At 69.5% G+C, this 113,266-nt stretch carries 100 protein-coding genes, 1 tRNA gene and 5 pseudogenes (1 of these 106 cut by a window edge); 53 read left to right on the forward strand and 53 right to left on the reverse strand.

The genetic code is table 11. The features are described from left to right. Window positions 1-136 precede the first annotated feature (136 nt). From GI374_RS05410 to GI374_RS05455, 12 genes and pseudogenes are all read left to right on the forward strand, one after another. Window positions 137-412, forward strand: a pseudogene (locus GI374_RS05410) (DDE-type integrase/transposase/recombinase); the annotation flags it as partial. 22 nt (window positions 413-434) lie between these two features. Next, window positions 435-632 (forward strand): hypothetical protein, encoded by a 198-nt coding sequence (locus GI374_RS18820; protein ID WP_195759862.1) that lies wholly within the window; start codon window positions 435-437, stop codon window positions 630-632. A 35-nt stretch (window positions 633-667) separates the two neighbouring features. Continuing rightward, on the forward strand, window positions 668-901 hold the full coding sequence (locus tag GI374_RS18825; protein ID WP_195759863.1) for a hypothetical protein: 234 nt from the start codon (window positions 668-670) through the stop codon (window positions 899-901). A gap of 641 nt (window positions 902-1,542) precedes the next feature. Then, window positions 1,543-2,835, forward strand: a complete 1,293-nt coding sequence (locus tag GI374_RS05415; protein ID WP_154336024.1) for an integrase arm-type DNA-binding domain-containing protein — start codon at window positions 1,543-1,545, stop codon at window positions 2,833-2,835. Further along, the gene (locus tag GI374_RS05420) at window positions 2,835-3,713 is read left to right on the forward strand and encodes a hypothetical protein (RefSeq protein WP_154336025.1); all 879 of its coding nucleotides are present in this window, start codon (window positions 2,835-2,837) and stop codon (window positions 3,711-3,713) included. The genes GI374_RS05415 and GI374_RS05420 overlap by 1 nt, the downstream gene beginning before the upstream one ends. A gap of 99 nt (window positions 3,714-3,812) precedes the next feature. Further along, a complete protein-coding gene (locus GI374_RS05425; RefSeq protein ID WP_154336026.1) occupies window positions 3,813-4,001 on the forward strand; it encodes an AlpA family transcriptional regulator in 189 nt (62 codons plus the stop codon). A gap of 106 nt (window positions 4,002-4,107) precedes the next feature. Next, on the forward strand, window positions 4,108-4,404 hold the full coding sequence (locus tag GI374_RS05430) for a hypothetical protein (protein WP_154336027.1): 297 nt from the start codon (window positions 4,108-4,110) through the stop codon (window positions 4,402-4,404). A 90-nt stretch (window positions 4,405-4,494) separates the two neighbouring features. Then, the gene (locus tag GI374_RS05435) at window positions 4,495-5,382 is read left to right on the forward strand and encodes a toprim domain-containing protein (protein ID WP_154336028.1); all 888 of its coding nucleotides are present in this window, start codon (window positions 4,495-4,497) and stop codon (window positions 5,380-5,382) included. Then, window positions 5,379-6,878, forward strand: coding sequence for a YfjI family protein (locus tag GI374_RS05440; RefSeq protein ID WP_195759840.1), 1,500 nt, complete (start codon window positions 5,379-5,381; stop codon window positions 6,876-6,878). Before GI374_RS05435 ends, GI374_RS05440 begins: the two co-directional genes overlap by 4 nt. Before the next feature lie 241 nt (window positions 6,879-7,119). Next, entirely contained in the window at window positions 7,120-7,374 is a 255-nt protein-coding gene (locus GI374_RS05445; protein WP_154336030.1) for a hypothetical protein, read from the forward strand. Then, on the forward strand, window positions 7,371-7,946 hold the full coding sequence (locus tag GI374_RS05450) for a hypothetical protein (protein ID WP_154336031.1): 576 nt from the start codon (window positions 7,371-7,373) through the stop codon (window positions 7,944-7,946). Before GI374_RS05445 ends, GI374_RS05450 begins: the two co-directional genes overlap by 4 nt. 325 nt (window positions 7,947-8,271) lie before the next feature. After that, complete coding sequence (locus GI374_RS05455) at window positions 8,272-9,231, forward strand: SOS response-associated peptidase (protein ID WP_229582707.1); 960 nt, start codon at window positions 8,272-8,274, stop codon at window positions 9,229-9,231. Window positions 9,232-9,293: 62 nt separating this feature from the next. Here the strand turns inward: GI374_RS05455 and GI374_RS05460 are convergent, their stop codons facing one another. The 4 genes and pseudogenes from GI374_RS05460 to GI374_RS19065 form a co-directional block, all read right to left on the reverse strand. Continuing rightward, window positions 9,294-9,656 (reverse strand): hypothetical protein, encoded by a 363-nt coding sequence (locus GI374_RS05460; protein ID WP_154336032.1) that lies wholly within the window; start codon window positions 9,654-9,656, stop codon window positions 9,294-9,296. A gap of 499 nt (window positions 9,657-10,155) precedes the next feature. Beyond that, window positions 10,156-10,245 (reverse strand) — tRNA-Ser (locus GI374_RS05465). Window positions 10,246-10,511: 266 nt separating this feature from the next. Continuing rightward, window positions 10,512-11,198: pseudogene (locus GI374_RS05470) on the reverse strand (transposase); the annotation flags it as partial. A gap of 658 nt (window positions 11,199-11,856) precedes the next feature. After that, a pseudogene (locus GI374_RS19065) lies at window positions 11,857-12,051 on the reverse strand (response regulator transcription factor); the annotation flags it as partial. Between the two features lie 131 nt (window positions 12,052-12,182). Here GI374_RS19065 and GI374_RS19755 point away from each other — a divergent pair. Continuing rightward, window positions 12,183-12,428, forward strand: a complete 246-nt coding sequence (locus tag GI374_RS19755) for a hypothetical protein (RefSeq protein WP_370515189.1) — start codon at window positions 12,183-12,185, stop codon at window positions 12,426-12,428. Between the two features lie 129 nt (window positions 12,429-12,557). Here GI374_RS19755 and GI374_RS05485 read toward each other — a convergent pair whose 3' ends face one another. From GI374_RS05485 to GI374_RS05495, 3 genes are read right to left on the reverse strand one after another with little or no spacing between them, the layout of a single operon-like run. Continuing rightward, a complete protein-coding gene (locus GI374_RS05485) occupies window positions 12,558-12,947 on the reverse strand; it encodes a GtrA family protein (RefSeq protein ID WP_154336033.1) in 390 nt (129 codons plus the stop codon). After that, a complete protein-coding gene (locus tag GI374_RS05490; RefSeq protein ID WP_154336034.1) occupies window positions 12,944-13,939 on the reverse strand; it encodes a glycosyltransferase family 2 protein in 996 nt (331 codons plus the stop codon). The genes GI374_RS05485 and GI374_RS05490 overlap by 4 nt, the downstream gene beginning before the upstream one ends. Then, complete coding sequence (locus GI374_RS05495) at window positions 13,936-15,465, reverse strand: glycosyltransferase family 39 protein (protein ID WP_154336035.1); 1,530 nt, start codon at window positions 15,463-15,465, stop codon at window positions 13,936-13,938. Before GI374_RS05495 ends, GI374_RS05490 begins: the two co-directional genes overlap by 4 nt. A 144-nt stretch (window positions 15,466-15,609) precedes the next feature. Between GI374_RS05495 and GI374_RS05500 the strand changes: the two genes are divergently transcribed. Further along, window positions 15,610-16,281: a response regulator transcription factor gene (locus GI374_RS05500; protein ID WP_154336036.1), complete on the forward strand. Its 672-nt coding sequence runs from the start codon at window positions 15,610-15,612 to the stop codon at window positions 16,279-16,281. 31 nt (window positions 16,282-16,312) lie between these two features. Further along, window positions 16,313-17,662 (forward strand): ATP-binding protein, encoded by a 1,350-nt coding sequence (locus GI374_RS05505; protein ID WP_370515163.1) that lies wholly within the window; start codon window positions 16,313-16,315, stop codon window positions 17,660-17,662. Between the two features lie 113 nt (window positions 17,663-17,775). On the opposite strand, the gene GI374_RS05510 is transcribed toward GI374_RS05505, so the two are convergent. From GI374_RS05510 to GI374_RS05580, 14 genes and pseudogenes are all read right to left on the reverse strand, one after another. Beyond that, a complete protein-coding gene (locus tag GI374_RS05510; protein WP_154336038.1) occupies window positions 17,776-18,117 on the reverse strand; it encodes a cytochrome C oxidase subunit IV family protein in 342 nt (113 codons plus the stop codon). 1 nt (window position 18,118) lies between these two features. After that, window positions 18,119-18,745, reverse strand: coding sequence for a cytochrome c oxidase subunit 3 (locus GI374_RS05515; protein WP_154336039.1), 627 nt, complete (start codon window positions 18,743-18,745; stop codon window positions 18,119-18,121). Beyond that, complete coding sequence (gene ctaD / locus GI374_RS05520; protein ID WP_154336040.1) at window positions 18,742-20,442, reverse strand: cytochrome c oxidase subunit I; 1,701 nt, start codon at window positions 20,440-20,442, stop codon at window positions 18,742-18,744. The genes GI374_RS05515 and ctaD overlap by 4 nt, the downstream gene beginning before the upstream one ends. After that, window positions 20,439-21,368 (reverse strand): cytochrome c oxidase subunit II, encoded by a 930-nt coding sequence (gene coxB, locus GI374_RS05525; RefSeq protein ID WP_370515164.1) that lies wholly within the window; start codon window positions 21,366-21,368, stop codon window positions 20,439-20,441. The genes ctaD and coxB overlap by 4 nt, the downstream gene beginning before the upstream one ends. Next, a complete protein-coding gene (locus GI374_RS05530; RefSeq protein ID WP_154336041.1) occupies window positions 21,365-22,000 on the reverse strand; it encodes a hypothetical protein in 636 nt (211 codons plus the stop codon). The genes coxB and GI374_RS05530 overlap by 4 nt, the downstream gene beginning before the upstream one ends. An 80-nt stretch (window positions 22,001-22,080) precedes the next feature. Continuing rightward, on the reverse strand, window positions 22,081-22,398 hold the full coding sequence (locus tag GI374_RS05535) for a hypothetical protein (protein ID WP_154336042.1): 318 nt from the start codon (window positions 22,396-22,398) through the stop codon (window positions 22,081-22,083). After that, window positions 22,395-23,390: a hypothetical protein gene (locus GI374_RS05540; protein WP_154336043.1), complete on the reverse strand. Its 996-nt coding sequence runs from the start codon at window positions 23,388-23,390 to the stop codon at window positions 22,395-22,397. Before GI374_RS05540 ends, GI374_RS05535 begins: the two co-directional genes overlap by 4 nt. Further along, window positions 23,383-23,916, reverse strand: coding sequence for a cytochrome c (locus GI374_RS05545; RefSeq protein WP_154336044.1), 534 nt, complete (start codon window positions 23,914-23,916; stop codon window positions 23,383-23,385). The genes GI374_RS05540 and GI374_RS05545 overlap by 8 nt, the downstream gene beginning before the upstream one ends. Further along, window positions 23,913-24,431, reverse strand: a complete 519-nt coding sequence (locus GI374_RS05550; RefSeq protein WP_154336045.1) for a DUF3341 domain-containing protein — start codon at window positions 24,429-24,431, stop codon at window positions 23,913-23,915. The genes GI374_RS05545 and GI374_RS05550 overlap by 4 nt, the downstream gene beginning before the upstream one ends. After that, window positions 24,428-25,768: an NrfD/PsrC family molybdoenzyme membrane anchor subunit gene (nrfD, locus tag GI374_RS05555; protein ID WP_154336046.1), complete on the reverse strand. Its 1,341-nt coding sequence runs from the start codon at window positions 25,766-25,768 to the stop codon at window positions 24,428-24,430. The genes GI374_RS05550 and nrfD overlap by 4 nt, the downstream gene beginning before the upstream one ends. Then, window positions 25,765-28,416, reverse strand: a complete 2,652-nt coding sequence (locus GI374_RS05560) for a 4Fe-4S dicluster domain-containing protein (protein ID WP_154336047.1) — start codon at window positions 28,414-28,416, stop codon at window positions 25,765-25,767. The genes nrfD and GI374_RS05560 overlap by 4 nt, the downstream gene beginning before the upstream one ends. 52 nt (window positions 28,417-28,468) lie before the next feature. Further along, window positions 28,469-29,041, reverse strand: a complete 573-nt coding sequence (locus tag GI374_RS05565; protein ID WP_154336048.1) for a cytochrome c3 family protein — start codon at window positions 29,039-29,041, stop codon at window positions 28,469-28,471. A 259-nt stretch (window positions 29,042-29,300) separates the two neighbouring features. Next, window positions 29,301-30,174, reverse strand: a pseudogene (locus GI374_RS19070) (SMP-30/gluconolactonase/LRE family protein). 39 nt (window positions 30,175-30,213) lie between these two features. Next, window positions 30,214-31,815, reverse strand: coding sequence for a thiamine pyrophosphate-requiring protein (locus GI374_RS05580; RefSeq protein WP_229582711.1), 1,602 nt, complete (start codon window positions 31,813-31,815; stop codon window positions 30,214-30,216). Here GI374_RS05580 and GI374_RS19075 point away from each other — a divergent pair. The 4 genes from GI374_RS19075 (at window position 31,801) to GI374_RS05595 (ending at window position 35,563) form a co-directional block, all read left to right on the forward strand. Then, complete coding sequence (locus tag GI374_RS19075; RefSeq protein WP_229582714.1) at window positions 31,801-32,172, forward strand: hypothetical protein; 372 nt, start codon at window positions 31,801-31,803, stop codon at window positions 32,170-32,172. The two genes, GI374_RS05580 and GI374_RS19075, sit on opposite strands and share 15 nt — an antisense overlap. Window positions 32,173-32,317: 145 nt before the next feature. Next, window positions 32,318-33,280, forward strand: a complete 963-nt coding sequence (locus tag GI374_RS05585) for a hypothetical protein (protein ID WP_229582719.1) — start codon at window positions 32,318-32,320, stop codon at window positions 33,278-33,280. Next, window positions 33,273-33,896: a gluconate 2-dehydrogenase subunit 3 family protein gene (locus tag GI374_RS05590; RefSeq protein WP_154336051.1), complete on the forward strand. Its 624-nt coding sequence runs from the start codon at window positions 33,273-33,275 to the stop codon at window positions 33,894-33,896. The genes GI374_RS05585 and GI374_RS05590 overlap by 8 nt, the downstream gene beginning before the upstream one ends. Further along, the gene (locus tag GI374_RS05595; RefSeq protein ID WP_154336052.1) at window positions 33,893-35,563 is read left to right on the forward strand and encodes a GMC family oxidoreductase; all 1,671 of its coding nucleotides are present in this window, start codon (window positions 33,893-33,895) and stop codon (window positions 35,561-35,563) included. The genes GI374_RS05590 and GI374_RS05595 overlap by 4 nt, the downstream gene beginning before the upstream one ends. Here GI374_RS05595 and GI374_RS05600 read toward each other — a convergent pair. From GI374_RS05600 to GI374_RS05635, 8 genes are read right to left on the reverse strand one after another with little or no spacing between them, the layout of a single operon-like run. Beyond that, window positions 35,560-36,351 (reverse strand): VOC family protein, encoded by a 792-nt coding sequence (locus GI374_RS05600; protein WP_154336053.1) that lies wholly within the window; start codon window positions 36,349-36,351, stop codon window positions 35,560-35,562. The two genes, GI374_RS05595 and GI374_RS05600, sit on opposite strands and share 4 nt — an antisense overlap. Continuing rightward, complete coding sequence (locus tag GI374_RS05605; RefSeq protein WP_154336054.1) at window positions 36,351-37,283, reverse strand: SMP-30/gluconolactonase/LRE family protein; 933 nt, start codon at window positions 37,281-37,283, stop codon at window positions 36,351-36,353. The genes GI374_RS05600 and GI374_RS05605 overlap by 1 nt, the downstream gene beginning before the upstream one ends. Continuing rightward, on the reverse strand, window positions 37,283-37,726 hold the full coding sequence (locus tag GI374_RS05610) for a cupin domain-containing protein (RefSeq protein WP_154336055.1): 444 nt from the start codon (window positions 37,724-37,726) through the stop codon (window positions 37,283-37,285). The genes GI374_RS05605 and GI374_RS05610 overlap by 1 nt, the downstream gene beginning before the upstream one ends. Further along, the gene (locus GI374_RS05615) at window positions 37,723-38,163 is read right to left on the reverse strand and encodes a DoxX family protein (protein WP_370515165.1); all 441 of its coding nucleotides are present in this window, start codon (window positions 38,161-38,163) and stop codon (window positions 37,723-37,725) included. Before GI374_RS05615 ends, GI374_RS05610 begins: the two co-directional genes overlap by 4 nt. Before the next feature lie 43 nt (window positions 38,164-38,206). Continuing rightward, a complete protein-coding gene (locus tag GI374_RS05620) occupies window positions 38,207-39,814 on the reverse strand; it encodes a GMC oxidoreductase (protein ID WP_154336056.1) in 1,608 nt (535 codons plus the stop codon). 18 nt (window positions 39,815-39,832) lie between these two features. Next, window positions 39,833-41,404 carry an FAD-dependent oxidoreductase gene (locus GI374_RS05625; protein WP_195759843.1) on the reverse strand — a complete coding sequence of 524 codons (1,572 nt, stop codon included), beginning with the start codon at window positions 41,402-41,404 and terminating at the stop codon, window positions 39,833-39,835. Further along, window positions 41,401-42,705, reverse strand: coding sequence for a glucoamylase family protein (locus tag GI374_RS05630; protein ID WP_154336058.1), 1,305 nt, complete (start codon window positions 42,703-42,705; stop codon window positions 41,401-41,403). The genes GI374_RS05625 and GI374_RS05630 overlap by 4 nt, the downstream gene beginning before the upstream one ends. A 2-nt stretch (window positions 42,706-42,707) precedes the next feature. Further along, on the reverse strand, window positions 42,708-44,141 hold the full coding sequence (locus GI374_RS05635; RefSeq protein ID WP_154336059.1) for a cellulase family glycosylhydrolase: 1,434 nt from the start codon (window positions 44,139-44,141) through the stop codon (window positions 42,708-42,710). Between the two features lie 346 nt (window positions 44,142-44,487). Here GI374_RS05635 and GI374_RS05640 point away from each other — a divergent pair, with 346 nt between their 5' ends. Further along, on the forward strand, window positions 44,488-45,489 hold the full coding sequence (locus GI374_RS05640; protein ID WP_154336060.1) for an SDR family oxidoreductase: 1,002 nt from the start codon (window positions 44,488-44,490) through the stop codon (window positions 45,487-45,489). Between the two features lie 748 nt (window positions 45,490-46,237). Here the strand turns inward: GI374_RS05640 and GI374_RS05645 are convergent. The 5 genes from GI374_RS05645 to GI374_RS05665 all read right to left on the reverse strand — a co-directional run bounded on the left by GI374_RS05645 (window position 46,238) and on the right by GI374_RS05665 (window position 54,279). Then, window positions 46,238-47,281 (reverse strand): glycine betaine/L-proline ABC transporter ATP-binding protein, encoded by a 1,044-nt coding sequence (locus GI374_RS05645; RefSeq protein ID WP_154336061.1) that lies wholly within the window; start codon window positions 47,279-47,281, stop codon window positions 46,238-46,240. Beyond that, a complete protein-coding gene (locus GI374_RS05650; protein ID WP_154336062.1) occupies window positions 47,274-48,161 on the reverse strand; it encodes a proline/glycine betaine ABC transporter permease in 888 nt (295 codons plus the stop codon). The genes GI374_RS05645 and GI374_RS05650 overlap by 8 nt, the downstream gene beginning before the upstream one ends. A 91-nt stretch (window positions 48,162-48,252) precedes the next feature. After that, window positions 48,253-49,251, reverse strand: a complete 999-nt coding sequence (locus GI374_RS05655; RefSeq protein ID WP_154336063.1) for an ABC transporter substrate-binding protein — start codon at window positions 49,249-49,251, stop codon at window positions 48,253-48,255. A 113-nt stretch (window positions 49,252-49,364) separates the two neighbouring features. Further along, entirely contained in the window at window positions 49,365-51,815 is a 2,451-nt protein-coding gene (locus tag GI374_RS05660) for an FAD-dependent oxidoreductase (protein WP_154336064.1), read from the reverse strand. Between the two features lie 10 nt (window positions 51,816-51,825). Beyond that, window positions 51,826-54,279 carry an FAD-dependent oxidoreductase gene (locus GI374_RS05665; protein ID WP_195759844.1) on the reverse strand — a complete coding sequence of 818 codons (2,454 nt, stop codon included), beginning with the start codon at window positions 54,277-54,279 and terminating at the stop codon, window positions 51,826-51,828. Window positions 54,280-54,407: 128 nt separating this feature from the next. On the opposite strand from GI374_RS05665, the gene GI374_RS05670 reads away from it, so the two are divergent. Beyond that, complete coding sequence (locus GI374_RS05670; protein WP_195759845.1) at window positions 54,408-54,968, forward strand: helix-turn-helix domain-containing protein; 561 nt, start codon at window positions 54,408-54,410, stop codon at window positions 54,966-54,968. 46 nt (window positions 54,969-55,014) lie between these two features. Here GI374_RS05670 and fahA read toward each other — a convergent pair whose 3' ends face one another. Together fahA and GI374_RS05680 are read right to left on the reverse strand one after the other, a co-directional pair. Further along, entirely contained in the window at window positions 55,015-56,232 is a 1,218-nt protein-coding gene (fahA, locus tag GI374_RS05675) for a fumarylacetoacetase (RefSeq protein WP_370515167.1), read from the reverse strand. A 58-nt stretch (window positions 56,233-56,290) separates the two neighbouring features. After that, window positions 56,291-56,803, reverse strand: a complete 513-nt coding sequence (locus GI374_RS05680; RefSeq protein ID WP_154336066.1) for a MarR family winged helix-turn-helix transcriptional regulator — start codon at window positions 56,801-56,803, stop codon at window positions 56,291-56,293. Between the two features lie 249 nt (window positions 56,804-57,052). Between GI374_RS05680 and GI374_RS05685 the strand changes: the two genes are divergently transcribed. The 3 genes from GI374_RS05685 to GI374_RS05695 all read left to right on the forward strand — a co-directional run bounded on the left by GI374_RS05685 (window position 57,053) and on the right by GI374_RS05695 (window position 62,585). Next, a complete protein-coding gene (locus GI374_RS05685; RefSeq protein WP_154336067.1) occupies window positions 57,053-58,408 on the forward strand; it encodes an efflux RND transporter periplasmic adaptor subunit in 1,356 nt (451 codons plus the stop codon). Further along, the gene (locus tag GI374_RS05690; protein WP_154336068.1) at window positions 58,405-61,485 is read left to right on the forward strand and encodes an efflux RND transporter permease subunit; all 3,081 of its coding nucleotides are present in this window, start codon (window positions 58,405-58,407) and stop codon (window positions 61,483-61,485) included. The genes GI374_RS05685 and GI374_RS05690 overlap by 4 nt, the downstream gene beginning before the upstream one ends. Before the next feature lie 77 nt (window positions 61,486-61,562). Further along, the gene (locus GI374_RS05695; protein WP_154336069.1) at window positions 61,563-62,585 is read left to right on the forward strand and encodes an LLM class flavin-dependent oxidoreductase; all 1,023 of its coding nucleotides are present in this window, start codon (window positions 61,563-61,565) and stop codon (window positions 62,583-62,585) included. Window positions 62,586-62,588: 3 nt separating this feature from the next. On the opposite strand, the gene GI374_RS05700 is transcribed toward GI374_RS05695, so the two are convergent. Next, on the reverse strand, window positions 62,589-63,092 hold the full coding sequence (locus GI374_RS05700; protein ID WP_229582725.1) for an MgtC/SapB family protein: 504 nt from the start codon (window positions 63,090-63,092) through the stop codon (window positions 62,589-62,591). Window positions 63,093-63,193: 101 nt separating this feature from the next. Here GI374_RS05700 and GI374_RS05705 point away from each other — a divergent pair, with 101 nt between their 5' ends. Next, a complete protein-coding gene (locus GI374_RS05705) occupies window positions 63,194-64,852 on the forward strand; it encodes an alpha/beta-hydrolase family protein (RefSeq protein WP_154336070.1) in 1,659 nt (552 codons plus the stop codon). Between the two features lie 122 nt (window positions 64,853-64,974). Here GI374_RS05705 and GI374_RS05710 read toward each other — a convergent pair whose 3' ends face one another. Both GI374_RS05710 and GI374_RS05715 read right to left on the reverse strand, forming a co-directional pair. Beyond that, a complete protein-coding gene (locus GI374_RS05710) occupies window positions 64,975-66,486 on the reverse strand; it encodes a catalase (protein ID WP_154336071.1) in 1,512 nt (503 codons plus the stop codon). A gap of 242 nt (window positions 66,487-66,728) precedes the next feature. Then, window positions 66,729-67,592: a MurR/RpiR family transcriptional regulator gene (locus GI374_RS05715; protein ID WP_154336072.1), complete on the reverse strand. Its 864-nt coding sequence runs from the start codon at window positions 67,590-67,592 to the stop codon at window positions 66,729-66,731. A 140-nt stretch (window positions 67,593-67,732) separates the two neighbouring features. On the opposite strand from GI374_RS05715, the gene GI374_RS05720 reads away from it, so the two are divergent. The 10 genes from GI374_RS05720 (at window position 67,733) to GI374_RS05765 (ending at window position 83,186) form a co-directional block, all read left to right on the forward strand. Continuing rightward, window positions 67,733-68,488 (forward strand): N-formylglutamate amidohydrolase, encoded by a 756-nt coding sequence (locus GI374_RS05720; RefSeq protein ID WP_154336073.1) that lies wholly within the window; start codon window positions 67,733-67,735, stop codon window positions 68,486-68,488. Next, the gene (locus GI374_RS05725) at window positions 68,488-68,994 is read left to right on the forward strand and encodes a TRAP transporter small permease subunit (RefSeq protein WP_154336074.1); all 507 of its coding nucleotides are present in this window, start codon (window positions 68,488-68,490) and stop codon (window positions 68,992-68,994) included. The genes GI374_RS05720 and GI374_RS05725 overlap by 1 nt, the downstream gene beginning before the upstream one ends. Beyond that, window positions 68,994-70,334 carry a TRAP transporter large permease subunit gene (locus GI374_RS05730; RefSeq protein WP_154336075.1) on the forward strand — a complete coding sequence of 447 codons (1,341 nt, stop codon included), beginning with the start codon at window positions 68,994-68,996 and terminating at the stop codon, window positions 70,332-70,334. Before GI374_RS05725 ends, GI374_RS05730 begins: the two co-directional genes overlap by 1 nt. Before the next feature lie 48 nt (window positions 70,335-70,382). After that, window positions 70,383-71,417: a TRAP transporter substrate-binding protein gene (locus tag GI374_RS05735; RefSeq protein ID WP_154336076.1), complete on the forward strand. Its 1,035-nt coding sequence runs from the start codon at window positions 70,383-70,385 to the stop codon at window positions 71,415-71,417. A gap of 59 nt (window positions 71,418-71,476) precedes the next feature. Next, on the forward strand, window positions 71,477-72,841 hold the full coding sequence (locus GI374_RS05740; protein WP_154336077.1) for a glutamine synthetase family protein: 1,365 nt from the start codon (window positions 71,477-71,479) through the stop codon (window positions 72,839-72,841). Window positions 72,842-72,844: 3 nt separating this feature from the next. Beyond that, window positions 72,845-74,230 carry an aldehyde dehydrogenase family protein gene (locus GI374_RS05745; protein ID WP_154336078.1) on the forward strand — a complete coding sequence of 462 codons (1,386 nt, stop codon included), beginning with the start codon at window positions 72,845-72,847 and terminating at the stop codon, window positions 74,228-74,230. After that, window positions 74,227-75,372, forward strand: a complete 1,146-nt coding sequence (locus GI374_RS05750) for an iron-containing alcohol dehydrogenase (protein WP_154336079.1) — start codon at window positions 74,227-74,229, stop codon at window positions 75,370-75,372. The genes GI374_RS05745 and GI374_RS05750 overlap by 4 nt, the downstream gene beginning before the upstream one ends. Window positions 75,373-75,534: 162 nt before the next feature. After that, a complete protein-coding gene (locus GI374_RS05755) occupies window positions 75,535-75,927 on the forward strand; it encodes a response regulator (protein ID WP_154336080.1) in 393 nt (130 codons plus the stop codon). 42 nt (window positions 75,928-75,969) lie between these two features. After that, a complete protein-coding gene (locus GI374_RS05760; protein WP_154336081.1) occupies window positions 75,970-81,147 on the forward strand; it encodes a HAMP domain-containing protein in 5,178 nt (1,725 codons plus the stop codon). After that, the gene (locus GI374_RS05765) at window positions 81,147-83,186 is read left to right on the forward strand and encodes a response regulator (RefSeq protein ID WP_154336082.1); all 2,040 of its coding nucleotides are present in this window, start codon (window positions 81,147-81,149) and stop codon (window positions 83,184-83,186) included. The genes GI374_RS05760 and GI374_RS05765 overlap by 1 nt, the downstream gene beginning before the upstream one ends. Window position 83,187: 1 nt before the next feature. Here the strand turns inward: GI374_RS05765 and GI374_RS05770 are convergent, their stop codons facing one another. Then, on the reverse strand, window positions 83,188-83,712 hold the full coding sequence (locus GI374_RS05770) for a hypothetical protein (protein ID WP_154336083.1): 525 nt from the start codon (window positions 83,710-83,712) through the stop codon (window positions 83,188-83,190). Continuing rightward, a complete protein-coding gene (locus tag GI374_RS05775; protein ID WP_229582728.1) occupies window positions 83,709-84,392 on the reverse strand; it encodes a response regulator transcription factor in 684 nt (227 codons plus the stop codon). Before GI374_RS05775 ends, GI374_RS05770 begins: the two co-directional genes overlap by 4 nt. Before the next feature lie 589 nt (window positions 84,393-84,981). On the opposite strand from GI374_RS05775, the gene GI374_RS18840 reads away from it, so the two are divergent. The 6 genes from GI374_RS18840 (at window position 84,982) to GI374_RS05805 (ending at window position 94,547) form a co-directional block, all read left to right on the forward strand. Next, entirely contained in the window at window positions 84,982-87,162 is a 2,181-nt protein-coding gene (locus GI374_RS18840; RefSeq protein WP_229582874.1) for a hypothetical protein, read from the forward strand. 96 nt (window positions 87,163-87,258) lie between these two features. Continuing rightward, window positions 87,259-89,202, forward strand: a complete 1,944-nt coding sequence (locus GI374_RS05785; RefSeq protein WP_154336086.1) for a hypothetical protein — start codon at window positions 87,259-87,261, stop codon at window positions 89,200-89,202. Next, window positions 89,199-91,148 carry a type I secretion system permease/ATPase gene (locus tag GI374_RS05790; RefSeq protein WP_154336087.1) on the forward strand — a complete coding sequence of 650 codons (1,950 nt, stop codon included), beginning with the start codon at window positions 89,199-89,201 and terminating at the stop codon, window positions 91,146-91,148. The genes GI374_RS05785 and GI374_RS05790 overlap by 4 nt, the downstream gene beginning before the upstream one ends. A gap of 13 nt (window positions 91,149-91,161) precedes the next feature. Beyond that, complete coding sequence (locus tag GI374_RS05795; RefSeq protein ID WP_154336088.1) at window positions 91,162-92,499, forward strand: HlyD family type I secretion periplasmic adaptor subunit; 1,338 nt, start codon at window positions 91,162-91,164, stop codon at window positions 92,497-92,499. A 137-nt stretch (window positions 92,500-92,636) separates the two neighbouring features. Next, complete coding sequence (locus GI374_RS05800) at window positions 92,637-93,578, forward strand: aldo/keto reductase (RefSeq protein WP_154336089.1); 942 nt, start codon at window positions 92,637-92,639, stop codon at window positions 93,576-93,578. Window positions 93,579-93,593: 15 nt separating this feature from the next. Continuing rightward, window positions 93,594-94,547: a glutathione S-transferase family protein gene (locus GI374_RS05805; protein ID WP_154336090.1), complete on the forward strand. Its 954-nt coding sequence runs from the start codon at window positions 93,594-93,596 to the stop codon at window positions 94,545-94,547. Between the two features lie 15 nt (window positions 94,548-94,562). Here the strand turns inward: GI374_RS05805 and GI374_RS05810 are convergent, their stop codons facing one another. Together GI374_RS05810 and GI374_RS05815 are read right to left on the reverse strand one after the other, a co-directional pair. Next, a complete protein-coding gene (locus GI374_RS05810) occupies window positions 94,563-94,862 on the reverse strand; it encodes a monooxygenase (protein WP_154336091.1) in 300 nt (99 codons plus the stop codon). Beyond that, a complete protein-coding gene (locus GI374_RS05815; protein ID WP_370515168.1) occupies window positions 94,859-95,248 on the reverse strand; it encodes an ArsR/SmtB family transcription factor in 390 nt (129 codons plus the stop codon). Before GI374_RS05815 ends, GI374_RS05810 begins: the two co-directional genes overlap by 4 nt. A gap of 170 nt (window positions 95,249-95,418) precedes the next feature. Between GI374_RS05815 and GI374_RS05820 the strand changes: the two genes are divergently transcribed. The 6 genes from GI374_RS05820 to GI374_RS05845 all read left to right on the forward strand — a co-directional run bounded on the left by GI374_RS05820 (window position 95,419) and on the right by GI374_RS05845 (window position 99,082). Beyond that, complete coding sequence (locus GI374_RS05820) at window positions 95,419-95,802, forward strand: AtpZ/AtpI family protein (RefSeq protein WP_370515169.1); 384 nt, start codon at window positions 95,419-95,421, stop codon at window positions 95,800-95,802. Next, window positions 95,802-96,563: a F0F1 ATP synthase subunit A gene (locus GI374_RS05825; RefSeq protein WP_154336093.1), complete on the forward strand. Its 762-nt coding sequence runs from the start codon at window positions 95,802-95,804 to the stop codon at window positions 96,561-96,563. Before GI374_RS05820 ends, GI374_RS05825 begins: the two co-directional genes overlap by 1 nt. Window positions 96,564-96,616: 53 nt before the next feature. Beyond that, on the forward strand, window positions 96,617-96,853 hold the full coding sequence (locus GI374_RS05830) for a F0F1 ATP synthase subunit C (RefSeq protein WP_154336094.1): 237 nt from the start codon (window positions 96,617-96,619) through the stop codon (window positions 96,851-96,853). 88 nt (window positions 96,854-96,941) lie between these two features. Further along, window positions 96,942-97,619 carry a F0F1 ATP synthase subunit B' gene (locus GI374_RS05835; protein WP_154336095.1) on the forward strand — a complete coding sequence of 226 codons (678 nt, stop codon included), beginning with the start codon at window positions 96,942-96,944 and terminating at the stop codon, window positions 97,617-97,619. 11 nt (window positions 97,620-97,630) lie between these two features. Next, window positions 97,631-98,194, forward strand: a complete 564-nt coding sequence (locus GI374_RS05840) for a F0F1 ATP synthase subunit B (RefSeq protein WP_154336096.1) — start codon at window positions 97,631-97,633, stop codon at window positions 98,192-98,194. A gap of 228 nt (window positions 98,195-98,422) precedes the next feature. Continuing rightward, a complete protein-coding gene (locus GI374_RS05845; RefSeq protein ID WP_154336097.1) occupies window positions 98,423-99,082 on the forward strand; it encodes an OmpA family protein in 660 nt (219 codons plus the stop codon). 29 nt (window positions 99,083-99,111) lie between these two features. Here the strand turns inward: GI374_RS05845 and GI374_RS05850 are convergent, their stop codons facing one another. Further along, window positions 99,112-99,699: a methylated-DNA--[protein]-cysteine S-methyltransferase gene (locus GI374_RS05850; RefSeq protein WP_229582733.1), complete on the reverse strand. Its 588-nt coding sequence runs from the start codon at window positions 99,697-99,699 to the stop codon at window positions 99,112-99,114. A 103-nt stretch (window positions 99,700-99,802) separates the two neighbouring features. Here GI374_RS05850 and nth point away from each other — a divergent pair, with 103 nt between their 5' ends. From nth to GI374_RS05880, 6 genes and pseudogenes are all read left to right on the forward strand, one after another. After that, window positions 99,803-100,471, forward strand: coding sequence for an endonuclease III (gene nth, locus GI374_RS05855; RefSeq protein ID WP_229582737.1), 669 nt, complete (start codon window positions 99,803-99,805; stop codon window positions 100,469-100,471). Further along, window positions 100,468-101,484, forward strand: coding sequence for an adenosine kinase (locus tag GI374_RS05860; protein ID WP_154336099.1), 1,017 nt, complete (start codon window positions 100,468-100,470; stop codon window positions 101,482-101,484). The genes nth and GI374_RS05860 overlap by 4 nt, the downstream gene beginning before the upstream one ends. Next, window positions 101,481-102,605: a tRNA guanosine(34) transglycosylase Tgt gene (gene tgt, locus GI374_RS05865; protein ID WP_370515170.1), complete on the forward strand. Its 1,125-nt coding sequence runs from the start codon at window positions 101,481-101,483 to the stop codon at window positions 102,603-102,605. Before GI374_RS05860 ends, tgt begins: the two co-directional genes overlap by 4 nt. 273 nt (window positions 102,606-102,878) lie before the next feature. Then, a pseudogene (locus GI374_RS05870) lies at window positions 102,879-103,924 on the forward strand (YeeE/YedE family protein). A gap of 210 nt (window positions 103,925-104,134) precedes the next feature. Then, complete coding sequence (locus tag GI374_RS05875; RefSeq protein ID WP_154336100.1) at window positions 104,135-104,476, forward strand: carboxymuconolactone decarboxylase family protein; 342 nt, start codon at window positions 104,135-104,137, stop codon at window positions 104,474-104,476. Continuing rightward, window positions 104,473-104,838 carry a DUF488 domain-containing protein gene (locus tag GI374_RS05880; protein ID WP_154336101.1) on the forward strand — a complete coding sequence of 122 codons (366 nt, stop codon included), beginning with the start codon at window positions 104,473-104,475 and terminating at the stop codon, window positions 104,836-104,838. The genes GI374_RS05875 and GI374_RS05880 overlap by 4 nt, the downstream gene beginning before the upstream one ends. A 6-nt stretch (window positions 104,839-104,844) precedes the next feature. On the opposite strand, the gene modC is transcribed toward GI374_RS05880, so the two are convergent. The 9 genes from modC to GI374_RS05925 form a co-directional block, all read right to left on the reverse strand. Next, a complete protein-coding gene (gene modC / locus GI374_RS05885) occupies window positions 104,845-105,930 on the reverse strand; it encodes a molybdenum ABC transporter ATP-binding protein (protein ID WP_154336102.1) in 1,086 nt (361 codons plus the stop codon). Beyond that, window positions 105,927-106,625 (reverse strand): molybdate ABC transporter permease subunit, encoded by a 699-nt coding sequence (gene modB, locus GI374_RS05890; protein WP_370515171.1) that lies wholly within the window; start codon window positions 106,623-106,625, stop codon window positions 105,927-105,929. Before modB ends, modC begins: the two co-directional genes overlap by 4 nt. Before the next feature lie 7 nt (window positions 106,626-106,632). Next, window positions 106,633-107,394, reverse strand: coding sequence for a molybdate ABC transporter substrate-binding protein (modA, locus tag GI374_RS05895; protein ID WP_154336103.1), 762 nt, complete (start codon window positions 107,392-107,394; stop codon window positions 106,633-106,635). A 60-nt stretch (window positions 107,395-107,454) separates the two neighbouring features. After that, window positions 107,455-107,835: a winged helix-turn-helix domain-containing protein gene (locus GI374_RS05900; RefSeq protein WP_154336104.1), complete on the reverse strand. Its 381-nt coding sequence runs from the start codon at window positions 107,833-107,835 to the stop codon at window positions 107,455-107,457. 35 nt (window positions 107,836-107,870) lie between these two features. Further along, a complete protein-coding gene (locus GI374_RS05905; RefSeq protein WP_154336105.1) occupies window positions 107,871-108,854 on the reverse strand; it encodes an ABC transporter ATP-binding protein in 984 nt (327 codons plus the stop codon). Then, window positions 108,851-109,831: an ABC transporter ATP-binding protein gene (locus tag GI374_RS05910; RefSeq protein ID WP_154336106.1), complete on the reverse strand. Its 981-nt coding sequence runs from the start codon at window positions 109,829-109,831 to the stop codon at window positions 108,851-108,853. The genes GI374_RS05905 and GI374_RS05910 overlap by 4 nt, the downstream gene beginning before the upstream one ends. A gap of 5 nt (window positions 109,832-109,836) precedes the next feature. Next, entirely contained in the window at window positions 109,837-110,793 is a 957-nt protein-coding gene (locus tag GI374_RS05915) for an ABC transporter permease (RefSeq protein ID WP_154336107.1), read from the reverse strand. A 4-nt stretch (window positions 110,794-110,797) separates the two neighbouring features. After that, entirely contained in the window at window positions 110,798-111,766 is a 969-nt protein-coding gene (locus GI374_RS05920) for an ABC transporter permease (protein WP_154336274.1), read from the reverse strand. Between the two features lie 105 nt (window positions 111,767-111,871). Then, on the reverse strand, window positions 111,872-113,266 hold the 3' portion of the coding sequence (locus tag GI374_RS05925) for an ABC transporter substrate-binding protein (RefSeq protein ID WP_154336108.1). Its footprint extends 189 nt past the window's final position; 1,395 of the gene's 1,584 nt are visible here — the last part of the coding sequence; the start codon falls outside the window, past its right edge — the gene reads right to left on this strand; it ends in the stop codon at window positions 111,872-111,874.

Consider the following 113,266-nt stretch of genomic DNA (forward strand, 5'->3'; position numbering starts at 1 on the left):
GCCCCGTCACAAGCGCGCCGGGCACTTGAGCAATCCGTGAGCTCCGCGCCCGGCGCGCTTGCCCAACCCGAAACCGACCAATACCAAGTCCAAGGACTCTCGTCATGATCGAGGGACGCCGGGGGGGGCAGGTCACCTGTCGGTGCGCAAGCGGCAGGGCCGGAAGAAGGCAACTGGGTCAAGGGCGCCGCTGCTGACGGTGGCCGTGCCGAACGCGCGCTGGTCGGTCGATTTCGTCCACGACCAGTTCGCCCAGGGCCGCCGGTTCCGGATCTTCAACGTGATCGACGACGTGACGAACGAATGTCTCGCCGCCGTGGTCGACACCTCGATCTCGGGGCGCCGCGTCGCGCGGGAGCTGACGGCCCTGATCGCCCGGCGTGGCAAGCCGGGCCTGATCGTCAGCGATCATGTGGCACGCGCCTATCCCGCAGGTGGCGATCGAAAACCCCGTTGGCGTCCTTTCGCGCGTGCTAGGCAAGCCGCAGGTCGTGCAGCCGTGGTCGTTCGGCGACGATGCCAGCAAGGCCACCTGCCTCTGGACGCGGGGCGGCCTGGAGCCGCTGACCAAGACCAACCCGGTGGGGGCCGCGCTTCATCAACGGCAAGCCGCGCTGGGGCAATCAGACTGACAGCTGCCAGAGCCCACAGTCCTTGCGGCCGGATCGTGCAGCGGAGTGGGCGCGCACCTATCCAGGGCTGGCTGACGCCATCGCCGCCTGTTGGGCGGGCGCAGCATGACCTCCGCCGAGGCCAGCTTGGCCTTCCTGCGCGCCGTCCGGGCGGGCGAGAGGCCGCAGGGCTGCGCATCGACCAGGCCGCCGAGGTGCTGGGCCGCCGCCTCGCCGCCAAGCGGCTGGTGCTGACGGGGAACGGCAACACGATCGAGGAGGCGCGGTGAATGGTGGCCTCCGCAAAGCCCCTGTTCCGCGCGGCGCAGAGGCCCGGGCCGCCCCTCGAGGGTGTCGTGCAGCAGGAAGCGGCGGGGGTGAGCGGCGAGGGTCATGGCCGGCGCCTCCACGCGCGGCGGGACAGGCGCGTAAACTCCGCGATGAACGCGGTCCATGTCCTCCTCGAACCTGAGCGGCCACCTGTGCCGTGGCAGCACGCAGGGAAGTCTCGCCCGCGGCCTCCATGGTGATGAGCTCATCGGGCCGAGGGACGCCAGCGGGGAAGGGGCAGGGGGTCAGGCGGGGGTGCGCGGCCGCCTCGGCCGCGAGACCCCACCCCAGAGCGATCCCGCCGGGGACGCCGGCAACGCCGGACGAAATCGGCGCAGTTCCGAGGTTCGGGAGGGCCGCATTTCTGCATCACATTTCGCAGCACAAGTTGCGACACAGGCTTTCGCCGCGTCCAAGCCCTGCTGATGTTGTGCTGCATGAGTGGCGGAGTGGAAGCCCGCCATTGTCCAGTTTTATCAGTCGCTTGCCGTGGCATCCTCTGGCGCACACCTCACAAATACCGGGGATGCCTGTCGCTACCTGTTGCAGGCTGACGCACCCTGTTGCATCATGTTTGTGGGGTAACAGGCAGGGTAGCAGGATGCCGCGCGTCGCAAGAGAGCTGTCCGCACTGGATGTGAAGCGCCTAGAGCATCCGGGCCGCGGCCGGAACGTCCTGTTTCCGGTTGGCGGTGTTGCTGGGCTGCACCTGCAAGTTACGCCGAACGGCGGCCGCACATGGCTGTTGCGGGTGAAGGTGGGGGCGAAGCGCCGGGAAATCGGCCTAGGCGGCTTCCCTGATGTGACCTTGGCGATGGCCCGCGAACGCGCCCGCGAGGCGAAGGACCAAATCCGACGCGGTATCGACCCTGTTGAGGAACGCAAGGGCGCGAAAGCCGCCCTGACTGCCGCCCAGCGCCGGGGGCTGTCCTTCGCGGACGCAGTGGACCGTTACCTTGCCGCGAAGCTGGAAGCCTTCCGAAACCCTAAGCACCGCCAGCAGTGGCGCAACACGCTGGAAAGCTATGCCCTGCCAGACTTGGGGCCGATGCTGGTGCAGGACATTGGCACGCAGGATGTGCTGCGGGTATTGCAACCACTTTGGCAGGGAAAGACCGAAACCGCTTCCCGCCTTCGCGGGCGTATCGAGGCGGTGCTGTCTTGGGCCACCGTGGCCGGGCATCGCACCGGCGACAACCCGGCGCGCTGGGCGGGGAACCTGAAAGAGCTGCTACCCGCGCCGTCCAAGGTGGCGAAGGTGGACAACCACCCGGCGGTGCAGATTGACGACGCGCCCCGCTGGTTCGCGGCGCTGCGCAAGCGCGAGGGTATGGGAAGTCGCGCGCTTGAGTTTGCCGCCCTGACCGCAACCCGCTCGCAGGAGGTTCGGGGCGCGGGATGGGATGAAATCGACCTTGAGGCCGGGCTTTGGATAGTCCCCGCGTCGCGAATGAAGATGGAGCGCGAGCATCGCGTGCCGCTGACCCGCGATGCCGTGGCACTGTTGAAAGCCCTGCCGCGCTTCGCGGACAACCCGCTTGTGTTCCCGGCCCCGCGCGGCGGCGAGTTGTCGGACATGACCCTGAGCGCCACCATGAAGCGGCTGCATCAAGCGGACGTGGGCGCGGGCAGGCCCGGCTTCGTGGACCGGGTGAGCAAGCGGCAGGCCGTCCCGCACGGGCTTCGCTCCACATTCCGCGATTGGGTGGCCGAGCGGACGCACTATCCGGGCGACATGGCTGAGGTCGCGTTGGCGCATCGAGTGGCGAGCGTGGTGGAAGCGTCCTATCGGCGCGGCGACATGGTGGAAAAGCGGCGCGCCATGATGGCGGCGTGGGCGGATTACCTGACCGGTAAGGGCATGGTGGAGGAAAATGTTGTGAGGATCGGTTGATGATTGCTGCCGAAGGCTACGTCCCGCTTTCGTCCTTGGCGCGGATGCGTGAGAACGCGCTGCCATTTACCCGCGACATACGGCGGGGAATGATGGGCTATATGGTTGGCAAGGGGCCGTCGTGGCAAGCATACTTCTACTTCATGGGAAGCGAATATGACCTTGCCGACCACGCTTTTCTGACCGCGCTGCACCGACATCTTTATGTCTGCGGACCGCAGGGGCAGGTGCTGCGCATTGATCCCCGCGCTCTGCGCACGGACCATGCAGAGCAAGAATGCAGGCTGGACGATGCTCTATTGTCTGGGCCTATCTCGAAAGAATACTACTGGGCCTACGATCTAGCAGAAATAGAACCAGCGCAGATACCCGCCGCGTTTGAGGCCCTTCCCGAGTGGCAGTCAACCAACATGCACGACTGGATGCGCGAGACCCATGTTAGCGGTCATCTAACCTTGCCTTGGTGGTATGAACGAGTTGGCTGGACAATTTGCATGGACGTTTATGATGCATTCTCGCGAAGCCCTGATGTTGTCGACTATGCGCCGTTCTACCACGTTGCCAAAGCCCTCCGCCCGTTTTCCGGTTGGAGCCTTTGCACAACCGTGGAGTTTGCTGAGGATGGGTTGCTTCGTGCTATCGTCGAAGCGGCGAAGTTGGGCCCGTCTCACGAGGAAGCGAGTGGTGGACGCCCGCCGGTAGCTGTAAACGAAACGGCTAGAGCTTACTCGGCGCTGTTCCCGAGCGGTCACGGTCGAACTCCCCTCAAAGTGGTCCTTAATCGCGTCAATGAACAAACCGGACTCGATGTCTCGCGGCGGACGCTAGAACGCGCCATCAAAGGCGCCAATTCTCCCGTCAGCGAAGGGCAGAACTAGGGCAGAACGCCGCATCAGATTTGACGCTTCTGCCAGGCTTCCGATGCTACATCTGGTGCTTCACACTGCATCCCAACGCAACATGTTGGAGTGCATCGCATGGCCGAAACTTACCTGTCCGACCTTCAGCTTGCGGCCCGCTTCGGCGTGCATCGCAGCACGCCTTGGCGCTGGGCGAAGGCTGACCCGACCTTTCCCCAGCCCGTGAACCTGTCGCCCGGCTGCACCCGCTGGAAGCTGTCGGAAATTGAAGTTTGGGAGGCCGCAAAGGCTTCCGCTGCTGCATAAAAAAACCCCCACCCGAGGCGACGGGCGGGGGCGGTATTCATGTGCGGCGGGAACGGCTGCACCATACCGTTGTGCCGCCCGGCCTTCAAGAAAAGAGGCCGAGAGCATGGCATCGAGAAACCGCTGGTACTCCAGCCCCACGCAGGTTTTCTGGACCTGCAAGGCGCTCATTGACGGGCGCACCATCAATCACCGGACCGAAATTCGCGAGGTCAAGGGCTGGCGATTGGGCGCAATAATCCACCGCCTCAAGGACGAATATGGCTGGCCCATTCTAACCGACTATCGCGGCCCCGAGAATGTCGCGCATTATCGCCTGAAGCCCGACACCGACCTGTCCCGGCTGCGCTTCCCGCCCAGCGCCAGGAGCCTAGCCGAGGGTCTGGAAGGCGGTGCCGCATGATGGGCCTTCGCATCGCCTTCCTCTGCCACCGTTACGGCCTGGACGCCGACCGCGCCGCCATGCTGGCCGCCTTCATCTGGGGGTTCGGCCATGACTGACGCGCGGACCCTGACCCTCGCCCTTCGCGGCAAGTGGCATCGCGGCTATGGTCTGGCCCTCTGCCCGGCGCATGGCGACAAGCGCCCCAGCCTGACCCTGGCCGATGCCCCGGACAGGCGCCTGCTGCTGTCCTGCAAGGCTGGGTGCAGCTTTATGGAGGTGCTGACCGCGCTGCGCGACCGAGGGCTTGTGGACCGGCACGACCGGCCCCAGCCGCCCAGCACGTCCGAGATAGCCCGACGCAAGGCCGAGGATGAGGCCGAGGCTGTGAGGCGGGAACGGCAGGCGCTGTCTGTCTGGCGCGAAGCATTGCCCGTTCATGGAACCGTGGCTGAAACCTATTTGCGGGGGCGGGGCATCACCTGCACCCTGCCTGACAGCCTGCGCTTTCATCCCGCGTGCTGGCATGGCGCGACGATCCAACGCCTGCCTGCGCTGGTGGCGCGGGTGGACGGCCTGCCGCGCTTGGCCGTGCATCGGACCTACCTGCGCGCGGACGGTACCGGCAAGGCCGAGGTGGACCCGCCGAAGGCGATGCTGGGCGCGGCGCTGGGCGGCGCGGTGTGCCTCTGTGAGGCCGAGGGGCCGCTTGTGGTGGCCGAAGGCGTTGAGACAGCCCTGTCTCTCGCCAGTGGCCTGTTACGCACCCCTGCGACCGTGTGGGCCGCCCTGTCTGCCGCAGGCGTGGCGGGGCTGCGCCTGCCGGAAGGCATCCCGCACCGGCTGACGATCGCCGCGGACGGTGACACGGCAGGCCGTAAAGCCACGCACAAGTTGGCCGAATGCGCAACCGCCCTGGGCTGGGCCGTGAGCCTGCTGCCCGCCCCGGAAGGCCGGGACTGGAACGACATTCTCATGCTGAAAGGGGCCAACGCATGAACGCGATGCCCGAACCTATCCCCTTCACATCCGAAGGTCCGCAGCCGCTCTTGCGGGAAATCCCGCCGGGCGAAGCTTACCCCGTTCACGCGCTGGGGCCGCTGCAAGCGGCGGTGGAGGGGGTGCAGGACATATCTCAAGCCCCTGTCGGCATCGCCGCGCAATCGGCTCTGTCCGTCGCGTCGCTGGCGGTGCAGGGCTTCGCGGATGTCGAGACACTGGGCGGGGATGCCCCCCTGTCGCTATTCTGCCTGACCATCGCTGAAAGCGGCGAACGGAAATCCACCTGCGACCGCCTCTTGATGCGGGGTATCCGCGTCCATGAACGCGACTTGGCAGCAGGGTATCGAGATGCCTTCGCCGAACATGAGGTTGCCCGCAAAATTTGGGCCGGCAAGCGCAAGCGGATGCTGGCCGAAGCGGCGGGGGGCGACAAGACAAAGGCGGTGGGGGCACAAGCCGACTTGCGCGCCTTAGGCCCGGAACCGCTCCCGCCCCTGTTCCCGAACGTGACCGCGCAGGAACCGACCTTCGAGGGCCTGCTGAAATTGTATCAGATTGGCCGTCCGGCGCTGGGCTTGTTCTCGGATGAGGCCGGGGGCTTCATCGGCGGCCATGCCATGAACTCGGACAACCGGCTGAAAACCATCGCTGGGCTGTCGCAGCTTTGGAACGGCGACACGGTGAACCGCATCCGTTCCGGCGACGGTGCGACGGATTATCCGGGCCGCAGGCTGGCGATGCACCTGATGGCGCAGCCGGTGGCAGCGCGCCCGCTCATGGCTGACCCGCAGGCATCCGGCCAGGGCTTCCTGGCTCGCTTCCTGATTACCGAACCGCCCAGCCTGATCGGCACCCGGCTGCGGCGCGGACATGGCGCGGCCAGCGAGGCGGCGGTTTCCGCCTTCACGGCACGGCTGGCCGAGATATTGGCAACCCCGATGCCGACCGGCGACAACCCGCAGGAACTGGCCCCTCTGCGCCTGCCTCTGTCCCTAGGCGCGAAGGAACTGCTGTGGCGGTTCTACGAGGCAGTGGAACAGGCGCAGGCGGCGGGCGGGCCGATGGAGCATGTGCGGGCCTATGCTAGCAAGGCGGCGGAACAGGCCGTGCGCATTGCCGGGGTGCTGACGCTCTGGGGCAGTCTCGACGCCCCCGAGGTGGTGCCGCAGGCGATGGGCTGGGGCATCACGATGGCGCAATTCTATCTGGTCGAGGCACGCAGGCTGGCCGAGGCCGGGCTTGTGTCCGAGGAAACTGCGAAGGCGGAACGGCTGCGACAATGGCTGGTGGGAAGCTGGGGGCATGATGATGTGACGCCGCGCGAGATTGTCCAGTCCGGCCCCAATGCGCTGCGTGACGGCAAGGCGTTGCACGCGCCGCTCTCCATGCTGGTGAAGGCCGGGCACCTGGTGCCGCTGGAACCGGGAACCGTCATTCGGGGTGGCGCGCGCAGAGAAGCCTATCGGATTGTGAGGCCTATCAATGCTGTTTGATGTGCAAGCCGCTCTGGCCGAAATCATGGCGGGTACACCCGCTGCAATTGCTACAGCCGCTACAAAACACGCGAATGTAGCGAAAGTAGCGGGTGTAGCGGCGGGGCCATGCGAGATTTCAGCGCCCGCCACGCCGCCCAGCGGTGCCGTTGTGCTTTCTCTTCACGGCCCCGCGTTCCGCCCGGCACATGCGCCCAGCGCCCCCGGCACAATTGTGCGCCTCGCATGGTCCGGGGAACGGGTGAGCCGCGGCCGCGGGCTCGCCAAGTCCGGCATGGAGCGCCACGGCCCGCAGGGGCGGCTGTTCTGCGGCAAGTGCTGGCGCTCGCAGGACCGTGACGTTGCCGTTGCCGAGGCGATCCCGCCGGACGTGCTGGTGGGCATGGTGCCCGGCCCTATCGAGGCGCGACAGGAAGCAAACGCGCTGCGCCAGGTGCTGGAACGCGAAGCCGAGGCCCGTGCCGGGCTGATGCAGCAACTGGAGGGGATGGCATGAACAAGCGCCAGCGAAGGGAAACGGACAGGCCGGACAAGCTGCCCGCGAAGAACGATGCTGCCGGGGCGTCACGCACGCCCCCGGCGCTGGCCCTCGACCTTGGCGAGGATGGCATCCTGCGGGTTGAGGCTTCCGGCGACCTGACGCCCCTGGTGCGCGCGGCGGGCAGCGTGGTTGTCGCCAGCGGACTGATACACCAGATTGCGGTGCTGGGTTCGCACGGCAGACGCACCGATGCCGAGGCTTCCAACTTCGCGCTGGGTTTCGTCGACGGGATGGAGCCGAGGGACGCGGCCGAGGCGCTGCTGCTGACGCAGATGGCAGCGGTGCATCAATCCACGATGATGCTGGCCCGCCGCTTGAACCATGTCGAAAACATCCCGCAGCAGGACGCAGCCGAACGCGCCCTGAACAAGCTGGCACGGACCTTCGCGGCCCAGATGGAGGCGCTGAAACGCTACCGCAGCAAGGGACAGCAGCTCGTGCGGGTGGAGCGTGTCACCGTTGAAAGTGGCGCGCAGGCGGTGGTCGGCAACGTCAGTCACGGGGGGAGGGGCAGGGATGAAAGCTGACGCCAACCCCATAGACCTTGCCAACGCGGCGCCCCGATGCACCGCAAAGGCAAAGCGAACGGGCGAGCGGTGCAGGTGCCCTGCGGTGCGCGGATGGAACGTCTGCCGCCTTCATGGTGCGAGAGGCGGTCATGGCGCAGGCCGGCTAAACCCGGCCTATCGCCACGGCGGGCGGTCGCAAGAGAGCGTGGCCCTTCGCGTGGCTATTGCAAGCTTGACGCGAGGGGCGCGCGAGACGGAGCGGCGTCTGGCTCGGGACCACAGCTAGCGCCCCCTCGTGCCGCCCGCCTTGCGAATCGATGATGTTCCGTGAATGTTCCCGGAGATGACCCGGCGCAGCACCCCGCAGGCCAAGACGGACGATGCCGCCTTCCCGGTGCGTGTGCGGCTACATGTCCCGCCGCACGGCTTGGGGCGACGCAGCCGGGAGATACATGTTTGGTTGGACCGAATGCTCGGCCGGGGCGAGTATGCTTGTCATGGCGGCGGCCGCGGCGCGGGCGGCGACCGGCTCGCCCTCTACTTCCGCAGTCCGGCAGACGCCGACGCCTTCCATATCGCCTTCCCCGACCTTGAGCTGGCTGACGGCACAAGGTTGCCCGGCTATTCTTCGCCTGCGGCTCCCTTCGGACGCATGGCTGCGGAGGATGAACCCATCTGCAATCTCTACAACCAGACCACGACCCAAGAGGCCATGCGGTCGCTGTTCCGCGGCTTCGCCTTCACCGATCGGACCGGGAACCTGGAACCGGGAGAGGTCTATCCCGACCGGCACGCGCCAATCATCCGCCACGATGGGGAGGCTCTGGAATTGGTGCGCGCCCGCTGGGGCATGCCCTCGCCGCCCTCAGTCCTTAAAACGGCCCGTGACCCTGGCGTGACCAACGTTCGCAACACCGCGTCGCCGCACTGGCGGCGCTGGCTGGGACCGGTGAACCGCTGCCTTGTGCCAGTCACATCCTTTGCCGAGCCGCTGGGCGCCGGTAGGGGCAATCAGTGGTTCGCTGCGGCCGATGGCGCCCCGATGTTCTTTGCAGGGATTGAGGTTCGCGGGTGGAAATCGGTCCGCAAGGTGAAGGACGGTGAGACGACCGACGATCTGTATGCCTTCCTGACGACCGAGCCGAACGCCGAGGTTCGCCCGATACATCCCAAGGCTATGCCCGTCATCCTGACGCGGCCTGACGAATGGGATACATGGTTGACCGCCCCGTTTGAGGCTGCGGCTCGGCTCCAGCGCCCGTTGGCAGATGGGGCGCTCGTGCTTACGGACGCGCCACTCTGAACCAAGCCCCTTGGCGCGGAGCGCGCTAGTAACTGGTCTCCGGCGCAGAGCCTGGAAGTGCCCTAGTAGCAGTTGGTGGTGATTGTGCCGCCGTAGCCGGGCGTGTGAGTGCATTGGACTTGCCGTGCACGGGAAATTGCAGCTTGCTGCTGCATGGAGTCCCCGTAGCTTTGCATGCTGGTGCTTATGGCCATCCCCATCCGACGAGCGCGCTCGCGAGCTATCTCCCGACCGTAAACCTCCTTGTCCGCCTCAGCCTCAACGCAGTGACTTAACTCCGGCGTGTTGTCCTTCAATCCGATAGCTTTGCACCTGTTGATTATTTCACCGGCCAGTTCGAGGCGTTCCTCGTATCCCATCTCAGTCACAGTTTTTTCGGCACAACCCGCCAGCGCAACCACCAAGCAAAGCACACCCACCCGCATCGACACCTCCTCACGTCAAGCCCTCACACATGTGTGAACGACAGGAGCGTGCGGCGGAAGGCATGACCGGTAAACAACGAAAATCAGTCTGTTTCTGTGGCACCCACGACGCGGGACAGGGTAGGACTTCCACCGGGCGGCAGGGAGGCCCAAGGTTCCTACGAGCGGAAGACGGCGCCGCGCCGACTGCCGTTATTCATGGGCGGGGATATTTTCTCTATGTGAGGGTGGCGCGGGTTGCCTCTGGCGGCCAGCCGAGACTTCGGCCTGCCCCCCGCTCAGAAATTGCTGCGGTTTAGCGGAAGGACGGGAAGCTGCCGGTCCCGGCCTTCGAGGCCGCGAACTATTGAGCCGCCCCCCCAATCCCGCAAGCGCGGCAAACCGTGGCCGTTCTTCGTGCCAGTCGCACCCCGTCGCTTCCAAGCGTTTTCCACATGGCGGGCAGGATGGCGGGTAACAAACGCAACGATACAGAAAATCGTTTAAAAACAAGCGACGATGGCGGAGTGGAAGGGATTCGAACCCTCGAGACGGTTTCCCGCCTGCACCCTTAGCAGGGGTGTGCCTTCGACCACTCGGCCACCACTCCGCCGACGCGTATAGCGCCCCGGGCAGCAGGGAAACAAGGCAGAAAACGGCGGGCAGCCGCCGCTGCGACCGGTGTTGTTTTTTCGGCAGCCTCTCTGAGTTTGTCGTTGATGTTGTCCGCGCCATGGCAGGCTGCCCTCCACCGCGTCGACGACAGGGCGTGTGCGGCGTCGACGATCGTCGCGTGCTGCGCGCGGCGCAGGAGAACGTTGCCGCGTTTGTAGCCCCTCGACCCCATGAAGTGGTGTAGCTCGCGCTGATCGATCGTCACCGTGATGTTCGGCGCGGGCCTGCTTGATCAGGAGGCCGCAGCGGGCAGCTGATGACGGGATCATCCCGCACCGCGCTCGATGGTTTCCAGCGTCATGTATCGCGAGCGCTGGACGGCCCAATCATCATTCTGTTCGAGCAGCAGTCCCCCGACGAGGCGAGTGATGGCGTCGTCGTCAGGAAAGATGCCGACGACATCGATGCGGCGCTTGATCTCGCCGTTCAGGCGCTCGACGGGGTTGGTCGAGTGCAGCTTGGCTCGGTGCTCCTTTGGCGAGGACGTCCGTGCTCGGCCTCATCCACTTGGGCCGGATCTGATCGGCCACCACGCGCCACTGGGTGGTGGCGGCTTCGGCTGTATCACGCGCGAAGGCAGTGGCGATCAAGGCCGAGACGACGCGCCTGCCGCTCCTGCCGGCGTGGGCTGCGACATTCCTTTGGAAATGCACACGGAGGCGCTGCCAGGTGGCGCTGAGCACCTTCGAGACGGCGGCCTTGATGCCCTCGTGCGCGTCGCTGATCACCAGCTTCACCCCGCACAGCCCGCGGAGGTGCCGACCTCAAGGTTCAGCACCTCGCGCCCTCGTCGGTGTTCACGCCAATGGCGATGATCACCGCGACCGAGACGATCCGCCCGCCGCGCCGGACCTTGAGGTAGGTGGCGTCGATCCAGATGGCGGGGAATGTCCGACATTCCGTGGATGGGCTTTCGGCCCGTTTCCATCTGACCGCCTTCCGCCGCCGAGCGGGTTGAAGCGGTCGTCGAAGATGATGGCGGACTGATTGACCGCTGTCCGCCAGCCTCTGACGTTTCGCGCGGTTTTCTCGTGCTCGCGGATGGCCAGGCAGATCAGCTTCTCGGCGGCTTTCTCGGACGGGAGCGGCCAGGTCTTGATGGCCGTGCGGATCACCCGGTTGAGGCTTTCCACGGCATTCGTAACCGGTGTGAGGTGACCGGGGCCCAGATTCCGGCCGTCGGTTTCGCGCTGGCGGCGTAGGCTGTGAGCACCCGGGACAGAGGCTCCGGGCGCAGTCGGTGACGATGAGGACTGGGCCTTCGATGGCAAGCGTAGCCGGACCGGGCGGGCTGTGCCGCAGCGCGTTTTCCAGCAGGTTGGCGATCACCTGTCCTAGCAACATGCGGTCGCCGCGGATTGTCGACGGATCGCGCAAGGTTAGCGTCAGACTGTGCCCGCCCTCCTCGGCAGCCGGTTCGTAGACTTCCGCCATCGTCCTCGCGAGCGGTCCCAGCGCGACCGGGACGATGCGATCGCTGGGGCTGCCGCCGGAGACCTGGGCGATGCGCAGCAGGGCCTCGAAGGGTCGCCACGAATCCCTCGGGCTCCAAACCGCCGGCCGAGAGCACGGTTTCCGCCTCGGGTATCTGCGGCCGGCGGGCCAGCGCGTTGATGCGGGCGGAGAGTTCGCCGAAGGCGAAGGGTTTGACCAGGTAATCGTCGCCACCGGCGTTCAGCCCCTCGATCCGGTCATCGGCGCACAGCCCGTCGAGATCGGGCAGCATCCGACCAACCACGATGCTCGGGTTGCAATTCTGGACCGATCTACCGCCCGTGGGTCTACTGGTCGGCCGCGACGATGATTGTCGATTGTCGGCACGCTGATCACAGAAGCCTGGTCGATACCTGAGGCGTACCGTTGACGGTCACGATGGCCGTTTTTCGGCGCGGCCCTGATCGCCACCTTCGCGGTCTGGTATGCGCGCGAGGGAACCCTCTCATCCATGCGATTAATTCGCCGACCCGCGAGGGGTTCCATTGGCTCGCAATCCTGTTCACGTTCGCGCTCGGCACCGCGGCAGGCAATCTGATGGCCGAACAGCTGGGCTTGGGGGATCTGCCATCCGCGTTCGTCTTCGCGTCGGCATCGCGCCCGTGTTCGCGGCCTGGCGCATGAGGATTATGAGGCGGGTCGCGGCCTTCTGGGCGGGCTATATACTGACCCGCCCGCTGGGGCGAGCTTCGGCGGCCTTGATCTCGGCACGGTTGTCACGAGCTGGGCGTTCCTCGCGGCCGTCCCTTGTGGTCACGCCGGGGCCGGTCGGCGCCCAAAGGCCCAGGCCTTTGCGAGACCAAAGGTCAGGACCGCCGCGCAGGCCGTAGAAACCCAGAGCGCTGCGGCGGCGGGGATGAGCCGCGCCGCCAGCAGCAGGGCGAGGATAGCCTCGTTGCAAAGGAAGCCCGCCAGTGCGACCAGCCCGTACCGCCACAGCGCCGCGGCGGGGTCGGGCTGCTGGTCGGCGAAGGAAAAGCCGAGGTGCCCCGCGAAGCTGACCAGGAAGGCGGTCGCGAAGGCGAAGGCGTTAGCGGCCAGCGGCTGCCAGCCGGACTGGACCAGGATGGTGCCGATGGCCATGTGGACCAGCGTCGCGAGCGCGCCGACCAGCCCGAAACGCAGCGCCTGCCGCCATATCACGGCTGCTGCGCGTCGGCCGGGTGGTCCTCGGCGACGATAAAGCCGGGGCGTCCCTTCACCTCGGTGAAGACGCGGGCGAGGTATTCGCCCAGGACCCCGATCGAGATGAGCTGCACGCCCCCCAGAAGCGAGACCGCCACGACCAGCGTGGACCAGCCGGGCACGTCGCTGCCGAAGAGGAGCGTTCGCAGGACGATCCACAGCCCGTAGAGGATCGAGCAGACCGCGATCGCCATGCCGATGCTGGTCCATACCCGCAGCGGCCATGCGGTGAACGAGGTGAGCCCCGTCAACCCCAGCCGGAAGAGCTTGCGGAACCCGAACTTGGACGCACCCGCCCGCCGCGGCTCCAGCCGGATCGGGACGGCCTTCGACCGGAAACCGACCCAGCCGTAGAGGCCCTTCATGAAGCGGTTGCGCTCGGGCAGGGCGCAGAGGGCGTCCACCACGCGGCGGTCCATCAGCCGGAAATCGCGGGCGTCGGCCGGGATCGCGGTGTCGCTGCCGAGGTTCAGCATGGCGTAGAAGAGGCGGGTGAAGGCGCGCTTGGGCAGGCTCTCGTCCTCGCGCCCGGCGCGGACGGCATAGACCATCTCGAACCCCTCGGCGCGGTGGGCGAGCATGGCCTCGAGGTGACCGAGCGGCTCCTGCAGGTCGGCGTCGAGGATCACCACCGCCGCGCCGATGGTCCTTTCCAGCCCCGCCATGATCGCGTGCTCCTTGCCGAAGTTGCGCGACAGCCGCAGCGTGCGGACGGGAAAGGTCGCGGCCTGCGCCTTCGCTGCCGCGAAGGTCGCGTCGGAGCTGCCATCGTCCACGACGACGATCTCAAAGCTGGCGACCAGCCTGCGGGCCTCGGCGGCAACGCGGCGGATGGTCTCGGCGATGTTGTCCTCCTCGTTGAGGGCGGGGATGACGAAGGAGAGGTCCGGGACGGCACGCGGCAACGGCAGGACGCCGGGCATCCGCGGCCCGATGGCTTCGGCTCTCATGGCGCGACCTCCGCGGCGGGATTTTCGATGTAGAGCACTCGGCGTCCGAACGGGCCGACCCGCGTGAAGCCCGCTGCGAGGCGCGGCGCGATGGTCTCGGCGTCGTGCGCCTTGACGGCCACGGCGTCGCGGGCGCCGTTGCGGGCGAGGGCGTCGATCTCGTCGGCGTTCGTCGTGAAGGCCACCCTCCCGCCTGTGTAGAACTCGGCCGAGTAGCTGCGGGGGCCCCAATAGGTGAAGCGCATCTGCGGGTCGGCGGCGCGGGCCGCAGCGACCAGCTCGCGCTCGGTCTTGAGGCGCAGCATTTGCGGCGCGGCGACGGAGAGCAGCGACACGACCAGGAACAGCGCCGCCACGCCGGTGGTGGCGAGCGCCCCGACGGTGCGCGCCGAGCGCCCGGGCCGGCCCCACGCCGCCGCCCAGAGCGACACCAGCAGAATCGCCGCCGCGGGCAGCCCCGGCAGCACATAGGCGCCGAGGATGTTCGCCGCGGGCGTGAACAGGATCAGCGGCGACAGAACCCAGAGCACGAGATAGCTGTGCCAGCCCTCGCCGTCGCGCGAGACTGCCGCGAGCACCGCGCGACCGCGCGGCAGCAGCGCGGCTGCGAACAGGGTCCAGGGCAGGAACATGCCGGCCGCATAGATCCAGATCATGCCCTTCGCCCGCGCATGGCCCGAGCCGTAAAGGTCGCCCTGCCACCCCGAGACGGTGAAGCGGTTGAAATGCTCGCCGATGAGGAAGTAGCGCAGGAAGCCGGGCGTCCTGATCTCGGCCGCGGCATACCAGGGTAACGTCAGGACGGCGGCGAGGAGGAGCCCCGAGCCCCAGGGCAGCGCCGAGACCCCGCGCCAGCGTCGGCCGATCGTCAGCCACAGCAGAATCGGGATGGCCGTGATGACCAGCGCGACCGGGCCCTTCGCCATGAGGCCCAGCGCGATGCCGACGAAGAACAGATGGCCCCACAACCGCCGGGACCCGGCGTTGGTCACGCAGGTGTGGAACCCGACCATGCAGAGCGTGGTGCCCAGCACCATTACCATGTCGGTCATCACGAAGGCCGAGGCGCCGAGAAACAGCACCGCGGACGCGAGCACCACCGTAGCCAGAAGCGCCTCGTCGCGGCCCCGGTGGCGGCGGACCCAGCCGAACACGAGGGCCAGCACCGTGATGGACGAGGCGAGGATGAAGATCCGCGCCCCGAACGGCCCCACGCCGAAGATCCTCATGCCGAGCGCCGAGAGCCAGGTGTGCAGCGGTGGCTTGCCCCAGAAGGGCACGCCATAGTCGAACTGCCGCGTGATCCAGTCGCCGGTCTCCAGCATCTTGCGGGCAATCTCGGCGTAGCGCGCCTCGGTCGTGTCGACGAAAGGCAGCCAGAACACCGCCAGCAGCCGCACTGCCAGCAGCGCGGCGAGCGCGGCCACCAGGAACCTGCGGTCGCTACGGTCGAGCGAGAAGCCTCGGGCGGGCCGCGAGCCAGCCGCCCTGTCGGGGGTCAGGAAACCGGTGTCCGTTGCAGCCATGAGTATCCGCCTTTTCCCGGCTGGATACGCGGCCGCGCCTCTCCGCGAACTCGCCGCGACTATACGGATCGGTAATGTCCCGGCAGATGACAGGCGCGGTGCCGTTCTGCTATCGGGGGGGCCTGCTCGGGAGGGCGGCCAAGGATGCGTGTGCTGGTGGTCGAGGACGACCGGGAAACCGCCGACTACATCTGCTCCAGCCTGCGGGCGCTCGGCCATGTGGCCGATCACGCTGCCGATGGCAGGCAGGGGTTCCTGCTGGCGCTCGACAGCGAATTCGACGTGATGGTGGTGGACCGGATGCTGCCCGGCCTCGACGGGCTGTCGCTGGTGAAGTCGATCCGAGGCGCCGGTGTCGCCACGCCGATCCTGTTTCTCAGCGCGCTCGGCGCGCTGAACGACCGCGTGGACGGGCTGGAGGCGGGGGCCGACGACTACCTCGTCAAGCCGTTCGCCTTCTCGGAGCTTTCCGCGCGGGTCTCGGCACTGGCGCGGCGCCCCCCCATGCAGGCCGAGGAGACGCGCCTCCGGGTGTCCGATCTGGAGCTCGACCTGATCCGCCGTTCCGTCTGCCGGGCGGGACGGGATATCCCGCTGCAGCCGCGCGAGTTCCGGCTGCTGATCTACCTGATGCGCAACGCCGACCGGGTTGTGACGCGCACGATGATGCTGGAGGCGGTGTGGGAGTTCAACTTCGACCCCAACACCAATGTCGTCGAGACCCACATCAGCCGGCTTCGCAACAAGATCGACAAGCCGTTCGATCGGCCGCTGATTCACACCGTCCGCGGCGCGGGATACAGCCTTCATGGCTGAGGCGCGGGGACGATCGGGATTGCGGACGTCCGTGCGGCTGTCGCTGCAGTTCGCGTTCCTCTATGCGATCCTCTCCGCCCTCGTCTTCTCGATGGCCTACGGCTTTACGCAGTACGAGGTCCGCGACTGGGTGCTGGATCAGATGCGAGGCGACGCCGAGACGCTGGCCGCGATCTACGACGACGGCGGCGAGGCGCGACTGATCGGCCGGGTCGACGCCCTGGCCGAGGTCAGCTTCGAGAACGCGCGGATCTACCAGTTGCAGGACCGCGACGGCCGGGTCGTCGCGGGCAATATCACCGAGCCGGTGGGCGCGGTCGTCCCAGCCGTGCTGCCGGCCCGGGCGATCCGCCTCGCCGAACCCATGCATGACGAGGTCCAGCGCTACTGGATGCGCGAGACCTCGATTGGACCCTACCGGCTGATCCAGGGCTCGGGCGACCATATCGTCGCCGAGATCATGGAGGCCCTGGGCGCCGCACTGGTCCTTGGCTACCTCGCCGTGGTCGGCCTCGGCCTGATCGCGGGCGTCCGCGTCGGGCGCCTCACCGAGGAACGCATCAGCGCGATCCTTGCCACGCTCTCCCGCGTCTCCGCCGGGCAGCTTGCAGCGCGCGTTCGCGTGCCCGCGCCAGCCGGCGACGATCTCTCCCGCGTCTCGGTGCGGATCAACGAGATGCTCGATGAGATCACCCGGCTTCTGGAAAGCCAGCAGCAGATATCGAACGACATCGCCCACGACATGCGAACCCCGCTGCAGCGCCTGCATCAGCGGCTGGAGCGGATGAGCACCGCGGAGGTGGTCGCGCCGGAGGACGTGCAGGCGAGCCTCGAGCAAACCCGCGACATCATCGTCACATTCAACGCGTTGCTGCGGATCGCGCAGATCGAGGCGGGCGACCGGCAGGCGCGCTTCGAGCGCCGGGATCTCGCGCCGATCCTGTCGAATGTCGTCGAGGCCTTCGGGCCGGCGGCCGAGGACCGGGGGATGTCGCTCCGGATGACGCTGCCCCGCGATCCCCTGTTCGTCATGGGCGACCCCGGTCTCCTCACGCAGCTGGTCTCGAACATCGTCGAGAACGCCATCCGGCATTCCTCGTCCGGCACGGCCATCCATGTGACTGCGGAGGTGGTGCCCTCCGGCGTCATCCTGCGTGTATCCGACAACGGGCCGGGTATCGCGGCTGAGCACCGCGAGCGGATCTTCCAGCGATTCTTCCGGGTCGAACAGAGTCGGCACACTCCCGGCAGCGGGCTCGGGCTCGCGCTGGTCAAGGCGATCGCCGACATGCATGACGCCGCGCTTTCGGTGTTCGACAACGAACCCGGCACAGTGTTCGAGGTGAGGTTTCCCGGCTCGGGCCACATGCTCGCCGCATGAACGCTCGCTGTCGAGCCAAGACACTTGGGGAGCTTTGGGACAGGGAATGCCGCGGACGACGTGGCGAGAGGGTCGCTCGGTCTGGTCGGCGCCGAGACTGCGCGATGCCACGCTCAGCGGTCCTGCACCGCCCGTTCAGGCGGCGCTGCGAAGCTGCGGGGCATCTCCTGTCGGGTCGCTTCGTCGGCGAAGGACAAGGCGAACAGCAGCGCCACGAACAGCGCCCCCACAAGCGGCGCGATGCGGGTCGAGGCGCGGCTGTCGAACAACTCCATGAAGACCACCACCACCAGCGCCGCCTTGACCGCGCCGAGGCCGAGCGCGAGTGGCAGCCTCAAAGGACCGGGCGCGAGATAGGCGCCTGCCACGGTCGCCGCCAGGACGACGCCGAGGGCGATCCAGACCGCGCCCGCCTTCAGCCATAACCCGCGACCGTCGTCTTGATCGCGCTGCATGTCAGCGGCCCATCAGGTAGAGGAGCGGGAAGAGGAAAATCCAGATCACGTCGACGAAGTGCCAGTAGAGGCCGAGGACGTGCAGAAAGCCCGTCCCGCGCCAGGCGAGCCGGCCCCGCCAAAGGCGCCAGGCGGTCAGCCCCAGCGCGCCGACGCCGATCACCAGATGCACGGTATGCAGGCCGGTCATGGCCCAGTAGTAGCCGAAGAACAGCTCCGCCCCTGGCTCGGACAGCGGGAAGGCCGGCGAGCCGGGCACCAGCCCCTCGTCGATGTCGTTGCGATACTCGACCGCCTTCAGGACCAGGAACCCGGTGCCCAAGAGCGCCGTCAGCACCAGCGCCAGCAGCGTGTTGCCGCGAAGCCCGGCGCGGCCGGACCAGACGGCCGCGGCCATGGTCGCGCTCGATGTCAGCAGCAGCATCGTGTTGGCGGTGCCGATCACGATGTCGGTCCGCGCCCCGGCGGCGGCGAAGCCGGCCGGGTATTCGTGGCGGTAGACGGCGTAGCCGAGAAACAGCCCGCCGAAGAAGATCATCTCAGTGGCAAGGAAGATCCAGATGCCGAACGTCGCCGCCTCCCGCTGGCGGGGCAGCGTGGCGAAGGGCTCGTGCAACCCGCGCGTCATGCGTCGTCCCCCGGGTCCGAGGACTGGCTGACCGCCCGGTGGGACGCGTCTCCGCGCCGGTGCGGCTCGACCCGGTCGGCGTGATAGGCGTAGGGCTCAGTGTCCACGACCGGCAGGACCGCGAAGTTCTCGCGCGGCGGCGGCGAGGAGGTGGTCCATTCCAGCCCCGTCGCGTCCCAGGGGTTGTCGCCTGCCGGCTTCCCGCGCCACAGCGACAGCCCCAGATAGACCGGCGGCAGCAGATAGGCGGCGGCGAGGATGACCGCGCCCAGCGACGAGGCGACGTTCAGCACCTGGAAGTCGTCGGGATAGCTCCAGTAGCGGCGCGGCATCCCCATCCAGCCGAGGATGAACTGCGGAAAGAAGGTGAAGTTGAAGCCGACGAACATCAGCAGCGCGGCCAGCCGGGCAAAGCTCTCGCTGTAGAGACGCCCGGTGATCTTCGGCCACCAGAAATGCAGACCGGCGAAGAACGCCGTCACCATGCCGCCGACCATGATGTAGTGGAAATGCGCCACGATGAAGTAGGTGTCGGTCACATGCACATCGATCGGGACCGAGGCGACGAAGAGCCCCGTCAGCCCGCCCAGCGTGAACAGCCCGATGAACCCCAACGCGTAGAGCATCGAGGCCTCGAAGGTGATGTGGCCGCCGTAGAGCGTGCCCGACCAGTTGAACACCTTGATGGCCGAGGGCACCGCGATGGCGAAGGACAGGAACGAGAAGATCAGGTTGGCGTAATAGGACTGGCCCGACACGAACATGTGGTGGCCCCAGACGAAGAAGCCGAAGATCGCGATGGCCAGCATTGCGAAGACCATCGCCTCGTAGCCGAAGATCCGGCGCCGCGCGAAGCAGGTCAGCACCTCGCTGATGACCCCGAAGCCCGGCAGGATCATGATGTAGACCGCCGGGTGCGAATAGAACCAGAAGATGTGCTGGAACAGGATCGGATCGCCGCCGCGCGCGGGATCGAAGAGGCCGAGGTCGAACAGCCGCTCGACCACCACCATCAGCAGCGCCACGGCCAGCGCGGGCGTCGCCAGCACCATGACGATGGAGACGGCATAGAGCGACCAGACGAACAGCGGCAGGCGCATCCAGGTCAACCCGCGGGTGCGCTGCGTGTGGATGGTGACCAGAAAGTTGATCCCGGTCGCGATGGAGCCGAAGCCGTTCACGAACACGCCCATCGCGGCCAGCGTGACGTAGCTGTTGGAATAGAGCGAGGAATAGGGCGTGTAGAAGGTCCAGCCGGTGTCCACCCCGCCCAGCAGCAGCGACGCCAGCACGAGGACACCGCCCGCGATGGTGAGATACCAGCTGAGCAGGTTCAGCCGCGGAAAGGCCACGTCCCGCGCCCCGATCGCCAGCGGCAGCACGAAATTGCCCAGCGTGGCGGGCACCGCGGGCACCAGGAAGAACCAGACCATGATGACGCCGTGCAGCGTGAACAGGCGGTTGTAGGTGTCGGCCGAGACCAGTTCCCCCGGCGGCGTCACCAGCTCGAGGCGCATCAGCGTCGCCGCCGACCCGCCGATCAGGAAAAAGACGGTGATCGTGCCCAAATAGAGCAGCGCGATGCGCTTGTGATCGGTGGTCAGCAACCACGACCGGACGCTGTGCCCCGCGCCGAGGTAGCTGCGGGGCAGCGTCTGGCCGGGACGGCCGCGACCGGCTTCGGCCTCGAGGGTCATCCGTCGTCCCTTTCCAGCGTGCGCAGCCAGGCCACCAGCCCCGCGACCTCGTCCTCGTCGAGCAGCCCCGAGAAGTTCGGCATGATCGGATCGAAACCGGCCACCACGTCGCGGTCGGGTTGAAGGATCGAATCCTGCAGGTAGGCCGCATCCGCGGTGACGATGCGGCCGTCCGCCAGCGGGACCGGGCGGCCGTAGATGCCGCGCAGGTCGGGCGCGTGGACGGCCGAGGCCGGATCGTGGCAACTCGCGCAGCCGGCCTCGGTGAACAGCACGCGCCCCGCATCGACCAGGCTTCCGCTGCCCGGACGCGCCTCCAGCCAGGCGGCGAACGCCGCCTCGTCCATCACCACGATCTCGCCCAACATCGTGGAATGGCCGGTGCCGCAGTATTCGGCGCAGAACAGGTGGAAGCTGCCGGTGCGGGTCGGGGTGAACCACATCGTCGTCGTCATGCCCGGCACCACGTCCTGCTTCAGCCGGAACGCCGGGACGAAGAAGGAATGGATCACGTCCTGCGAATTCATGTAGAGGATCGTCGCCCGCCCCAGCGGAACGTGCAGGCTGCCGAGCTCGCGCGCCCCGCTTTCGTGCGTGGCCTTCCACATCCACTGCTTGGCCTCGACATGGACCTCCATCGCATCCACCGGCGCGGCGGCATGGCGTAGGAAATGGGCGGATGCGAACCAGAAGAAGAACATCGCCCCGAAGGCGGTCGCGGCGGTCCAGGCGATCTCGACCTCGCGGCTGACAAGGCGCCTGACCTCGTGCCTGTTCGCCCGGCTGCCGCTGCGGAAGCGGATCGAGAACACGATCACCAGTGTCGCCACGAGCAGCACGATGAAGCCCGAGAAGACCACCATCACGAGGAACATCAGGTCGAAACTGTCCGCCGAGACCGAGGCGGCGTCTGGTGGAGCGATCACGGCGACCTCCTCTCGCGCCGAAAGGCGAGGGTCATGCCGGCCAGCAGGGACGCGACGGTGAGCAGGCCCAGCCCCATGAGGATGCGCCGGATCTGCAGCGAATAGCGGCCCGTCTCGGGGTCCAGATCGTAGCAGAACAGGATCAGCCGGGTGGCGACCGGCCCGGTGCCGAGGCCGGCGCCGAGGATCGCCGCCCGCAGGTCCGCCTCCGAGGCGGCGAAGGCCGGCAGGACGTTCCGGACCCGACCATCCGCCGCGATGACATAGTGCGCGGCGGGATGGGCGAAGCGGTCGTTCACGGCGTCCCAGGCGTAGCCGTATCCGAGGGCGGCGGTCATCGCCGCCAGCCTTGCGCCATTGGGGGAAAGCAGGGTGGCGGCGGCGCGCAGCGGCGGATCGGTCTGGGCCGCCAGGAACGCTTCGGCCGAAGCCGCACTGTCCCTGGGATCGAGGCCCACGACCACGAGGCGGAAGTCCCTGCCCGGCGTCAGCCCGGTCTGCGCCAGCACGGCGGCGGTCTGGCCGAGGATCGCATCGCACAAGTCGCCGCAGTCGAAATCGGCGAACAGCAGCACGGCGGGCACGTCGAGGCCGAGCGGCAAGGCCGCGTCCGGGGGCAGATCGACCCGCACGCGGTCCAGCTCCTACCGCGTCAGGCCGGCGTCGGCAGGACTGGCGAGCAGCATGGCGGCGAAAAGGAGGAAGGCGCGGATCATCGCCTGCCCTCCGCATCGAGGCTGCCGCCCGCCGCAACGACGGCCATCGCGGCCTCGATGGGCATGCGCCCTTCCGCTCCGGCAAGCAGCGCCCGCTGGCGCTCCAGCCAGTCCGCGTAGACCTCGACCGGCCGGATCTCCAGCGGGACGCCTGCAACGGGGGTCGGCGACCGGTTCTGGACCTGCCGCGCCGTCGGAAACAGCACCCAGACCACGCCCGCGGCGATCGCCACGCCACCCGCGGCCCCGAGGATCCCGACGAGGACGCGGCGCGCGGGAATGGCGTCCGGCTCGGGCACCGGGTCGTGGCTCATGGCTTCCGCCTCCTGGTCGGGGCGAACGCGGCCGCGGCGATGCCTGCAAGCGCCATCGCTGTGACGCCCGCGCCCGCCATGCGCCCCGGCGCGACCAGCCAGACGAACTGCGCCACCCCGCCTGCGAGGACGCTGCACCCGGTCCAGCGCAGCGCCGTGGAGCTGCCGCGCAGCCGCGTCACCAGCAGCACCGAAAACGGCAACAGCACGCCCGCGACGAAAGAGAGAGTCAGAACGAAGCTGCCCGCGCCCGCCTGCCGGGCCAGATACCACGCGGCCTTCTCGGGCAGGTTGCCCGACCAGCTGACCACATAGCCCATCGCGGCCAGGTAGAAGCTCCCCAGCACCCCTGCCAGCAGCAGCCCGCCCGCGTCGGCACCGGAGCCGGGCCGCAAGCCCCAGAGGGCGACCGCGGCCATGGCGAGGGTCATCTGCATCACGGCCAGCTGCGCGCCGATGACGGTATATTCGAAGGCGGGATCCAGCGACAGAATCCAGTCCACCCCCGCGACCGAGACGCCGATCCCGTAGGCGATCAGCCCCGCGGCCGCGGCGCCCGCCCCCGGCCGGCGCGGCGCGAGCCAGCCGAGGCCCGACCAGAGCAGCAGCACCGCCACCGAGCGCAAGGCGAAGAACGGCGGATTGAGCCAATGGACCTGCCGCGCCCCGCCGCCGCCTTCCCACCACGGAAAGATGAGCGGCCCCAGCACTACGAAACCCGCCCCTGCCACCGCCGCGACCGGGGTGGCGCGCGACAGCGCGGCGAGCGACGGACCCGCGACCTGTACCCAGCGGCCGCCGGTCAGCGCCGCGACCAACAGCCAGACCGCGGCCCCCACCGTAACGGAGAGGCAGAACAGCCATCCCGCCAGCCACCCCAGCGCGAGCGTCCGCGGCGGGGTCGTGAGCGCCACGATCACGAGCGCCACCAGCCCGGCCGCCGCCGCAAGGCCCCGGCTGCGCGGGGCGGGACGGGCGCGCGCCTCAGCCATCGCCGCGTCCTCCCACCGGCACGGCGGCACGCGCCGGACTGTCGGCGGTGATCGTCGGATCGGCGGTCTGCAGGGCGCGGACATAAGCCACAATCGCCCAGCGGTCCTGCGGCGGCACCCGGTCGGCGTAGGGATACATGACGCCGAAGCCATGGGTGACAACGTCGAAGAAATGCCGCGCCGGGGCCTGCCGCAGCCGCTCGGACATGTAGCTGGGGGGTGCCGGGAAACCGCGCTGCACCACGCGTCCGTCGCCCCTGCCGGTCAGGCCATGGCAGGGCGCGCAGAAGATGTCGTAGCGTTCGCGCCCTCGCTCGACCAGCGCCGCGGTGACGGCGGGCGGCACCGCCGCCGCCTGCGCATCTGCGAGGGCGCCGCGCGCGATAGTGCCCTCCACCAGCGGCCGCGAAGCGGCCCCGTCCGGCCAGAGGTCCGAGGGGTCGTAGGCGGTGAACTTCCGTTGCTCGGCCATGTCCTCGCGGCAGGCGGCGAGCACGAGCAGCAAAAGCACGGCCGCGCCCCTCATGGCGCCACCTCGATGATCTCGCGCAGCCCGGGGATGGCTGACAGCTGCAACCGGTCCGGCGTGCCGGGCGCATCGGGCAGGCTGAGGTAGAAGCGGTCGTCGCCGGCGCGCTCGGTCCGCGCGGTTGCGAAGAACGGGTGATGCAGGCGCGGCAGACCGCAGGCGACGAACATCGCGATGAGCCCCGCGGCCGCCGCGGACAGCACCGCGATCTCGAACACCGCGAAAGTGAAGACCTGCCAGGCGTTGAGCGGCCGTCCCCCCGAATCGAAGGGATAGAGGCGCACCGAGGTCCACCACTGCAGCGCGAATGTCGCAGCCCCGCCGGCCAGCGCCGCCGCCAGCATCACCGGCCGCACCGGCGCAGGCGGCAGATCCAGCGCCTCGTCGAGCTCGGGGATGCGGAACGGGACATGGGCGTCCATGTCGCCCTGCCCGCGCCGGCGCAGGTCCCAGGCGGCGGCGATCAGGTCGTCCGGCGCGTCGAAGGCCAGCAGGAGGCGGGCCTCGCTCATGGCCGCTCCCCCCGGAAGATCTCGGCCTTTACCTCGTGCATCGAGGCCGTGGGGACCAGCCGGACGAACAGGAAGAACATCAGCGCGAAGAACCCCAGCGATCCGACCAGCGTCAGCCAGTCCCAGACCGTCGGCCAGAAGATTGACCATTGCGACGGCAGATGCCCGCGCGCGGGGGTGATGGCGACGATGAGGATGCGCTCCAGCCACATGCCTACGTTGATCAGCAGCGCGATGACGACCGACGCCGCCACCGACCGCCTCACCGCGCGAAACCAGTAGAGCTGCGGCACGAGGCAGTTGCAGGCCAGCATGAAGACATAGATCGGGCCATAGGCGCCAAAGAACTCCCAGCTCAGCAGGAACTGGTCGGCCGGGTCGTGCGAATACCAGGCGAAGAACCACTCCGTCGCATAGGACAGCGCCATCACCAGGGAGGCAAACAGCAGCACCTTGCCCATGACGTCGAAATGCGCCCGCGTGATCAGCGCCTCGAGTCCCAGCGCATGGCGCAGGGCGGCAGCGAGGACGACCACCATCGCGAAGCCCGAGAACATCGCGCCGACCACGAAGTAGGGCGGAAAGATCGTCTCCTGCCAGCCCGGCATCAGCCCGGCCGCGAAGTCGAGGCCGACGACCGAATGGACCGACACGACCATCGGCACACCCAGCGCCGCCATCGCGAGATAGTAGCTCTCGTAGATCTGCCAGTGCCGGGCCGAGTTGCGCCAGCCCATCGCGAGGATGCCGTAGAAGACCTGCGATCCGCGGGTCCGGGCGCGGTCGCGCAGCGTGGCGAAATCGGGAATTGCGCCCGTGTACCAGAACATCAGGCTGAAGAGCAGGTAGGCCGCGATGGCGAAGAAGTCCCAGACCAGCGGGCTGCGCCACTGCGGATAGATGCCCATCGTGTCCGGATAGGGAACCAGCCAGTAGCAGAGCCAGGGCCGCCCCAGATGGAAGATCGGGAACAGCCCCGCGATCGCGGCGGCAAACAGCGTCATCGCCTCGGCGAAGCGCGAGACCGAGGCCCGCCAGCGTTGCCGGGTCAAGAGCAGCATGGACGAGATCAGCGTGCCCGCATTGCCGATCCCGATCCACCAGATGTAGTTCGCCAGCGCGAAGCCCCAGACGTTGGAGGTGTTCACCCCCCAGATGCCGACGCCCTGCCACAGCAGCCACAGGACGCTGGCCACCATGACAAGGGTCAGCGCCAAGGCGATGCCGCAGCCGATCCACCAGCGCCGCCCGAAGGCCGGGCGCAGGACCGGGTCGGCGACCTCCGCCGTGATCTCGGCGGCGGTCATGCGCGGCAGATAGGCGGAGGCGGCGCTCATGCGCCCTCCTTGCCGTCGGGCACGCGTCGGGCGAGGTAGGTGGTGCGCGGCCGCGTGCCGAGATCCTCGAGTAGCGCGTAGTGGCGCGGGTCCGCCTTGGCGCGGTTCACGGCCGAGGCCGGATCGGCAAGGTTGCCGAAGGTGATGGCATCGGCCGGGCAGGCGGACTGGCAGGCCGTCACCACTTCGCCTTCCGCCACGGGGCGGTTCTCCTTCTTTGCGTCACGCCGTGCGGCCGAGATGCGCTGCACGCAATAGGTGCATTTCTCCATCACGCCGCGCGCGCGCACGGTGACGTCGGGGTTGCGCAGCGCTTGCAGCAGGTCCGCGCCCTGGTTCTCGAAGGCCTGCCTGTCGGCATAGTCGAAGAAGTTGAAGCGTCGCACCTTGTAGGGGCAGTTGGCCTGACAGAAGCGGGTGCCGATACAGCGGTTGTAGACCTGCACGTTCAGCCCCTCGCTGTCATGGACCGAGGCCTCAACCGGACAGACCGGCTCGCAGGGGGCATGCTCGCAATGCATGCAGGGGACCGGCTGGAAGCCGTGACCGCCGTCCTCCATGAGGTAGGCATCGACCCGCATCCAGTGCATGTGGCGGCCACGCCGCGTCTCGTCGGGGCCGACGACGGGGATGTTGTTCTCGGACTGGCAGGCGGTGATGCAGGCGTTGCAGCCGATGCAGGCGTCGGTGTCGATGACCATGCCCCAGGCGAGATTGCCGTCGCGGGGCTGCGTATAGAACGAGGGCGGCGGTGGGCCTGTGGGGGCGAGCGTCGCGGTCGTCGGCAGGATGTTGCGCCCGTGCTGGTTCATGTCGGCCTGAAGCCGCGCCGGCTCGGCCCGGCTGCCGGTCGCGCGCAGGGTTGCCGTGGTGCCGAGGCCCGCAACGCGGGTGCCCACACCGCTGCCGATCGGTCCCGCGGCGACGCGGCCGTAGCCGCGATGCACGGTGATGCAGCCCTCCGCCTGCCCCGGAACGACGATGGCCGGGAGGCGCGCCCCCTGTCCGTCCGAGTGAAGCTCGACAAGATCGCCGTCCGCGATGCCCAGCGCCTGTGCATCTGATGGCGCGAGCCAGGCGGCGCTGCCCCAGACCTGCTTGGTGAAGGGATCGGGCGTTTCCTGAAGCCACGCGTTCGCGGCGAAGCTGCCGTCCAGGACCGAGGGCGAGGGCCGCTGCGTCAGTTCAAACCCGCCCGCCTCGACGAGCGGCGCGGCGGCATCCGCGACATCGGGCGGGCCGGCAAGGACCTCCGCCGCTGTCCCTTCGATGACGCCGTCATGCAGGCTCTGCCGCCACCGCTCCTCGACGGCGTCGCCCCAGCGAGCGGCCCAGGTCCCGCGCAGGATTTCAAAGGCCGACCCCGGCTCGGGGCCCAGCATCATCGCCAGAACCTCGTAGCCCGAGCGGCTGTCGTGCAGTGGCGCGATCAGCGGTTGCACGAGGGCCTGCGTCCCGTCCACGGCGCGCAGGTCGGACCAGTCCTCGAGCGGGTGGTGCAAGGGGCCGTGCCAGTCGCAGGCCGCCGCCGTCTCATCGGCTTCAGTGCCGAAATGCAGCCGCTCGGGCACCTGCGCCATGGCCGCGGCAAAGGCGTTGCCCAGATCATAGACGGGGTTCACGCCCAGAAGGACCAATGCGGGAACGCGCCCGGCCTCCATCTCGGCCATCAGTTCCGGCATCGGGGCGGGCGCGAGCCCCGGCCACTGCCAGAACGGCCGCAGATGGCGGATCGGCGCATCCAGCAGCGCGTTGATGCGCGCGATCGTCCCTGATGCCGCGGGCGCATCACCCAACACGGCAGCCCGGCCCGGCCCGGCCGCGCGCAGGATTGCCGCCGCCTCCGCCACCGGTCCCGATGCGGCTGTCCCGCCCTGCAGCATCGCCAGCAGCGCCCCGGCGATGCCCGGCAGGGCCGAGGGCCGCAGGGACATGCGCCGGTCCGCCCTCGCGCTCGTCAGCGTCGGTCCGCTGTCGAAGGCATGACTGCGCAACCCCCGCTCCCGCCGCGCGCGGGACCAGCCCTTGGCGAGCGCGATCTGCGCCGGCCCGGGACCGAGCGGATCAGCGCCTATGGTCACGATCGCGTCGAGGCTGTCGAAATCCGGCCAGACCTGCACGCCCGAGACCTCCAGCGCGGGCGTGACGGTGCGGTGCATGAACCAGCGCATCCCGGGATGCCGCGCCAGCAGGTCCGCAATCTGCCCCGCCATGGCGGCCGAGCCGACCGGCCCGGTCACCAGCGCGGCGCCATCCCGCGCCGCCACCGCGCCAAGCGCCTGCGCGAGCGCGCCCCACCCGACCGGCTGACCGCCCCGCAGCGGCGCCCGCGACCGCGCAGGGTCAAACAGGCCCAGCACCGCGGCTTCGGCAAAGACGTCCGTCGCGCCGAGGCTCGCGGGATGCAGGGGATTGCCATGCACCTTCGTCGGCCGGCCCTCGTGGCTTTCGACCAGAACCCCGCGCCCGGCACCGGCCAGCGGCAGGGTGGTGGCGAAGAACAGCGGCTTTCCCTCGACCAGCCCTTCGGGCATGTCGCGATAAGGCACGATCGGCCGCGCCGGCGCCCGGCATCCCGCGACCAGCGCCGCGGTCCCGGCCGAGAACAGCCGCAGCGCCTCGCGCCGCGTGTGCCCCGGCGCGCTCATCTGTGGCACACCGAGCAATCGGTCAGTCCCTGCGTGCTGACGCCGTGCCCGGCTAGGAGCGCGTGAATCGCGGCGGGACTGGCGGGCGGCTGCGCCGGGACAGGCGCGGGCCGGGATTGCGATGGCAGTCGAGGCACCATCCCATCGTCAGCGGGGCATGCTGCCGTGTCAGCCGCATCGCGCCCACCCCGCCGTGGCAGGTGGTGCAAGCGACGCCCTTCGCGACATGGATCGAATGATCGAAATAGACGTAGCCGGGAAGCCGGTTGACCGGTGTCCAGCGCAACCGTTCGCCCGTCGCGAAGCTGCGGCGCACCGGCTCCAGCATCTCGGCATCGGTCCACAGCTGGCTGTGGCAGGTCATGCAGGTCGCCGTCGGAGGGATGCCCGCTCGGGCCGAGACCTCGACCGCCGTGTGGCAGTAGCGGCAGTCGATTCCGACCTCGGCGGTGTGGTGGGCATGGCTGAAGGGCACCGGCTGCGTGGGCGTCCGGTCCCTGCCGGTGAGGTATTCCGAGCGCACGACCCCCATGGCCAAGCCGACGCCCGCCAGCGGAAGAAGAGCAAGCGCCAGAAGCGCGAGGCGGACCACCGTGTTGGCCGAGGGGCGGAAGATCTGCGCCATGCTTCCTCCTGCCTCGTCAACGCAGGGTTTCCGGCCGACAGGCGCGGTTCATGGCATGGGACAGCCTGCCTTCCGGCCGGTGGGGTCCCGTGGCGCCGCAGTTCAGCGTTGGGCCCGGAGGGGATGGCTGGCAAGTCCTTTCGCGGTTCTCTGCCGCTGTCGTTGCGCGGGCCTGCGGCGAACCCGGCAGACCGGTCGGGCGTTCAGGCGGCGCATCTGTCGACGAAAGACCGGCCTCGTCGCTCATCCCCGGTTTCCTTCACCTGACGAAGACCGCTCGCGGCATGCCCCGCGCGCCCGGCCGGCAACTCAGCAGCGCACCGGCCAGCGGCTCGGCGTCCCGCTGACTGGATGGAAGATTGTCGGAGGCAGTGGTGATGTAGAGGATATCAAGCTCCGGGCCGCCGAACGCGCACATGGTGGGCTGGCTGACCGGCAGCAGGATATCGCGGTCCGGGGTTCCGTCGGGCAGAAAGCGCCGCACCCGTCCGCCGCCGTGCAGGCAGCACCAGTAGCCGCACTGGCTGTCCACGGCCGCGCCGTCCGGTATCCCCAGATCGTCCGGCACCGTGGCGAAGAGCTGCCGCTGTCCCAGCTGCCCGCTTCCGTCATGGGTGAAATCGTAGCGGTAGACCTGCCGCGCTCGGCTGTGGGCGACGAAGAAGCTGCGGCCGTCCGGGGCCCAGGCGAAACCGTTGTGCAGTTCCGCCCTGTCGCTCTCGGCCCGCAGCCCGCCCGCCAGCGTGAAGCTGTGCATCTGGCCAGAACGCGCCTGCGATCCGGCAGTCAGGGGATCGAACATCACGCCCACCCAGAACCGGCCAGGCCCCCTCGTTGAAGCGGAACAGCGCCGGGTCATGGGGCGGCGGCGCGAGGCGGTCGAGCGTTCCCGAGCGAAGGTCGAGCCGGAACAGTCCGTCACGCAGCGCCACCAGGGCGCCCTCTCCCTCCAGCAGCGCGAACGCCCCGAGATCGCCGGTCACGGGCCAGCGGCGGTTTTCTCCGGTCCTCGGATCGTAGCGGTAAAGGGCGGGCGCCTTGATGTCGGCCCAGTAGAGCACCCCGGCGACGGGGTCCCACAGGGCGGATTCGCCGATCGTTGCGTGGGTGTCGAGCTCGACCGCGATCTCCATGAACCCTCCGCCACCGGCATGCTCGCGCCGCCCCCAAGATCAGCGCACCAGCCGCTTGAACGTCTGCCACAGGATGCCGCGCGTGTCGGGATCGCCCTTGGCGATTGCCTCCATGTAGCTCCTGGTCTCGTCGAAGGTGATGTGCGGCGGCAGGGTCGGCACGTCGGGATCGGTGAGGACGTCGATGACGCAGGGCCGGTCGGCGGCAAAGGCGGTGTCCCAGGCCGGCCCGACCTCCTCGGGCTTCTCGACGCGGATGCCCTTGAGCCCGCAGAGCTCGGCATAGGCGGCATAGTCGAACGCCGGCACGTCCTGCGTTTCGGGCACCCGCGGGCTGTCGGCCATCGCCCGCAACTCCCACGTCACCTGGTTGAGATCCTGGTTGTTCAGCACGGCGACCACGAGCCGCGGGTCTGCCCATATCCGCCAGTATTTGCCGATCGTGATGAGGCCATTGAGCCCCAGCATCTGCATCGCGCCGTCGCCCACGAAGGCCACCGCCACACGGTCGGGGAAGGCGAATTTAGCGGCCGTGACATAGGGCACGCCGGGGCACATGGTGGCGAGATTGCCCGACAGCGACCCCTTCATGCCCGCGCGCACCTTGATCGCGCGGGCGAACCAGTTGGCCGAGGTGCCCGAATCGGCCGCGATGATCGCGCGGTCGGGAAGGCGCGGCGATGCCTCCCAGAACACGAGTTCCGGGTTGATCGGACGGGCCTTGAGGTGACTGCGCTTCTCCACCCCGTCCCACCAGTCGGCCACGCGCTTCTCGATCCGGTCGCGCCACGAATGGCGGCTCTTCGGCTCCAGATGGGGCAGCAGGGCCCGCAGCGTCGTCGCGGCATCGCCGGTCAGGTTCACCTCCATCGGGTAGCGGATCGAGAGCATCGTCGGGTCGAGGTCGATCTGCACGCCGCGCGCCTGCCCCTCGTCGGGCAGGAACTCGGAATAGGGAAAGCGCGAGCCGATCATCAGCAGCGTGTCGCAGTGCCGCATCATCCAGTCCGAGGGCTCGGTCCCCAGAAGTCCGATCTGGCCCGTCACCCAGGGCAGGTCGTCGGGCAGCGCGGCCTTGCCGAGCAGCGCCTTGGCGACTCCGGCGCCCAGCGTGTCGGCGACCGCGGTCACCTCCTCCGCCGCGTCCAGCGCGCCCGCGCCGATGAGGATGGCGACCCGCTCGCCCGCGTTCAGGACCTCGGCCGCCCGGCGCAGCGCCTCCTCGTGCGGCACGACCCGCGAGGTCGAGATGCCCGTGCCGGAATGGATTGTCCCATGCTTGTGAGGCGGCGCCTCGACGGCGTCGAGCTCCTGCACGTCGTTGGGTATGATGACCGCCGTCACCGCGCGCATCGAGATGGCAATCCGCATGGCGCGGTCGATCAGATGCCGGGTTTGTTCCGGCACCGTCATGGTGTGGACGAAATCGCCAGCCACATCCTTAAAGAGACCCTGCAGATCGACCTCCTGCTGGTAGGAGCCGCCGAGCGACGCGCGCGCCTGCTGGCCGACGATGGCGACGACCGGCTGGTGGTCGAGCTTGGCGTCGTAGAGCCCGTTCAGCAGATGGATCGCGCCGGGCCCCGAAGTCGCCATGCAGACGCCCGGCTCGCCGGTCCACTTGGCATGGGCGCAGGCCATGAAGGCGGCTTCCTCCTCGTGCCGGGTCTGGACGAACTTGATCGTCTCGTCGAGCCGATCGCGGACACGAGGCCCGATATGCCATCGCCCGGAAAGCCGAAGATGCGCCTGACGCCCCACTCGTGGAGGCGCTTCAGGATGAAGTCGCTGACGGTGTCGGCCATTGCCGCAAACTCCGTTCCAGCACGAATCCTGCTAGGAATCGTTGCCGCTGAGACCTTTGCGGTCGCCCCGGCAGCACAGGACAACGTCGGCGCGCGACGGCCGGTTCCTGACGCGATCCCTCGCTCCGGTCGGCACCGGGCTTCAGGCGTGCAGGCACGCGGAACCTGCCCGCGGCATTTCATGTTGGAGTGATTGCCGCGCCGCGCGCTGCCGTCGTCCCCCGCCCGCGGCACCGGGACGCCGCGCAAATGGCCGCGACAAGGGAAGCTCCGTTCGACAATGCGAAACAAGGAGGGCTGCCTTGTCATCGAGAGGCACAGCGCGGCGGCCGGAAGGCATGGTTCAGTATCGGTCGCCCTGCCGTGGATCCCGCGTCCGTCGCCCTGATCCGCCGCATGGCACCGCCGGAGTTCGCGATGGTGCCGGCCTTGGAACCGTTCTGCTGCTCGCGGGGCTGGGTCTGTTCGCCGGGGCAGTTCTTGCGGAGCCCGCGCCCGTCGCGCCCGACCCGTCGCTGCGAAACCTGCGTCGCGGCGCGACGATCCTCGCCGGCAGCGTCATGGCCGACAGCGCGATGGAGCATTTTCAGGGCAGCTATCACAATCCGGCAATGTATGTCGGACCGATGGCCGCTGCCGGGACGATGCTGGCGACTCTCCGCGGCGGCGACCGCAACCGCGCCTCCGCGGCCCGGACGATGCAGGGCGCCGCGACCATGATCGGCCTCATGGGACTGGGGTTCCATGGCTACAACATCCTCAAGCGTCCGGGCGGCCTGTCCTGGAACAACCTGTTCTATGCCGCGCCGGTCGGGGCGCCCGGCGCGCTGGCCCTCGCCGGAGTCTTGGGGCTGGGCGAGCGGCGCATGGCAGGGTCGCGCGGGCCGGAACGAAGGGAGGACGGGCGCATCCTCGGCGGGGTCGTCGGAGCATCGCTGCTGGTGACGACGGCCGAGATCGCGCTGCTGCACTTCCGCGGGGCATTCCACAATCCGGCGATGTTCGTGCCGGTGACGATCCCGCCCGCGGCCGGGGCGGCGCTGTGCCTCGCCGGCCTGCGCCGGCCGGAAGCCGCCCGCCGCCACCGGCTCGCCCGCGCGCTGCTGCACCTGACCGCCTTGCTCGGCCCGGTGGGGACCGCCTTCCACGCCTTTGGCGTCTCGCGCGAGATGGGCGGATGGGCGAACTGGCGCCAGTCGCTGCTGAGCGGCCCGCCCATGCCGGCTCCGGCGAGCCTGACCGGGCTGGCCCTCCCCGGCCTGGCGGCCCTGCGCGAGATCGAGGGAGGCATGGATGAGTGACTTCCGCACCCCGTATCCCGGCTATGACGTGCTGGCGAAATGGGCCTCGCCTTCGTGGAACGACCAGACCAGGCAGGTGGTGCGCGAGCGGCTCCTGAACATACCGCGCCCCCGCTTCTTCAACGAAGCCGAGTGGTCCGTGCTGACCGCCCTCTGCGACCGCATCATCCCTCAGCCCGAGCGCGCCGAGCCGGTGCCCATCGCACCCTTCATCGATGCCGCGCTGTTCGAGGGCCGGGGCACCGGGACCCGCTTCGCCGAGATGCCGCCCGACGGCGCGGCCTGGCGGCAGGGCCTCGCGGCCCTTGACGCCGAGGCCGCGCTGCGCTTCGGGGGCCGGTTTGCCGGGCTGACGGCGGAACGGCAGGACGCCATCATCGCCGCCGCCGTCGCGGGCGATGTCACCGCCCCCGCGTGGGAGGGCCTGCCGCCGCGGCGGTTCATGCGTGGCCTGGTGCTGCTGGAGATCGTCGCGATCTACTACGCCCACCCCGCCGCGCAGAGCGAGATCGGCTTCGGCGGCTCGACCTCGCCGCGCGGCTATGTCAGGCTCGACGCTGGCCGGTTCGACCCGTGGGAGGCGGGTCCCGGAATCTGGCCGGACCGCGAACCATGACCGGCGCCGTCGGCACCGTCAGCCGTGACGCGGAGGAACACCCCCGCGCCGTGGAGGGGCGCGCGCCCGACGTGTTCAGCCGCGACGGCTTCGTGCCCATGCGCCAGTGGCCGGAGGAGGAGCCGGTCGATTTCGCCATCGTCGGCACCGGCTGCGGCGGCGGCATCGCGGCGGCGAAGCTGGCCCAGGCGGGGTTTTCGGTCGTGGCCTTCGACGCCGGGCCGTTCTGGCGGCCGCTTGCCGACTTCGCGTCGGACGAGCGCGAGCAGGACAAGCTCTACTGGCTGGACGAGCGGATCTCGGGCGGCAACGATCCGATCAGCCTCGGCTCGCACAACTCGGGACGCTGCGTGGGCGGCACCACCGTGCATTTCCAGATGGTCGCGCTGCGCTTCCGGCCCGAGTGGTTCGCGGCGCGCAGCCGGCTGGGCTACGGCGTGGACTGGCCGGTGGACTGGCGGGTGATGTGGAAATACTACGCCGAGGTCGAGAGGGCCTGCTCGATCTCCGGCCCGGTCCGCTACCCTTGGGGTCCTCCGCGGGGCCGCTATCCCTACCGCGCCCATCCGGTCAACGCGGCCGGTCTGGTGCTGGCGCGCGGGGCCGAGGCGCTCGGCGTCCCATGGTCGCCGATGCCGGTCGCGACCGTCTCGGCCCCGCGCGGCAAATCGCCGCCCTGCGCTTACCGGGGCATGTGCAAGATCGGCTGCTCGACCAACGCGAAGCAGAGCATCCTGATCACCTACATCCCCCGCGCCTTGGCGGCGGGTGCCGAAATCCGCGACCTCGCGATGGTCGCGCGCGTTGAGACCGGCCGCGACGGGCGCGTCTGCGGGCTTCATTATCACCGCGGCGGCCAGTGGCGTTATCAGCGCGCGCGCAACGTGATCGTCGCGGGCTACGCCATCGAGACGCCGCGGCTGCTGCTCAACTCGGCCTCGCCGCAGCATCCGCAGGGGCTTGCCAACAGCTCCGGCACCGTCGGGCGGCACCTGATGGTCCATTCCAACCACGCCGTCTGGGGCGAGTTCGACGAGGAGATCCGGTTCTACAAGGGTCCGCCCTTGCTCGCGGTCTGCGAGCACTGGAACTACGCCGACGGCGATCCCAGCCGCGATTTCGACGGCGGCTATGCGATCATGAGCCAGGGGCCGCTGCCGATCGACTACGCCTCCTGCCTCGTGAGCAATACCGGCGTCTTCGGCACCGAACTGCGGCGGCGCATGGCGCTCTACAACCGCATGGCCGGGCTGAAGATCGTGGGCGAGACATTGCCGCAGCCCGAGAACCGCGTGACGCTGGCCGAGGAGACGGACGGCTTCGGCATTCCGAAGGCGCATGTGTCGTTTTCCTACTGCGAGAACGACAAGCGGCTGTTCAGGCATTCGCTGCGCTTCATGGACCGGATGCTGCGCGCGGCGGGCGGGCGGAACCTCTACGAGTCCGAGGCTACCGCGCATCTGATGGGCGGCTGCCGGATGGGGCACGGGCCCGACGACAGCGTGACGGACAGCGACGGGCGCACATGGGACGTGCCGAACCTGTTCGTCTGCGACGGCTCGCTGATGCCGACGGGGGGCGGGGTCAACTCGTCGATGACGATCATGGCGAATTCGGCGCGGATCGCGGATCGGCTGGTCGCGCTGGGCAAACGGGGTGAGCTCTAACGGGCCGCCGGGACGATCCAGCGATGGCCGTCCGGGTCGCGCAGGCCGGTGGTGCCGCCTTCGCATACCGTTCGGGTGGCGAGCGGGGCGGTGTCGGCGGGCGTCTGGCGCGATGCGCCCCATCGATAGCAGAGCAGTTCCAGATGTGGCGGCGGGGCGGCAGGAATGGCGAGCGCCGTCACCTCCGTCAGGGGGTCGGGGAGGCCATCGAGCGCCGCCTGTTCCGGCCCGCGGTTCAGCGACGCGCCGATCTGCCTGAGGCCGAGCCTGCCGTAGAACGCGAGGCTTCTGGCGGTGTCTGCGACGACGATTGCCGTGTGGTCGATGCCGACGGTCACGCCCTCGCGGGTTTGCCAGCGGGCGGGGATGCCGTCAGGCGGGAACGACAGCAGTTCCAGCGGATGCCCCTCGGGGTCGCGGAACTTGAACGCGGTGACGCCGCCGGACGCGGGCGGAAGCACTTGCGGACCGCCCTGCGAAATCGCCGTCCAGCCGGGCTGGCGATCGAGGCGCGCGAAGGCCTCCGCCATGACGGGGGCGACGATGGCGAAGTGCTGGAAGCCCGTTCCGATAGCCTGTGCAGGCGTGGTCGCTGCCACGGGACCGGCCAGCTCTGCGATTTCGATCCGCTCGTTGCCGAGCCGCAGCGCGATCAGCTTCCGCAAGCGCGCGCCGAACGGGTCGGTCGCCGACGCTTCCCCCGCACGCACGAACCCCAGTCCGTGCTCGTAGAACCGCGCGAGCGAGTCCGCATCGGCCGAGATCAGGCGGATGGCGGCGATCCCCACTACCACCGCCTCGCTCCGCGCCGGTTGACGTAGATCGAACAGAGCGTGCCCGATGCGCAGATGAACAGCCGGTTCAACATGACCTCGCCGAAGGTCAGGTTCGCCACGCGCTGCGGCAGGAAGATGCGTCCCAGCAGCGCGCCGCCGGGATCGAGGCAATGGACACCGTCGGCCGCGCTCGACCAGAGGTAGCCCTCCTCGTCCACGGCCATGCCGTCGCAACAGCCGGGCTCGATCTTGTGGAAGTCCCGGCCACCTGTCAGCCGCGTCGCCGCGCCCTCGCCCGCCACATCATAGACGCGGATCACCTGCCGCGGGTCGGCCCGCGTCTGGTCGCCCGTTTCCGCGACATAGAGCCTGCGGTCGTCGGGCGAGAAGGCGAGGCCGTTCGGGCCCTGCATGTCGTCGGCCATGACGCGGATCGAGTCGTCCGCGGGATCGTAGCGGTAAACGGCAGGCGGCTGCTCGCTCTCCTGCCGCCCGCCCTCGTAGTCGTTCTGGATGCCGTAGAGCGGATCGGTGAACCAGATCGAGCCGTCGGAATGGCAGGTCAGATCGTTCGGCGCATTCAGCCGCTTGCCGTTATGCGCGCCGACCAGCCGCCGCACACTGCCGTCGTGCTCCGTGCGATAGAGGCAGCGGCCGCGGTGCGAGCAGGCAATCAGCCGCCCCTGCCGGTCGCGCGTCTGGCCGTTGGCATAGTTCGAAGGCGCGCGGAATATGCTGAGCCCCGTCTCGGGGCTCCAGCGCATCGTGCGGTTGGCGGGCAGGTCCTGGAACAGCAGGCAGTTCCAGTCGCCCATCCACACCGGCCCCTCGGTCCAGCGGAAGCCCGTGGCGAGTGTCTCGAGTCCTGCGTTGTCCAGCAGGAAGCGGCGGAACCGGGGTTCGACCACCTCGTATTCGCCCGGATCGAGGCCGGAGAGGGCCATCAGCTGAACGGACAGTCCGACGCGTCGTCGCGCCGGTGCTCCAGCTGGACCAGCATCAGGACGCATTCGATGTCACCCACCACACCCGAGCGGTGCCCCGTTCGTCCGTCCCGGCGGGCGGCGCCCTGATCCTCGCCGAACGAAATCTCGCCCGCGCCCATCTCGACGCGGGTGCCGTCCATCGATTCGACGAACCAGCGGCCCGAGAGCGGGACGATCCACTGCGGGCTCGGGTTCTCGTGCCAGTCGCCCTTCCATCCGGGTGGCAGGACCGTGACCACCACGCCCGTGCGGCCCTCATGGCGGGGGCCCAGCCACTGGGGCGCGGCGCCTTCGGCGACGGCCTTCATCTCGAACCGGGTCATCGTGCAGCGTCGCTGACGGGTGACGCCGTCGCCGTCGGTGTAGAGATGCCAGTAGCTCACCTGCGGGGCATCGGTCATCGGGCTGCCTCGTTCATGGAATAGGGATGCGTGGAGGAGAACGGGGCCTCGAAGAAGGCGGCGACGTCGCGCGCGCCGGTCCCGAAGGTGATGAGAAGGAAGCCGCCCGCGACGGCGATGTTCTTCCAGAACTCCCAGAATACCTCGCGATCCTCCGCGAGCCAGAACCGCTTGTAGAGGAGCGCCGTCGCCACGCAGTAGAGCGCGAGGACCAGCGCGGCCATCCGGTCGGCGATCCCGGTCAGCACGCCGAGCGACATCACCACCTCGACGAAGAGCCCCGCGAGGACCAGCGTCCGGCCAGTCCGCACGCCGACCCCGATGCCGCGCGCCTGCGCCACCGCGCCGCCGAAGTTCCGCAGCTTGTCGCGCGCGCTGAAAGGCAGGAACAGCGCCACCAGCGACAGGCGGACGAGGAAGGCGACGGCGACGGTCACGGAGAGCGCACCCCCCCTGGATGCGAAGTGCAGCACGGCCGGCTCATGCGACCAGCCTCTCGCCGATGCGATCGGCAACGCGGATCGCGTTGGCGATGATGGTCAGCGTCGGGTTCACCGCGCCGATGGAGGGAAAGAAGCTGGCGTCGGCGACGTAGAGGTTGTCGATGCCGTGGACCTTGCAGTCGAGGTCCAGCACCGCCGAGGCCGGGTCGGGGCCGAAGCGCATCGTCCCTGCCTGGTGAGCGGTGCCGCCGATGGGAACGTCCTGGCCGAAATAGAGGGTCCGGTCGAAGAGGTGGGGGTGGATGTCCACATGGTCGAGAATGCGGCGCAGCGCCGCGCGCAGGCGGCGGTGCGCCTGCGCATTCGTGGGCGTCAGGTCGAGCCGCACCCGTCCGCCGCTGTAGCTGATGCGGTTCTGGGGCAGCGGCAGGTCCTCGGATTGCAGCCAGAAATCGATGGAATGGCGCGCGATCCAGCCGAATGGCGCCTCGGGGAAGCGTTGCAGGAAGCCGGGCAGCGCCTCGGCCTCGATCTGCGCGCCGTCCGACTTGCCGACCATCTGGATATGGCCCAGCGGATAGTCCCATTCGCCCATGCCGCCGTTTTCGGGCGCGTGGTAGAAGTCGTTCAGCCCCAGCGTCTTCTGGAAGCGCGTCGGATTGGGCGTGCGGGACACCGCCAGCACGATGGAATTGTTGTGGCGCATGTAGTTGCGCCCGACGAGACCGGAGGCATTGCCCAAGCCATCGGGATGCGCCGCGTTTCCCGAGCGCAGCATCAGCAGCGCCGAGGACAGCGCCCCGCAGGCGACAACCACGACATCGGCCGCGAACATGCGGCGGATTGCGGCCTCGCCGTCGCCGATCACGACCTCGACGCCGGTCACGCTGCCGCCCGGCGCATCGGTCAGCAGCCGGTCGGCAAAGGCGTGGGTCATCATCGTGACATTCGGGTGGTCGTGCAGGGTCGGATCGACGCAGACCACCTGCGCGTCGGCCTTGGCGTTCACCGGGCAGGGATAGCCGTCGCAATGATCGCAGCGGATGCAGGTGCTGTCGGGCAGCGCATCGCCCGCGGCGTCCTGGTCGAGCAGCACCGCCATCGGCAAGTGGAAGGGCCGGTGCCCCAGCCGGCGGAGGTTGTCGGACAGCGCGGCGATCCGTGGCTCGTGCTCGACGGGCGGACAGGGATAGGGCCGGTCCGCGGGCGGCTCGGTCGGATCGTCCCCGCGCAGGCCGCGGATGCGGTAGAGGTCCTCGGCCAGCTGATAGCAGGGCGCGAGGGCCTCGTAGCCCAGCGGCCATGCAGGCGAGATGCCGTCCTCGTGGCGCACCGCGCCGAAGTCGCTGGTCCGCAGCCGGAACAGCGCCGCGCCGTAGACCTTGGAGTTGCCGCCGACGAAATAGTGCAGGCCAGGGTGGAACTCCTCGCCGTTCGCCGCCGTCCATGTCTCCTTCGCCTGATAGCGCGCCTTCGTGAACACTTCGCGGGTGTCCCAGTTGTCGCGTGAGCGCGGCAGGTAGCCGCCCCGCTCGAGGATGAGGATGCGCTTGCCCGTGGCCGCCAGCCGCCACGCGACCGCCCCGCCGCCTGGCCCCGAGCCGATGATGATGAGGTCGTAGCGCGCGTCGGCAGTCGCGGGCATGGCTGTTCCTCCGCCGCGTCAGACCTGCGCGGGATGCGCCGCGCCCGCCCCCTCGGCGCGTCGGAGGCAATCCACGCAAGCCTGCGCCGCAAGCTGCACCGTCTGCGAGCGCGAGGGGAATGTGGTCAGCGCTGCGGCAAGCGAGCGCAGCCCCGCCCGGCGCTGCATAGCCAGCGTCACCTCGCTGATGATGTCGCCCGCATCGCGCGCGACGATGGTGGCGCCGAGGATGCGGTCGGTGCCGAGTTGCGTGTGAATCTTGGCAAAGCCGACCCGCTCGCCCGCCGTCACCGCGCGGTCCACCTGGTGCATGAGCACCGTGTAGGTCGCCAGCGGCAGATCCCGCGCGAAGGCCTCGGTGATATAGAGCCCCACATGCGCGATTTCGGGATCGGTGTGGGTGCACCACGGCAGCACCACGTCCGAGATGCGCCGCCGCGCGCCGGTGAGCGCGTTCAGCACCGCCAGCCGGGCCGAGGCCTCGGCCACCTGCGTGTGGCGCCGCGCCATGCAGACGTCGCCCGCGGCATGGACGCGCGGGTTGGCCGTGCAAAGGAAGTCATCGACCTCGAGGCTGCTGTCCTCGCCGACAACGATCCCCGCGGCGGCGGGATCGAGCCCGGTCACGTCCGCCATCCGCCCGACGGCGGCGAGCACCCTGTCCACCACCACCTCGGAACTGCGCCCGCCGGATTGCAGCGTCACGATCCGGGCGTCGCCGTCGCGGCGGATGGCGGTGGCGGCGGTGTCGAGGCGGATCCGCACCCCGTCCGACGCGAGCGCGGCCGAGAGGACCTGCGCGGCCTCGCGCTCCTCCTCGGGCATGAAGTACGGCGCATCCTGCACCAACGTGACATCGGCCCCGAGGCGGCAATAGGTCTGCGCGATCTGGGTTCCCCGCGAGCCGCCGCCGACCACCATCAAGCGTCCCGGAAGCGTCTTGAGGTCGAGGATGCGGTCCACGAGCAGGTAGTCTGCGCCTTCCGTGCCCCCGATGCCGAGCGGCCGCTGCCGCCCCCCGGTGGCGATCAGCGCCTGCTGGAAGCTCAGCTCGCGGTCCCCCACGACGATGCGGTCGGCCCCGGTGAAGCGGCCGTCGCCGAAATGCACCTCGATGCCGAGGCGGCTCAGTTCGCGGGCCGCGTTGCGCCGGCTGATGGTGGCCTGCGCCTGGCGCACGCGCCCTGTCGCGCGGGCGTAATAGGCGTCGGGGTCGGGCTGCGAGTTGATCCCGAAGGCGGCCGCCTGCCGGAGGCGGAACATCTGCCGGGCGGCGGCGGCGAGGGTCTGGGACGGGATGCAACCTGAGTTCAGGCTGTCGCCGCCAAGCGCCCCGCGCTCGACCAGCGCGACCCGCGCGCCGAGCTCGACCGCAAGCCGCGCGGCGGCGATCCCGGCCGGGCCGCCGCCGAGGATGACGAGATCGTAGCGTTCGGCCTGGTCGGGGTTCACCCAGTCGGGTGGGCGGACATTGGCGCGATACTCGGCCTCGGCCGGGCTCGGGGCGGCCCGCGCATCCGTGTCGTGGGCGTCCGACAGCAGCGGTGCCTCGCCCCGCGCGGTGGCGATCGACCCGGCAGGGGTTTTCATGCCAGCCATCCTCCCCCGAAACCAAGCGCGCGGAGACCGTCGCGGAACACCGCGGCCCCGCGCGTCAGCTTCCAGATCAGCCCCGAGCGGTGGTTCTCGATCATCATCACGACCAGACCCTGATCCAGTCCGAAACAGTCGGGCGAGACCCATCCGGCGGCACCGTCGCCGGGCAGCGATGGGTTGAAACTGCCGCGAAAGCGGTCCTGTTCCAGCACCTCCGGGAAATCGCGAAGCCGCCCGGTGAGGCAGCGCAGCGCCGCCTCTTCGGCGAAGGGCAGGCAGGCCAGCGGCGCCCAGGGCGCCAGCGTGCCGTCGTCCGGCCCGAAGGGCGCGCCGCGTGCCGCGTAGCCGTAGAAGTCGCGCGAGGCGCCGCTGCGCATCGCCAGCCGGCCTGACGGCCCGTCGCAGGCCGTCAGGCCCCAGCTGTGCTCATGATAGCCCGCGAATTCGCCGGGGTTCAGGTGGCAATAGGTCTGCTGCAGGCCGACGGTCCGGGTGGTGTTACGAAAATAGTCGGTGCCGCGCGCCGCCATGAACGCATCGGCAATGCCGCGGAAATCGATCCATGCGTGCGAGAACAGATGGATGAACAGCGGCCCTGCATAGAGGACGTCGGAGCCGTAGATGTTCTCCCACTGATAGCAACTGGTCCAGGCATGATAGGCGCGGCCAGCATCCTCGCGACTGAGCCCGGCCGCGGCGAGGACATAGAGGATGATCGCCTCGGAATAGCCGTTCCAGTCGTAATGGATGAAGCCGCCCTCGGGCCGCCAGCCCTGAACGAAGGCGCCGGTTTCATGGTCGAGCGCCCAGGCGAAATCGATGCGCCGATGGATTTTGTCCGCCAGCGAGCGGATTTCGGCCTCGACCGGATCGGCGCCGCTGAAATAATGCGCGGCCGTCAGCGCCCCGGCGACGAAAAGGGTCGTGTCGATGACCGAAAGCTCGCAGTTCCAGACGCGCTCGCCGGTCTGCATGTCGAGGAAGTGATAGTAGAAGCCGCGGTAGCCGGTCACGCTATCCGCGTGGTCGGATTGCGCGCTGTCCATGAAGAAGCGCAGCGCCTTTTGCACGCGGGCCGCGGCCGCGCGGCGCCCGATCCAGCCGCGCTCGACGCCGACCGGATAGCAGGACAGCGCGAAGCCGACCACGGCGATGCTGCAAGGAGCGCCCTCACGGCTGCTGTCGCGCACGAGGCCGTTGTCCTCGTTCGTATGGCTGAGGAAATAGCCGAAGGCCGCCTGCTGCAGCCGGTGCAGAGTCTCGTCTGCCGGGCTCTCGGGTGGCGCGGGTTCCATCCTCAGCGAAGAAGTTCGATCGCGGTCACCGATTGCGGCTGGACTTCGACCGCGAGGGAGGCGGTCCCGTCCTGCGAGGTGACAGGCTGCGGCGTCCACAGCAGCTCCGACTGCGCGATCAGCTCCGCAACCTGTGCCTGCGTCGGGTAGCCGGGAGAGGCCATCGCCTGCCATGCGGCGGTGGCGTTCGCGTGCCCGGCGTCGATCCGCGCCACCTGCGCCTCGCGCCAAGCCGGGGAATTTTCGAGCTCGATCCGCACCGTCTCCGCCGCGATGGGGTGCCGTGGCAGCGCCAGGTTGGTGATCACCACGGTGCTGCGATCCTCGCCCGAGACCATCCACGCGCTGACCGTCTCATGCGCACCCTGCATCGGGTGCATTCGGCCGCCCAGCCGGTGCAGAATCTCGAACGCCCGGTAGGCTGGTTTCGGAATGCCGTAGATGCTCATCAGCCCGAAGCCCCCGTGAAACGGCACGCTGGAAAAGAAGTTTTCGGCGAAGATGTCCGAGAATGCCCAGTAGCTGTAGCCCTGCACCAGATCGCCCATGTCGAGGATCGTCTTTACCGCATAGGCGGCGGCATAGGGATGGTCATGCAGCGGATCGCGCGAATTGGAGGAGGTCGACCACTCCGTGTAATAGACCGGACGCCCTGCGGCCTGACCGCGCACGGCCGCCGCCTGCTCGCGCAGCACGCCGATGCGGCTGGCGGCAAGCTGCGTCTCGGTGTCGTCGCCGGGCTTGCCGAAGGCGTCCGTCGGATAATGATGGGTGCTGATGAAGTCGTTGGGAACGCCGTGCGCCTCGCAGAACGAGATGAAATCGGCGATCCAGCCATTCGCCGCCGTCGCCGGTCCCCCGACCTTCAGTTCCGGCGATATCGCCTTGATCGCGCGCGCCGTCACCTCGTAGAGCCGGAAGTAATCCGCCTGCGTCCCGGTCCAGAATGCCTTCAGGTTCGGCTCGTTCCAGACCTCGAAGAACCAGGTCGAGACCTCCTCGAGGCCGTAGCGATTGACCCAGTGCGCGACCAGCTTCGATATCAGGGTGCCCCATTGATCGTAATCGCGCGGGGGCGTGACATTGGCCTTGTAGCGGAACACGAAATCGGGACCCGACGACAGCGCGAGGGGCATGAAGCTGAGCTCCACGAAGGGCTTCATTCCCGCCGAGACGAGGAAGTCGAAAACCGTGTCGGCATTATAGAAGGAATAGACGAGCCGGTCGTTCTGGTTGACCAGCGTTCCCATGTCGTCGCTGAGAATGCCGTGAAACCGCACATAACGGAAGCCGAGGTCGTCGCGGCATCGCAGCAGCTGCGCTTGCCAGTCGGCCCGCAGCGCCACCGGCGCATGATCGCTGCCGACGCAAAGTTCCCAGAAATGGGGGAACGGGACTGTCGCCGCCGCGCAATCCGTCGAGAAGGTCGCGCCCATCCGATACCACCCGCCTCACCGCTCCCGAACGCCCCGCAGCCGGCGCGGCCCCGTCCGCGCGTCATCCGCTCGTCTGCCCGAACGCCGGGCGGTGACGGGAGGCGAGGACACTTGCAAGTCCTCGTCGCATGGCGTGGCTCACCTTGCCTGACAGACTGGAATAACCACGAAAACGCGCGCTCACCGCACTTGGTTTCACGCGGGCTCCTGCGTCGCGCGCAGATCGCCCATGCACTGAACAGGCGTCTGCGTACGACCCGGGCCGCGCACCCCCGCGCCGGAACTCCGGTTCCCACCGCGCGTTGGTCCGGCCGGCCCGCATCGGTCGTCACGAGGGAGGGTCGGCATGTCGGTCGTCATGGTTACGGGCGCCTCGGCGGGCGTCGGCCGCGCCATCGTCCGGCGGTTTGCCCAAGAGGGGGCGCAAATTGGGCTCATGGCACGCGGCATCGACCGCCTGGAGACCGCGGCGCGCGAGGTGCGGGCCGGCGGGGGCGAGGCCCTGGTGCTGCCGCTCGACGTGGCGAATGCCGAGGCGGTGGACGCGGCCGCCGAGGCGATGGAGCGCCGCTTCGGTCCCATCGACGTCTGGATCAACGTCGCCATGGTGACCGTCATGGCGCCGGTCTCGGAGATGACCGCCGCAGAATACCGCCGGGTCACCGAGGTCACCTATCTGGGTTGCGTGCACGGCACCTTGGCGGCGCTCAAGCGGATGCGGCCGCGCAACCGCGGCATGATCATCCAGATCGGATCGGCTCTGGCCTATCGCTCGATCCCGCTGCAATCGGCCTATTGCGCTGCCAAGCACGCCGTCATCGGCTTCACCGACTCGCTGAGGTCCGAGCTGATCCACGACGGCAGCCGGGTCCATCTGACGGTGATGCAACTGCCCGCGGTCAACACCCCGCAGTTCGACTGGGCGCGCAACAAGCTGCCTCGCCGTCCGCAGCCGCTGCCGCCGATCTTCGAGCCGGAACTGATCGCCGAAGCGGTGTTCCACGCCGCCTCGAACCCGCGGCGCGAGTATTGGCTGGGGTGGCCCACGGTCAAGGCCATCATCGGCGAGCGCCTCGTCCCGGGCCTGGCCGACCGCATCCTGGCCACCGAGGCCTGGGACGGGCAGATGACCGCCGAGCCGGCGCGCGAGCGTCCCGACAACCTCTACGAGCCGGTGCCCGGCGACTACGCCGCCCGTGGACGCTTCAGCGACCGGGCGTCCTCGCGCTCGCCCGCGATCTGGGCGAGCGAGCACCGGCAGGCGGCGTCCCTTGCGGCGGGCATCGGACTCGCCGCACTGGCCGGAGCAGGGCTGGCGATGAGCCTTTCGTCACGCCCGCGTCATTGACGGCGCCTGCTCGAGGCGTCCAAATGGACAGCCATCCTGTCGTCTCTTCCCGAACTCACCTCCGGCGCTTATGCGCGCGGAGCTCAAGACCCCTTGCGCGCCCAGGGGCATCCACACATGAAGTAGCGCGAAAGGGCGAGCGCTGGGTTATGTGGGCGAGGGTAGGGGGTCCGTGACCCGCGGGGCAAGCCAATTGCTTTGACACTTCCCCCAGCGCGGGCTCGTCCCACTCGTCGTTGCAGTCTCGTCGATCGTCGGCGTCGAACGTCCGACAACGCGCGCGGGCTGCAGGTTGCGGCCCTGATGTCGGCGTGCACCATCTGTCTGCCATAGGCGGCGGGGGCGAACCATTGGTTGCCCAGACGGGTCGGCGAAGGCGGTAAGCGGGACCAGGCAACCGTGCCCCGGCTCGAGCCACCGCCGCCAGTGCGGCGAGGCGGTGTTGCGGATGTTGGTCACGCCGGGATCCCGCGCGGTTCGCAGATGCATCGGCGGGGTCGGCATGCCCCAGCGGGCTTTCGCCAGTTCCAGCCCGCCCTCGGGCGCGTGTCGGATCACCGGGGCGAGCTGGTCGGGATAGACCTCCCCCGGCTGCAGGTTGCCTGCGCGGTCGCGCCACCCGTGATGCGCGAAGAGCTGGCGCATGGCCTCCTGCGTGGTGGTCTGGCTGTAGAGGTTGCAGATGGGAACGCCTCCTCGATGGTCGGGGTCCTGGCGGTGTGATGGGCATGCCTCGGGAGCGGCAGGCTCAGGCCTCCTGCGACTCCCCGCGGTCGGTCATGGCCGCGAGGACGCGGGCCATGCGCAGCACACCCGCCGGCCTGCCGGAGGGGTCCGTCACGACCAGCCGGTCGACAGCCCGCCGGGCCATCAGCCGCCCCGCCTCTTCGAGGGATGCGTCCCCCGCGATCGCATCGGCGGGCAGGTCGGCTGCGGGCACCGGCTCCATCGCGGCGTCGGCGCGGATCACGCGGCCGCGGTTCACCTCGCGCACGAAGTTCTCGATATAGGCGTCGGCGGGCCGGAGGACGATGTCCTGGCTGGTGCCCGCCTGGATGATCTCGCCGTCGCGCAGGATCGCGATGTTGTCGCCCAGCCGCAGCGCCTCGTCGAGGTCATGGGTGATGAAGACCACGGTCTTGCGGATGTCCTTCTGCAGGTCCAGCAGCACCGACTGCATGTCCACCCGGATCAGCGGGTCGAGGGCCGAGAAGGCCTCGTCCATCAGCAGGATCGGCGCGTCGTTGGTGAGCGCGCGGGCGAGGCCGACGCGCTGCTGCATGCCGCCCGAAAGCTGGTTGGGGTAGCGGGTCTCGTAGCCCTTCAGCCCGACGCGCTCGACCCAGGCGAGGGCGCGCTCCACCCGCTCGGCCGGCGGGACGCCCTGCACCTCGAGGCCGTAGACCGCGTTCTCCATCACCGTGCGGTTCGGCAGCAGGGCAAATTTCTGGAACACCATGGCCGTCTGGCGGCGCCGGAACTGCCGCAGCGCCTCGGGGGACATCTTCACGACATCCTCGCCGCCGACCAGCACCTCGCCCGCCGTGGGCTCGATCAGGCGGTTGATGTGCCGGATCAGCGTGGACTTGCCCGAGCCGGACAGGCCCATGATGACCTGGATGCGGCCCGGCGCCATCGTCAGGTTGATGTCGCGCAGCCCGAGGACGGCGCGGAAACGCTCGTTCAGCTCGGTCTTGCTCATCCCCTCGCGCGCGAGCGGCAGCACCGCCGCCGGATCGGCGCCGAAGATCTTGTAGAGGCCGCGGATCTCGATGCCGATCGGGTCAGCCATGGACGACCTCGCTGTGCTTCTGCAGGCGGCGGCCGAAGGCCTGGCTCACCCGGTCGAAGATGATGGCGATGCCGACGATGGCGAAGCCGTTGAACATGCCGAGGGTGAAATACTGGTTCGAGATCGCCCGCAGCACCGGTTGTCCCAGCCCCTGCACGCCGATCATCGAGGCGATCACGACCATGGCCAGCGCCATCATGATCGTCTGGTTGATCCCCGCCATGATCGTCGGCAGCGCCAGCGGCAGCTGCACCTTGCGCAGCTTCTGCCAACTCGAGGAGCCGAAGGCGTCCGCGGCTTCCAGCATGTCGCGGTCCACCAGCCGGATGCCGAGATCGGTCAGGCGGATGATCGGCGGCATGGCGTAGATCACGACCGCCAGCAGCCCCGGCACCCGGCCGATCCCCAGCAGCATCACCACCGGGATGAGGTAGACGAAGCTCGGCATGGTCTGCATCACGTCGAGCACCGGGTTGACCGCCGCCCGCACCCGGCCCCAGCGGGCCATCGCAACACCGAGCGGGATGCCGAGCGCGATCGAGATCACGGTGCAGACGAAGATCATCGCGATGGTCTTCATCGTGTCGTCCCACATGCCGAAATAACCGATCAGCAGCAGGGTCACGGCCGAGCCCGCGGTGATCCGCCAGCTGCGGCTCGCCAGCCAGCAGATGCCGGTGATCAGCAGGAAGACGACGATCCAGGGCGTCTGGGTCATGAACCGCTCGGCCTGGATCAGGAAGATCCGCAGCGGCTCGAACAGGCCCTCGATCGTGTCGCCATAGGCGCGGGTGAAGGCGCGGAAGCCGTCGTCAATCGCCTTCTTCAGGTCGCGCAGGCGGGCGTCGTCCATCTGCGGAAATCGGGTCAGCCAGTCCATGCGGCACTCGTCTCGCGGGTCCGGCGCGGCAGGCGCGCCGGGTCAGGAGGGGAACCGGCGGCGCGCGATGGCGCGCCGCCAGCGGCGTGGATCAAAGCGCCGCCTTGATCGCCTCGGCCGCCTCGGGCGAGACCCAGGGCGTCCACAGGTCCTCGTTCTCCTGCAGGAAGTGGCGCGCGCCGTCCTCGCCGGTCGCCTGGTTGTCGCTCATCCAGGCCATGACGCCGTTGACGGTGTCGTTGGACCACGAACGCTTGGACAGGTAGTCCATCACCCCGGCCGGGGCGCTGTCGGCGAACTCCTTGGTGACGACCGTCTGCACGCGGTCGAGCGGCCAGTCGTTCTTCTTCGGCTCGGCGCATTCCGCGTTCGAGGTGCAGGAGGTCCACTCCTCCTTGTCGAAGGGCACGCCGTGATCGAGCTTGACCATGTCGTAGCGCCCGAGCAGCGCCGTGGGGGCCCAGTAGTAGCCCAGCCAGCCCTCCTGGCGCTCGTAGGCGCGGGCGATGGAGCCGTCGAGGCCCGCGGCCGAGCCGGTGTCGATCAGGTTGAAGCCCTTGCCGGCGCCGTCGAAGCCCTTGAACAGCTGCCCGGTGACGACCGTGCCGCCCCAGCCCTGGGGACCGTTGTAGACCGCGCCCTTGGACGAATCCTCGGGATCGGGGAACAGCTCCGGGTGGGCGAGGGCGTCGTCGATCGTCTTGATGTCGGGGTGGGCGTCGGCGACGTATTTCGGGATCCACCAGCCCTGCACCGCGCCGTCCGACAGGATGTCGTCGGTGACGACGATCTTGCCCTCGTCCAGCCCCGCCTGGATGACCTCGGGGACGAGGTCCACCCAACCCTCGGGCGCGATCTGCGGCTCGCCCTTCTCGACCATCGAGGTGATCGTGGGCACCGTGTCGCCCTGGATGATCTCGGCGCTGCAGCCGTAGCCGTTGTTCAGGATGAACTGGTCGAGGGCGGCCGCAAGCTCGGCGCTCTGCCAGTTCATGCTGGCGATCACCGGGCTGCCGCAGTCCTGCGCCAGTGCCGCGCCGCCAAAGCCGCTTGCGAGGGCGAGTGCCACCGTTCCGAACAGTTTCTTCATGTTGTTGTCCTCCCTTGGTTCTTTCGTCTGTCGCGGCTCCTTTGCGGGCGCGCGACTCCGTCAGCACTATGGACAGTAGGCCCCCCTTGAGGCCAGCGGATATCGCAGATGCGTCATTCTCGCACATGCAGCGACTTCGGGTCGTAAAGCGGCGCGAGGCTCGCCTCGGCCGCGACGCGGCGGCCCGCGACCTCGATCGCGTAGGTCGAACCCAGCATCTCGCCCGCAGCCTCCCCCGGCGCGCGGCAGGGGACGTAGCCGAGGCCGATGGCGCCGCCGAGGGTGTGGCCGTAGGCGCCGGAGGTGACGTGGCCGACGATCAAGCCGTCGCGCAGGATCGGCTCGTTGTGAAACAGCAGCGGCTCGGGGTCGGTCAGGCGGAACTGCATCAGCCGCCGCTCGAGGCCCGCCTCGCGCTTGCGCAGCACGGCCTCGCGGCCGATGAACTCGCCCTTGGCGGTCTTGACCGCGAAGCCGAGGCCTGCCTCGAGGACATGGTCCTCGTCGGTGATGTCGTGGCCGAAATGGCGATAGGACTTCTCGATCCGGCAGCTGTCCATCGCGTGCAGGCCGCAGAGCGTCAGCCCGACCGCCCCGCCGGCCTCGGCCAGCGTCTCGAATACATGCGCGGCCTGATCGGTGGGGACGTAAAGCTCCCAGCCGAGCTCGCCCACATAGGTCACGCGATGCGCGCGCACGAGGGTCATGCCAAGCTCGATCTCGCGCGCCGTCCCGAACGGGTGGGCGTCGTTGCCGAGGTCGGCGGGCGAGACCAGCGACAGCAGTTCGCGCGAGCGCGGGCCCATGACCGGGATCACCGCCTCGGCGGCGCTGACATCGGTGATCGTGACCCACTCCTCGCCAAGGTGCCGCCGCAGCCAGGCGAGATCGCGCTGCAGGGTGGCGGCCGGCACCACGAGGAAGAACGCGGTTTCGGAGAGCCGCGTGATGGTCAGGTCGCTCTCGATCCCGCCGCGGGCGTTCAGCATTTGCGTGTAGACGATCCGTCCGGCCGCGACATCGAGATCGTTGCCGCAGAGCCGCTGCAGGAACCCCAGCGCGTCGCGCCCCTCGACCCGGATCTTGCCGAAGGACGACATGTCGAGCAGCCCGACCCCCTCGCGCAGCGCCCGATGCTCGGCGGCGCTGTTCGGAAACCAGTTCTGCCGCTGCCAGCCGTAGCGATACTCGCGCGCCTCGCCCTCGCCCGCGAACCAGTTCGCCCGCTCCCATCCCGCGACGTCGCCAAAGACCGCTCCGCGCGCCTTCAGATGCTCGTGCAGGGCCGAGCGGCGGATGCCGCGGGCGGTCGTCACCTGGCGGTAGGGGAAGTGGTCGGCGTAGAGCAGGCCCAGCGTTTCCGTCACCCGCTCGCGCAGGTAGCGGCGGTTGCGCTGGAACGGTTGCGCGCGGCGGATGTCCACTTCCCAGAGGTCAAAGGGCGGCTGGCCCGCATCCATCCATCGCGCCAGCGCCATGCCGGCCCCGCCCGAGGACACGATCCCCACCGAGTTGTAGCCCGCCGCGATCCAGTAGCCGCGGACCTCCGGCGCCTCGCCCAGATAGTAGCGGTCGTCGGGGGTGAAGCTCTCGGGGCCGTTGAAGAAGGTGTGGATGCCGGCCTGGGCGAGCATCGGCATGCGCGCGACGGCCATCTCGAGGATCGGCTCGAAATGGTCGAAGTCCTCGGGCAGCTGGTCGAAGCAGAAGTCCTCGCGGATGCCGTCCATGCCCCAAGGCTTCGCCACCGGCTCGAAGGCGCCCAGCATCATCTTGCCGGCGTCCTCCTTGTAATAGGCGCATTCGTCCGGGACGCGCAGGACCGGCAGGCGCGCAAGATCGGGGATCGCCTCGGTGACGATGTAGAAATGCTCGCAGGCGTGCAGCGGCAGGGTGACACCGTTCTGCGCCGCGAGGTCGCGCCCCCACATGCCGCCGCAGTTCACGACATGATCCGCCGCGACATGCCCGTGCTCGCCGCCCGCCTCCCAGTCCACGCCGGTCACGCGCCCATCCGCGGTCGTGACGCGCGTGACCTTGACGCCCTCGACGATCTGCGCCCCCCGCATCCGCGCGCCCCGTGCGAGCGCAAGCGCGATGTTGGCCGGGTCGGCCTGCCCGTCGCCCGGCAGATGCACGCCGCTGACCACGTCCGAGGTCTCGAGATGCGGATAGAGCGCCCGGACCTCGGCGGGGCCAAGCTCGCTGACCTCGACCCCGAAGGCCCGCGCCATCGAGGCCTGCCGCAGCAGTTCCTCGCGCCGCTCACCCGTCAGCGCGACCGAGATGGAACCGCGCTGGCTGAAGCCGGTGGCGAGGCCGGTCTCGGCCTCCAGCCGCGTGTAGAGGTCGGTTGAATACTTCGCCAGCCGCGTCATGTTGGGGCTGGCGCGCAGCTGCCCGACCAACCCCGCCGCGTGCCAGGTGGTGCCGCTCGTCAACTGCTTGCGTTCCAGCAGCAGGATGTCGGTCCAGCCGAGCTCGGCCAGGTGATAGGCGACCGAGCAGCCCGAGATGCCGCCGCCGATGATGACGACGCGGGCCTGCGACGGGATCGTGGCCATAGGGTGCTCCTCAGGCGCGGATGCGGGCGTTGGCCGGGTCCCACGGCGCCGCATCGGGCAGGACCGTGGCGGGATAGCGGCGGTCGAAGATCTCGACCTCGAGTTCGGTGCCGGGCTCGTTCAGTTCCGTCTCGATCATCCCAAGACCGAGGCAGGCGCCGACCCGGTGGCCCCAGGCCGACGATGTCAGCTCGCCCACCATCCGGTCCCCGTGCCAGAGATTCGCCATGTAGGGCGGGTCGAACGCGTCGCAGCGGACCTCGACCATCGCGAAGCCCGTGGGCCGCGGCGCGTCGCGCTCGGCCAGCAGCGCCTCGCGGCCCCGGAAGGCGGGCTTCTGCCAGTCCACGAAGCGGACAAGGCCCGCCTGCAGCACCGAATAGTCGGTCGAGAGGTCGCCCTTCCAGGCACGATAGCCCTTCTCGATACGGAGCGAATCGAGCGCGAACATGCCGAAGGGCCGCAGCCCGTGCGGCTGCCCCGCCGCCCACACCGCGTCCCAGACGGCGGGCGTGTCGGTGGTGCGGCTGTGCAGCTCCCAGCCGAGTTCGCCTGCGAAGCTGACGCGCATCAGCAGCACCGGGCGGCCTGCGATCTGCGCCTCCTGCAGGCTGAGCCAGGGCAGACTCAGGTCGGCATCGGTGACGCCTGCGAGGATGTCGCGGGCGCGCGGGCCGGTGAGGATCTGGGTGGACCACGCGTCCGTCTCGTTCACGAGGTCGAGGCCGGGCGCGAGGTGCGCGCGCAGCCACTCGCCGTCATGCAGCTCGGCGGCGGCGGCGGTGATGAGCAGGAACTCCTCGTCGCCCAGCCGCGCCACCGACATCTCGGTCACGATCCGCCCGGCCTCGTCGGCGAAGTAGCCCAAGCCCAGCCGCCCCACCGGCGGCACCCTGCCGGTGATCTGCCGCGCCAGCCACGCGGCCGCGCCGGCGCCGGTCAGCCGGAAGCGCGAGAAGCCGGGCAGGTCGAGGATGCCGGCGTGGTCGCGCACCGCCTCGCATTCCGCGCGCACCGCGCCGAACCACGGCCCCTCGCGGCGCCAGGTCCGCTGCGCCGCCTCGCCGGTGTCGTCGCCGGGGCGCGCGAACCACAGCGCGCGCTCCCAGCCGTTGAAGGGTCCGAACTGCGCCCCGAGCGCCGCCACCCGGTCATGGACGGGCGAGAGCTTCTTCATCCGCCCGGCGGGCCAGACGTGATGCGGGAAGTGGATCGCGTATTCGTTGCCATAGACCTCCATCCCCTTGGCGATGGCGTAGTCGCGGTCCTCGAAGCCGGTGAAGCGGCGCGGGTCGCAGGACCACATGTCCCACTCGGTCGCGCCCTCGGTGATCCACTCGGCCAGCACCTTGCCCGCGCCGCCGCCCTGGCAGATGCCGAAGGTGAAGACGCAGGCCTCGAAGGCGTTCGGCACCCCCGGCATCGGGCCGATCAGCGGGTTGCCGTCGGGCGTGTAGGGGATCGGGCCGTTGATGATCCGCGTCAGCGGCGCGCGCTCCAGCAGGGGCACGCGGGCCATCGCATCGGCGACGTGCCACTCCAGCCGGTCGAGGTCGTCGGGGAAGAGCTGGAAGCTGAAATCCTCGGGGAAGGGATCGTCCGGGGTGATCCAGTGCGCCCGGCAGTTGCGCTCATAGGGGCCGAGGTTGAAGCCGTGCTTCTCCTGCCGGAGGTAATAGCTGCTATCCACGTCGCGCAGCAGCGGCAGCTTGTGGCCCGCCTCCGCGGTCCAGGCCTCCAGCTCCGGCACGGTGTCGAAGAGCAGATACTGGTGACTCATCACCACCATCGGCAATTCGCGCCCGAACCAGCGGGCGACCTCGGCCGCGTAGTAACCGGCGGCGTTGACGACGTATTCGCAGCGGATCTCGCCCTTCGGCGTCTGCACGATCCACTCGTCGCCCTCGCGGCGGACGCCCGTGGCGGGGCAGAACCGCTCGATCCGCGCGCCCTTCATGCGCGCCCCCTTGGCGAGGGCCTGCGTCAGCTGCGCCGGGTCGATGTCGCCGTCATAGGGGTCGTGCAGCGCGCCGGTGAGGTCATCCGTGGCGACGAAGGGATAGATCCCGCGCAGCTCCTCGGGCGAGAGGATCGACAGGTCCATGCCCTGCCGCCGCCCCATGCCGACGACGCGCCGGAACTCGTCCAGCCGCTCGGCGCTGTGGCCAAGGCGCACCGAGCCGGTGACGTGGTGGTTCATCGGATAGTCCACCTCCGCCGCGAGCCGCCCGTAGAGGTCGGCCGAGTAGCGCTGCATGTTCATGATCGACCAGCTGGCCGAGAAGGTCGGCACGTTCCCGGCCGCATGCCAGGTCGAGCCCGCGGTCAGCTCGTTGCGCTCCAGCAGCAGACAGTCGGTCCAGCCGGCTTGCGCGAGGTGGTAGAGCGCCGAGACGCCGACCACGCCGCCGCCGATGATGACCACGCGGGCCGAGGCGGGGAAGGGCATTTCGGCTTCGGTCATTGCAGGCTCCCTCCGCGTGAACTCCGGGCAGGTAAGTTCAGCCTAGATGAAAAATCAACGGATAATTTCACGCATTGCCTCGGCCGCGGCCTTCCGCAAGGATGCGCCCCGCCCCTCACGCGGAGCGCATGACCTTGAACAGCCTCGTCGGCAGCGACATCCGCGCGCTTCGCAAGTCGCGCGGGATGACCATCGCCCGGCTTTCGGCCGCGCTCGGCCGTTCGGTCGGCTGGCTGAGCCAGGTCGAGCGCGGCCAGACGATCCCCTCGATCAGCGACCTCTCGGCGATCGCGGGGCAGTTCGGCGTCACCATCAGCTTCTTCTTCCGCACCGAGAACCAGCGCCCGGAGGAACGCGGCCTCATCCTGCGCGCCGCCGACCGCGCGCCCCTCGGCTCGCGCGAAACGGGCCTCGTCGAGGAGCTGCTGTCACCCAGCCTCGGCGGCAGCTTCGAGATGATCCGCTCGACCTTCGCGCCGCATTCGAGCAGCGGCGGCCTGCATGCGCCCCGCAAGAGCGAGGACGGCGGCGTGCTGGTGTCGGGACGGCTGACGCTGCAGATCGGGACGCTGGAGGTCGCGCTGAAGGCGGGCGACAGCTTCCAGTTCGCCGAGACCGCCTATGGCTGGCGCAACGACCATGACGAGCCGGCCGTGGCCATCTGGGTGATCGCGCCGCCTGTCTATTGAGGAGCCGGGCGAGGGCCCCGATGCGTGGGGGCAACCCGGCGCCCCGTCATTCCACCGCGGGCAGGATCCAGCCGGTGCAGGGGCCGAAGCCGATGCGGTAGCCATCGCCCTCCGCGAAGGCGTAGAGGCCGATCTCGTCGCCGTCCTCGATGAAGGTGCGGGCCTCGCCGTTGACCGTAACCGGGTTCTTGCCGCCGCCGGTCATCTCCATCAGCGCGCCGGTCTGATCCAGCGCCGGCCCCGAGATCGTGCCCGAGCCGAGCAGGTCGCCGACGCGCATGGGGCAGCCGCTGACGGTGTGATGGGCGAGGCACTGCGCGGCCGAGTAATACATGACGTTGTAGTTCGTCCGCCCCATCTTCTGGCCGTTCATGGTCCAGCCAACGGTGAGGTCGTAGAAGCCTGGCCGGCGCTCCTGCAGGTAGGGCAGCAGCGGGTTGAGCCGCTCGGCGCCCTCGCTGCGGAAGGGTTCCAGCGCGGCCTCAGGGACGATCCATGCGCCGATGGTGGTGCCGAGCGCCTTGGCCTGGAACGGGCCGAGGGGCTGGTATTCCCAGGCCTGGATGTCGCGCGCGGACCAGTCGTTCAGCAGGACATAGCCGAAGATCATCTCCTCGGCCGCGTCCACGCCGACACGCTCGCCCATGGTGCTGTCGGCGCCGACGATCGCGCCCAGTTCCAGTTCGAGGTCGAGACGGCGGCAGGCGGTCCATTCCGGCCCGTTCTCGCCCCGGACCTGCCCCATCGGGCGGCGGATCGGCGTGCCCGACACCACCACCGACGAGGCGCGGCCGTTGTAGCCGATGGGCATGTGCGTCCATTGCGCGGGGAGCGCGTTCTCCGGCCCGCGGAACAGCACGCCGGTGTTCCAGGCGTGGTTCCGCGAGGCGTAGAAGTCGGTGTATTCAGTCACGCGGATCGGCAGGTGCAGCGCGGCCCCGGCCATCGGAACCAGCGGCAGCGAGGGGTCGCCGCCTTCGGCCAGAAGCTCCGTCAGGCGGGCGCGGGTCGCGGCCCAGGTCGCGCGGCCGAGCGCGATGAAGTCGTTGAGCTGCGCTGCCGCGAAGGTCCCCTGCGCGTCGATCAGGCCGTGTTCCTCGCAGGCGCCGAGGTCGAGGATCATGTCGCCGATGGCGACGCCGCAGCGGCGCGGGCCTCCCTCGGTGGAAAAGATGCCATAGGGCAGGTTCTGGATCGGGAAGTCGCAGCCCGGCGCGTTCGCGCTTTCCACCCAGCTCTTTCTCGCCGCGTCGGTCATCGCCATTTCCCTCCCACCGGCCTCATTGCGTGCAGTGACCCCTGCCGTTGCAACTGCAACAATGTCAAGGATCGGGTGTGCCCGCCGCGTCCTCGCGGACGCCGCCGCCCGGCCACGGGAAGGATGCGCCGCGCCCGGCGTCAGGCGTGGTCACGCGCGCGATGGCGGCGTCGAGGGCGGTGATGCCGCGGGACAGCGCCTCGCGGTCGGCCGCGGGCATGGCGTCAAGGATCTCCTGCGCCCGCGCCTCGACCTCGCGGAAGGCGCGGGCGAAGAGGGCACGGCCCGCCTCGGTGATGCGGTATTCGCGCAGGCGGCGGTCGGAGGCCGGGATCGCGCGGGTGATGAGGCCCTTGCCCTCCAGCCGCGAGGCCGCGCGGCTGACCTGCACCTTGTCGAGCGAGGTCCGCTGAACCAGTTGCAGCGAGTCGAGCATGCCGGCGTCGTCGAGCAGGAACAAAAGCCGCCATTCCTCGCGCGAGAGGCCGTGGGTGCGGCCGTAGACGGCGACGAGCTGGCGCGAGAAGGCCTCGGCCGTGACCGCGATGCGGTAGGGGAGGAACGCCTCGATCTGCATGGGCCGAGGCCTCCGCGCGCGGGGTGGTTTCATTCGCAACGACCTCGGTGATGACGGCGGCTCGGGGGTGCTGTCAAGCGGATGGCGACGGCGGGTCACGTTGCGGGCATGCCCCTCGCACGCCATTGATCCGGCGGGCCCGCGGCTATAAGTCGCGCGCATCTTCCGCCGCGGTCCGGCGGCCGCCTTTCTTCTTCCCCGCCCCGGCCGCCGCCTCGCATTGCCCGCCGCACACAGGTCCAGGACATCATGGTCAAGCGTTTCGTCATCGCCCTCGTTCTGGTCGTGCTGGTCGTGGGCGGGTTGGTGGGATTCAACCGATTCCGCGCCCAGGCCATCGAACAGTTTTTCGCCAACATGCCGGTGGCGCCGGTGACGGTCTCGGTCTCCGAGGCCAAGGCCGTGACCTGGGTGCCCGTGGTCGAGGCGATCGGCACCGTGCGCGCCGCCTCGGGCGTGGACCTGACGGTCGAGACGACCGGGATCGTGACCGAGGTGGCCTTCACCTCGAACCAGCGCGTGAACGAGGGCGATCTGCTGGTGCGCCTCGACGACGCGGTGCAGCGGGCGAATTACGAGGCCGGGGTGACGCAGGCCGAGCTTGACCGGCAGGCGCTCGAGCGCGCGCTCGAGCTGCAGCGCCGTGGCGTCGGCTCGAACGTCGCGGCCGACACCGCCCAGGCCGCGGCGAGTTCGTCGGCGGCGCAGGTCGCGGCGCTGCAGGCGGTGCTGGACCAGAAGCAGGTGATCGCGCCGTTCTCGGGCGTGATCGGCATCGCGCGGGTGGAGGTCGGCCAATATGTCGCTCCCGGCACGGTGGTGGCGACGCTGCAGGACCTCGACACCATGCTGGTGAACTTCACCGTGCCCGAGCAGGACCTGCCGGTGCTCGAGATCGGCCAGCCGGTCCGCATGGGCGCCACCACGGCGGACATGCGCTTCGAGGGCGCCATAACCGGCATCGACCCCAAGATCGACCCGGCCTCGCGCCTCGCCTCGATTCAGGCCGAGATCACCAACCCCGACGGCACCCTGACGCCCGGCCAGTTCGTCCAGATCCGCGTGGCGCTGCCGCCCGAGGAGGGGGTGATCGCGCTGCCGCAGACGGCGCTCGTGACAAGCCTCTACGGCGATTACGTCTATGCCGTGCGCGAGCGCCAGCCCGACCCGGCGGCGCCGCCCGCCGCCGCCGCTGCGCCCGCGGCCGGGGCGCCGCAAGGCGCGGCGCAGCCTGCCGCGGCTGACGCGCCGCAGCTCGTCGCCGTGCAGGTCTTCGTCACGCCCGGCCGCCGCAGCGGCGATCTGGTCGAGATCGTGAGCGGAACCTCCCCCGGCGAGTCCATCGTCGATGCCGGGCAGAACCGGCTGTCAAACGGCGCCGTGGTGGTGATCGACAACACGGTGGCCCCGGCCTCCGGCAACGCCCCCGCGGTGGCGGCGGGAAGCGCCGCCGCAGCGGCCGAGCCCGCAGCCGGTGCCGCCGAAGCGGCCGGCGCGCCGGCCGCGGAACCCGCGACCGAGTCCGCCGGGACAACCGGGGCCGCCGCGACCGACACCGCCACGGCGGAACCGGCCGGCGGGACGCAGGACGAGGCCACGGAATGAACTTTTCCGCCATCTTCATCCGCCGCCCGGTCCTCTCGACCGTGCTGGCGGCGTTGATCCTGCTGCTGGGCTTCCAGGGGCTCTTCGGTCTCTCGGTGCGGCAATACCCCGAGGTCGAGGAAACCGTCGTCACCATCACCACCGTCTATCCGGGGGCCAGCGCCGACCTGATCCAGGGCTTCATCACCGCGCCGATCTCGGCCGCGGTCGCCACCACCGAGGACATCGACTACGTCACCTCGCAGAGCCGCCCCTCGGCCAGCGTCGTGACCGTGCAGATGCAGCTCGGCGCCAACCCGGACGTGGCGCTGACCGAGGTCATGTCGAAGGTCCAGCAGGTCCGCGGCCAGCTTCCAACTGCCGCCGAGGACCCGGTCATCGTCAAGGGCACCGGGATGCAGTTCGCCACCATGTATCTGGCGCTGCAAAACCCCAACATGACGGCCGAGCAGGTCACCGAATACATCGAGCGCGTGATCCGGCCCCGCGTCTCGACCATCGAGGGCGTGGCCGAGGTGCAGATCCTGGGCGCGGCGAACTACGCGATGCGCGTCTGGGTTGACCCGATCCGCCTCGCCGGGCGGGGCCTGACCGCGGCCGAGGTGCTGGCCGGGATCAACGCCTCGAACTTCCTCTCGGCGCCGGGCAAGACCCGGAACGACTACGTCACCTATCCGATCACGCTGCAATCGACGCTGCAGACGCCCGAGGCCTTCGGCGCGCTGCCGCTGAAGGCCTCGGGCGATGATGTCGTGCGGCTGCGCGACGTGGCGCGGGTGGAGCTCGCCTCCGAGAGCGACGAGACCATCGTCACCTTCAACGGCCGGCCGGGCACCTTCATCGGAATCTTCCCGACGCCCGCCGCCAACCCCCTCGACACCGCCGACGCGGTGATCGAGGAGCTGCCCGCGATCCAGGCAAGCCTGCCCGAGGGCATGACGATCACGATGGTCTATGACGCGACCGAGGCGATCAGCGCCTCGATCGAGGAGGTGTTCCTCACGATCTCGGAAGCAGTGGTCATCGTCGTGCTGGTGATCCTGCTGTTCCTCGGCTCGTTCCGCTCGGTCCTGATGCCGATCGTGACGATTCCGCTGTCGCTGATCGGGGTCTGCTTCTTCCTGTTCGTGATGGGCTACTCGATCAACCTGCTGTCGCTGCTGGCGATGGTGCTCGCCATCGGCCTCGTGGTGGACGACGCCATCGTCGTGGTCGAGAATATCCACCGCCATATCGAGGAGGGCCTCAGCCCCAAGCAGGCGGCGTTCGTCGGCATGCGCGAGATCAGCGGCCCGGTGGTCGCCATGACGATCACGCTGGCCGCGGTGTTCGCACCGCTGGCCTTCACCGGGGGCCTCACCGGCTCGCTCTTCCGCGAATTCGCGCTGACGCTGGCGGGGGCGGTGGTCATCTCCGGCGTGGTCGCGCTGACGATCACGCCGATGATGACCGCGCGGCTCCTCAAGGCGGGCCATACGAGCCGCTTCCAGCGGATCGTGGACCGCACCTTCGAGCGGTTCTCGAGCCGCTACGAGCGGCTTGTGGACAGCTCGCTCGACTACCGGCCCGTGACGCTGATGGTGGCCCTCGCGCTCGTCGGGCTCACCGGGTTCCTCTTTCTCAACACCTCGAGCGAGCTTGCGCCCGAGGAGGACGTGGGCGCGCTCTTCTCGCTCATCACCGGGCCGCCTTATGCGACCCCGGAATACACGCAGCTCTATGTCGACCAGATGCGCGCGCTGACCGAGGATCTGCCGGAGCTCGACGCCAACTTCTCGATCGTGGGCTTCGGCGGCGCCACCAACTCCGGCATCGCGCTCTGGGCCTTCGACGACTGGTCCGACCGCGAGCGCAGCCAGGCCGAGATCCAAGCCGACATCCAGGCCCGCCTCGCGCCGGTTGCCGGGGTGCAGGCGCTGGTCTTCGCGCCGCCGTCGCTGCCGGGCGCGGGCGGCGGCCTGCCGATCTCGCTGGTGATCCAGTCCACCGGCGATCCTAGCCAGGTCTACGAGGTGGCCGAGCAGGTCCGGCTCGAGGCGCAGGCCTCCGGGCGCTTCATCGTCGTGCAGAACTCGCTCGCCTTCGACGCCAACCAGGTCACGGTCACCATCGACCGCGACCGGGCGGCAGCGCTGAACCTGCCGGTGCGGGACATCGGCACCACGTTGAGCCTGCTGGTCGGCGGCGGCGCGGTGGCGCAGTTCGACCGGGATTCCAACAGCTACGACATCATCATGCAGGTGCCGCAGGACTATCGAAACAACCCCGAGCGGCTGGGCGATTTCTTCGTGCGCAGCACCACGGGCGACATGGTGCCGCTGTCCTCGGTCGTGACCGTCTCGACCAACGTCGCGCCCGCCTCGATCGAGCAGTTCAACCAGCTCAACTCCGCCACCATCTCGGCCCTGCCGATCCCGGGCGTCACCACCGGCGACGGCCTCGCCGCGATCGAGAGCATCGCCCGGCCGCTGCTGCCGGACGGCTTCTTCATCGACTATTCCGGCCAGTCGCGGCTGGAGGCCGAGCAGGGCGCCACGATCCTGATCGCCTTTGCGCTGGCGATCGTCGTGATCTACCTCGTGCTGGCGGCGCAGTTCGAGAGCTTCCGCGACCCCTTCATCATCCTCGCCACGGTGCCGCTGTCGATCTTCGGCGCCATCGTGCCGCTGAACCTCGGGCTGGGGACGCTGAACATCTACACCCAGGTGGGCCTCATCACGCTGATCGGCCTCATCACCAAGCACGGCATCCTGCTGGTGGAGTTCGCCAACCAGCAGCGCGAGGCGCACGGGCTGTCGCGCCGCGCGGCGATAGTGGCCTCGGCCAGGACCCGCCTGCGGCCGATCCTGATGACCACGGCGGCGATGGCGCTGGGTGTCGTGCCGCTGATCATGGCCTCGGGCGCGGGAGCGGCGGCGCGCTACTCGATGGGCCTCGTGATCTTCTCGGGGGTGCTGGTCGGGACGATGTTCACGCTCTTCGTGGTGCCGATGTTCTACACCTTCATCGCCGCCCGCGAGATCCGGCACGAGGGCCCGGACGACCTGCCGCAACCGGCGTTGCAACCGGCGGAGTAGGCGCGTCGGGGTCGGCGCAACCGACCGGCCCGCCGCGCATTGAGTGCGTGACCCGCCACCAGCCGGAGGATGCTCCCATGAAGAAGATCGGCTTTCTCTCCTTCGGCCACTGGTCGCCGGGACAGGGCTCGCAGACCCGCACCGCCGCGGACGCGCTGCTGCAATCCATCGAGCTTGCCGTGGCGGCCGAGGAACTCGGCGCCGACGGCGCCTATTTCCGCGTCCACCACTTCGCCCGCCAGCTCGGCTCGCCCTATCCGCTACTGGCGGCGGTCGGCGCGCGGACCAGGACGATCGAGATCGGCACCGCCGTGATCGACATGCGCTACGAGAACCCGCTTTACATGGCCGAGGATGCGGGCGCGGCGGATCTGATCGCGGGCGGGCGGCTGCAACTGGGCCTCAGCCGCGGCTCGCCCGAGCAGGTGATCGACGGCTGGAAGCACTTCGGCTACCGCCCGGCCGAGGGCGAGAGCGACGCCGAGATGGCGCGGCGGCACACGCAGGTGTTCCTCGACGTCATCCGCGGTGAGGGCTTCGCCCAGCCGAACCCGCGGCCGATGTTCCCGAACCCGCCCGGCCTGCTCAGGATCGAGCCCCATTCCGAGGGCCTGCGCGAGCGCATCTGGTGGGGCGCGGGGTCGAACGCCACCGCCGTCTGGGCGGCGCGGCTGGGGATGAACCTGCAAAGCTCCACCCTCAAGGACGACGAGACCGGCGAGCCGTTCCACGTTCAGCAGGCGGCCCAGATCCGCGCCTTCCGGGAAGCCTGGAAGGAAGCTGGGCACGCCCGCGCGCCGCGCGTCTCGGTCAGCCGCAGCATCTTCGCGCTCGTGGACGACCGCGACCGCGCCTATTTCGGGCGGGGCGGCGAGAGCGAGGATCAGATCGGCATGATCGACGCTCAGACCCGCGCCATCTTCGGACGCAGCTACGCCGCCGAGCCGGACAAGCTGACGAAGGAATTGTCGGGCGACGAGGCGATCGCCGAGGCCGACACGCTGCTGCTGACGGTGCCGAACCAGCTTGGCGTCGACTACAACGCCCATGTGATCGAGGCCATCCTGACCCATGTCGCGCCAGCCCTCGGCTGGCGCTGAGGGTTACTCCTCCTCTTCGTCGTCGATGCGGATGGTGTAGTCCTGCGTGAACGGGCGGCTGAGGACCAGCAGGCCCACGAGCGCGGCGGTCAGCAGCGCCGCGAGCCACAGCAATCCCAGCCCGCAGATGAGGCCGATCGCGCCCGAGGCCCAGATCGAGGCGGCGGAGCCGGCGCCATAGACCGTATGCTCCTCGCGGAAGAGGGCGCCGGCGCCGATGAAGCCGATGCCGGTCATCACCCCGCTGAGGACCCGCCCAGGATCGATCGAGATCGTCTCGGTGTCGGTGCGGTAGGCGAACTCGACGATCGCCACCGTCAGCGCGCAGGACGCGAGCGCGATGATCGCGAAGGGGCGGAAGTCGATCGGCTTCTTGCGCAGGAACCGCTCCATCCCGAGGCCGAGCGACAGGATCAGCGCGACCGCGATCCGCAGGATCGCGTCGGCCCAGGTGAAATGCCCGGGGATGAAGACGGAGGCATCCATGCGGGCGAACGCGGCCCGCATCGCCGCCGTTCCGCCGCAATGGCGCTTCAAATCCGCCCCGTGCCGACGCTATCGTGGCAGCGGCCGCGGCCGCCCGTGGCGCTTGGTCACGAGAATTCCGCTTGGCGCGTCCCCGCACCTTCTTCGGCCTGCCGCTCCTGCCGCTGCTTCTGGGGCTGCTGTTCTTCGCGGTATCGCTGACCCCCTCGCTGATTCCGAGGAGCGGGGTGGTGCAGGGGGTCCTTGGCGGCGTCGTCGGGGCGGCGGGCTACATGATCGGGCGCTTTCTGCTGACCGTCTGGCGGCAGATGTATCTGCCGCTGCTGCGCGGCCGCAGGGCGGAGGCCGCGCATACCATCCTCGCCATCCCGATCCTCGGGGTGCTGGTCTTCTGCCTCGCCAATGCCGGCCGCTGGCAGAACCAGATCCGCGTGCTCATGGGCCGCGAGCCCGAGGAGAACGCGCGGGTCCTCGGCATGGTGCTGCTCGCCACCGCCGTCTTCGCGGCGCTGCTGATCCTCGGCACGCTGATCCGGGTGGCCTTCGACCGCACCCGGCGCCACCTCTACCGCTACATGCCCGAGCGCACAGCCGATGTCGCCGGCCTGATCCTCGTCGCCGCGGCGCTGTTCTTCATCACCCGAGACGGCATCGTCGACCGCCTGGTGCGCGCCGCGGACAACTTCTACGCCAGCGCGCAGGAGCTGTTCGAGACCGGCCCGCCGCCGCCCGGCGATCCCTTCGTGACCGGCAGCGCGGGCTCGCTCGTGGAATGGGCGGCGATGGGTCAGCCGGGGCGGGACTACGTGACCGGCGGGCCCGATGCCGAGGCGATTGCCGGTTTCACCGGCCGCCCCGCGCTGCGGCCGATCCGCATCTATGTCGGCCTCGCGCAGGCCGAAAGCGCCGAGGAGCGGGCCGAGGTGGCGCTGCAGGAGCTGATCCGCCAGGGCGGGTTCGAGCGCGAGGTGCTGATCGTGGCGATGCCCACCGGCACCGGCTGGCTCGATCCCGGCAGCATGGACGTGGTCGAGTTCATGCATGGCGGCGACATCGCGACGGTGGCGGTGCAGTACAGCTACCTGCAATCGCCGCTGGCGCTGATCCTCGAGACCGGCTCGGGGCTGGATCAGGCGCGGGCGCTGATCCGCACGGTGCATGAATACTGGCGCACGCTGCCCGAGGACGGCCGCCCGAGGCTCTACATGCACGGGCTGAGCCTCGGGGCCTGGGCCTCGATGTTCGGCACCGACCTCTTCGCGCTCCTCGACGATCCGATCGACGGCGCGCTGTGGGCCGGGCCGCCGTTTCCCTCGTCCTTCTGGAACCAGGCGGTCGCGGCGCGCAATCCCGGCAGCCCCTATGTCGCGCCGGTGGTCGGCGACGGCCGCCTGATCCGCTTCGCCAGCCACTTCAAGCCGGCCGGACCGCCCGACGGCTGGGGCAACATGCGGCTGGTGTTCCTGCAGTATTCCAGCGATCCGATCGTCTTCTACGAGCCGACCTCGCTCTTCCGCGCGCCCGCCTGGATGCGCGAGCCGCCCGCGCCGGACGTCTCGCCCGAACTGCGCTTCATCCCGGTGGTGACGCAATTCCAGCTGGCGATGGACATGGCGCTCGCCAACACCGCCCCGCCGGGCCACGGCCACGCCTACTACGCGCCGGACTATATCGGCCCCTGGCGGGCCGTGACGGCCCCGTCCGAGTGGACCGATGCCGACAGTGCGCGGCTGGCGGCCCATTGCGCCGGTGGGTTCCAGACCGGCTGCGGGGAGGGGTAGTGCCGCGGCGGGAAGAACGCCCCGGCCAGAGAAAAAAGAAAGAGCCTGCCGCATGCGAAAACGGCAGGCTCGCGGATCGTGGATTGCGGCCATCGGCGAGCCGCAATCGCTTTCGCTCTGCCTCAGCCCTCGCCCATGCCCTCGGCGGGGCGGGGCGCGCTGCCCTCCTTCACCTTCCTCTCGATCCGCGCGCCCACGTCGCGGTCGATGCTCTTCCAGTAGTCGAAGGCGCGGCTCAGCACCGGCTCGCGCACGCCGCCGAGCAGGCTGCCCGCGACCTGGTCGACCAGTTCCGCCCGCTGCGCGTCGTCCATCACCTCGCGCACGAGCGTCCCCGGCTGGCCGAAGTCGTCGTCGTTCGAGCGCATCTTGTATGCGCTGCGGACCATCGGGCCGTCGGTCTCCCAGCCGTCCGTCATCGGCCCGGTGTCGTCGGCCCATTCGCGGCCGCCGCTGTTGGGGACATAGACGGGGGCGGCGCCGGTGTGATGGTAGTTCATCGGCCCGTCCATCATGTAGGTGTTCACCGGCACCTTCGGCCGGTTCACCGGCAGCTGGTGGAAGTTCGCGCCGATGCGGTTCCTCTGGGCGTCGTTGTAGCCGAAGGCGCGGCCCTGCAGCATCTTGTCGGGCGAGAGGCCGATCCCCGGCACCGTGTTGCCGGGCGAGAAGGCGGCCTGCTCGATCTGCGCGAAGAAGTTCTCGGGGTTGCGGTTCAGCGTCATGACGCCGACCGGAATCAGCGGATAGTCCGCATGCGGCCAGGTCTTGGTCAGGTCGAACGGGTTGAAGCGGTAGTCCTTGGCGTCCTCGTAGGGCATGATCTGCACCTTGAGGTCCCATTGCGGGAACTCGCCCGCCGCGATTGCGCGGAACAGGTCGCCGCGGTGATAGTCGCTGTCGCGCCCGGCCATCTCGGCCGCCTCGGCATTGGTGAAGAACTTCATCCCCTGGCGGGTGTGGAAGTGATACTTCACCCAGAACTTCTCGCCCTTGGCGTTATACCACATGTAGGTGTGCGAGCCGTAGCCGTTCATGTTCCGCCAGGTGCGCGGCAGGCCGCGCTGGCCCATCAGATAGGTGACCTGGTGCGCGCTCTCGGGGTTGCTGGTCCAGAAGTCCCACTGCATGTGGTTGTCGCGCAACCCGCTGTCGGGCAGGCGCTTTTGGCTGCGGATGAAGTGCGGGAACTTCATCGGGTCGCGGACGAAGAAGATCGGCGTGTTGTTGCCCACGAGGTCGTAGTTGCCCTCGTCGGTGTAGAACTTGAGGCTGAAGCCGCGCACGTCGCGCCAGGTGTCGGGGCTGCCCTGCTCGCCCGCCACGGTCGAGAAGCGGGCCAGCATCTCGGTCTGGGCGCCCTTCTGGAAGAGGGCGGCGCGGGTGTATTTCGACACGTCCTCGGTCGTCTCGAAGACCCCGAAGGCGCCGCCACCCTTGGCATGGGGCTGGCGCTCGATGGTCTTCTCGCGGTTGAAATGCGCCATCTGCTCGAGGAAGTGGACGTCGTGGAGCAGGACCGGGCCGTCCGGCCCGATGGTCAGCGAGTTGCGGTCGCTCGGCGCCGGGGCGCCGGTGCTCATGGTGGAGGGGCCGCTGCTGTTGTCGTTGGTGGTCTTGCCGTGCCGTGCCATGATCCCTCACATCTCAATAAGTGGCGTAACTGTTCGGCGCGTATTGTGGCCCCAACAGCGGGGGGTCACAAGGCCGGGGGGCTTGGCGGCGGGTCAGTCGGAGGCGCGGTCGGGAGGGAGGCCGGGGTTCACGGGACAGGGGCGGTGCGCGCGGAGCACGCACCCTACGCGTTGAAATTCCACGCAGAAAGATCCGCGCCGCTTCGTATGGTGCGTGGTTTCCACGCACCATCGCCCCGACATCACCGCGAGCGCAGCAGCTTGCTCCGGTCGTAAAGCTCCTCCAGCCGGGCCATCCGCGCGCGCGTCTCGTCATGGGTCAGCGCCTGCACCGCCGCGAGCAGCGTCTCCACCAGCACCATCAGCACCGAGTTCGAATCCCAGGCCGAGGGCGCCTCGACATGCGCGGGAAACACATGCGTCGCGTGGCTGGCGGCGGGCGAGAGCCACTGGTCGGTAAAGAGGACGACCTCAGCCCCATGCTCGGCCGCCATCGAGGCCAGCGAACCCACCGCGCTCTCGTAGCGGCGGATGTCGAAGGCCACCAGCACGTCGCCCCGCTTCAGGTCGAGCATCGCGGGCGGCCAGCCCGAGGCGGCGTTGGCGATCAGCTGCACCCCCGGCCGGATCACCGTGAGGTGGGTGCAGAGGTAATCGGCGAGCGCATGGGTGATCCGGCCGCCGACCGCCAGCACCCGCCGCTCCGGGTCGGCCAGCAGGGCGGCGGTGGCGTCGAAGTCGCCGGGGTCGACCTGCGCCAGGGTCGCCTGCAGGTTGCCCGCCACGGCCGCGGCGAAGCGGTTGAGGACATGCCCCTCCGGCGCCGCGCCGGACCAGCGTTCGTGCTTCGCCAGCGGCGAGACGAGCTGCGCCGCCAGCTCGTCCCTCAGCGCCGACTGGAACTCCGGGTAGCCGCGGAACGAAAGCTTGTGGACGAGCCGCAGGACCGTGGGCGAGGACACCCCGGCCTCGGCGGCCAGCCGCGTGATCGAGACAAGGCCCGCGACCGGGTAGTTGCGCCGCAGATGCGCCGCCAGCTGCCGCTCGGCCGGGGTGAGGGCCCGCGAGGCGGCGTGGAGGCGTTCGAGCATGGTCTGCGGCTGCATCGGACGCCCTCCCGGTCGGCGGGGAGCCTAGCACCGACCGGCGCATCCGGGAAGAATCGTAACAGCAGGGATACTCACGAAAAGATCTTGACGGATACCCGCCGCCGCGACAGCCTCGCAGCAGGTCTTGGGAGGGGCTGATGATCGCGACAACGGAGGTGAGGCATGCCGACGCGCCGGGGCAGTTCCTCTTCGTGTGCGAGCACGCCTCCAACGCCTTCCCGGAGGAGTTCGGCGGTCTCGGCCTCGATGAGGCCGCGCGGCAGGCGCATGTCGCCTGGGACCCCGGCGCGCTCGGGTTGGCGCGGGGGCTTTCGGACGTGCTCGGCTCGCCGCTGGTCGCCGCCACCGCCTCGCGGCTCGTCTATGACTGCAACCGGCCGCCCGACGCGCCGGGCGCGATGTGTGAGCGGTCGGAGGCGTTCGACATCCCCGGCAATCTCGGCCTCGACGCGGCGGCGCGGATCGAACGGACCGAGGCGGTCTATCTGCCCTTCCAGGCGGCGCTGACGCGGCAACTGGCGCGGATGCTGGCGCGGGGGAGGCGGCCGGTGCTGGTGACGATCCACAGCTTCACCCCGCTCTGGTTCGGCACCCCGCGGACGGTGGAGCTGGGCATCATCCACGACACCGACGCGAGCTTCGCCCTCGCGCTCGCCGACGCCGCGCGCGACCTGCCGCTGCGAACCGCGCTGAACCAGCCCTATTCCGCGGCCGACGGCGTCGCCCATACGCTGAAGCTGCACGCGACCCCGCACGGGCTGCCGCACGCCATGCTGGAGATCCGCAACGACCTGATCGCCGACGCCGCCGCGCAGGCGGCGATGGCCGCGCAACTCGCCCCGGTGCTGGAGCGCGCCCGCGCCGCGCTGCCGGTGAAGGGGAGGGCGGCGTGATGCCGGGCTGGGTGATCCGCACCGTCCGCATCGTCGAGGGCTTCAACTACTACGTCGGCCGCGCGGCGATGCTGCTCTTCTTCGCCCTCGGCGCGATCCTGCTCTGGTCGATCATCGCCAAGGCCTTCTTCCGACCGCCGCTCTGGACGCAGGAGATGTCGCAGTTCACGCTGGTCGCCTATTTCATGCTGGGCGGTGCCTACGCGCTGCAGCTGGGCGCCAATGTCCGCATGGACCTGCTCTACCAGCGGTGGAGCCCGCGGCGCCGTGCGATGGTGGATGCCGTCACCGTCTTCGCGATGATCCTCTTTCTCGGCGTCATCATCTGGGGCGGGCTCGACAGTGTGATCTACGCGCTCGAGGTGGGCGAGCGGTCGCGCTCGGTCTGGCGGCCGTATCTGGCGCCGGTGAAGATCATCATCGTGACCGGCGCGGCCATGATGCTGCTGCAGTCGGTCTGCTTCCTGATCCGCGACATCGCCTTCCTGCGCGGCAAGGAGTTCTGATGCCCTACGAATACATCGCCGTCACGATGTTCGGGGGCATGCTGATCCTGCTGCTGACCGGCCAGCGGGTCTTCGCCGTCATCGGCTTCATCGCCGCGCTCGCGGGTGTCGCGCTCTGGGGCACGGGCGGCTCGGCCATTCCCTTCACCAGTGCAATCAAGCTGATGAACTGGTATCCGATGCTGACGCTGCCGATGTTCGTCTGGATGGGCTACGTCATGTCCGAGACGCGCATGGCGGACGACCTCTACCGCATGTTCCACGTCTGGTTCGGCCCGGTGCCGGGCGGCCTCGCCATCGGCACGGTGCTGCTGATGGTGCTGATCTCGGCCATGAACGGGCTCTCGGTCGCGGGCCTCGCCATCGGCGCCACCATCGCGCTGCCCGAGATGCTGCGCCGCGGCTACGACAAGGTGATGGTCACCGGCATCATCCAGGGCGGCTCGAGCCTCGGCATCCTGGTGCCGCCCTCGGTGGTGCTGGTCCTCTACGCCATGATCGCGCGGCAGCCGGTCGGGCAGCTGTGGCTCGCGGGGATGCTGCCAGGGCTGCTGATGGCGGCGATCTTCATCGTCTACATCGTGATCCGCTCCGGGCTGAAGCCGTCGCTGGGACCGCCGCTCCCGAAGTCGGAGCGCAACATCCCGCGGGCCGAGAAGCTGCGGCTCCTCAGCGCCGGCATCATGCCGCTGGTAATCTTCTTCTCGATGATGGGGCCGTTCCTCTACGGCTGGGCGAGCCTCGTGGAAGCCTCGGTGATCGGAGCGGCCGTGACCACCATCGTGGCCCTGGCGCGGGGGCGCTTCACAAAGGCGGTGTTCGAGACCTGTTCGGTCCAGACCCTCGGCGTCACCTGCATGTTCCTGTGGATCCTGCTGGCCGCGCTGGCCTTCGGCGCGGTGTTCGACGGCCTCGGCGCGGTGCGCGCGATCGAGGGGTTGTTTCTCGGCGAACTCGGCCTGTCGCCCTGGGGCGTGCTGATCCTGATGCAGCTGACCTTCCTGGTCATGGGCATGTTCCTCGACGACACCGCCATGCTGGTGATCGTCGCGCCCCTCTACATTCCGCTGGTGGCGAAGCTCGACCTCGGCATCCCGCCCGAGCAGGTGCTGATCTGGTACGGCATTCTCTACACCATCACCTGCCAGATTGCCTATATTTCGCCGCCCTTCGGCTACAACCTGTTCCTGATGCGCGCGATGGCCCCCGAGCATGTGACCCTGGGCGACATCTACCGCTCCATCGTGCCGATCGTGCTGCTGATGCTGCTGACCCTCGGCATCATCATGCGCTTCCCGGAGATTGCGCTCTGGCTGCCCAATCTCGTCTATTCCCGATGAACCCCGAGGGTGGATCAACCACCCCTGAACCCAGCACAGGAGGAGAAGATGACCACCCGACGCAAGTTCCTCGCCACCGGCGCCCTGGGCGGCGCCGCGGCGGCGCTGGCCGCGCCTGCGATCGCGCAGGGCGCGCCGCTCCGCTGGCGGATGCAGACCTATGCCGGCGCGGCCCTGGGCGAGCATGTCGCCAAGCCCGCCATCGACAGCTTCAACAAGATCGCCAACGGCCAGATGGAGATCGAGCTCTACTACGCCGACCAGCTCGTGCCCACGTCCGAGCTGTTCCGGGCGATGCAGTCGGGCACCATCGACGCGGTGCAGTCGGACGACGACTCGATGCAGTCGCCGACCGAGGTCACGGTCTTCGGCGGCTACTTCCCGCTGACCCTGCGCTACAGCCTCGATGTGCCGGTGCTCTTCAACCAGTACGGGCTGAAGCAGATCTGGGAGGAGGAATACGCCAAGGTCGGCGTCCAGCACATTTCGGCCGGGTCGTGGGACCCCTGCAACTTCGCCACGCGCGAGCCGATCAACAGCCTCGCCGACCTGAACGGCAAGCGCATCTATACCTTCCCCACCGCCGGCCGATTCCTCGCCCAGTTCGGGGTCGTGCCGGTGCAGATCCCCTATGAGGACGTGCAGGTCGCCCTGCAGACCGGCGAGATCGACGGCGTGGCGTGGTCCGGCATCACCGAGGACTACACCGTAGGCTGGGCCGACGTGACCAGCTACTACCTCACCAACCCCATCTCCGGCGCCTGGATCGGACATTTCTTCGCCAATCAGGACCGCTGGAACGAGGTCCCCGAGCATCTCAAGGAGCTGATGCGGGTCTGCTTCGAGCAGTCGCATTACTACCGCCAGTGGTGGTACTGGGGTGGCGAGGCCGACCTGCGCGTGAACGGCCCGAAGCTGCAGCTGACCACGATCCCGGCCCAGGAATGGGCGCAGGTCGAGGCGGCGGCAGAGGTCTTCTGGGACGAGATCGCGGCCGAGTCCGAGATCAAGGCGAAGGTCGTGGAGATCTTCAAGAACTACAACGCAACCATGCTGAAGGCAGGCGCCCCCTACCGCTACTGAGCGGGGGGCAGGCGACGGACGGACGCGGCCCGCCGCGTCCGTCGCCGGGGAGGGGAGAGATGCCGGGAAACCTGAGCCTGGAGCAGTTGAAGGCCGAGGCCGCCGCGGGGACCATCGACACGGTCATAACGGCGATCATCGACATGCAGGGCCGCCTGATGGGCAAGCGGTTCCACGTCAGCAACTTCATCGAGACCGCCCATGAGGGCACGCATGGCTGCAACTACCTGCTGGCCACCGACCTCGAGATGAACACGGTGCAGGGCTACGCCTCGGCCTCATGGGGCATGGGCTATGGCGACTACATGCACAGGCCCGACATGGCGACGCTGCGCCGCATCCCGTGGATGCCGGGCACGGCCATGGTCCTCTGCGACGTGATGGACCACCACGGGCATGAGGAGATCGCCGTCTCGCCCCGCGCGGTGCTCAAGCGCCAGATCGCGCGGGCCGAGGCAATGGGCTTCACGCCGATGATGGCGACGGAGCTCGAGTTTTACCTGTTCCGCGACAGCTACGACGCCCATGCGGCGCGCGGCTGGCACGACCTTCAGCCGATGGCGCCCTACAACATCGACTACTCGATCCTCGGCACCATGCGCGACGAGCCGGTGATGCGGGCGATCCGTAACGGCCTCTACGGCGCCGGGGTGCCGGTCGAATGCTCGAAGGGCGAGGCCGATGCCGGGCAGGAGGAGGTGAACATCCGCTACTCCGACGCCCTCGACACCGCCGACAACCATGTGCTGGTCAAGCAGGCCGTGAAGGAGATCGGCTTCCAGCACGGGGTTTCCGCAAGTTTCATGGCGAAATACCGCCACGGCAAGGCGGGGTCGTCGAGCCATGTCCACCAGTCGCTGATGAAGGACGGCGGGAACGCCTTCCATGACCCCGCAGCGCCGTCGGGCATGTCCGACCTGATGCGCGCCTATCTCGCCGGGCTGCTGGAGCACGCGGCCGAGTCGACGGTGTTCCTCGCGCCCTATGTCAACAGCTACAAGCGCTTCTGTGTCGGCCTCTTCGCGCCGACCAAGGCGGTCTGGTCCACCGACAACCGCACCGCCGGCTACCGCGTCTGTGGCGAGGACACCAAGGCAGTGCGGGTCGAGTGCCGTGTGGGCGGCGCGGACCTGAACCCCTATCTGGCGCTCGCAGCGCAGCTTGCCGCTGGCCTCGACGGGATCGAGCGGGGGCTGGAACTGGGGCCGCAGCATGGCGGCGACCTCTATGCCGACGAGGCCGCGCCGGAGATCCCGAAGACGTTGCGCGACGCGGCCGAGTTGCTGGACCGGTCGGCGTTCCTGCGCGGGGCGATGGGGGACGAGGTGGTGGACCACTACGTCCACAACGCCCGCTGGGAGGTCGAGCAGTTCGACCGCGTCGTCACCGACTGGGAACTGGCGCATGGATTCGAGAGGGCCTGAGGATTGACCGTCATCCGCCTTGTCTCGCCGGTGAACGGCGAGGTCTATGCCGAGCGCGAGGCGCTGAGCTTCGACGCCGCCACCGCCGCCGTGGCCCGCGCCCGAGCGGCGCAGTCGGCCTGGGCCGTGCTGCCGCTGTCCGACCGCATCGCGCGCGTGACCGCCGGGATCGCCGCGCTCAACGTCATGAAGGAGCGCGTGGTCGAGGAACTCGCCTGGCAGATGGGCCGCCCGACCCGCTACGGCGGCGAGTTCGGCGGCATCAACGAGCGCGCGGCCCACATGACCGCCATCGCGGAGGACGCGCTCGCTTCGATCGTGACGCAGTCCGACGCCCGCTTCGAGCGGCGCATCGACTGGGTGCCGCATGGCGTCGTTTTCGTGATCGCGCCGTGGAACTACCCTTACATGACCGCGCTCAACACCATCGTCCCGGCACTGGTCGCCGGGAACGCGGTGGTGCTGAAGCACGCCAGCCAGACCCTGCTGGTCGGCGAGCGGCTGGCCGAAGCGCTGCATGCGGGCGGCGTGCCCGAGGACGTGTTCCAGAACCTCGTCCTCGACCATGTCACGACCGAGGGCCTGATCCGGGCCCGCAGCTTCGGCTTCGTGAACTTCACCGGCTCCGTCGCCGGGGGCGCGGCGATCGAGCGCGCGGCGGCCGGCACCTTCACTGCGACGGGGCTGGAACTCGGCGGCAAGGACCCCGGCTACGTGATGGAGGACGCGGACCTCGACTGGGCCGTGGACGTGCTGATGGACGGCGCTATGTTCAACGCCGGCCAGAGCTGCTGCGGGATCGAGCGGGTCTATGTCCACGAGCGGCTGCATGACGATTTCGTCGGCCGCTGCGTGGCCTGGGTGAACGACCTCCGTCTCGGCAATCCCTTCGAGCCGGAGACCACCCTCGGGCCGATGGCGAACGCCCGCTTCGCCCAGGTCGTGCGCGACCAGACCGCCGAGGCCATCGCGGCGGGCGCCACGCCGCTGATCGAGCGGCAGAACTTCCCTGCCGACGACGGCGGCGCCTATCTGATGCCGCAGGTGCTGACGGGCGTGAACCACTCGATGCGCGTCATGCGCGAGGAGAGTTTCGGGCCGGTGGTCGGCATCATGCCGGTGAAGGGCGACGACGAGGCGCTCAGGCTGATGAACGACAGCGATTTCGGCCTGACAGCGTCGCTTTGGACCAGCGACCCCGAGCGCGCCGAGGCGCTCGGCCGCCGGATCGAGACCGGAACCGTCTTCATGAACCGCGCCGACTACATCGACCCGGCCGTGACCTGGACCGGGGTGAAGGACACCGGCCGCGGCGCCTCGATGTCGTCCCTCGGCTACCGCGCCGTGACGCGCCCGCGCAGCATCCACTTCCGCAAGGTGAAGGCATGAGTCTCAAGGCCAACTGGTCCTATCCCACCGCCATCCGCTTCGGCGCCGGCCGCGTGGCGGAGCTTCCCGATGCCTGCGAGGCGGCGGGCATGGCGCGGCCGCTGCTGGTGACGGACCGGGCGCTCGCCGTGCTGCCGATTACCGCCTCGACGCTGGCGATCATGGAGGGCGCGGGCCTTGGGCGGACGGTGTTTTCGGAGGTCGATCCGAACCCGAACGAGAAGAACCTCGCCGCCGGGCTGGCCGTTTATCGCGACGGCGGCCATGACGGCGTCGTTGCCTTCGGCGGCGGCTCGGCGCTCGACCTGGGCAAGCTGGTGGCCTTCATGGCCGGGCAGTCGCGCCCCGTTTGGGACTTCGAGGACATCGGCGACTGGTGGACCCGGGCCGATCCGCAGGGAATCGCGCCGATCATCGCCGTGCCGACCACCGCCGGGACCGGCAGCGAGGTCGGCCGCGCGGGGGTGCTGACCAACAGCGAAACCCATGTGAAGAAGATCATCTTCCACCCCAGGATCCTGCCCACGGTGACGATCTGCGACCCGGAACTGACCGTCGGGATGCCGAAGGCCATCACCGCCGGCACCGGGATGGACGCCTTCGCGCATTGCCTCGAGGCCTATTCCTCGCCCTTCTTCCACCCGACGAGCCACGGCATCGCGCTCGAGGGTCTGCGGCTGGTCAACGAATACCTGCCGCGCGCCTATGCGGACGGCAGCGACATCGAGGCGCGGGGGCAGATGATGGCGGCGGCCTCGATGGGAGCGGTGGCGTTCCAGAAGGGCCTGGGGGCGATCCATTCGCTGTCGCATCCGCTGGGCGCGCGCTACGGCACCCACCACGGCACCACGAATGCCGTCGTGATGCCGATGGTCCTGCGCTTCAACCATCCCGCGATCGAAGACCGCATCGCCCGCGCCGCGGCCTATCTCGGCATCGCGGGCGGCTTCGAGGGCTTCTTCGACCGGGTGCTGGCGCTGCGCGAGGAGCTCGGCATCCCGCCGAACCTCACCGCGCTCGGCGTGCCGAAGGAGGACCTCGACGCCATCGCGCAGGAGGCGCTCGATGATCCCTCGACCGGGACCAACCCGGTCGAGATGACGCTCGAAAACACCCGCGCGCTGCTGGAGGGCTGCTACTGACTCCTTGCGGGATGCGGCGCGTTCCAGGCGGCCGAATCGGCGCGGGTTCCGGGTTGTCACCCTGCTGCCGCAGGGCCGCTGCGTCAGGGTGCCGCATACTGGCGTTGCCTCGCGAAGGGCGTTAGGGCAGGAAAAATATTTCGCCCCGAGGACAATTACATAATGAGTGCCCCGCCGAAGCTGCGCGTCCTGATTGCAGAGGACGAGGTTCTGGTTTCGATCTTTCTCACCGACGTCATTGAAGACGCTGGCTACGAGGTCGTGGGCGTCGCCCGCACCGCGGACGAGGCGGTGGCGCTGGCCGGGATGCACCGGCCCGACATCGCGCTGATCGACGGCAACCTCAAGGGCGGCTCGAGCGGGATCGAGGCGGCCGAGGCGATAGCGCGCGACCACCGCACCGCGATCATCTTCATCTCCGGCGACAGCTTCCTCGCCGATGCGCCGGCGGTCAAGGCGCTCGACCCCGTGGCGGTGGTCGAGAAGCCCTGCATGCCCGACGAGCTGGTCGCCGTGCTCGCCCAGGCGGCCGAGCGGCGCGCCCGCGCCGCCTGACCCGTCCCCCTCACGCGCCCATCAAGACCCTCAGGAGTCCCGATGCCCTTCCGTGTCAGTAACGCCGACGGCAGCCAGATTGCCCTTCCCGCGGCGCTCCGGGCACTCGCCCGCGGCGATTTCTCGATCAAGCTGCTGGAGGAAGGCGACGAGGCGCCGGTCGCCGAGGCTTATAACGAGCTCGCCACCCAGCAGAACGCCATCGTGCAGGAGCTGGTGCGCCTGCGCCGCGCGGTGATGGAGGACGGCCTCACCTCCGAGCGGATGCAGGTCGACACGGCGGCCGGCGGCTGGCGCGATGCGGCGGATGCGGTCAACGGGCTGATCCAGGGCAGCGTCGCCCATCGCGAGGCGATCACCCGCGTCGTGCGCGGCGTGTCGGCGGGCGACCTGTCGCAATCCGTGCCGCTGGAGATCGGCGGCCGCCAGCTCCGGGGCGACCAGCTCCAGACCGCCGAGGCGGTCAACACCATGGTGGGCCGGCTGAAGTCCTTCTCGGCCGAGGTCAGCCGCGTCGCGCGCGAGGTGGGCAGCGAGGGCAAGCTGGGCGGTCAGGCGCGGGTCGAGGGGGTCGCGGGGACGTGGCGCGACCTGACCGACAACGTGAACGCCATGGCCTCGAACCTGACCGGGCAGCTGCGCGACATCGCCGAAGTCACCACCGCCGTGGCCCGCGGGGATCTGTCGAAGAAGATCACCGTCGACGTGCAGGGCGAATTGCTGACGCTGAAGAACACCGTCAACACCATGGTGGACCAGCTCAACGCCTTCGCGTCGGAGGTCACGCGGGTCGCGCGCGAAGTCGGGACCGAGGGCAAGCTGGGCGGACAGGCCCGCGTCGAGGGCGTCGCCGGGACGTGGCGCGACCTGACCGACAGCGTCAACGGCATGGCCGGGAACCTGACGATCCAGCTGCGCGACGTGTCGAAGGTGGCGACCGCGATCGCCTCGGGCGACCTGACGCAGCAGATCACCGTCGATGCCCAGGGCGAGATCCTGCAGATCAAGCAGGTCATCAACACCATGGTCGAGCAGCTCTCGGCATTCGCCTCCGAGGTCACGCGGGTCGCGCGCGAGGTCGGGACCGAGGGCATCCTCGGCGGGCAGGCCGAGGTCGAGGGCGTGGCCGGGACCTGGAAGAAGCTCACGCAGAGCGTGAACGGCCTCGCCACCAACCTGACCAGCCAGGTGCGCGAGATCGCCGAGGTGACGACGGCCGTGGCGCGGGGCGATCTCGGCAAGAAGATCACCGTGGACGCCAAGGGCGAGATCGCGGAGCTGAAGAACACGATCAACACGATGGTCGACCAGCTTTCGGCCTTCGCGTCGGAGGTCACGCGGGTCGCGCGCGAGGTGGGGACGGAGGGCCGCCTCGGCGGGCAGGCGCAGGTCGAGGGCGTCGCCGGCACCTGGGCTGACCTGACCGAACGCGTGAACCAGATGGCCGAGAACCTGACCGGGCAGGTCCGCAACATCGCCGAGGTCACGACCGCCGTCGCCAGGGGGGACCTGTCCAAGAAGATCACCGTCCATGTCCAGGGCGAGATGCAGGAGCTGAAGGAGACCATCAACACGATGGTCGATCAGCTCAACCGCTTCGCCTCCGAGGTGACGCGGGTGGCGCGCGACGTGGGCACCGAGGGCAAGCTCGGCGGCGAGGCGCGGGTCGAGGGGGTCGAGGGCACCTGGCGCGACCTGACCGAGAACGTGAACGGGCTGGCGACGAACCTGACCAGCCAGGTGCGCGAGATCGCCGAGGTGACGACCGCCGTCGCCCGCGGCGACCTCAGCAAGAAGATCAACGTGGATGCGCGGGGCGAGATCCTGGCGCTGAAGAACACGATCAACACGATGGTCGATCAGCTCAACGCCTTCGCGTCGGAGGTGACGCGGGTCGCGCGCGAGGTCGGCACGCAGGGCCGGCTGGGCGGGCAGGCGCAGGTGCCGGGCGTGGCCGGGACCTGGGCCGACCTGACCGACAACGTGAACCTGATGGCCGACAACCTGACCAACCAGGTCCGCGGCATCGCCCGCGTCGTCACCGCGGTCGCCAATGGCGATCTGAAGCGCAAGCTGACGCTCGACGTGAAGGGCGAGATGGCGGAACTGGCCGAGACGATCAACGGCATGATCGACACGCTGGCCACCTTCGGCGACCAGGTGACGGACGTGGCCCGCGAGGTGGGCATCGACGGCAAGCTGGGCGGGCAGGCGCGGGTGCCGGGCGCCTCGGGCCTGTGGCGCGACCTGACCGACAACGTGAACCAGCTGGCCGAGAACCTGACGACCCAGGTCCGCGCCATCGCCGAGGTGGCGACCGCCGTGGCCGAGGGTGATCTCACGCGCTCGATCACCGTCGATGCCAAGGGCGAGGTCGGCGCGCTGAAGAACGACATCAACCGCATGATCACCAACCTGCGCGACACGACCGAGGTCAACCGCGAGCAGGACTGGCTGAAGACCAACCTCACCCGCTTCACCCGACTGGTGCAGGGCCAGCACGACCTCAAGACGGTCAGCAAGATCCTGCTCTCGGGCCTCGCCCCGCTCATCGAGGTCCAGCACGGCGCCATCTGGGTCCGGCGCGACGAGGACGAGGGCCAAGTCTACGAGCTGGCGGCGACCTATGCCATGACGGAGCGCAAGTTCCTCGCCACGCGCATCGGCCCCGGCGAGGGGCTGGTGGGGCAGAGCATCGTCGAGAAGAGCCGCATCCTGCTGACGCAGGTGCCGCCTGACTATATCCGCATCCGCTCGGGCCTCGGCGAAGCCACGCCGCTGAACGTCGTCGTGGTGCCGATCGTGTTCGAGGACCGCGTCAAGGGCGTGATCGAACTCGCCTCCTTCAACCGCTTCACCGAGGTTCACCTCGCCTTCCTCGACCAGCTGGTGGACAGCGTCGGCATCGTGATGAACTCGATCCGCGTGTCGATGCGGACCGAGGCGCTGCTCGTCCAGTCGCAGATCCTGACGCAGGAGCTGCAGGCCCAGCAGGGCGAGATGCAGTCCTCCAACGCGCGGCTCGAGGAGCAGGCCGAGCGGATGCGCCATTCCGAGGAGATGCTGCGCCAGCAGCAGGAGGAGCTGAGCGTCAAGAACGTCGAGCTGGAGGAGAAGGCCAAGCAGCTGGCCCTGACCTCGAAATACAAGTCCGAGTTCCTCGCCAACATGAGCCATGAGCTCCGCACGCCGCTCAACAGCCTGCTGATCCTGTCGAAGATCCTCGCCGACAACAGCCGCGGCAACCTCAGCGAGAAGCAAGTCGAGCAGGCCGCCACGATCCACGCCGCGGGCGACGATCTGCTGCGGATGATCAACGACATCCTCGACCTCTCGAAGATCGAGAGCGGGACCGTGGTGCTGTCGCCCGAGGCGATGCGCTTCGAGGAGTTCGCCCACAACATGAACCGCCAGTTCCGCGACCTGGCCGAGCAGAAGGGGCTGGCGTTCGAAATCGGGGTCGATCCCGACCTGCCGCCGACGATGACCACCGACGCCATGCGGCTGCAGCAGGTGGTCAAGAACCTGCTCTCGAACGCCTTCAAGTTCACCGACAAGGGCGGCGTGCGCCTTTCGGTCGCGCCGGTGCCGCCCTCGCAGGACTTCCGCAACCCGCGCCTCGCCTCGGCGGCGCGGCGCGTGGCGATCGCCGTCGAGGATACCGGCATCGGCATCGCGCCCGCGCAGCAGCAGGTGATCTTCGAGGCCTTCCAGCAGGCCGACGGCACCACCTCGCGCCGCTACGGCGGCACCGGGCTTGGGCTCTCGATCAGCCGTGAGCTGGCGACATTGCTCGGCGGCGAGATCGAGCTGGTGTCCCGGCAGGGCGCGGGCAGCACCTTCACCCTCTACCTGCCGCTGGAGAACGGGCTGGCCGACGAGGAGGCGGTGCCCTCGGCCCCCGTCGCGCTGCCCGCGCCGCGGAAGGCCGAAGCACCTGTGCGCGCGCCCGTGCGCGAGGAGCCGCAGTCCGCGCCCACGGCGCCGCCGGCCGAGGAAACCCCAGGCGTCGCGCCCGCGCCGCGTAACGGCGACCGCCCGCTGGTGGCCATCGTCGAGGACGACCCGGTCTTCGCCGGCATCCTCCTCGACATCGCCACGGAACGCGGCTTCGACGGCATGATCCTCGGCCGCGGGCGCGAGCTGCCCTCGGTCATCCGCCACCACCACCCGGACGCCGTCAGCCTCGACATCCAGCTGCCCGATGTGGACGGCTGGGCGCTCGTGGACCGGCTGACCACCGACCGCGAGATGCGCCACCTGCCGGTGCATCTCATCTCGGTCGTGGACGACGAGGAACGGCTGCGCGGCCACGGGATCGAGTATTCCGGCAAGCCCGTCAGCCGCGACCGTCTGGTCGAGGTGTTCGACGCGCTCCGGGCGCAGGCGCTGCGGCGCGAGTGGCGGATCGTGCTGGTCCGGTCGAACGCGCGCCACGCGGCGAATATCCGGCCGTTGCTGGCAGAAATCGAGGGGCTGACGATCGACGAGGTGACGCCCGCGAGGGCTGCCGCGGCGCTCGAGACGCCGGCCGATGCCGTGCTGATCCTCGGGCCGGGCGTGGACCGGGCGCTGTCCGCGGCGCTCACCGCGCTCGGCCAGCGGCGCGACCTGCCGCCGGTGCTGGCCGGCCTCGACGCCGAGCCGGATCAGGCCGCGGCCGAACTTCTCGCCTCGCTCCGCGCGGAGGTCGTCCTGCGCGGAGAGACTGACGCGCAGCCGCGCCTGCTCGACGCCGTGGCGGGAACGCTGCGCCTCAAATGGGACCGTCTGCCGGAGGCGCTGCGGGCGGCCATCACCGCCGCGCGCTCGCGCGATGACCTGCTCGCCGGACAGCATGTGGCGGTGATCGACGACGACATCCGCAACATCTTCTCGATGACCGCGCTGCTCGAGGATCACGGGATCGAGGTCGTCAGCGCCGAGAGCGGCAAGGCCGGGCTGGAGCTGCTGGACACCGAACCGGACATCGCGGCCGTCCTCGTGGACATCATGATGCCCGAGATGGACGGCTACGAGGTCATGCGCCGCATCCGCGCCGACGCGCGCTTCCGCGACCTGCCGGTGATCGCCGTGACCGCCAAGGCCATGACCGAGGACCGCGAGCGCTGCTTCAATGCGGGCGCCTCGGACTACCTGTCGAAGCCGGTCGAGAAGGAGGAGCTGATCGCCGTCCTCAGGACCTGGATGAAGCGCCGCCGGCCGAGGAACGGCACCTGATGGCACCGGCGCCCGCCCCCGACGCCCCGGCCCGCATCCTCGTCGTGGACGACGACGAGGCGAACCTGATGGCGGCGCAGGCGGTGCTGGCCGAGCTGGGTCATCCGGTCTTCACCGCGCGATCCGGGGCCGAGGCCCTCCGGGCCGTGCTGCGCGAGGACTTCGCGGTGATCCTCCTCGACGTGCGGATGCCGGGCATGGACGGCTACGAGACGGCCGAGCGCATCCGGCAGCGCGAGCGCTCGCGCCATGTGCCGATCATCTTCCTCTCAGGCGCCGCCCGCGAGACCTCGCACCAGTTCCGCGGCTATGCGGCTGGCGCGGTGGACTATGTGCTGAAGCCGGCCGAGCCGCTGATCCTGCGCTCCAAGGTCGAGGTCTTCGCCCAGCTCTACGAGCAGCGCCGCCAGATCGCGCTGCGCGCCGAGGCCGAGCGGCAGCTGATGGCCGAGAACCTTGCCGTCCGCGCCCGCGAGGCCGAGGTCGCGCGCGAGCTGGAACGGACGCTGCGGACCCAGGCCGTGGTGCTGGAGGCGCTGCCGCTGGCCCTGTTCGTTTCCGGCCCCGACACCGACGGGCGCAGCTTCGTCGGCGGCAATGTCCAGTCGCTCTGCGGCGCGCAGGAGCTGGAGGAGTTCGAGGTCGGCGAGTGGCTCGCCCGCGTCCACCCCGACGAGCGCCCGCGGCTGGAGGCTGCGATCGAGGCCGCGCCCCGGACCGGCGGCTACGAGATCGAATACCGGCTCGGCTGCGGCAGCGAGGACCGCTGGATGATGGAGCGGGCCGACTGGCGCGAGGATGGCGAGGACGGGCCGATGCTCTACGGCGTCATCTCCGACATCACCAGCCGCAGGCGGCTGGAGGAGCAGCTGACCCATGCCCAGAAGCTCGAGGCCGTGGGCCAGCTCTCGGGCGGCGTGGCGCATGATTTCAACAACATGCTGGGCGTCATCATCGGCTCGCTGGACCGGGTGCTGGCGGCGAAGGGCCTCGACGACCGGACCCGCGGCCGCGTGTCGCTGGCCATGCAGGCGGCGGAGAGCTGCGCCGACCTGACCAAGCGCCTGCTGGGCTTCGCCCGGCGCCAGAAGCTGCAGCCGCGCGAGCTGGACGTGGCTGCCGCGCTCGACCGCATCGGCGGGTTGTTCGAGCGGGTGCTGGGCGAGACCGTCACCGCCTCCCTCGACATCGCGCCCGACCTGCCGCCGGTCTGGCTCGACGCCTCGCAGCTCGAAGGCGCCATCGTGAACCTCGTGGTGAACGCCCGCGACGCGATGCCGGAGGGCGGCACGCTGAAGGTGACGGCGGGGCTGGAGCGGCTGGAGGGCGACGACGCCGCGGGTCTGGACCTCGAGGAAGGTGCGTTCATCCGGCTCTCGGTCGCAGACACCGGCACCGGCATGGACACCGAGACGCAGGTCCGCGCGCTGGAACCGTTCTTCACCACCAAGGCCCCCGACAAGGGCACCGGCCTCGGCTTGAGCTCCATCTACGGCTTCATGCGCCAGTCGGGCGGCGGTCTCAGGATCGAGAGCGAGGTGGGGCAGGGCACCACGGTGCATCTCTACCTTCCCCCCATGTCGCAGCCCGCTGACAACGCCGCGGCGCAGGCGGAGGCCGAGGCCGCGGACTTGACCGGGCTGCGTGTGGCACTGGTCGAGGACAACGCCGCGCTGCGCGAGGTCACGCAGGCGATGCTGGGCGATCTCGGCTGCGCGGTGACCGCCTATGCCACGGCCGACGAGGCGGCGGCGGCGGTGGACCCCGGCGCGATCGACCTGCTGGTGACGGATTGCGTGATGCCGGGGGGCATCAACGGCCCCGAACTCGGGTCGCTGATGCGCGAGCGGCGGGGCGACCTGCCGATCCTCTTCATCTCGGGCTTCCGCGCCGATGCCGATGAGCTCCCGACCGAAGCCGCGGCGCTGCTGGGCAAGCCCTTCGACGTGCAGCAGCTGCGCCGCGCCCTGTCCGGCGTGCTGTCGGGCGCGGCCGCCGAACCGCCGCGGCCCGCCCGGCGCCGCCGCAAGAGCCGCTGAGTCACTTCACCGGGTAGTCGTAGCGCGCCAGGAACTCCCAGATGTCGCGGTTCAGCGCCGTGATCGCCTCGAGCGTCTCGTCCAGCCGCGCCAGTTCCTTTTCGTCCACGGTCTCGCTCTTGCCCATGCGGATCGTCGACTTGCGGTCGGCGATCCGCATCAGGATGGTCGAGATCGAGCCGCTTTCCAGATCGAAGGACCAGATGCTGTGGTTGAAGCGGTTGCGCACCGCGCCCAGCCGCCCGAACCGGGCCAGCAGCGCCAGCATCGTCGCGCGCTCCGCGCCCTCGGGGCGGCAGAGCTTGGCGAGGCGCTCGATCAGCTCGATCCGGGCGCGGGTCGAGCTGAGCGACAGGAACAGCACCACCGCCACGTCCTGCTTCACCCCGGCGAGCCCGGCGAGCAGATGGACCAGCAGGCTCTCGGTGTTGCTCCATGAATAGTTGAGGCGCCCGACGCGCAGCAACACCGCGTCGAGGTCGCGGACGAGGGCCGAGCGGTCCTCGTCGCGGGCCGCCGCGCTCATGAGACGCGGGTGGCGTGGAAGCGGGCGGCGGCGCCGGTGCGGTTATGGACGCCCAGCCGCTCGATGATGTTGTGGATGTGCAGCTTTACGGTGTGGTCCGAGAGGCCGAGGCGGCTCGCGATCACCTTGTTGGGCAATCCGTCCGCGACCAGCTGCAGCACCGCGAGCTGGCGCGGCGTGAGGCCCAGCCCGTCCTCCTCCTCGTCGTATCGTTCCCCCGCAGATTCGGCGGCGGGCGGCTGCGGCTCGGCCAGTTGCGGCGGCACATACTGCCCGCCCAGCAGCAGCAGGCGGATGATCGACAGCCACAGGTCGAGGCGCACGTCGATCGGAAGAAAGCTGCTGACCCCGAGCGGCGCCGATTCGGCACGGTAGAGGGCCGCGGCATAGGCCGCGTCGTGATAGGCGAGCGCGAGCCCCATGTTCGGAGGGCAGCCGGGCGGGGCGGCCGGGCCGCGCGGCGCCTCGCGCAGGCATTCCTCGTCGACCAGCAGCAGCCGCAGCCGGCCCCGGTCGGCGAACTCGCTCAGGGCGGCGAGGTCGCGCAGGTGGACGATGGCGGTGCCGCGCAGGCTCTGGCTCATGGCCCGCACGAGCGGCTCCGAGAAGCTGTTGCCCGAGCCGACGAGCGCGAGGTCGGGCGGGCGGCGCGAATTGCCGGATTGCGGTTTCGATGACAAGGATTCACTGGGCATGGTTCCCCCATGATCAATCGACAGATTCGACTCGCGACGGATCGTGCGCGTCGAAACAAGACTCGAAACAATCTTCCACCGGCACTGTGGCACCACGCTGAAACCCGCGTGGCGGACCCCCTCACCATTCCGCGGGGGCCCTCGGACAGGTGCATGCTCCCAGACTTCTGGCCCAAAAGGAATAGTCCTTTGGATATAGCTCAAAGTTTAACGACCCCACCGCCCTCGCCGCAAAGGCAGGGCCCCTGACCGTCCGGCGCAAGCGGAAGACAGGCCGTTTGCGCGGCTGGGCAGGTTCCTGCCGATGGCCCTAGGCTGCGGATGTCGGATGGTCGCGTGCAGCACCGATCCGGCACCGGGCAGCGCGGACAAGGGGGGAACCGCGCGCCCTCGCAGCTGAAGATACGCGTCAGCCCGGCGTCGATTGCGACGATGGACCGTGGTCCAGCGGCTGGCCGTGCCTTCGGCAGACACCCCCAGGGAACGGCGCGGTCACGCTGCTTGATAGGTCATTGGCAGCCGCTGCGCTCACCGGTGAGGAGCGACGACAATGAGTTCGCGCAACCAGAACTACATGGCCTGGCCCTTCAACAATCAGGACCAGGACCAGGATCAGGATCAGGATCAGTACCAGGATCAAGACCAGGACCAGGACCAGGACCAGGACCAGGACCAGAGCCAGGATCAGTCACAGTCGAGCGAGAGCTCCAACGACAACTCCAACGCCAATGACAACGGCAACGGCAATGGTAACGGCAACCTCAACCTGAACGGGAACGGGAGCCTGAACGCCAACGGGAACCTGAACGGCAACGCGAACCTGAACCTCAACAGCAACACGGCTGACAACGAGGCTGGCAACCGGGCAGACAACCGGGCTGACAACCGGGCCGAGAACTCGGCCGAGAACCGGGCCGAGAACTCGGCCGAGAACCGGGCCGAGAACAACACCGACGTCGACACGGACGTGGACACGAATGTCGATACCGACGTGAACGTCGACGTCGATCTCGGCTTCGACATGACCGGCTGGCAGCCCAGCGACGACGACTTCGCCGATATCGACCTCAGCGGCAGCGCAAGCGTCGACAACCTGCTCGTCAACCGCGACGGCGACATCAATCTGGGCTTCCAGAACGACATCAGCATGGACAACATGCTGCGCGATGCCCTGAACGGTGGCGGCAACGACAGCGCGCAGACGATCGTCCAGGCTGGCAACATGCAGGACAACGACGTCCTCCATAACGCCACCGTCTCGAACGACGGCACGTTCAACCAGAACGGTGATGCGATCGCCGGCGATGCCAATGCCGACGAGGGCATCAACGTCTCGCCCGACGGCGGCACCGGCGGCGGCGCCGGAAGTGCGGATGGCGGCGATGGCGTTGCCGCGGCGTTCGGCGGCAGCGTGCTGGCCGGCGGCGGCGAGGCCACGGCCGGTAACGGCGGTGACTCGGGCGCGATCGGCGGCTATGCCGACGGCGGCTCGGGCGGCGATGCGGATGCCGATGGCGGCAATGCCGATGGCGGCAGCGGCGGCGATTCCGGCGCGATCGGCGGCTTTGGCGGTGACGCCGAGTCGGCGGGCGTTGGTCTCGGCGTCGGCCTTGGCGGCAACGCCTCGGGCGGCGACGGCACGGGCCTCGGCCTCGGTCTCGGCGCCGGTCTCGGCGGTGACGGTCGGGGCGGCGTCGGTGACGCCGATGCCGACGGTACGGGTGTCGGCGTGGGCGTCGGGGGCCGCGGTGCGAGCGGCGGCGATGCCGGGGACGGCGGCAACTCGGGCGCGGTCGGCGCCGGGGGTGACGGCGACAACGGCGGCGATGCCGGGGACGGCGGCAACTCGGGCGCGGTCGGCGCCGGGGGTGACGGCGACAACGGCGGCCACTCGCATGCGGGCGATGCCGGGGACGGCGGGCTCGGCCTCGGGCTCGGCCTGATCGGCGTCGGTCTCGGCGGTGACGCCGATGGCCGCGGCGGCGACAGCGGCAATGCCCCCGGCGGTGACGGCGGCAATGGCCGGGCCGACAGCGATGCCGACTACGACGGCACCGGCGGCGCCGGTGGCGACGGCGGCAACGGGCGTGCCGACAGCGACGCCGACTATGACGGCACCGGCGGCGCCGGTGGCGACGGCGGCAACGGCGGCGGGCTCGGCGCGGGCCTCGGCGCGGCGCTCGGCGAGGGCGGTAACGGCCGCGGCGGCGACGGCGACGGCACGGGGACCGGCGAAGGCACCGGCACCGCCGGCGACGGCGGCACCTCCGAGGGCAATGGCGGCGGCCTCGGCCTCGGCCTGGCGCTCGGCGGCCGCGGCGGCAATGCCGACTCGGACGGCGGCGCGGGCGGCAGCGGCCATGCCGGCGGCGGCTCTGCCGATGGCGGCGCGGGCGGCAGCGCCCATGCGGGCGGCGGCTACTCCTGGGCCGGCGACGGCGGCAGCGCGCTCGGTCTTGGCGGCGCGGGCATCGGTGGCGCGGGCAGCAATGCCGACAGCGGCAACGGCGGGGCCGGCGGCGATATCTGGACCGGCGACGGCGGTTCCGCCTATTCCGGGACGTGGGGCTCGAACAACGGCGACGACGGCTATGTGAATGGCTACTCGACCGCCTCGGCCGACGCGATCCTCGAGACGACCGCCTTCAACCAGAGCATCGTCATGGGGGCCAACGTGCTTGGCAACCAGGTCGACATGACCGTGGTCGGCGGCAGCCTGAGCTCGACCGTTGTCGGCGACGACGACATGAGCTGAGGCCCGTCCTGAGACCGGCCTGCGCGGGCGCCCCCGCGCAGGCCATTTGCTTGGCGCCAAGCGGCTGCGGTGCTTCAGCACAAGGATTTTCGAGTGATGTTTTTGAACGACGCCGCTCAAGACGCGATCCGGCATTTCATCGGCCTCTTCGCGCTCACGCAGGAAGACCCGCGCCTGCGCCTCGATTACGACGATCTCGCGATGCAGATGCCGAGCGTCGATCCGGGGAGGATCAGCGCCCTCGATGCCCGCGTGTCGCATTCCTACACCCCCCTCGATGCAAACGGCGCCGTCCGCTACACGCCCGAGGGTGTTCTGGCCCAGGGCGGGGCGAGCCTCGGCATCCGCGGCGTGCCCGACGTGCCGATGCACTCGATCCCCCTCGCGCCGATCGCGACGCCGCCGTTCCGCGACCATGACCATGGCGGGACCGCGAGGGCGCATGCCGCGGACCCGGTCTTCGAGATCGAGCCGCCGCCGTCGGTCGCCGTCGTGATCCATCAGCAGTTGCGGCTGGAGGACGTGGACCTGCTGGCCCCCGACATGTTCGCGGGCAGCGTCCTGTCGCAGACGGCCCTGGCCCAGCAGCTCGATGCCCTGACCGAGATCGCCCTGTCGATCGGCGTCCAGGTGCAGCTGGACCTGCCGGAAAGCGAGGCATCGTTCCTTGGCATGGCCGAGGCGCTCTTCGCCGCCGAGGTGCCGGAGGCGCCCGAAGGCGTCACCGCCATCACCTTCCACGGCGCCGATGCGGCGGGGCAGTTCCTGAACGGCGTCTCGGTGGAGGAGGCGCCGGTCCTCGACGACCTGCTGCCCGCCGGATGGAAGGACGCGCTGCCCGGCCGCGGCCCCGCCGACGACGCGGACGGCAGCGGGGGCGGCCGCGCCGATGACGGCCCGGTGCACGAGATCGTCCACGGCGCCAACCTGCTGCTGAACGAGGTCTCGCTGCAGGCCAGCTGGATCGCGGCCCCGGTGATGGTGGTCGGCGGCGCGAGCTACAGCTTCAACCTCATAAGCCAGGTCAACGCCTGGTCGGACACCGACACGATCCTCGGCGCGCTCGCGGGCGGGATCGGCTGCGCGCCGACGACTTCGGTGAACTACGCCTCTCTGGTGGAGGCCGCGCGCCCGGTGCTGAGGGGGGCGGAGGGCGACGACGGCCAGCCTGTCTTCTGGGCCGTCACCACGATCGAGGGCAGCCTGATCAACTTCAACTGGGTCAAGCAGACCAACTTCGTCAGCGATGGCGACGTGACCTCGATCACGCTGACAGGGTCGGAGACGACGCTGGTCTTCGGCGCCAACGGTGCCGCCAACCAGGTCTCGCTGGTCGAGATCGGCATGTTCTTCGACCTGATCGTGGTCGACGGCAACCTCATCAACCTTGCCGCGATCCTGCAGACCAACGTCCTTTACGACAACGACCACGTCATCGGCGGCGGCCGCGCGAGCGGCTCAAGCGGCGACAACCTGCTGCTCAACGACGCGCGCATCCACGAGGCGGGCCTCGCCAACCACGCGCAGGCGCAGGGTGCCTATCTCGACCTGCTGGACGGCGGCCTGGGTGGCTCGCGGGTGCCGGACGGGCTGGCCGGTGATCCGGCCTTCGCCGGGCTGGACGTGCTGCGGGTGCTGCACGTCAAGGGCGACCTGATCACCGCGCAGATCATCCAGCAGCTCAACATCCTCGGCGACGCCGATCAGGTGGACCTGCTGCGGGCCGAGGCGCTCGGCGGGCCGGGCACGGTCTCGGTCACGACCGGCTCGAACGTGCTCGTCAACGCGGCCTCGATCGCCGAGTTCGGGCTCGATTCCACGATTCATTCACGCGGGGGCGTCTATTCCGACGCCCTGATCCACCAGGCGGAGTTCATTTCAGATGGTCCATCCGGTTACGAAGGCCTCGCGAGCGAGGCGGTCCTGTTCCTGGCGGACGGCATGCTGAGCGGCGCGGCGCCCGCGGACGATCTGGCGCCCGCGCCGATCGTGGCGGCGGATGGGCTCGCCGCCGACCCGATGCAGTCGGTGCTGGCATGAGCGGCCCAAGGCTGCGGCTCGACGCGGAGAGCCGCGTGGACCCCCCGAAGGTCGGCACCGCGACGCGGGAGGCGCAGGCCCCCGCGGCGCCTGGCCTCGGGCGCACGATCGAAGCGCAGGCGGGGCGGGTGACGACCCCCGCCCCGGCCGCGAAGGGCGGCGGGGCAGGAGGGGACGCGGACACGCGCCCCGGCTTCCACCGCCGCGTGGCCGAGACCGACATCGCCGGCGCGCTGCCCCGCGCCCTGCGCGCCATCACCTCCAACATGGTGGCGGTGATGGTCTTCACCTTCGCCACCAACGTCCTGATCCTCGCGATCCCGCTTTACCTGTTCCAGATCTCGGACCGGGTGCTGACCAGCCGCTCGACCGACACGCTGGTGATGCTGACGGTGGTGATCGTCGGCGCGGTCATCCTGCAGGCGATCTTCGACGCCATCCGCCGCTTCATCCTGATGCGGACCTCGGTCGATCTCTCGGCCCGGCTCGGCGCGCCGATCCTGTCGGCGGCGGCGCGGGCAGCGCTGCACAGCAACGGGCGCGAATACCAGATCCTGGGCGACCTGCAGCAGCTGCGGACCTTCCTCGTCTCGGGCACGCTGCTCGCGTTCCTCGACCTGCCCTTCGCGCCGCTCTTCGTGCTGGCGATCTTCCTCGTCCACCCGGACCTCGGCTTCATCGTCGCCGGGACCGCGCTGCTGCTGCTGATCATCGCGCTGACGAACCAGAAGATCACCGCCAAGCCCTTCGCCGAGGCGACCCGGCACCAGACCCACGCCAACCTCCACCTCGACTCGATGGCGCGCAACTCGCAGATCATCAACGCCCTCGCGATGATCCCCGAGGCGGTGACGATCTGGGGCCGCGACGCCATCGCCTCGATGCGGGCGCAGGTGCGGGCGCAGGACCGCAACATCATGACCTCGGCCGCCTCGCGCGCGGTGCGGCTGCTGACGCAGGTCGGCATCCTCGGCTGGGGCGCGTGGCTGGCGCTGCATGGCGAGATCACCGGCGGCATGGTCATCGCCGCCTCGATCATCGCCGGCCGCGCGCTCGCCCCGATCGAGGGCGCGATCGAGGGCTGGAACCACTTCCTGCTGTCGCGTTCTGCCTATGGGCGCATCGCGACCCTGCTCAAGGCGTCGCCGCTGAACCACGACCGGCTGCGGCTGCCGCGGCCGGAGGGGCGGCTGGACGTCGAGCGGCTGCTCTATGTCCCGCAGGGCACGAAGCGGGTGGTGCTGAACTCGATCACCTTCTCGCTCAAGCCCGGCGCCTCCTGCGCCATCGTCGGCAATTCGGGCGCGGGCAAGACGACGCTGGGCAAGATGCTGGTCGGCTCGATCCTGCCCACCTCGGGCAGCGTGCGGCTGGACCTCATGGACCTCAGGAACTGGGACCAGCGGCAACTGGGCGAGAGCATCGGCTACCTGCCCCAGGACGTGCAGCTCTTCCCCGGCACCATCAAGATGAACATCGCCCGGATGCGCGAGGATGCCACCGACGCGCAGATCTACGAGGCGGCGGTGCTCGCCGATGTCCATGACATGATCGCCATGCTGCCCGAGGGCTACGAGACCGTGGTGGGGCCGGACGGCTCGCCGCTCTCGGGCGGGCAGAAGCAGCGCATCGCGCTCGCCCGCGCTTTCTTCGGCAGCCCGCGCTTCGTGGTAATGGACGAGCCGAACTCGAACCTCGACAGCGCCGGGGACCGCGCGCTGGCGCTCGCCATGCAGCACGCCAAGCGCAGCGGGATCACGGTCGTCGTCGTCACCCAGAAGGCCCAATTGCTGCAGCATGTGGACAACATCATGCTGCTGGCCGACGGACAGATCGCGATGTTCGGCGCGCGCGAGCGGATGCTGAAGGCGCTGGCCGAGCGCGGCTCCGGGCAGCCCGCGCCGGGCGCCCCGATAGCCGGGACCGCCCCGGCGGCCGCGGGCTGAGGGGGGAGAGACCATGAGCACCTCACTCGTGCCGCAGCAGGACTGGTCCATGGATGCCCCGCGTTCCGTCGGGCGCTTCGTCATCTTCGGGCTGGTGCTGATGGCGGTCTCCTTCGGCGGCTTCGGCCTCTGGGCCTTCCGCGCCCCGCTCTCCGCCGCGGTCCTGTCCTCGGGCACCTTCGTCGCCACGGGGCGCAACAAGATCGTCCAGCACCTCGAGGGCGGCGTCATCGACGAGATCCTCGTCGCCGAGGGCGACCGGGTCGAGGCCGGCACCCCTCTGGTGCGGCTCGACCAGACCGCGCCGCTGGCGAACCTGCGCGAGCTGACGCTGCGCCGCGCGCGGCTGGAGGCGATCGCGGCGCGTCTGCGGGCGGAATATGCGGGCGAGGACCGCGTGGACTGGCCGCCCTTCTTCGAGGAGCAGCGCGCAGACCCCGAGATCCGCGACATCGTGGTCGACCAGCAGACCAACTTCGACGCGTCGCGCGCCAAGTTCGCCAGCGACATCCTGCTGCTGCAGAGCAACATCGCCGCCGCGCAGGCGCGGCTGACCGGCTTCGACGACCAGCTCGATTCGCTCCTGCGGCAGAAGGCGCTGCTGCAGGAGGATTACGACGCCCGCGCGCAGTTGCTGGACCGCGGCCTCGTCCGCCGCCCCGAGGTCAACGCCCTCTCGCGCGCCATCGCCGATGCCGATGGCGAGGCGGGACGGCTGCGCTCGCAGCGGGCCGAAGTCGAGGAGATGATTACCAAGGCGCGGACCCAGATCGAGCAGGCCCGCAACGAGGACCGCTCGACCACGCTGGACGAGATGCAGACCATCGACGCCGAGCTGGACTCGGTCCGCGAGCAGTCTATGACCGCTGAGAATGTCCTCACCCGCGCCGAGATCCACTCGCCGGTCGCGGGCACGGTCGTGCGGCTGCACTATCACACCGCGGGCGGCGTGATCGAGCCGGGCAAGCCGATCCTCGAGATCCTGCCCAACGACGTGCCGCTGATCGTCGAGACGCAGGTGCTGCGGACCGACGTGGACAGCATCAGGATCGGCCAGCGGGCCAACATCCGCCTGACCGCGCTGAACCAGCGGACCACGCCGGTGCTGGAGGGCGAGCTGATCTACCTCTCGGCCGACGCCATCCCGGTGAATGCTGCCGACGGCACGCAGCGCGACGTCTACCTCGTCCGGGTGGACATTCCGCAGAGCGAGCTCGCGCGCATCCGCGGCTTCTCGCCCACGCCGGGCATGCCGGCCGAGGTGATGATCGAGACCGCCTCGCGCACCTTCGCGCAGTATCTGGTCAAGCCGATCAGCGACTCGCTGGCGCGGGCGTTTCTGGAGAATTGACCGGCCTGGCGGCGGTGTTTCCGGCGCGGAAGCAATCATCTTCCTGGGGCGGCGATTGTCGCGCGGCCAGCGGAGCCCATCTCCTTTGACGGAAGGGGCGACATCCCTGCCGCCGCCCCGAACTGAAAGGAAGCTCCATGCAAACCCGCGAACTCGGCCGTTCCGGCATCGCCATCGCTCCGCTGGTCCTCGGCGGCAACGTCTTCGGCTGGACCGCCGACCGCGACCGCTCCTTCGCGCTTTTGGACCGCTTCGTCGAACGCGGCTTCAACGCCATCGACACCGCGGATTCCTACTCGGCCTGGGTGCCGGGGAACGCGGGCGGCGATTCGGAGACGGTGATCGGCGAGTGGCTCGCGAAGCGCGGGCGGCGCGACGACGTGGTGGTGATGACCAAGACCGGGATGTGGGACAGCCGCCCCGGGCTCTCGGCCAGGAACATCGAGGCGGCGGTGGAGGACTCGCTCAAGCGCCTCCGGATCGATCACATCGACGTCTACTTCGCCCATATCGACGACAAGGACGTACCGCTGGAAGAAACCCTTGGCGCCTTCGGGCGGCAGGTGGAAGCGGGCCGGGTGCGCGCGCTCGGCGCCTCGAACATCGAGGCCGACCGCATCCGGCAGGCGCTCGAGGTCTCGAAGGCTCAAGGGCTGCCGCGCTACGAGGTCATCCAGCCGGCATACAACCTCTATGACCGCGCGACGTTCGAGGACTCGCTGCGGCCGGTGATCGAGGCCGAGGGCCTTGGCGCCGTCAGCTTCTACGCCCTCGCCGCTGGCTTCCTGACCGGCAAATACCGCACCAAGGCCGACCTCGAGGGGGCCAGCCGCAAGGGCATGGTGTCGCGCTACTTCGACGAACGAGGCGAGCGGGTGCTGAAGGGACTGCGCGAAGTCTCGGGCGAGGTCGGCGCCGCTCCGGCACAGGTGGCGCTCGCCTGGCTGATGTCGCGTCCGGGCCTCACGGCGCCGATCGCGAGCGCGACGAGCCTCGAACAGCTCGACGAAATCCTCGGCGCGGTGGACGTGACCCTCCCCGCCGACGCGCTCGAGCGGCTCGACGCCGCGAGCCGCTGAACGGAGGGACCCGACATGCTCGTGGATGGTAAATGGATCACCGACTGGCACCCGGTGCAGGCGAAGGACGAGAAGGGCGGCTTCGTCCGCCAGACCTCCAGTTTTCGCAACTGGGTGACGCCGGACGGCCGTCCGGGCCCCACCGGCGAGGGCGGCTTCAAGGCCGAAGCCGGCCGCTATCACCTCTACGTCGCGCTGATCTGCCCCTGGGCCTCGCGCACGCTGATCGGCCGCAAGCTGAAGCGCCTCGAGCGCGTGATCTCGCTCTCGGTGGTCGAGCCGGAACTGACGGAGCAGGGCTGGCGCTTCGGCGACAGCCCCGGCGCCGACCGCGACGCGGTCAACGGGGCGACCTACCTGCACGAGCTCTACACGCGCGCCGACCCGCATATCTCGGGCCGGGCAACGGTGCCGGTGCTGTGGGACAAGCAGCGGGGCACGATCGTCAACAACGAATCCGCCGACATCCTGCGGATGATGAACTCGGGCTTCGGCGACCTCGCCGACCCGGCGGTGGACCTCTACCCCGAGGACCTGCGCGAGCAGATCGAGGCGCTGAACGCCAAAATCTACCCGCGCTTCAACAACGGCGTCTATCGCGCGGGCTTCGCCACCACCCAGGTGGCCTATGACGAGGCCGTGGTCGGCGTCTTCGAGGTGCTGGACGAACTGGAGCGCCGCCTTGCAGACAGCCGCGCCTTCCTGCTGGGCGAGCGCGTGACCGAGGCCGATGTGCGGCTCTTCGTGACGCTGGTCCGCTTCGACGCGGCCTATCACGGGCTGTTCAAATGCAACCTGCGGCGGCTGGCGGACTACCCGGCGGTCAGCCGCTACATGGAGCGGTTCCTCGCGCTCCCCGGCGTGCGCGAGACGGTCAGCATCGACCACATCAAGCGCGGGTATTATTCGATCAGGGCGCTGAACCCGACCGGCATTGTGCCGAGGGGGCCGGAGTTGCCCTGGGCCTGACGCCGCCGCCGCGCGTCAGAGCGGCGCGCGGGTGATCTGCGACAGCGGGCGGTTGATCTCGAAGATCAGCGCCCGAATGCCCTCGACGCCCATGCCCGCGAGGCGGGCGGCGTGCTTCTCGCGATAGGCCTCGGCCTGAGGGCGCGTCTCGAACAGGTAGAGCCCGCCGCCGCGGTTCTCGTCCGGGGCCTCGGTCCAGATCTTCCAGACGAGGCCCGGCTCGGCGGCGATGTCCTCCGCGAGGTCGCGGAACGCCTCGGCCATCTCGGCGCCCCAGGGGCCGGTCATGGGAAAGTCGAACTGCAGCAGGATCATGGCGGGGGTTCCTCGGTTGCGGCCGCGAGTTGCGCGGCCAGGAAACGCTCGAAATCGTCGAGATCGAGAGGGTCGAGCAGGCCGAAGGCCCGCATCCAGACCGCGGCCGCGCGCATCCCTTCGGGGTCGAGTTTGCACCAGGTGATCCGCCCGCGCCGCTCCTGCCGGATCAGCCCGGCGGCGGCGAGGGTGACGAGATGCTTGGAGATCGCGGCCAGCGACATGGCGAAGGGTTCCGCCACGTCGCTGACGGCCATGTCGTCCTCGAGCAGCATCGACAGGATGGCGCGCCGGGTCGGATCCGCCAGTGCCGCGAAGACGGCATCGAGCGCGGCATCGCGCGGGGCAGGGGCCGAGCGCCGGGCGTCTGGATCGGTTCGGGTCACGCAGGCCGCCACCTTCAACTTCGCGGTTGAGTATGCGCCCGGCGCCCGGAGACCGGCAACCCCCGCGCATGATGTTCGCGGTGATAGCGATTTCAATGGCTTGCGCAGCCTTGACACCCCGGCCCCGCCCCCCTATCACCCCGCCAACTCAGGGGACGGGGGAACCTGCATTGCCCGGACGGCTCGAGGACGAGGAGCAGCGGCGGCGCGACGCGGCCCGGCTCGCGGACCTGGAGGCCAGGCTGGGGCAGCGCAAGGCTCCCGCGCCCGTACCCTCCGGCCTGTCCGGGGATAGCTTCAACCAGGCGAACCTCGCCTGGCGCATGGTGATCGAGCTCGTGGCCGGCATGGTCATCGGCTTCATCATCGGCTGGGGCCTCGACTGGCTGTTCGGCACCCGGCCGTTCATGCTGGTGATCTTCCTCATGCTCGGCTTTGTGGCCGGGGTGAAGACGATGCTGAGGACGGCCAGGGAGATTACCGCGCCCCCGCCGGACGCGGGGGACAAGGCGGCGCGGGATGCGCCCGAGGACGACGAGGACGAGGACCGCTGATGGCGACCGAAGGCGAAGCAACCGGGCTGGTCTTCCACCCGATGGACCAGTTCATCGTGACCCCGCTGTTCCGCACCCTGGGGCCGGGCGAGACCGTCAACTGGTACGAGCCGACGAACGTGACGCTGTGGATGGCGTTCATCGTGCTGGCGATCATCGCGCTGATGGTCTGGGGCACGGGCGGTCGCGGGCTGATCCCGAACCGCGTCCAGTCCATCGCCGAGATGGCCTATGGCATGGTCCACAAGATGGTGGACGACGTCGCCGGTCACGAGGGGGTGAAGTTCTTCCCCTACATCATGACGCTGTTCCTGTTCGTCCTGTTTGCGAACCTGCTCGGCCTCGTGCCGCTGGGCTTCACCGTGACCTCGCACATTGCGGTGACGGCGGTGCTGGCGCTCGCGGTCTTCGTCACCGTCACCGGCGTGGGCTTCGCGCGGAACGGGGCGAGCTTCCTCAAGCTCTTCTGGATCTCCTCGGCGCCGCTCGCGCTCAGGCCGGTCCTCGCCATCATCGAGCTCATCAGCTATTTCGTGCGCCCCGTCAGCCACTCCATCCGACTTGCCGGCAACCTGATGGCCGGGCACGCGGTGATGAAGGTGTTCGCGGGCTTCGCCGCGGTCCTGTGGATCGCCCCGGTCTCGATCCTCGGCGTCGTCGCGATGTACGGGTTCGAGATCCTCGTGGCCTTTATCCAGGCCTATGTCTTCACCATCCTGACCTGCGTCTACCTCAAGGACGCGCTGCACCCTCACCACTGAGGGGCCGGTCGGGCCAACCCCATCACACAAGTTCCAGTCCAAGGAGAGACGACATGGAAGGCGACATCGCTCAACTCGGCCAGTACATCGGTGCCGGCATCGCGGCCCTCGGTTCGGGCGTGGCGGCCATCGGTGTTGGCAACGTGGCCAGCAATTTCCTCGCCGGCGCGCTGCGCAACCCGTCGGCCGCGGCCAGCCAGACCGCGACGCTGTTCATCGGCCTCGCCTTCGCCGAAGCGCTCGGGATCTTCTCGTTCCTGGTCGCCGTCCTGCTGATGTTCGCGATCTGACACCAGGCTTGCTTCGTCAGCGCGGGCGGCAGGGGAAGGCTCCCCTGGCCGCCCGCCGACCGTCACCGACGACGCGCAGGGACAGGACATGATCACGCTCTTGCAGCAGACGACCGCGCCGGTTGCGGTCGAGACCACTTCCCCGGAGGCCGGCGCCGTGACGATCACGGTGCCGCCCGGCAGCTCGCCCCCTTCGGTCGAGGCCGCCATCGAGGGCGCCTTGCCCACGGTGACCATGCCGATGACCACCGCGCCTGCCCCGGAGAGCGCCGGGGGCATCCCGCAGATCGACTTCACGACCTTCGGCAACCAGATCTTCTGGCTGATCCTGACGATCGTGGCGAGCTGGTGGGTGCTTTCGCGCGTGGCGCTGCCGCGCATCGGCGGCGTGCTGGCCGACCGCCAGAACGCCATCTCGGGCGACCTCGGCGCGGCCGAGGAGTTCAAGCGCAAGGCCCGCGACGCCGAGAGCGCCTATGAGAAGGCCCTCGCGGCTGCCCGCAGCGAGGCCCAGGGCATCGCGGCCGAGCAGAAGGCCGGGGTTCAGGCCGAGATTGACGCCGCCATCGCCCATGCCGACGCCGAGATCGCCGCCCGCGCGGCCGAGTCCGAGCGCCGCATCGGCGAGATCCGCGAAAGCTCGCTCGACGACGCCCGCAGCGTCGCCCGCGAGGTCACGGCCGAACTGGTCCGCGCCTTCGGCGGCCAGCCCGACGAGGCTTCGGTCACCGCCGCCGTGGACCGCCGCCTGCAGGCCGCATCGTGAGGAGCCGCCAGATGATCCGTCCCGTTCTTCTGTCCGGCGTCGCGACGCTGATGGCGGCCCCCGCCTTCGCCGCCGGGGGTGCGTTCTTCTCGCTCCGGAACACCGACTTCGTCGTCCTGATCGCCTTCGTCCTGTTCGCCGGCATCCTGCTCTACTTCAAGGTGCCCTCGGCGCTCGGCAGCCTGCTCGACAAGCGCGCGGCCGGCATCCGCGCCGACCTCGAGGAGGCCCGGCGGCTGCGCGACGAGGCGCAGGACATCTACGCCTCATATGAGCGGCGCCAGCGGGAAATGCGCGGCCAGGCCGAGGAGATCGTGGCCAACGCGCGCCGCGAGGCCGAGGCCGGGGCGGTCAAGGCGAAGAAGGACCTCGAGGTCTCGATTGCGCGGCGCCTGAAGGCCGCCGAGGAGCAGATCGCCTCGGCCGAGAACGAGGCCGTCCGCGCCGTCCGCGACCGCGCCGTGCAGACCGCAGTCGCCGCCGCGGCGGAGATCCTGCAGGCTCAGCAGACCGCGGAGAGCGGCACCGCTGCCATCGACCGCGGCATCGACGAGGTCGCCGCGCACCTGCACTGACGCCCGGCCACCGACGCTTGAAACCGCCCGCGATCCCTCGCGGGCGGTTTCGCTTTTGGAGAGGAACGCGCGCGCGGCTGCGCGGATCACGGCGATGTGCCGCCGCTTGACAGGATGTGACGCTTTCTTCGTGCTACCTAAGTGGCTTATGCGGCGTTTGTCTGGCAGCTTCCGGCTCAATGATCTTCGGCGGGACGTTCCGACCCGCGCCTCGAGAAAGGAACTACGATGACCTTCCGCATGCCTCTCATCCTCGCCTCGGCCAGCCTCATGGTGCTCGGTGCCTGCGCCACCGACCAGTATGGCCAGCCGACGCAGATGAACCGCGCCCAGCAGGGTGCCCTCGCAGGTGCCGCCGTGGGCGCCATCTTCGGCGCGCAGCGCGACGACGACAGCAACAACCAGGGCCGCGACATCATCCGCAGCGCGGCGGTCGGCGCGGCGGTCGGCGGCCTCGGCGGGGCGGCGCTCGACGCGCAGGCCCGCGCGATGCAGCAGGCGGTCACGACCCCCGGCGTGACGGTGACGAACACCGGGCAGGCGATCAACGTGAACCTGCCCGAGTCGGTGCTCTTCGGCTTCGACTCGGCGGCGGTCTCGGGTCCGGCGGTCAACGACCTCTACGCCATCGCGCGGAACCTGAACCAGTATCCGAACACCCGTGTCGAGGTGATCGGTCACACCGACTCGACCGGCACGGCGTCCTACAACCAAGGGCTGTCCGAGCGTCGGGCGCGGGCCGTTGCGGGCATTCTGACAGCGGGTGGCGTGGCGCAGTCGCGGGTCGCGGCAGCGGGCCGCGGCTTCTCGCAGCCGGTGGCCTCGAACGACACCGCCGCGGGGCGGGCGCAGAACCGCCGGGTGGAGATCATCGTCCGCCCGATGTGATGCAGGCGGGGCCGGGGTTTGCCCGGCCCTTACCCCTCGGCCCGCTCGCGCGCCTGCAGCGCGCGCTTGACCGTCAGCCCCCAGTGATACCCGCCTTCGGCCCCGCTCTCGCGGGCGACGCGGTGGCAGGGCACGATCCATGCGACCGGGTTCTGCCCCACGGCCCGCCCCGCGGCACGTGCCGCGCCGGGGTTGCCGATCCGCGCCGCGAGCGCGCCGTAGCCGATCACTGCGCCGCTCGGCACCTCCAGCAAGGCGCGCCAGATGCGGGTCTGGAACGCCGTTCCCACCAGCCGCACCCGGATCTCGCCCCGTCCGCGCAGCAGCGCCCCGACGATGGGGGCCATGGCTTCGGGCGCCTCGACCAGCCGGGTGCCAGGCCAGCGGCGGGCGAGGTCCGCGCGCACCGCGTCCTCTCCGATCTCGGCGGCAAGCCCGAGGCCCCAGAGGGTGCCGCCTGAGCCCATCACGATCAGCGGCCCGACTGGGCTCTCGAACCGCCCGACGCAGAGCGTCGCGCCAGCCGCGTCCGAAGGCAGGCCGACGCAGGTGACGGTCAGGGCGGGTTCCTCGGGCGGGGTGGGAGAGCGGGGCAGGGCGGTGGGCATCAGGCGCATCGGGGCCTCCCTCGCTGGTCCGGCTCGAGTTTCCGGCATGCCGCCCCGGCTGTCCAGCCGCGCGCGCTTGAATCCCGCCCCCCGCCCCGCCATGAGAGGCCGCATGGCCGCCCTTCCCTCACGCCGCTTGCCCCCGCCGCTGCCCTATGCGGCGCAGGTCGAGATCTTCTCGCGCTTCGAGGGCGCCGAGCCCGCGCCCGAGACCGAACTCGAATACTCCAACGCCTTCACGCTCCTCGTGGCGGTCGCCCTCTCGGCGCAATCGACCGATATCGGCGTGAACCGCGCCACCCGCGCCCTGTTCGAGGCGGCCGACACGCCGCAGGCGATGCTGGCCCTGGGCGAGGAGGCGATGATCGAGCATATCCGCACCCTCGGCCTGTTCCGCCAGAAGGCGAAGAACGTGATCCGCCTGAGCGCGCTGCTGATCGAGCGCCACGGCGGCGTGGTGCCCTCATCGCGCGCGGCGCTGATGGCGCTGCCGGGGGTGGGGCGCAAGACCGCGAACGTCGTGCTGAACGCGATCTGGGGCCTGCCCGCGCAGGCGGTGGATACCCACATCTTCCGCGTCGCCAACCGCACCCATATCGCGCCCGGCCGCGACGTCGAGGCGGTCGAGCGCGCGGTCGAGGACAACGTCCCCGCTTTCGCCCAGACCCGCGCGCATCACTGGCTGATCCTGCATGGCCGCCATATCTGCCAGGCGCGGCGGCCGCGCTGCCCTGATTGCCTGATCCGCGACCTCTGCCCCTACCCGGAGAAGACCCAATGAGCCTCACTCACGCAAACGGCCGCCGCTTCGACGTCGTCGGCATCGGCAACGCCGTCATGGACGTGATCGCGCCGGTGGACGAGGCGCTGCTTGCGCGGCTCGGGGTCGAGAAGGGGGTCATGCAGTTGGTGGACCGCGAGCGCTCCGAGGCGCTGACCGGGGCGCTTGGCGAGCATGCCGCGCGGATGATCCCCGGCGGCTCGGTCGCCAACACGCTCGACGGCATCGCGCGACTGGGTCTCGGCACCGCCTTCATCGGCCGTGTCGCCGATGACGAGATCGGTCGCGCCTATGCCCGCGACACCGAGGCCGCCGGTTGCGCCTTCGTGAACCCGGCCGTCGCGGGAGCGACGCTGCCTAGCTCGCGCTCGATCATCCTCGTGACCCCCGACGGCGAGCGGTCGATGAACACCTGGCTCGGCATCTCGGCCGAGTTGTCGGGCGCGGATGTTGACACCGGCGTCTTCGCGGGCGGCCCTTGGCTGTTCCTAGAGGGCTATCTCTTCGACCGCCCGGAGGGGAAGGCCGCTTTCCTCAAGGCCGCCGAGGCCTGCCACGCGGCGGGGGGGCAGGCCGGCATCGCGCTCTCCGACCCGTTCTGCGTCGAGCGCCACCGCGAGGACTTCCGCCGCCTCGTCGCCGGGCCGATGGACTACGTGATCGGCAATGTCCACGAATGGACCGCGCTCTACCAGACCACCGACCTCGACGCCGCGCTGGCCCGCGCGGTGGAGGACTGCGGCACGGTGATCTGCACCCGCTCTGGCGACGACGCGATCCTGATCCGCGGCGACGAGCGCGCCACCGCCCCGGTCAACCGCCTGACCCCGGTGGATGCGACCGGCGCCGGGGACCAGTTTGCCGCCGGGCTGATCTACGGCCTCGCCACCGGCCGCGACCTCGCGCGCGCGGGCCGCATGGGCTGCATCGCCGCGGCCGAGGTGATCTCGCATGTGGGCGCCCGCGCGCAGGCGGACGTCGCGGCGCTGTTCCGGGCCGAGGGGCTGATGTGAGCTTCAGCTTCCGCCTCGACGCGACCGACGGCGCCGCCCGCACCGGCGTCATCTCGACGCCCCGCGGCGAGATCCGCACCCCGGCCTTCATGCCGGTCGGCACCGCCGCGACGGTCAAGGCCATGCTGCCCGAGAGCGTCCGGGCCACCGGCGCCGACATCCTGCTCGGCAACACCTACCACCTCATGCTGCGCCCGGGGGCCTCCCGCGTCGCGCGCCTCGGCGGCCTGCATCGCTTCATGAACTGGGACCGCCCGATCCTGACCGACTCGGGCGGCTTCCAGGTGATGAGCCTCGCGTCCCTTCGCAAGCTGACCGAGGAGGGCGTGACCTTTGCCAGCCATATCGACGGCTCGCGCCACCTGCTCAGCCCCGAAAGCAGCATGGAAATTCAGCGGCTGCTCGGCGCCGACATCGTCATGGCCTTTGACGAATGTCCCGCGCTGCCGGCGACCGAGGCCGAGGTCGCAGCCTCCACGCGCCTCTCGATGCGCTGGGCGCAGCGCTCGCGCGACGCCTTCGGCGACCGGCCGGGGCATGCGCTATTCGGCATCATGCAGGGCGGCGTCACGCGCGAGCTGCGCGAGGAGAGCGCGGCGGCGCTCAACGGCATCGGCTTCGACGGCTACGCCATCGGCGGGCTCGCGGTGGGCGAGGGGCAGGAGGCGATGTTCGGGGTGCTGGACTACGCGCCCGGTCTGCTGCCCGAGAACCGCCCCCGCTACCTGATGGGCGTGGGCAAGCCCGACGACATCGTCGGCGCGGTCGAGCGCGGCGTGGACATGATGGACTGCGTCCTGCCCTCCCGCTCCGGCCGCACGGGTCAGGCATGGACACGGCGGGGCCAGGTCAACCTGCGCAACGCCCGCCACGCCGACGACTCGCGCCCCCTGGACGAAACCTGCACCTGCCCCGCCTGTCGCGGCTACTCCCGCGCCTATCTGCACCACGTCACGCGCGCAGGCGAGATCATCGCCTCGATGCTGACGACCTGGCACAACCTGCATTATTATCAGGAGTTGATGGCCGGTCTGCGCGAGGCGATCGCGGGGCGGCGGCTGGGGGAGTTCGTGGCAGAGTTCCACGCCTTGCGGGCCGAGGGCGATATTTCACCGCTGTGACACCGGGGACTGCTTTCCCGTGTCAATCTCGGCGTCCAGCGGGCCAACCGGGCCGAGGTGACGCGCGGAGGCAGAAAAAGACAGCGCCGGGCGACAAGGCTTCATCAACGCGCTAGCTTTCTGCATTCGGGCTGAAACCGGAACGGTGTCCTTCGCGTGCGCGGCCTTACGGAAGGCTGTTCTGCGCCCCGCTTGTTCTTTTGGCTCGCCAAGACTTGATCGCCGCTGCCCCTCGGCCAAGGTGACAACCCGGTTCACACGCGGGAGCTCGCGATGCTCGACGGATTTCTCGAAGCCTATGGCACGGGGCTGGCCTCGCTGGTCCTCGGGCTTGGCCTTGGGCTTGCCTTCGGCGCCCTGGCCGAGCGCAGCGCCGTCTGTTTCCGCCGCGCCCTCGTCGGCTCGGACCGGACCGAGGCGGCGGGCGTCTGGGCCGCGGCGCTCGCGGTGGCCGTGGGGTTGACGCAGCTTGCCGTGGCGGCGGGCTGGGTGTCTTTTGAGGGGCACCGCTTCCTCGCCTCCGACCTGCCGCTGGCCTCGATCCTTGTGGGCGGGCTGCTGTTCGGCGCCGGCATGATCCTCGCGCGCGGCTGCATCTCGCGCCATGCGGTGCTCGCCGCCACGGGAAACATGCGGGCCGCCATGACCCTCCTCGTCATCGCGGTGATCGCCCATGCGACCATGAAGGGGGTGCTGTCGCCGCTGCGCGAGGGGATCGGGTCGCTGAGCGTCGCTCTCGGCCCGCATGTCACCCTCGCCGCGCTGCCGGGGGGCGCAGGCTTCTGGGCCGCGCTGCTGACGGTGGCGCTCGCCACCGCGGCGGTTCGCTCGGGCGCGGGTGCGGGGCGGCTGGTCATGGGGGCGCTGATCGGCGCGCTCGTGCCGCTGGCCTGGATCGGGGGCACGATCCTCGCCGCCGACCCGTTCGAGCCGGTGGCGGCGCAGGGCCTGTCCTATGCCGGGCCGTCGGCCGACGCGCTGTTCTGGCTGATCGCGGCCACCTCCATCCCCGCGGGCTTCGGCGCGGGCCTGATCGGCGGCACCCTTGGCGGCGCGTTCCTGTCGGCTGCGTTCGGCCGCCGGCTGCGGCTGCAATCCTTCTCCACCGGGCCGGAGACGGCGCGCTATGCACTGGGGCTGCGCTGATGGGCCTCGGCGGCGTGCTGGCCGGGGGCTGCACGATCGGCGCGGGTCTGAGCGGCGTCCCGACGCTCTCGTTTGCGGCGATCCTCGCGATCGCGGCGATCGCGGCCGGCGGCTACGCCACGCATGCGGTCCTCGAAAGCGCACCGGCGAGGCTTCGCGCGGCGCGCGGCTGAGCTGACGGCAGTGGGGGGAGTGGCTGCGCGCCGGGCGACTACAGCCGTGGGCGTGCCCGCCGCGTGGTGGCTTCCCGGAACCGGTGCTCGGGTCCTGCGTTGGCCCGATCACCGGCGGACAGCAGGGCACCACGAAGAAGGAGCCACCCAATGCTCCGCCCTCGTGACACTCGGCATGCTCACCGCATGACGGCAGAAGGGGAAAAATCCATGTCCGACATCCGCATGCCGAAGCCCACGCTCGAGATCGCCCAGCGCCGTCACGCCCTTGCGCCCGAGGCGGATGACGCTTTCAAGGCGTTCTCGAAGGCGGTCTTCGCCGCGGGCGCGCTCGACAAGCGCACCAAGCAGCTGATCGCGGTCGCGGTGGCGCATGTGACGCAATGCCCTTGGTGCATCGAGGGACATGTCAAGGGCGCCCGCCGCGAGGGTGCGTCGGCCGAGGAGATCATGGAGGCGATCTGGGTTGCGGCCGAAATGCGCGCCGGCGCCGCCTATGCACATTCGATCAAGACCTTGGACCTGCTGAGGGAGGAAGCGGCCAGGGAATGAGCGCGCGGATCAGCATCGCACCGGTCCGCGACGACGATCCCGGCGCCGGCGAAGGCGCGCGGCTGCTGGTGGATCGCCTGTGGCCGCGCGGGATCAAGAAGGAGGCGTTGCACCTCGACGAATGGGTCCGCGACGTCGCGCCCGGCACGGAGCTGCGAAGGTGGTTCGGCCATGACCCGCAGAAGTGGGAGGCGTTCCGCACCCGCTACCGGGCCGAGCTGGACGACAATCCCCAGGCGGTGGAGCGATGCCTCGCATGGTGCCGCAAGGGGCGGGTCACGCTCCTCTTCGACGCGCATGACCACGAGCACAACCAGGCCGTTGTGCTGCGCGACTACCTGGCCGAGCGGCTGAAGGGCTGACGGCGCTCAGTGCATCGGCGTGCCCACGTCCTCACGCGCATGCGACAGCGACTTGACGATCGCCGTCAGTTCCGCGCCGGGGACCACCCCAAGCTCGCGGGCGGAGCGGGCCGTGATCCGCGACAGGATCGGCCCGGCGGCGGTGGCGAGGCGGACGAGGACCACCGCGCCGTTCTCGTGCAGGCTCTCGACCGTGCCGGGCAGCATGTTCAGCGCCGACAGCCCCTCGGGGCGGCCGCGGGCCAGCAGCACATCGGCGGCGGCGATCCTGAGCCGCAGGTGGTCGCCGGGCTCCGCGGCGAGGGTCGGCAGGAACAGCGGCAGCCCGCCGGCCACGAGTTCCGTCACGCCGTCCGCGTGGTGGCGGGCGACGGTGGCCTCGATCACCGCGCCGACATCGCGGCCGCGCCAGGCAAGGGCGGGGTCGGCCATCACCTCGGACGGCGGGCCGATGCGGGTGATCCGCCCCGCCTTCAGCATCACCACCGTCGTCGCGATCCGCGCCACTTCCGCGGCGGCATGGCTGACGTAGAGCATCGGCACGCGCAGCTCGTCCCGCAGGCGTTCGAGATAGGGCAGGATCTCGGCCTTGCGGTCCGCGTCGAGGGCCGAGAGCGGCTCGTCGGCGAGGATCAGCCGCGGCTCGGCCAGCAGCGCGCGGCCGATGGCGACCCGCTGCCGCTCGCCGCCCGAGAGGGTGGCGGGGGCGCGGTCCAGAAGCGCGCCGATGCCGAGCATCTCGACCACGGCGGCCTCCGAGGTCGCGCGTTCGGCGCGGGGCGCGAACCAGCGGCCGTAACGGAGGTTCTGGCGGACCGTCAGATGCGGGAACAGGCGTCCGTCCTGGAAGACCACGCCGAGGCGGCGGCGGTGCGGGGGCAGGAAGACGCGCGCCCCGGTATCGGTCAGGACGGTCCCATCCACGGCGATGCGCGCCCGATCCGGGCGCAGCAGGCCCGCGACGGCGTTGAGGACGGTAGACTTGCCCGAGCCGGAGGGGCCGAAGAGGACCGTCACCCCGGCGGGGACCTCGAAGGCGAGGTCCACCGAGAAGCCGCCGAAGTCATGAGCGAGCGCGACGGAGACGCTCATCGGCCCGCGACCCGCCGGGCGAGGCGGCGGGCGAGCCACTCGGACAGGATCAGCGCCGTCATCGCCACGGCGATGGACACGAGGACCAGCCGCGCGGCTGCGGGCTCGCCGCCCGGCACTTGCAGGAAGGCGTAGATCGCCGAGGGGAGCGTCTGGGTCTGGCCGGGGATGTTCGACACGAAGGTGATCGTGGCGCCGAACTCGCCCATGGCCTTGGCGAAGGCAAGGATCGCGCCCGCGATCACGCCGGGCAGGATCAGCGGCAGGGTGACGGTGGTCCAGGTCCAGGGGCGCGAAGCGCCGAGGCTGCCCGCCGCCTCTTCGAGCCGCGGGTCCACCGCCTCGATCGAGAGGCGGATGGCGCGGGCCATCAGCGGAAAGGCCATGATCGCCGCGGCCAGCGCTGCCCCGGTCCAGCGGAACGCGAAGACGATGCCGAACCATTCGTCGAGCCATTGCCCGACCCAGCCGCGCCGTCCGAAGGTGAGCAGCAGCAGGTAGCCCGTCACCACCGGCGGCAGGACCAGCGGCAGATGCACGAGGCCGTTCAGCAGCCCGTGCCCCGGAAACCGCCACCGCGCGAGCGCATGGGCGACGAACAGCCCGAGCGGCAGGCTGGCAAATGTCGCCCAGAACGAGACCCGCAGAGACAGCCGCAGCGCGTCCCATTCGGCGGGCGAGAGCCAGTCGGTCACGAGTGCCTCAGTTTAGGATCGCGAAACCCTGCTCCTTGAAGACGGCGTCGGCCTCGGGCGCGCTCAGGCGCTCGAAGAAGGCGCGGTCGGCCGCGTCGGAGGCGTGCCGCAGCAAGGCTGCCGGATAGAAGATCGGATCATGCGTCCCGGTCGGGAAGGTGGCGATGACATGCACGCCCGGATCGGCGGCGGCGTCGGTCGCGTAGACGATGCCGTAGGGCGCCTCGCCGGTCGAGACGAGCGCGAGCGCGGCGCGCACGTTGTCGGCCTGCGCGACCGAAGGCTCGACGCTGTCCCAGAGGCCGAGCGAGGTCAGCGCCGCCTTGCCATATTGCCCGGCAGGCACGGAATCGACCATCGCCATGGCCAGCTTCTCCTCGCCCAGCATGCCGGCGAGGTCGGTCCCGGCCGACAGCTCCACCGGCTCGGCCGCGGCGTCGTGGGCGACCAGGACCAACCTGTTGCCGAGCAGGTCGAGCCGCGTGCCCTCGGCCACCTCGCCGCCCGCTTCCACCTCGTCCATCCACTGCACCGAGGCCGAGATGAAGATGTCCGCCGGCGCACCCTGCAGGATCTGCTGGGCCAGTTGGTTCGATCCGGCGTAGCTGATGGTGACGGTGTCGCTAGTCTCCTCCTGGAAGGCGGCGGCGATCGGGTCCAGGGCGGTCTTCAGCGAGGCGGCGGCGAAGACCACGACCTCCTCGGCGGCGGCTGGCAGGGCCACGGCCGCCAGACCGGCAGCGAGGGCGAGGGACGTGATGCGCGGCATGGTGGCCTCCCGCAGGTTATGCTTGATGGAACATAACCCGGCGCCCTCGGCGCGCAATCGTTATTTTCGCTCGGGCATATCGGTCAGCAGCCCCTTCAACTCGGCGAGCGGCGCGGCGTTGGCCGCCACCGCCGTGGCCTCGATCTGGCGGAAGAGAGCCAGCACCTGCTCGCCCGCCTCCGTCAGCGCCGCGCCGCCGCCGCCCGGGCCGCCCCGGGTGCTGCTGACCAGCGGCTCGCGGAACATGGCGTTCATCGCCTCGACCAGCATCCAGGCGCGCTTGTAGCTCATCCCCAGCTCGCGCCCCGCGGCCGAGATCGAGCCGGTGCGCTCGATCCCCTCCAGCAGCGAGGCCTTGCCGGGACCCATCATGCCGGATTCGCTGAAATAAAGGCGAATGAAGAACTCGGGATGCAGATTGGCCATGGGCGCATCATCCATCTGCGTCCCGCCCGTGCAAGGCCCGCGCCAGCGGTTCAGGCGCGGCCCTCATGCACCGCATGGCAGGCCACGCCGTCCAGCAGCGGCGGCACCTCCACCCGGCAGCGCTCGTTGGCCAGCGGGCAGCGCGGGTGGAAGGGGCAGCCGGGCGGCGGGTCGATTGGGGAGGGGATCTCGCCTTCGACGCGCTTGCGGGGGCGGCCGGTCATCTCGATGTCGGGGACCGCTTCCAGCAGCATGCGCGTGTAGGGGTGGCGCGGGTTGGCGAAGAGGGCCTCGGCGTCGTTCACCTCCGCCAGCCGGCCGAGGTAGAGCACGCCGATCTGGTTGGCCATGTGCCGCACGACCTGAAGGTTGTGCGAGATGAAGACGTAGGTCAGCCCGAACTCGGCTTGCAGGTCCTTCATCAGGTTCAGGATCTGCGCCTGCACCGACACGTCGAGGGCCGAGGTCGGCTCGTCGCAGACGATGAAGTCGGGCCGCGCCGCGAGCGCGCGGGCGATGGCGATGCGCTGCCGCTGGCCGCCGGAGAACTGGTGCGGGAACTTGGCCCCGTCCTCGGGCGAGAGGCCGACGAGGGTCAGAAGCTCGCCCACCCGCGCGCGGCGGGCGCGGTCGCCCTGCCGGCGCTCAAACACGCGCAGCGGCTCGGCCACGATGTCGGTCACGCGCCAGCGGGGGTTGAGGCTGGCCAGCGGGTCCTGGAAGATCATCTGGAAGCGGCGGCGCAACCGGCGGGCCTCGCGGCCGCGCAGCCCCTCGACCAGCGAGCGGCCGTCGAAGGTGATGTCGCCCGCCGTCGGCTCCAGCAGGCCCACGATCATGCGGGCGATGGTGGACTTGCCCGACCCGCTCTCGCCCACGAGGGCGAAGGTCTCGCCGCGCCGGACCGAGAAGCTCACATCCGTCACCGCCTTGACGTAGGCCTTCTCCTTGCCCTCGAGCTTGCGGTTGAGCCAGGGGGCCGACACGTCGAAGCGGCGGGTGAGGTTGCGGGTTTCGAGAAGGATGTCGCTCATGCCTCCTGCACTCCGGGATAGAGCCAGCAGGCCACGCGCCGACCGGGCTCGATCTCCGAGGCGGCGGGGCGGTGTGTCAGGCAGCGGTCGAAGACATGCGGGCAGCGCGGGTTGAAGGGGCAGCCCGGCGGGATCGCGGACAGGCGCGGCATGGCGCCGGGAATCTGGACCAGCCGCTCGAGGTCGGCGCTCATGCGCGGGATCGCCCCCATGAGGCCGGCGGAATAGGGGTGCTTGGCGTCCTTGATGACGGCGCGCACCGGGCCGATCTCGGCGATGCGGCCGGCATACATCACTGCCACGCGGTCGGCGGTTTCGGCGATGACGCCCATGTCGTGGGTGATGAGCATGATCGCGGCGCCTGTCTCGGCGCAGAGCTCCTTCATCACGTCGATGATCTGTGCCTGCACCGACACGTCGAGGGCGGTCGTCGGTTCGTCGGCGATCACTAGGTCCGGCTCGGCGCAGAGCGCGAGAGCGATCACGACGCGCTGCCGCATGCCGCCCGAGAACTGGTGGGGATAGTCGTCGATCCGCCGGGCGGCGTCGGGGATGCCGACGCGGTCGAGCAGGCCCACCGCCTTGGCCCGCGCTGCCTCCTTCGAGAGCGGCAGATGGGTGCGGATCGTCTCCACGATCTGCTCGGAGATGCGGTAGAGCGGGTTCAGCGAGGTCAGCGGGTCCTGGAAGATCATCCCGATCCGCTTGCCGCGGACGCCTCGCATCCGCTCCTCGGGCAGGTTGTCGATCCGCTCGCCCTGCAGATGGATCTCGCCCTTGGCGATGCGGCCGGGGCGGTCGATCAGGCCGATCACGGCGCTGCCGGTCATGGATTTGCCGGCGCCGGATTCGCCCACCACGCCCAGGACCTCGCCCGGCATGATGTCGAAGCTGACGCCCGAGAGCGCGGTCAGGATGCCGTGGCGGGTCGGGAACTCGACGGTGAGGTCACGGACGGAGAGGATCGGGTCTGCCATGCGCCTCACCGCAGCTTTGGGTTCAGCGCATCGCGCAGCCAGTCGCCGAGCAGGTTCACCGACAGCGCCAGCAGCACCAGCGTCACGCCGGGGAAGAACAGGATCCACCACTCGCCCGAGAACAGGAACTGCTGGCCGATGCGGATGAGCGTCCCCAGCGAGGGCTGCGTCGGCGGCACGCCCACGCCCAGATAGGAGAGCGTCGCCTCCTCGATGATGGCGAGCGCGAGGCCGATGGTGCCGATGACCAACACGGGGCCGGTGACGTTGGGCAGGATGTGGCGCAACAGGATCAGCGCCGGATGCACGCCCATGATCTTGGCGGCCGAGACATAGTCCTTCTGCCGCTCGACCATGGTCGCGCCGCGCACGGTGCGGGCGAACTGTGCCCAGTTGGCGAGGCCGATGGCGAGAATCAGCACCCAGACCGCCATGCTCTCCTGCCGGTTCGGGGGGATCACGCCGCGGGCGACGCCGAAGATCAGCAGCGCGATGAGGATCGCCGGGAAGGACAGCTGCACATCCGCCACCCGCATGATCGTGGAATCCACGGCGCCGCCGTTGTAGCCCGCGGCGAGACCCAGGGAGACGCCGATCAGGATCGACAGCACCGTGGCGCTGAAGCCGACGAAAAGCGAGATGCGGCTGCCATACATGATCGTGGACAGCACGTCGCGGCCCTGGTTGTCGGTCCCCATCAGGAAGTAGTTGCCGGTAAAGGCGGATTCCGAGGCGGGCGGCGTGAAGCCCTCCATGAGGTTCAGGCTTGCCGGGTTGAACGGGTCGTAAGGCGCGATCCAGGGGGCGAGGACCGCCATCAGGATGAGCGCGAGCGCCACGACGCTCGCGATCACGGTGACGGGCGAGCGGCGCCACGAATAGAAGATGTCGCTGGCGAGCGCGCGGCGCAGCAGGCGGGCGCGGGTCCGGCCGGGCGCGGCCCGCGGCGTGATGTCGGTCATGGGTCTAGCCTCCCACCCGCAGGCGCGGGTCCACGACGTAGTAGAGGATGTCCACGATCAGGTTGATGACCACGAAGACGAGGGCGATGAACATCAGGTAGGCGGCCATCACCGGCACATCGACGACCTGCACCGAGTTGATGAAGAGCGAGCCAACGCCGGGCCACTGGAAAACCGTCTCGGTGACGATCGCGAAGGCGATGACGGAACCGAGCTGCAACCCGGTGATGGTGATGACCGGGACCAGCGTGTTCTTCAGCGCATGGCCGAAGTTGATCGCCCGCTGCGAGAGGCCGCGCGCGCGGGCGAAGCGGATGTATTCGGTCCGCAGCACCTCCAGCATCTCGGACCTGACGAGGCGCATGATGAGGGTGAGCTGAAAGAGCGAGAGCGTGATCGCGGGCAGGATCAGCGACTTGAGCCCGCTTTCGGTCAGCAGCCCCGTGCGCCACCAGCCGAGGTCCACGACCTGGCCGCGGCCGAAGGACGGCAGCCAGCCGAGTTCGACCGAGAAGATGTAGATCAGCCCGATGCCGATCAGGAAGGTCGGCAGCGAGACGCCGATCAGCGACAGCGCCATGACGAGGGCGGAGGCCGGACTTCGCGGCTTCAGCGCGGTGAAGACGCCAAGCCCGACGCCGAAGATCAGCGCGATCATGGCCGAGGCGAAGGCCAGCTCGATGGTCGCCGGCAGGCGCGACAGGATCAGTTCCGTCACCGGCTGCTGCAGGCGGTAGGAGATGCCGAACTCGCCCTGCAGCGCGTTGCCGATGAAGCGCAGGAACTGCACCACCACCGGGTCGTTCAGGCCGAGGCGCTCGCGCATGATCTCCTGATCGGCCAGGCGCGTGTCCACGCCGACCATGCTGGCGATAGGGTCGCCGACATAGCGGAACACCGCGAAGGCGATCAGCGCCACGACCAGCATGACGAGGACCGACTGGGCGAGGCGCCTGATGATGAAGGCCAACATGACGGCCATCCTCCCGCGTCACGAAGGTGGATCCCGATGGCAAACCGCCGCGCCGGGGGAAAGTCCCGACGCGGCGTCAGTCGCCTCAGGGCAGGCGCGCGCGGATCACTCGGTGAACGTGACCGAGGTCATCAGCGGCTGGTTCTCGGGGTGGACCGGCAACTCGATCCCCTGGCGCATGGCATAGGCCAGCACCTGGTTGTGGATCGGCAGCAGCACGCGGTCGCCCTTCACCACCTCCCAGATCTCGGCGATGGTGGCGTTGCGGACATCGGTGTCCACCTCGGTCCCGAGCGACTGGATCTTCGCGTCGAGCTCGGGGTTCGAGTAGAGGCCGCCGTTATAGGCGCCGTAATCGCCTTCCTTCGTGTGCACGAGGTCGTTGAAGACATAGGCCGAATCGAAGGTCGGCACGCCCCAGCCGAGCAGGTAGAAGTCGGTGTCGTTGCTGGTCACGAGGGGCGAGTGCTGCGCCACCGGCCGCGAGGCCAGCGTCACCTGGATGCCGATCCGCCCCAGCATCCCCGCGACCGCCTGCGAGATCGCCTCGTCGTTGACGTAGCGGTTGTTCGGCGTGTCGAGGGTGACGGTGAAGCCGTCGGGATAGCCCGCCTCGGCCATCAGTTCCTTGGCACGGTCGATGTCCGGCGCCGGATAGGCGTTCAGCGCCTCGGTCCAGCCGTTCACGAAGGGCGGCGTGGCGACGCCCGTGGGGATCGACTGGCCGCGCATCACGACCTTCTGGATCGCGTCGCGATCGACGGCGAGTTCCATCGCCTCGCGCACCTGCGGGCTGTTGAACGGGTTGCCCTCGGTGATGTTCGAGGATTTCAGCGGCTCCTCGCCGAAGCGGTAGCCGAAGTAGATCACCCGGTTCTCGGGGCCGGTCGTGACATGGATGCCGTTGCTGCCCTGAAGGCGCTCGACGTCCTGGACCGGAACCTCCTGCACGAGATCGACCTCGCCCGACAGCAGCGCCGCGATGCGCGTGGCGTTGTCGGCGATCGGCAGCCAGACGATCTCGGTCACGGCGGGCGGCGTCTCGGCCCAGTGGTTCTCGTTCAGCGTCATCACCGAACGGACATCCACCTCGCGCGATTGCAGGACATAGGGGCCGGTGCCGTTGGTGTTGCGGACGGCGTAGTTGTCCTCGCCGGCGGCGTAGTCCTGCACCTCGACCACGTTGTTGGCCTCGGACCATTCGCGGTCCATGATGAAGGTGTTGGTCAGGTTGTTGGGATAGAGCGGCGAGGGGCCGTCCATCGTCACCTCGACGGTGAGGTCGTCCACCGCCGCGACCGACGCGACATCCGCATGCAGCTGGCGCATGTTCGACTTCTCGGACCGCGCGCGGTCGAGCGAGAAGACCACGTCATCGGCCGTGAAGGGCGCGCCGTCGTGGAAGGTCACGCCTTCGCGCAGATGGAACACCCAGGTGTTCGGGTCGTCCGCCTTCATCTCCCACGAGGTCGCGAGCCGGGGCTGGAGGTTCCCCTCCAC

This window comes from Paracoccus sp. S-4012, from assembly GCF_009674885.1.
In the GTDB taxonomy this organism is placed as follows: Bacteria; Pseudomonadota; Alphaproteobacteria; order Rhodobacterales; family Rhodobacteraceae; genus Paracoccus.

What these genes read in the sequence shown, in the direction of transcription:
- GI374_RS05630 (WP_154336058.1), bottom strand. Translation starts at nt 42,705, where the DNA reads ATGGAACCCGCGCCACCCGAGAGCCCGGCAGACGAGACTCTGCACCGG.
- ctaD (WP_154336040.1), bottom strand. Translation starts at nt 20,442, where the DNA reads ATGACCCTCGAGGCCGAAGCCGGTCGCGGCCGTCCCGGCCAGACGCTG.
- GI374_RS05900 (WP_154336104.1), bottom strand. Translation starts at nt 107,835, where the DNA reads ATGGATGATGCGCCCATGGCCAATCTGCATCCCGAGTTCTTCATTCGC.
- GI374_RS05580 (WP_229582711.1), bottom strand. Translation starts at nt 31,815, where the DNA reads ATGGCCTGCGCCCATGCCAAGTGGACCGGCGAGCCGGGCGTCTGCATG.
- GI374_RS05800 (WP_154336089.1), top strand. Translation starts at nt 92,637, where the DNA reads ATGCAAACCCGCGAACTCGGCCGTTCCGGCATCGCCATCGCTCCGCTG.
- GI374_RS05595 (WP_154336052.1), top strand. Translation starts at nt 33,893, where the DNA reads ATGACCGGCGCCGTCGGCACCGTCAGCCGTGACGCGGAGGAACACCCC.
- GI374_RS05420 (WP_154336025.1), top strand. Translation starts at nt 2,835, where the DNA reads ATGATTGCTGCCGAAGGCTACGTCCCGCTTTCGTCCTTGGCGCGGATG.
- GI374_RS05645 (WP_154336061.1), bottom strand. Translation starts at nt 47,281, where the DNA reads ATGGCTGACCCGATCGGCATCGAGATCCGCGGCCTCTACAAGATCTTC.
- GI374_RS05665 (WP_195759844.1), bottom strand. Translation starts at nt 54,279, where the DNA reads ATGACCGAAGCCGAAATGCCCTTCCCCGCCTCGGCCCGCGTGGTCATC.
- GI374_RS05435 (WP_154336028.1), top strand. Translation starts at nt 4,495, where the DNA reads ATGACTGACGCGCGGACCCTGACCCTCGCCCTTCGCGGCAAGTGGCAT.
- GI374_RS05765 (WP_154336082.1), top strand. Translation starts at nt 81,147, where the DNA reads ATGGCACCGGCGCCCGCCCCCGACGCCCCGGCCCGCATCCTCGTCGTG.
- GI374_RS05510 (WP_154336038.1), bottom strand. Translation starts at nt 18,117, where the DNA reads ATGCAGCGCGATCAAGACGACGGTCGCGGGTTATGGCTGAAGGCGGGC.
- GI374_RS05585 (WP_229582719.1), top strand. Translation starts at nt 32,318, where the DNA reads ATGGTTCAGTATCGGTCGCCCTGCCGTGGATCCCGCGTCCGTCGCCCT.
- GI374_RS05495 (WP_154336035.1), bottom strand. Translation starts at nt 15,465, where the DNA reads ATGGCTGCAACGGACACCGGTTTCCTGACCCCCGACAGGGCGGCTGGC.
- GI374_RS18840 (WP_229582874.1), top strand. Translation starts at nt 84,982, where the DNA reads ATGGCCTGGCCCTTCAACAATCAGGACCAGGACCAGGATCAGGATCAG.
- nrfD (WP_154336046.1), bottom strand. Translation starts at nt 25,768, where the DNA reads ATGAGCGCCGCCTCCGCCTATCTGCCGCGCATGACCGCCGCCGAGATC.
- GI374_RS05910 (WP_154336106.1), bottom strand. Translation starts at nt 109,831, where the DNA reads ATGGCAGACCCGATCCTCTCCGTCCGTGACCTCACCGTCGAGTTCCCG.
- GI374_RS05720 (WP_154336073.1), top strand. Translation starts at nt 67,733, where the DNA reads ATGATCGCGACAACGGAGGTGAGGCATGCCGACGCGCCGGGGCAGTTC.
- GI374_RS05845 (WP_154336097.1), top strand. Translation starts at nt 98,423, where the DNA reads ATGACCTTCCGCATGCCTCTCATCCTCGCCTCGGCCAGCCTCATGGTG.
- GI374_RS05695 (WP_154336069.1), top strand. Translation starts at nt 61,563, where the DNA reads ATGAAGAAGATCGGCTTTCTCTCCTTCGGCCACTGGTCGCCGGGACAG.
- GI374_RS05840 (WP_154336096.1), top strand. Translation starts at nt 97,631, where the DNA reads ATGATCCGTCCCGTTCTTCTGTCCGGCGTCGCGACGCTGATGGCGGCC.
- GI374_RS05640 (WP_154336060.1), top strand. Translation starts at nt 44,488, where the DNA reads ATGTCGGTCGTCATGGTTACGGGCGCCTCGGCGGGCGTCGGCCGCGCC.
- GI374_RS05830 (WP_154336094.1), top strand. Translation starts at nt 96,617, where the DNA reads ATGGAAGGCGACATCGCTCAACTCGGCCAGTACATCGGTGCCGGCATC.
- GI374_RS05905 (WP_154336105.1), bottom strand. Translation starts at nt 108,854, where the DNA reads ATGAGCGACATCCTTCTCGAAACCCGCAACCTCACCCGCCGCTTCGAC.
- GI374_RS05425 (WP_154336026.1), top strand. Translation starts at nt 3,813, where the DNA reads ATGGCCGAAACTTACCTGTCCGACCTTCAGCTTGCGGCCCGCTTCGGC.
- GI374_RS05685 (WP_154336067.1), top strand. Translation starts at nt 57,053, where the DNA reads ATGGTCAAGCGTTTCGTCATCGCCCTCGTTCTGGTCGTGCTGGTCGTG.
- GI374_RS05760 (WP_154336081.1), top strand. Translation starts at nt 75,970, where the DNA reads ATGCCCTTCCGTGTCAGTAACGCCGACGGCAGCCAGATTGCCCTTCCC.
- GI374_RS05880 (WP_154336101.1), top strand. Translation starts at nt 104,473, where the DNA reads ATGAGCGCGCGGATCAGCATCGCACCGGTCCGCGACGACGATCCCGGC.
- GI374_RS05625 (WP_195759843.1), bottom strand. Translation starts at nt 41,404, where the DNA reads ATGAAAACCCCTGCCGGGTCGATCGCCACCGCGCGGGGCGAGGCACCG.
- GI374_RS05730 (WP_154336075.1), top strand. Translation starts at nt 68,994, where the DNA reads ATGCCCTACGAATACATCGCCGTCACGATGTTCGGGGGCATGCTGATC.
- GI374_RS05500 (WP_154336036.1), top strand. Translation starts at nt 15,610, where the DNA reads ATGCGTGTGCTGGTGGTCGAGGACGACCGGGAAACCGCCGACTACATC.
- GI374_RS05550 (WP_154336045.1), bottom strand. Translation starts at nt 24,431, where the DNA reads ATGAGCGAGGCCCGCCTCCTGCTGGCCTTCGACGCGCCGGACGACCTG.
- GI374_RS05810 (WP_154336091.1), bottom strand. Translation starts at nt 94,862, where the DNA reads ATGATCCTGCTGCAGTTCGACTTTCCCATGACCGGCCCCTGGGGCGCC.
- GI374_RS05750 (WP_154336079.1), top strand. Translation starts at nt 74,227, where the DNA reads ATGAGTCTCAAGGCCAACTGGTCCTATCCCACCGCCATCCGCTTCGGC.
- GI374_RS05515 (WP_154336039.1), bottom strand. Translation starts at nt 18,745, where the DNA reads ATGACGCGCGGGTTGCACGAGCCCTTCGCCACGCTGCCCCGCCAGCGG.
- GI374_RS05740 (WP_154336077.1), top strand. Translation starts at nt 71,477, where the DNA reads ATGCCGGGAAACCTGAGCCTGGAGCAGTTGAAGGCCGAGGCCGCCGCG.
- GI374_RS05660 (WP_154336064.1), bottom strand. Translation starts at nt 51,815, where the DNA reads ATGGCCACGATCCCGTCGCAGGCCCGCGTCGTCATCATCGGCGGCGGC.
- GI374_RS05490 (WP_154336034.1), bottom strand. Translation starts at nt 13,939, where the DNA reads ATGAGAGCCGAAGCCATCGGGCCGCGGATGCCCGGCGTCCTGCCGTTG.
- GI374_RS05670 (WP_195759845.1), top strand. Translation starts at nt 54,408, where the DNA reads ATGACCTTGAACAGCCTCGTCGGCAGCGACATCCGCGCGCTTCGCAAG.
- nth (WP_229582737.1), top strand. Translation starts at nt 99,803, where the DNA reads ATGGCCGCCCTTCCCTCACGCCGCTTGCCCCCGCCGCTGCCCTATGCG.
- GI374_RS05795 (WP_154336088.1), top strand. Translation starts at nt 91,162, where the DNA reads ATGAGCACCTCACTCGTGCCGCAGCAGGACTGGTCCATGGATGCCCCG.
- GI374_RS05565 (WP_154336048.1), bottom strand. Translation starts at nt 29,041, where the DNA reads ATGGCGCAGATCTTCCGCCCCTCGGCCAACACGGTGGTCCGCCTCGCG.
- GI374_RS05560 (WP_154336047.1), bottom strand. Translation starts at nt 28,416, where the DNA reads ATGAGCGCGCCGGGGCACACGCGGCGCGAGGCGCTGCGGCTGTTCTCG.
- GI374_RS05430 (WP_154336027.1), top strand. Translation starts at nt 4,108, where the DNA reads ATGGCATCGAGAAACCGCTGGTACTCCAGCCCCACGCAGGTTTTCTGG.
- GI374_RS05680 (WP_154336066.1), bottom strand. Translation starts at nt 56,803, where the DNA reads ATGCAGATCGAGGCGTTCCTCCCCTACCGCATCGCGGTCACGGCCGAG.
- GI374_RS19075 (WP_229582714.1), top strand. Translation starts at nt 31,801, where the DNA reads ATGGGCGCAGGCCATGAAGGCGGCTTCCTCCTCGTGCCGGGTCTGGAC.
- GI374_RS05770 (WP_154336083.1), bottom strand. Translation starts at nt 83,712, where the DNA reads ATGAGCGCGGCGGCCCGCGACGAGGACCGCTCGGCCCTCGTCCGCGAC.
- GI374_RS05455 (WP_229582707.1), top strand. Translation starts at nt 8,272, where the DNA reads ATGACCCGGCGCAGCACCCCGCAGGCCAAGACGGACGATGCCGCCTTC.
- GI374_RS05915 (WP_154336107.1), bottom strand. Translation starts at nt 110,793, where the DNA reads ATGACCGACATCACGCCGCGGGCCGCGCCCGGCCGGACCCGCGCCCGC.
- GI374_RS05535 (WP_154336042.1), bottom strand. Translation starts at nt 22,398, where the DNA reads ATGAGCCACGACCCGGTGCCCGAGCCGGACGCCATTCCCGCGCGCCGC.
- GI374_RS05725 (WP_154336074.1), top strand. Translation starts at nt 68,488, where the DNA reads ATGCCGGGCTGGGTGATCCGCACCGTCCGCATCGTCGAGGGCTTCAAC.
- GI374_RS05540 (WP_154336043.1), bottom strand. Translation starts at nt 23,390, where the DNA reads ATGGCTGAGGCGCGCGCCCGTCCCGCCCCGCGCAGCCGGGGCCTTGCG.
- GI374_RS05620 (WP_154336056.1), bottom strand. Translation starts at nt 39,814, where the DNA reads ATGCCCGCGACTGCCGACGCGCGCTACGACCTCATCATCATCGGCTCG.
- GI374_RS05755 (WP_154336080.1), top strand. Translation starts at nt 75,535, where the DNA reads ATGAGTGCCCCGCCGAAGCTGCGCGTCCTGATTGCAGAGGACGAGGTT.
- GI374_RS05875 (WP_154336100.1), top strand. Translation starts at nt 104,135, where the DNA reads ATGTCCGACATCCGCATGCCGAAGCCCACGCTCGAGATCGCCCAGCGC.
- fahA (WP_370515167.1), bottom strand. Translation starts at nt 56,232, where the DNA reads ATGGCGATGACCGACGCGGCGAGAAAGAGCTGGGTGGAAAGCGCGAAC.
- GI374_RS05690 (WP_154336068.1), top strand. Translation starts at nt 58,405, where the DNA reads ATGAACTTTTCCGCCATCTTCATCCGCCGCCCGGTCCTCTCGACCGTG.
- GI374_RS05545 (WP_154336044.1), bottom strand. Translation starts at nt 23,916, where the DNA reads ATGAGGGGCGCGGCCGTGCTTTTGCTGCTCGTGCTCGCCGCCTGCCGC.
- GI374_RS05605 (WP_154336054.1), bottom strand. Translation starts at nt 37,283, where the DNA reads ATGGCCCTCTCCGGCCTCGATCCGGGCGAATACGAGGTGGTCGAACCC.
- GI374_RS05590 (WP_154336051.1), top strand. Translation starts at nt 33,273, where the DNA reads ATGAGTGACTTCCGCACCCCGTATCCCGGCTATGACGTGCTGGCGAAA.
- GI374_RS05835 (WP_154336095.1), top strand. Translation starts at nt 96,942, where the DNA reads ATGATCACGCTCTTGCAGCAGACGACCGCGCCGGTTGCGGTCGAGACC.
- GI374_RS05635 (WP_154336059.1), bottom strand. Translation starts at nt 44,141, where the DNA reads ATGGGCGCGACCTTCTCGACGGATTGCGCGGCGGCGACAGTCCCGTTC.
- modC (WP_154336102.1), bottom strand. Translation starts at nt 105,930, where the DNA reads ATGAGCGTCTCCGTCGCGCTCGCTCATGACTTCGGCGGCTTCTCGGTG.
- GI374_RS19755 (WP_370515189.1), top strand. Translation starts at nt 12,183, where the DNA reads ATGGCCGTTTTTCGGCGCGGCCCTGATCGCCACCTTCGCGGTCTGGTA.
- GI374_RS05450 (WP_154336031.1), top strand. Translation starts at nt 7,371, where the DNA reads ATGAACAAGCGCCAGCGAAGGGAAACGGACAGGCCGGACAAGCTGCCC.
- GI374_RS05700 (WP_229582725.1), bottom strand. Translation starts at nt 63,092, where the DNA reads ATGCGGGCCGCGTTCGCCCGCATGGATGCCTCCGTCTTCATCCCCGGG.
- GI374_RS05920 (WP_154336274.1), bottom strand. Translation starts at nt 111,766, where the DNA reads ATGTTGGCCTTCATCATCAGGCGCCTCGCCCAGTCGGTCCTCGTCATG.
- GI374_RS05790 (WP_154336087.1), top strand. Translation starts at nt 89,199, where the DNA reads ATGAGCGGCCCAAGGCTGCGGCTCGACGCGGAGAGCCGCGTGGACCCC.
- GI374_RS05715 (WP_154336072.1), bottom strand. Translation starts at nt 67,592, where the DNA reads ATGCAGCCGCAGACCATGCTCGAACGCCTCCACGCCGCCTCGCGGGCC.
- GI374_RS05785 (WP_154336086.1), top strand. Translation starts at nt 87,259, where the DNA reads ATGTTTTTGAACGACGCCGCTCAAGACGCGATCCGGCATTTCATCGGC.
- GI374_RS05650 (WP_154336062.1), bottom strand. Translation starts at nt 48,161, where the DNA reads ATGGACTGGCTGACCCGATTTCCGCAGATGGACGACGCCCGCCTGCGC.
- modA (WP_154336103.1), bottom strand. Translation starts at nt 107,394, where the DNA reads ATGCCGCGCATCACGTCCCTCGCCCTCGCTGCCGGTCTGGCGGCCGTG.
- GI374_RS05735 (WP_154336076.1), top strand. Translation starts at nt 70,383, where the DNA reads ATGACCACCCGACGCAAGTTCCTCGCCACCGGCGCCCTGGGCGGCGCC.
- GI374_RS05610 (WP_154336055.1), bottom strand. Translation starts at nt 37,726, where the DNA reads ATGACCGATGCCCCGCAGGTGAGCTACTGGCATCTCTACACCGACGGC.
- GI374_RS05860 (WP_154336099.1), top strand. Translation starts at nt 100,468, where the DNA reads ATGAGCCTCACTCACGCAAACGGCCGCCGCTTCGACGTCGTCGGCATC.
- GI374_RS05805 (WP_154336090.1), top strand. Translation starts at nt 93,594, where the DNA reads ATGCTCGTGGATGGTAAATGGATCACCGACTGGCACCCGGTGCAGGCG.
- GI374_RS05460 (WP_154336032.1), bottom strand. Translation starts at nt 9,656, where the DNA reads ATGCGGGTGGGTGTGCTTTGCTTGGTGGTTGCGCTGGCGGGTTGTGCC.
- GI374_RS05825 (WP_154336093.1), top strand. Translation starts at nt 95,802, where the DNA reads ATGGCGACCGAAGGCGAAGCAACCGGGCTGGTCTTCCACCCGATGGAC.
- GI374_RS05440 (WP_195759840.1), top strand. Translation starts at nt 5,379, where the DNA reads ATGAACGCGATGCCCGAACCTATCCCCTTCACATCCGAAGGTCCGCAG.
- GI374_RS05655 (WP_154336063.1), bottom strand. Translation starts at nt 49,251, where the DNA reads ATGAAGAAACTGTTCGGAACGGTGGCACTCGCCCTCGCAAGCGGCTTT.
- GI374_RS05415 (WP_154336024.1), top strand. Translation starts at nt 1,543, where the DNA reads ATGCCGCGCGTCGCAAGAGAGCTGTCCGCACTGGATGTGAAGCGCCTA.
- GI374_RS05710 (WP_154336071.1), bottom strand. Translation starts at nt 66,486, where the DNA reads ATGGCACGGCACGGCAAGACCACCAACGACAACAGCAGCGGCCCCTCC.
- GI374_RS05850 (WP_229582733.1), bottom strand. Translation starts at nt 99,699, where the DNA reads ATGCGCCTGATGCCCACCGCCCTGCCCCGCTCTCCCACCCCGCCCGAG.